The sequence below is a fragment of the Brucella cytisi genome, from assembly GCF_038433355.1.
Taxonomy (GTDB): Bacteria; Pseudomonadota; Alphaproteobacteria; order Rhizobiales; family Rhizobiaceae; genus Brucella; species Brucella cytisi.
The window spans coordinates 1-87235 of record NZ_JBCAUP010000025.1; the positions used below are offsets into that span (position 1 = coordinate 1).

Genomic DNA, 87235 nt, shown 5'->3' on the forward strand with positions numbered 1-87235 from the left:
GCGGCTTTGATCAATTGACGGATGGTTGCCGACTTATGGCTGCCGAGATTGTCCATGACGACAATGTCGCCTGGCTTGAGCACCGGGACCAACTGCTGCTCGACATAGGCGCGGAAACACTGGCCGTTCATCGGTCCGTCGAAGACACAGGGTGCTGTAAGCTGATCGTTTCTCAAAGCGCCCAGGAATGTCAGCGTGCGCCAGTGGCCATGCGGTGCAAATGCCCGCAGTCGCTTGCCTTTTGGACCCCAGCCTCTGATCGGCGACATGTTGGTCTTGATCCAGGTCTCATCAATGAAGACCAGCCGTTCGGGATCAAGGTGATTTTGCAGGGTCTTCCAGCGCTGTCTTTTGCGAGCGACGTCGGCACGAGCTTGCTCAAGGGCGAATAGTGTTTTTTTTGAAGCGCAGCCCTTCACTGCGAATGAATTCCCAGATCGTATTGTGCGAGACGGAAATACCCCGCTCGGTCAACGCCGCCTTCAGGCCATGGAGTGTCAGGTGTGGGTTCTCGGCGAGCCGTTGCACAATGATATCACGATGCGGTTCGAGTATCCGCTTGCGGTGGCCGCCCATCTTGCCGGGATGAACCGATCCGGTCGCACGATGGCGCTGGGACCATTTTACGACTGAAGATGCGGCAATTTCAAACCGCGTCGCCACTGAACGAACGCTTTCGCCACTCAGCACGGCGGCAATAACGCGCTCTCGAAGATCATTCGATATCGGTGCGGTCATCCAACGCTGGCCTCCATCCAGCCAGCATCAGTGAATCAGAACAAAACTGATTTGGGAAGCGCATTCGATTCAGAGAAAAACGGAAACGCTCTAGCTTGTCCGTCGTTAGGCAGAACATGCCTTTCAAGCTGTGCCAGTGATGAGAACTGTTGGTGGAGTGCGGTGATTGGTGCGGGGTCGGTCAACGTGTTACCACCACGCTTCTGACAACGAAGAATGGCGACATCCAACGGCGGGCGCAGGACCACATAGTGGAGAGGCATGGCAAGTCTCCTGAATGGTTGCAGAAACCAAGGGCCTATGATGCCGTCAACGACGACAAAATAGCCGCCCCTGGCGTAGCCTTCGGCAACATTTGCGAGTACATCCATGACCACGGTGTTCTGTTCATTTGCTTCGGGCAAAAACGGCGGGATGGCGCCATTTTTTATGAAGTGCCAGAAGTCGTCAGAGTGCAGATGAACCTTGGGCGAGCCGGATTGTTGGGTAAGGGCTAGTGCCGTGGTGGTCTTCCCTGAACCGGGCGGTCCCGTGAGGATAAGTATTTCGCCTGCGTGTTTCATAAGGTGGCTTCTATAGTGTTTAGTTACAAAAATCTCGAAATATATGACACGTTTCGCTGTCGTACTCTGTCCGGTTTTTGACACCACGATTAACTCATTGAACGACAGCAATTAAGGTCTAATGCCGCTGGTCTGTAAAGCGTCTTATTCCTGCCGTTCGAATGACAACTTAGATTTGCCAAAAGCCGACACTGCTTATGTCGCAGCCGAGCCCCAACCGATTACTTCGGTGTATATGTTCGAATCCCGCGCGGTCCGCCGGAGGAGATTCGAACCGGTAGTTCGTGTTTCGAATGCGCTGTGGATGTCTACTTTATCGACCTTGTTCATCGGAACCGGACTGACAGCTTACGGCCCCAATTCAGATGTTAGAATCTGATGACTTGACTGGCAATTCGCACATCGCCCAATGGCAGAGGCTTTTACCAACGCCAGACGAAACAAGGGAGAAAGGTTGTTGGCATCAGACACAGATTTCGCCAACGCAGTTCAGCTATTTCAACCACGGAGCAGTTTTCGCTTCACCTAGCAAAATATGGCTAGCCGTCACTGGACCAGTTCCAGAAATTCGCCGATGGTCATGAGCCATTCCTGCTGATCGGCATGATAGGTGGCGTGAATGCTTTCGGGCAGGACGAGTTGTAGCGATTGTGCCTGCATTTCAGTGGTCTGGGTTCTGGAAATTGAGGGCTCAAGCGTTAACAGATGTTTTTCTGAAATCCTGTTTGCTTCAGCCAGCACCTGTCGCCAGCGGTCCTTACAGGTGGTTTTGACTGCCAGCATGCGAAGGTTTTCTGCCGGGAAGGCGGGATTGGCATAGGACGCTTCATCGGGAAAAAGAAAATCTGCAGCATTGCGTTTCTCGGTGGTTGCTTCGCGCTTATAAGCAATCTTGTGTGCCTTCAGTATTGCTTCCACGTGATGAGCAAACGCATAGCCAGCGCGTGACTTGCGCCGGTTCTGAACACTCAATGAAAACGACAGGAAGCCATCCACATCTGCATCGCCATCATGCAGGAAGCCTGCTTTCAACCGCTCGGCCACGACAATGCGCTCCATGTGGCGGAACAGCGCTTCCTCGTGCTCCATCCATGCAGTGACGGCGCTGTCAGGATCTGCAAGCGGATCGATACCTTTCAGCGTTTTGCGGGCGAATTCTGAAAACTTAGCTGTTCCGGGAAATATGTTGCCAAAGCGGGTAATCAGCAGACTGAGCGCATCCGGTTCGGGTTCTTCGGTTTCAATGCCAAGCTCATCAAGAATAAACTTTGCGGCCAGATCGATGTCACGGCCGCCATCATTGCTGATATCCTGTTGAGAGAGCTTGAAATCAGCTGTGAGCTGTAATCCGAACAGCCACAGAAGCTTTTGTTCGATCGAGCTTCCGGAAGGGCACAAAATCGCCAGGACTTTGCGCTCCGCCGTCATGCAGAGGAATAGCGTGTCGCCTGCTTTTGCGCGGTAAACAACGCTTTCTGCAGCTGCCGGATAAAAGAGGCGATATTCCGGGGAGCGATGCTTTTGTCTCTTACGGCTGTTGTACCACGTGCCGGTCAGTTCCAGTCGCAGTGGTTCGTCCTGCTCGTCATCCATCCAGATATAGGTGAGGGGGATTTTTTCTTTCTCATCCGGCGTGCCAACAAAGGTCCGGAAAATATCGACCCCTTGAAACTCATGTCCGTTGGAGACAGTTGGATCAACTTCGGTACCGCGAAGTACCTTTGCACCAGCACCGATAAAATATCCCGATAAATAACCCCGTCCAGCCACGTTCAGTCCGCCCAAATTATCCGTCTAAATCTGTACGCCGCGAATCTGTATTTCCCTGTCGTCAGTCAAAAGCCACTGGCCGAGAGTGTCAATCACTTCCCCGTAGGATCTGCGGGTCTTTCCCTTAAGCGCGCATTCCCAGATGAGCGCAATACGCCAACCAGTATTTCTCAGTTCTGTAAGATTGCGCTCATCACGGGCGACATTGCCACCAATCTTGGCACGCCAGAACTCTTCGCGTGTGGCAGGCCAGTGAAACAAATGGCAATCATGTCCGTGCCAGAAACATCCATTGATAAATATCACTGCACGATATTTTGCCAGCACCAGATCAGGCTTTCCCGGAAGTTCCTTTGAATGCAGGCGATAGCGGAAACCGCAGGCATGCAGTCCTTTGCGGATGATCAGTTCCGGCTTTGTGTTGGTGGCGCGTATCGCAGCCATATTGCGGCTGCGCGTCGCTTTGTCATGAACGTCAGCCAACCTTACGTGCCGGTGTTTTGCTTTCAGCAATAAGATCCAGAATATATGGCTGCATAATCCGTGCAACCTCGGCAAAGACCGGAACGGCGACAGAATTGCCGAACTGCTTATAGGCCTGTGTGTCAGACACCGGTATGCGGAAATCATCATCATATCCCATAAGCCGCGCACATTCGCGCGGTGTCAGGCGGCGCGGGCTTTTACCTTTGCCACGGCTAATGAGAATTTCTGATCCGTCCTTATAGTAGCGGGCTGAAAGCGTGCGTGCGATGTCTTCAGGGCCAACAAGACCAAAACCGAAGCCATTGCCCTTCGCTTTGTGTTTAGCGGCGTAGTCCTGCAGATATTGCCAGAGCTTGTCGGTCAGAATGTATTTCTTATTGACCTCAGCAGAGTCGCCTACCGTAAATTCTGCTTCCGGCTGTTCGGTGCCATCTTCTGGGTGGAGGATTTCTTTAAGCCGTCTCGCGCCATAGGCCGGTAGTTCAAGCGCATCAAAGCTGAAATCCACCGGTGTACGGAAGCCGACAATGACAATACGCTCTCTGTGCTGTGGCACAAAATGGCCAGCATCAATCACACAAGTATGGATTGAATAGCCAAGCTCCTCTTCGAGCTTACGCCGGATCACGCTAAATGTCCGGCCCTTGTCGTGGCTCTTCAGGTTCTTCACATTCTCCAGAAGAAATGCTGACGGGCGGTGATGTTTAAGAATACGAAGAACATCAAAAAACAGCGTGCCCTGTGTTTCATCGTCAAACCCGTGTGCACGGCCCAGAGCATTTTTCTTGGAGACACCTGCGATTGAGAAGGGTTGACAGGGAAAGCCTGCGACAAGCACATCATGGTCGGGTACTTCATCAGCTGACACTTCCCGTATATCACCAGCAATTGGCCGGTTATCACGGTAATTGGCGTGGTAGGTCTTCTGGGCATACTTGTCCCATTCGGACGTGAACACACAGCGCCCGCCAGCACTTTCCATAGCGCGCCGCAATCCGCCAATTCCTGCGAAAAGATCGATGAAGGTGAACGAACTATCGCCCGATGGCTGACTACGTTTTTCCGCTTCACTGCGTAAAACATTCACAACCGCTTTTCGTGGGGTTTCCTCGCCGCGCCTCCAGCGGTAAATATGGCCTTCGGAATAGCCGAGAATCTCTGCAGCGTCTGCAACTGACAGCCCGGATTGCTGGAGAAGACTGTCGAATTCGGTTTGCATGATAGTGCTCCGCTTAGCGTATTCCCTGGGAATATTTCTGACATGAGGTCAGCAAATCACCCTTATATTGCGAACATAAAGAAAACTTTTGCTTAATGCCATCACCGCTGGCGCTTAACGGTGTGGATATCATTATGACGCAGCAAGGCGGATTTTCTCTCATGCTCTGTTGAAAGAGCGGCTGCGCGACGCACCGCTCCCTTAGGACGACGAATGTTGGCCACTTTCTCATTCACACTTCCATCCAGACCTGATTGAGTATCCTGGCGGCCAGCGCGGCCTTATCCTGGGGCAGAAATCGCCCGTAGTGGCTCGCCACCATGTCCGGCGTATCCTGGATTGCATAGCTGGCCTGTTCGTACGAACCGGTCTGCTTCAGAATATGAGTGGCCAGGACGTCCCGGACGTTGTGCGGACCATGGGGAAGCAATCCCCTTATCGCGCCGCGGTCAGTATAAGGATTATAGATACCGTATCGCTGGATTGTGAGCCGCCACGCTTCGTAAAATGTCGTTTGATCATAGGCTGCATCCTTGCTGTTTGTCTTTACAGTTTTAACGAACAGCGTGCCCGGATCGCGGGCATTTCTCAACAAGACCGCCCGGTGCCGTTCAATGTATTCATTCAGGAACTTATAGAGGTCGAGCAGATCGGGTAAAATCAGACGAAACGGCTTCGCACCAAAGAAAGACGAATTTGCATTCTTGAACGCGTTGGAAGGAATGAGCACTTCCCACCCCTTGTCGCGGTCGCTCCAGCGGATTTCTCCGCGCTTCATATCTTCAAGACGTCGCTCCGGTGTCGGGAAATGTCCACGGGGGCAAACAAGAAGCTGTCGCAGGTTCTTTTGACGCAAGCCGAGATGCAATCCAAGCCGGAGCATCAGGAACGAGCGAACCGCTTCTGCCGCTGGGACCGGATAGCGGTTCTCGTCGGGCAATCGCTTAATTATCTCGTCCGTGATTTTTCGATATTCGGCAAGTGGGCTATCGGCTTCCAAAACGCACATGATCGGTTCAAACGGATCCCGGTGAACCCGCATCACGCGCTGGATTTCTCTGGAGCGGTGTGTTGCATGTTTAAAGCACTCCGCACAGGCCCCGTGCCAATCTTGCTGTGCAAAATCGATTTCTTCTGCTGTCACCAATCCTGGAACAGGCTGCAGTCCCTTTGCTAATTCAGCATGTTGCCACATCCAACCGGTTTCCGGGCGTGTCATGCCAAGTATTGCGCTCAGCATGTCCTGCTCCCAAGATGTGTAAAAGCCGCGACGCTTTTCTCGCCACTGAAGGTACCAGTCCCAAATACCGGGAAAGACCAGCAAGCCGAACGTTATTTGCCGCAGAGGAATGCCGCGCCCCTTGACTTCGCTATCTGGAGAAGCAGCAAGGGCACCGAATAAAAGTCCGAGATGTTCAACCTTTTGAGACGCAGTTTCTTCTCCCCAAACACCATTTCTCTGAAAACCGACTGATGTCAGGGTTGCTGTTTTAAACCGGACAAGGTTGGCCATCTCCATTGCCAGGCGGGGAGGAGCGTCTACGACGCCCGCGAGCAAATCGGGATCTTCGATAAAATCATCTTCATCCAGACTGCCCTCGAAATCCAAAGTTTCTGATCTGACGCGTGGTGACAATACCGTGCCGTAAGAAATTCCAGGGAACCGGATCGCATATCTCTGTTTGGCGCCTTCCTCTGAAACTGGCGATAATCAGTTGAGCCCGATATAATCACACGCCGGACCCATTCGAGGATCTCTTCCCGTTTGCTAAAGGAAAGCTGATTAAAGTCGTCTGGCAAATGCCAGACAATGCGCCGTCGTTCGGCAGCACTAATATCGCTGCCGAGGTCGTGACCGTATATTGATCGTGCCTGATGAGGCAGCCTGGATTTAAAATGACCCTCAGGGAGACGATATCGTCGTTCTATCCTTGTAAGTACATCGAAGCTGTCGGCGGAGCGCGGCGTCTTCGTGCCATTCGCCCAATTCGATATCGTACGGATGTCGAAGATCTCATGCTGTTTTATTATTGCGCGGTGGAGGCGCCAGTAAGTCTCGCCGAACCTGCGCATATGATAATTCAAGGTCTGCTGGAAAGTCTGCGGATCTTCAGTCCAGGCGAACAGCGGTTCAGGAAACTCCTCAACAGGATCCACCGGCGCTAAACTGGACGGCTTTGAGCGAACAGGAATTCTCCCAGAGGCCGGGTCCCGTTCCGGCTTTGGCAAACGCACGGTGGGGCGTCGATCCCGCATTTTATGTTTTAGGGTAATCTCATCGGCATGGGGAACGCTATTTTCGACCCAGCGAATTAGGGCTTCCAGTGCTGGCCGGATAATATTCTTCAGCTTCTCCGTTAATTCGCAATCGATCCGGCTTTCCGAGACGAATGACAACCAGTCGATCTGGCTTCGGCGCATCGGAGGCTTTCTGTGCTGGACGATCAGGTCGTCAAGATATGACTTGATCTTATCGAGTATTTCTTCGGACACATCCGGCCTGACGCGTTTGTCGCAGAATTCAGAGATCATATTGCGAAATTGAAGAGGTGAAGAAGTCTGTGTTTTCATTGCAGCCCAAATTGCTAAATTGACCGGCTTCTTGCCGGGCGTGGGCTGCTAATGCGAATTGATTAATCAATGCTGAAGCTTACGGAAATTAGCGGGTATGCCAGAGGTTCATATCCGTTCAAGGCAAAATGGGCCATTTTGTCCATGCGAGAGGCAATCGCCAAGAATCTTGACTGGCAATCAACTGGTTGTGCCGACAGCTAATGATGCCCATTTCGCCACATTTTTTTGGCTGGACCGGACTTTCTGCTTCCGGTTCCATTCAAGTCTGTGTCACCCGTTCAAACAAATGGCGTTATAGTCTTCTTAACTGTGAAAGGGTTCATAAAGAGCAGCGCCAGCTATGTGGGCCGCTAGCTTGAGCCGCTTGTCTCCGGTCCAAAGTGATGTGCACTGATCCAGTAGGACAGAAGCGAGCAAATGAGCATCCGTGTAGCCAATACCCATGCTAAAAACGCTATGCCTCTCAATGAGAGTTATAACTTCCTTGATGTCCGCGACATCGAGGTCGACGGTCGCGCCGGTGATCGGGCTGGCCGGGGACAGATTGAAACTGTGTAGGAAGATTTTCGTCATAGGGCTAGCGCTCGCTGCAAATCATCGTGCTCGAATGCACTGGCCATACGGTTGATCTCGGCTGAACGCGCACCGACCGCCTTTGCAGTGTCGCGCCATGTCGCGGTGGCGGTCGCGACTTCCTTAATGATCGCGCGGGCCTGGGCGAGCGTGAGGGCAAAGAATTCGGCAGCTTCTTCCAGCAGATCGAGGGAACAGGTGCCTTCATCAAGATCTATGTTGGTCGTCAGGACGCGCGCCTTGACGTCAGTAGGCACTGGATTGAGATCATAAGCGGGGGATAACGACCACCCGGCTTTGCCGAGCCACAGAAAGCCGTGATTTCTCAGGTGGTCATCAACGTTGGAAATTAGCACATTGAAGGCGACGCGGCGATAAAGCGCGTGCGCATCGGTCTTTCCCTGCGCGCCGTGTTCGGCCAAGGCGTCTACGATCTCCGGATAGCTTCCACGCTCGCCGTCCTTTGCGCCCATCATCGCCATCGCGGACAGGAAGGGAATCCGGACACCACCATCGCGGTCGAAGCGACGCGATAGCATGACCTTTTTGCCGGCGACGTCGATGAGCTCATGGCGGGGGGTGACAATGCCGGCTTGTTCAGCAAGTTGCAGAGCGACCTCTTCCCATGTCTCCATGCTGTAGTCGTCGGTTTCCTTAGGAAACTTGGCGATCGAGAGATGGCCATGTTGATCGATAACAGAAGCCTTCGGACGCGCTCCGCCAAGCGAGGAGCCGGGCGCGAAGATGAGTTGAAGGTCTTCGTCGGTTTCCTCATCGCGCAGAATACGTTCGGTGATCTGCAGCAGGCGTCCGAGCTCGATGAGGGCTGGAACGCCCGCAGGGATTGGTGCCTGGAATTCCTCGTCGCCTACCCAGCGGAACCGGAGCGCGCCGAGCCGTGTCTCGTCGGCGACGCCAAGCAGATAGTCGCTTTCGGCAAGCGTGCGAACGGCCCGGTAATCGCGCTCAGCCATTCGCCTTTCCGAGCGTTGCATGAGGCGTCGGCCCCAGGTATCGGGTGCTGAGTCGCCAATAGAGCCAAATGTTGCAAGGCCCGCGGGTGGGGCGAACGCTCCCCGGCTCAGAGCTAGAGCGGGCTCCAGCGAGAAGCGGTCGGGGTCCTCAAGCCAGGCACGGTCGTACTCAAACATGATCGTTTCGGCACCACGGACGCGATTGCTCCGCGCCAAACCGATTGGACGTGTGCGTCCGTGGAGGTCGAGATGAATTTCAAAATCAGTCATTGCGTGACGATCCCGGCGATCGCTTTGGGTGAGCGTGCTTGGGCAACTCCGCACTGGCCAGAGCCTGGCCGACGCTGTCGTTACGGATGTCGGCGACTTGGCTCAGCCCATCTAGCAGGCCTAGTGCTTGGAGGACGCCTGCATAGATGCCGATGCTGACATTGGTGTCGCCTGCCTCGATCTTTTGAAGCGTTGAGCGTGAGGTGAAGGCACGTTCGGCTACTACCGCCATAGGTAGGCGGCGACGTCGACGTGCGTCGTGGATGTCTGCGCCCAGTTTGCGCAGCGCGCGCCGCACAGCGGCCGGAGGGTTATGAGGTGTAGGCATTTGCCACCTTCGCACTACAGATTGGGCCGATATGTAGCACGAAGATTACAATATTTCTAGAGGATGGTCTGATAGAAAGCTGATTGTTTCGGAGCGATTGGCATGACTTTGAGCAGGAATAAATCACATATAGCAATTTGCGCGCTGAGGGCAGCTGATGGGTAAGAAGCAGGACCCTGAATCTTGACTGGCAATCTGAAATAGCAACAGCAATGTCTCTAAGAGACTGATATCATTACATTCATTATGATTCAGGCTCTCGGAGAATCATCCCCGTGCCGCTTACTTTCCTTCTTCTTATCTATATATTTTTGAAGGCGTTTTTCGTTTCGATAAGGCGTGTCCAGATACTGAAATGCGAACAGCATACATGTCATTATCGGCAAGCACACCGCTAAGGCGATAACGAATCCCCTGCCATTATTCACAAAAGGAAAGAGAACCGCGCTAACGGCCAGAAGTACCACTATCACAATTAGATTTCGCGTATAATGCTCGATTGTCTGGCTCGTCGTAATACGCACGACCAAGTTTCCGTCAGACATTACCAGTTGCATCGGATACACAGTTCTGAGCGTCATCCAGCCAAAGCTTTCTCCATGCGCATTTTCAAATCTGAGCAACGCGTCCAATCCAACTGAATTCCTCGCCCTGATACCTGCCAGATCTGCGAACTGCTCTACTTTTTCCTTTTTTCATTCCTATTGAATGACGTATTTTTTGACGCCATATTGCGTCATATGAATTGGCATTTCTGAACGGAGGATTGTGAGATGGGTCTCGCCCAATATGCAGATGGTGGGCTTTTCTCGCCGCGCAAAATCGCAAGCGCCTTGCGCACCACAAGTGAAGAGATCGCCCGCACTGCCGGTCTGGGAAAAGACGCAATCCAGCGGAAGGATCGCATTCGCTCCGACAAGACGCAGCGTCGCCTGCGGGAAATGATCGAGATCGTCAACAAGGTCGAGCCACGGTTCGGTTCGGCCCTGATGGCTTATGCCTGGTATCGTTCCGAACCACTGCCCGGCTTCTCCGGTCTGACCGCGATGCATCTCGTTCGCAATGGTCGCGCCGACGAAGTCCTCGACTATATCGACGCGGTTGACGCTGGCGTTCACGCCTGATGTCGCGCATAGAGTTTCGCGGAACCCTGTATCGAGCTCTCAATCCGGTCTATGCGCGTGAACCGATGTCCGGTCGCGGCGCAGAACTCTACGGAGGCCGGTTCAACCGAAAAGGAGTACCGACGCTCTATACCTCACTGTCGATTATGATTGCGCTGCGTGAGGCCAATCAAGTCGGTGGTCAACAGCCGACGACGCTCGTCTCCTATGACGCTGAATTCGGGCACATCTTCGACACGCGGGACGATCTTGCCCTGCGAGCCGAGGGCATGGACGATGCGAGTCTTGCCGATCCGACGTGGCGCGACCAGATGAAGACGGTCGGACAAGCGCAGACGCAGGCCTTCGCTAGCAGGCTTACTGCAGCCGGCTATCATGGATTGCTGGTCAGGAGCTTTGCTCCCGGTGCCACAAAGGACGATGCCAATCTCGTCCTTTGGAAATGGAGCAATGCCGCGCCTTGCCGGCTTACGCTGATTGATGAAGAAGGCCGCCTGTCACGATAGTCGCGGCGCGAACCGAGCAAGATGGCTCTGTTGATGGCATGGATGCCCCCTCCCGTCGGCATCGTAATGTGCCAGTGTGATGGGCGTTGAAGACACACAAAAACAGAGAGAGCATCCATGTCGGAAGTTACCATTATTGGAATTGACCTGGCAAAGCGCGTCTTCCAGTGCCATGGTGCAGACTCAAATGGGTCAGTCTTGTTTGGCAAGAAACTCTCCCGAGGTCAGGTTCTGGCTTTTGTTGCCGGGCAGTCCAGGTGCGTTGTTGCGATGGAAGCCCGCGCGACTGCCCATGGCTGGGGTTGCAAGTTTGAGAAGCTGGGGCATGAAGTGCAGCTGATCCCACCTGTCTATGTGAAGCCGTTCCTCAAGCGTCAGAAAAACGAAGTGGCCGATGCGGAGGCGCGCAGAACCAGACTAGCCATCAACAGGAGCGTTTCGTTGAACGGATGGAATGCCTGGAGCAGCGAGTTCGCTCCGGCCGTCAATACGAACTGGACGATATAGAGTGCGAAGACCAATCCAGCCCATCACTTGAATCCAGGCAGGCGCGGAATGGTAAGCACACCGGCGCATAAGACTATTATCGGCAAAGACAAGGCTCCTCCGATTGCCTTGTGTATCTGCCAATCCCATGCACCGATGAACAGCGCCGTTCCTGCACTCAGGAACTGACTGACAATGCCCAACGGAAGCAGCCGCGCGGACAAGATAAACCAGAGTGGTCTCCCGAGGCGGAGGTCAGTCAACGTGTCATGCACCTTTGTCATCGCTCATCCTCTCTTCGAACCAGAATTGGCGATCCAGTGGGTGAGGGCGTCAGCATAGTCTCCGCCCGCATTTTCTATCTCGTCGGAGGAAAGTTTGTCTGCACGGTATATGACGAACGGTTCCATCCAGATCAGTCTGCATCGATTTGCCGAGGCGCGCAGTGGCGTGAATATGTCCGTTATCGCGAACATGTTGGCTCCACCGGGCCGGTATGCTTCGACCGTGTTGCCGGCAGTTGCCGCGATCATCAGCGGTGTACCCTCAAGGCGGCGCCCCTCCGCCTCGTAAGCGATATAGAACATGCGTGTGAGCACGGCATCCTGCCAGGCTTTCAGGAGAGGCGGCGTCGAGTACCACTGAACCGGGAACTGCAGGACGATCCGGTCGGCTTCGAGCAAGCGCACCGCCTCGCGTTCGCCATCACGATAAATATCCATCCCGTTGGGATATGCCTCCTGCATGTTGACCACCTCGACACCGGGCAGTGCTCCCGCCCTCCTGGCAAGTACGGCGTTTGCCCTGGACCGGCTGAGATCTGGATGGAAGAGAAGCACAAGGGTTTTGGTCATCATCAACTCCATTATTTCTGTTGGAGTGACGATGCTGGAAGTCAGAAAATTATTCCAATCGATATAGAGTCTAACATATTATTCGTTGCATGAATTTACGATCGATTGACCTGAACCTGCTCGTGATCCTCGATGCGCTGCTCGATGAGACCCATGTCGGTCGGGCTGCCAACCGGGTGGGCCTTTCGCAGCCCGCCGCTTCGGCGGCCTTGCAGCGATGCCGCCAATTGTTCGGGGATGAACTCCTCGAACGCGGACGCGGAACGATGCGGCGGACGGCCAGAGCCGAATCTCTTCGCGCTCCGCTCAAATCCCTGCTTTCAGGGATTGAGGAACTCGTCGATCCGCCGGAGATTCCATTGGCGAATATCCGGCAAAGCTTACGTCTATTAATGGCAGACTATCCCGCGCTCTTCGTGTTGCCGCCGCTTCAGCGCGCTTTGCAGTGTTCAGCACCCGGCATAGATCTGGTGATCCTGCCCTGGAACGGAGCAGACGCCGCACGGACTGCACTGATCGACGGCACGACTGACCTCGCCATTTCCGTCTTTCCGGGTGAAGATGACGACATCCATCGCGATACTCTGCTGAACGAGCACTACGTCGTTGCGCTTCGCGAGGGCCATCCGGCGGCGGACGACTTCAATCTCGACCGATGGCTGGACTTTCCGCACATTCTCGTTTCAGGCAGGGGTGAAGGACGGAGCCCGCTGGACATGGAACTTGCCCGGTTCGGGCGATCACGACGCGTCGGCCTGGTGGTTCCATCATTTGGAATGGTTCCTGAACTGTTGCGCGGCTCTGACATGATTGCCATGCTGCCTTCGCGTATTGCCCTGCTGGCCGACGAACTCACCATATTGCCGACACCGATCACTGTGCCGGGTTTCGCTCTGCATCTTGCGTGGCACCGGCGGCGGGCAAGGGATACGGCATTACAGCACGTCGTTGATTTAGTGAAAAGACTGCTCTGCGATTAAGCTTCGCGATTTCAGCCTGAATTGGCCGCGACGAACGGTTTGGCCCCCTTGCGCGCGCAAAAAAGCGCTGTCACCGAAATATCCTTCTCAACAAACGATAGCATTTGAGTTGAGAAGTTCATATCTAGTTCCGCAACAACGACCACCAGGCCATCTCCAGCATCGGATAAACAGCTGCCTTTTCCGCGCCTGGCGCATCTCAAATTGGTCCCGTGGCTGGCGTGTGCCGTCGCCATAGAGGCGCGGTAGCTTACACAGTTTCGAACCGGGATGCGTGGACCAGTGATCGACTGGCGCAGTCTAATCAGAATGCCTTTGTCAATTCCGGGTCTGTGGTATTGAGCGCACGCGTTGGCAGCAGGGGACGGAAGCTTTGCCGGCGATACCACTAGCCTGGACGGCGCCCGCGGTAAGATGATCAGGCGCAGCGCTGGCACGTTGATGCTTGCAGGCAGTTCGAGCCTCGACCGGACGGTCGACGCAGGTGGCTCGGTTTCGACCGCCGCCCAAAGCGACTTCCGGCGCGAGGTCGAAAACCTGCTCCTGGATGACTTTTCCCGAGATTGAATACCCGATCCGATGCTCGATTTGTTATACCGTTACATTTGGTATTGACGAACGTAATAACATTACATATGCAATCGCTGTCAAATCTGCGGCACACGACGGACGTCCATCGAAAGTAGGAAGATGCTTGAAGCCTGCCTGACATTCAGCGACTTGACCCTCGGGTATAACCGCGATCCGGCCGTGCACCATCTGAACGGCGTCGTGCGCAAAGGCAGCCTTACCGCGGTCGTTGGTGGCAATGGATCAGGCAAGTCGACCCTCATGAAGGGCATCGCAGGACTATTGCGGCCCATGGATGGTTCCTGCTCGGTGGCTGCGGGCAGTCGCCTTGCCTATCTGCCGCAGCAGTCTGAACTGGACCGTTCCTTTCCCGCCCGCGTCATTGACCTCGTGTCGCTGGGCCTCTGGCCGCGCCGCGGGCTTCTCGGCCGTCATCGGCCGGAAGACCGGCAGGCCGTTGCCAATGCGCTGAAGGGCGTCGGACTGGAAGGTTTCGAAAAGCGCTCGATCGACACACTCTCCGGGGGACAGATGCAGCGTGCGCTGTTCGCACGCGTGATGGTTCAGGATGCCAATCTGATCCTTCTCGACGAGCCATTCAACGCCGTCGATGCGCGTACGATCACCGATCTCCTGGCGCTGATAAAAAGCTGGCATGGCGAGAGCCGCACGGTTATGGTCGTTGTTCACGACCTTGATCTGGTGCGCGAGCATTTTCCCGAGGCCTTACTGCTTGCGGGCAGGTCAGTCGCCTGGGGCGATGTGCACCAGACCCTGTCTGCCGAGAATCTTCTGCGAGCACGGCACTATCACGAAGCCTGGAACGAGAATTCACCCAGGTTTGAGCCAGCGGGGCATATCCACGATCATCATCACCACGGACACGAACATGCCGCGATGTCGTCAATTGCCGACCGGCGTATAGCCGGCGGGGTACAATCATGACCCTGCTCTATGACGCCCTGGTTCTCCCCTTCACCGAATTCGTCTTCATGCAGCGGGCGCTAGGCGGCGCACTGATGCTGTCGCTCAGTGCCTGCCCGGTCGGCGCGTTCCTTATGCTCAGGCGAATGAGCCTGACCGGCGATGCAATGGCGCATGCCATCCTGCCGGGGGCTGCCGCCGGCTTCCTCATATATGGCCTGCAGATAGTGCCGATGACGATCGGTGGTCTGATCGCCGGGATTTTTGTGGCGCTAGGCGCAGGGGCGGTCGCGCGTCTCACCGTTCAGAAGGAGGATGCCTCGATGGCCGCGTTCTATCTGATCTCGCTATCACTTGGTGTACTGATGGTCTCCCTGCGCGGGTCGAGCGTCGATCTGATGCATGTCCTGTTCGGGACTGTGCTGGCTTTGAACAATGATGCGCTGACTTTGATCGCGCTTGTGTCCGCAATCACTCTGCTCCTGCTGGGGCTGTTCTGGCGCGCACTGGTGGCCGAATGCATGGACCCGTTGTTTCTGCGCTCCGTCTCCCGCCTTGGCTCACCGGTGCACTTCATCTTTCTCGGCCTCGTTGTCATCAATCTGGTGGCTGGCTTCCAGGCGCTCGGAACCCTGCTGTCTGTTGGTCTGATGGTTCTGCCGGCGGCCTCCGCCCGGTTCTGGTCGCAGCGTGTTTTAACGATGTGCCTGCTGGCGATCGTCATCGGTTTGGTCTCGTCAGTTTCGGGCCTGCTGCTGTCCTATCACGCATCACTGCCTTCAGGGCCGGCCATCATCCTGTCTGCCGGTGCCATTTATTTCATTTCAGTTGTCGTAAGCCCGCGTGGCCTCATTCTTTCGCGCCTGCCGCGATCCGTTCATCGGGTCGGCTGATCTCAAACTGTTTTTGGAAAGATACATGAAGAAACGGACGCTCCTTCTCACCGGTCTCACCGGTTTCATCGCCGCCTCGCTCAGCACAGTGGATGCACCTGCCTATGCGCAGGAGAAAAAGTTGTTTGTTGTGGCGAGCTTCTCCATCATTGGAGATCTGGCAAAGCAGGTCGGCGGTAATCACATCGAACTCAGAACCCTTGTCGGTCCGGATGGTGACGCACATGTCTATGAACCGCGCCCCGCCGACGCCATGGCTTTGACCCGCGCTAACGTCATACTCGTCAACGGCCTGCTGCTCGAGGGTTTCATGGAGCGTTTGATCGAGGCAAGTCAGGCTGAGGCGCCGATCACCACAGTCACCGACGGCGGCGCAATCCTCAATGATCCGACCGGTGGCCATTATCACTTCGTTGACGGCAAGGCGATCTTTCATGCCACACCGAACGATCCGCATGCATGGCAATCGGTTGGTAATGTCAAAACCTACGTCCAGAATATCGAGAAAGCATTTTGTTCAGCTGACGCCGGTGGATGCGAAGCTTACAAGATAAACGCCACAGCCTATATCGAGAAGCTGACAGCGCTCGATGCCGACATCAAGGCGCAAATCGATGCGATTCCGCAGGATCGTCGCGTGGTGGTCGTTGCGCACAACGCCTTCCGTTATTTCGAACGGGATTACGGCATTTCCTTCCTGTCGCCGCAGGGAGTTTCGACCGAATCGGAGGCTTCTGCCGCAGACGTCGCCTCCCTTATCCGTGAGATCCGCGAAAAGCGCGCCGCCGCCGTTTTTGCCGAGAATATCTCTGATAGCCGCCTGGTCGAGCAGATCGCTTCTGAGGCCGGACTGACCATTGGGGGCACGCTCTACTCGGACGCGCTGTCGCCCGCCGACGGTCCCGCACCGAGCTATATCGATATGATGCGTTACAACGTCAAAACCCTCGTCTCAGCCATCAGCAAGAACGGAGTTCCCAAATCGGGCGACCGAAATGTCGCCTGCCAATGTAATGTAATATCATTAAAGGAGAGATGGATATGAAGCACTGGATCCTGGGCGTGTCCGCCCTGGCAATCGGGGTCAGCCTGGCTGGCCCGGTTGCTTTCGCTGAGGATGGCGAGGAAGATATTACGCTTTACCGCGTTTTCGTCGGCGATCATGTCGATGCCAGGGTCACGGCGTTCGATCTCGACAAGCCGGGAAATCGTTGGGACTTCAAGACCACGGGTCAGAACAAGCTCTATAGCGTAAACGAGGGTTCTGCGATCGTCGCCGTCGAGTCCGACAATGACGCGGTTCACTTCATCAACAGCGGCATCTCGTTGCATTCGCACGGCGATCATTCGGATATCGAGATCAAAAACCCGTCGGCGATTGACAAAGCGTTGACCGGGCCGCGTCCTTTCCACGTCATTGATCATGACGGCAAGATCGTCATCAACTTCGACAAGGGAGGGTATGCCGAGATCATCGAGGCGCATGAGCTTTCTCATAATGAGATCGAGTCAAAGCAACTGAAGCAGGCCCGTGCTCACCACGGCTTTGTGGCTCCGGTCGGCAATGGTTGGGTCACAACCGTGGCGTCTGATGCGCCCGTTGAGGGCGATACAGCACCGACACGCATCGGTTTGCGCCCTGTCAGGGAAGATGGGACGCCGATCGGTGATGTCGCTATCTGCACCGGCATCCATGGTGAGGCTTTCTCTGGCGCATACCTGGCGACAGGCTGCAAGGAAGGCATCCTGACGGTGACGGCGAGCAAGGATGGACCGGTCACGAAGATGCTCACCTATCCTGCCGATCTACCGGCTGGCCAAACCACTGGCACGTTGCTTGGCGCCAGGAGCATGCAGGTCTTTCTCGGCAACTATGGCTCCAGGGGCCTGGTTGTCGTTGATCCCGTGGATGAGCCCAATTTCCGGTATATCGAGCTTCCGTTCCGTCGCGTTGATTTCGTTCTGGATCCGGCCAATGCCCGCTTCGGCTATGTCCTCACCGAAGACGGAACACTGCACCAGATCGACGTGCTTGAGGGGAAGCTCACCAAAAGCTCAAAAGTCACGGAGCCCTATTCCATGGACGGTCACTGGAACGACCCGCGTCCGCGCATTGCTATGGCAGGTAACGAAGTTGTCATGAGCGATCCGAACGCAGGCGTTGTCCGCCGCATCTCCAAGGACGAACTGAAGGAAGTCGGCAAGATCGAAGTCGGTGGCAAGCCCTACAATATTGCGGTTGCCGGTGGCAGCGGCAAGGTTCACGAAGGCGAGGGGCACGACCACGATCATGCTGGCCACAATCACGCTCACAGCCATGGCGATCCAAAAATCTATGCCGGCTATTTCGAAGACAGTCAGGTCAAGGATCGCCCGCTCTCGGACTATGCAGGGGACTGGCAGTCCGTCTACCCTTATCTCAAGGATGGCACGCTGGAGCCGGTCTGGGAGCACAAGGCCGAAAAGGGCACCGCAAAAGTCGAGGACATTCGCGCCGAATACGAAGTCGGTTACAAGACCGATGTTGACCGCATCACCATCGAAGGCGACGTGGTGACCTTCTACGAAAAGGGTAAGCCGCTGGCCGGTCACTATGCCTATGACGGAAAGGAAATCCTGACCTACAAGAAGGGCAATCGCGGCGTCCGCTTTATCTTCAAGAAGACCAAAGGTGATGCGACAGCTCCACGATTCATTCAGTTCAGCGACCATGGCATCGCCCCGAACAAGGCCGACCACTATCATCTCTATTGGGGCAATGACCGCGCCGCCCTTCTGAACGAAGTGACCAACTGGCCGACCTACTATCCGTCTTCCATGGACGCGAAAGAGATCGTCAGCGAGATGAAAGCGCACTAAAACGATGATTGAAAAACGCGCCCGGCTCTTTGGCCGGGCGATATCTCAATAGGGTTTGCTCGAAACCGGGGCGAATTCCGTTGTCAGAGGTTAATGATGAGAGCAGCACCCAACACAGCCAGAGCCATGTCCGAACATTGGAATAAGCGGGCACATCGCTTCAACGGTGCAGCGTCGCACAAGCGTAACCATGACGATTGGAAGAGAGTGTTTTCAGCGACGCTCGGTGAGGATGCCCGGACCGCTGTCGATCTTGGCTGCGGCACGGGTGCCTGTGCGTTAGTGCTTGCCGAGCTCGGCCACCGGGTCACCGCAGTGGATGGTTCCGAAGGCATGCTGTCCTATGCGCGCCAGGATGCACAGGTCCGCGGGCTCACCGTGGATTTCGTGCATTCCTCGATGGACGATGCCGGGCTTTCTGACGAAAGCGCGGATATTGTTACCCTCCGAAATGTTCTCTGGACATTGGAGAGCCCGACAGATGCATTGGCTCTGGCCAAACGTATTCTTCGTCCGGGCGGACAGGTGTTCGTCTCGGATGGTTTGTGGTTTCTGCATCGGGAGAACGACAGTGCTGTGGAGTTCGGTCGGCCTCTCCCGTTCTTCAACGGCCTGACGGAAAGCGATGCCAGGTCTATGCTCAACGAGGTTGGGCTCCAGGATGTCCAGTCCTGGGGGCACCTTTTTCAGAACCATCCATATGGTGCTGTATATGATGATAGCACACGACAAATCGAATATTTCGTGCTGACAGCGACAAAGCCGTGCTGACACGGATCCAAAGCTTGTGTGGTAATCCCACGCCTGTATAGCTCAACAGTCGGTTCCCGTCAGGGACAAACAGGGAATTTGGGACCGAGCGATCCGTCAAACGAAACTGCCCCCCAACTGTAAGCGGCGAGTATTCTCTCATCGGCCACTGGCAATCCTCCCGCAATGGCAGATAAAGCGGAACCGGAATGCGTTCTCGCATGCGAACCATTCGCGCGTAGATTGAAAGTTGGTCGCGCCGGTGGGTTTGCGACGCAAGGCTCCGGGGAGGCGACCGTTCAGGAAGACATTGAAGGGCAATTGCGTCCGACGGCGAGCCATCAGAACAGGTCCTCTATGTGGGAAGATCGGGCCACCATCGATGCGTTTCAACGAACCCTGTCACAGGTGCAAATTTGCACATAGCCATCACCGTATGAATTGATTTTGATGTCCGCAAGATTGTTCGCGGAGATCAAAATTAAGGAGCGGTTCGATGTGCATTCTGGTTTATTCTATAACGATGGATCGCTGAGATGATCCATCCATCCTCGCAGTCCCGTCTCGTTCGAAAACTGGAAGAGGCGCTCGGTAAAGAGCTCTGTCTCGCGCTTGTCGACCCGACAGTCGTGGAGCTCATGGTCAATCCCGACGGACGGGTTTTTATCGAGCACCTTCGTGATGGAATCGTACCTTTCGGCGAGATGTCAGCGACCGCCACTGAAACCATTATCGGAAGCGTTGCGCACGCTTTAAACTCCGAAATCGATGCTGACAATCCAATAATATCCGGAGAATTGCCGATCGGCGGGCATCGTTTCGAAGGATTGCTGCCCCCTGTCGTTTTTGCGCCAGCGTTCACCATTCGTCGACGCGCTTCACGTCTGATCTCGCTGGATGAGTATGTGCAGAGCCAGATCATGACCTCAGCACAGCTTTCCATCATCCGCAAGGCGATCGCAACAAGACTTAATGTCGTCATATCAGGCGGAACCGGTTCGGGGAAGACAACCCTTGCCAATGCAATTCTGGCTGAAATTGTTTCGGATTTTCCAGACGAACGCCTGATAATCCTCGAAGACACCGCGGAAATCCAATGTTCCTGCGAAAACGCTATCTCGTTGCATACCAGCGACACTGTCGATATGGCGCGCTTGCTCAAAAGCACGATGCGACTGCGTCCTGATCGTATCATTGTTGGAGAAGTTCGTGACGGTGCAGCACTTACGCTCCTGAAAAGCTGGAACACCGGTCATCCAGGCGGCGTGACAACTATTCATTCCAATACGGCAATGTCCGCGCTTCGCCGCCTTGAACAACTGACAGCAGAAACAAGCCAGCGGCCTATGTGTGCGGTTATTGGTGAAGCCGTCGATCTCGTTATCTCGATAGAACGCACAAAGACTGGCCGCCGGGTCCGTGACGTCATCTCCGTCGATGGCCACGATGGGACTTCCTATCGAACGCAGCATTTTCCCCGGATAGAAGAGGATCGTCATGCAGCATAAGAAAATTTTTCGGCGGACTGTAACGGTTTTCTGTTTTCTGCTGATGTCCGGTTCTTCCGTAGCGCTGGCTTCGTCCGGTGGAGGAGGCTTGCCCTGGGAATCCCCTCTGCAAACCATCCAGCAGTCAATCACCGGACCGACAATGGGGTTCGTGGCCCTGGCAGCCGTTGCCGTCGCCGGTGCCATGCTGATTTTTGGCGGAGAACTGAACGATTTCGGACGCCGGGTCATCTACATAATCCTCGTCCTCGGTCTCATGCTCGGTTCCGCACAAATTGTTGCCCTGTTCGGTGCCACAGGTGCGTCCATTGCCGATAGTCAGAGCATTCTGTCCGAAATGACGGTTTCGAGTTATCTGCCCGGTCACAAGGTGAGGGAGGGGGCTGATGTCTGACATTGCTTCAGGACTTGCCCATTCGCGAATTCACCGTGCCTTGTCGCGCCCCAGTCTTCTATTGGGTGCAGACCGTGAACTCGTCCTCCTTACCGGCCTTGTATCGGCGATACTGATTTTTGTCGTTTTGACATGGTACGCAGTGATTTCCGGTATTGTGCTGTGGCTGTTTATAGTGGCCGCACTACGTGCAATGGCGAATGCCGATCCTCTCATGCGTCGGGTCTACCTGCGGCACATCTCCTACAGGGCTGCCTATCGCGCTACCTCGACACCCTGGCTACGTTATTGAGGGTTCGACATGGTGGCTCTCAAACAATTTCGGCATAGTGCTCCGTCTTTCACTGACCTCGTCCCCTATGCGGCAATCGTCGATAACGGCATCATGCTTCTCAAAGACGGGAGTCTGATGGCAGGCTGGTATTTTGCCGGACCTGATAGTGAAAGTTCCACCGCGGTCGAACGCAACGAGATCTCGCGCCAGATCAACGCAATCCTGTCACGTCTGGGATCAGGCTGGATGATCCAGGTCGAAGCCATACGCATTCCGACTACGGATTATCCCGCGGAGGATTCCTGTCATTTCCCCGATGTTGTTACCCGGGCGATCGACGCGGAGCGGCGCAAACATTTCGAGCGCGAAAGCGGCCATTTTGAAAGCCGTCATGCGCTTATCCTCACCTGGCGTCCACCCGAGCCAAAACGTACCGGTCTCACTCGCTATATCTATTCCGACACCGCCAGCCGCTCGGCCAGATTCGCTGATATAGCCCTGGAGAATTTTAGTAACTCAATCAGGGAGTTCGAACAATATCTTGCCAATGTAGTTTCAATTCAGCGCATGAAGACACGGGAAACCGAGCTAAAAAACGGTTGCCGTCTCGCACGTTACGACGAACTCTTCCAGTTTATTCGCTTTTGCATCACCGGTGAGAACAATCCCGTTCAACTACCGGAAATCCCTATGTATCTCGACTGGCTCGTCACCGTCGAATTACAACATGGTCTTACTCCCGTCGTTGACAATCGCTTCCTTGGCGTGGTCGCGATTGACGGAATGCCCGCCGAGAGTTTTCCAGGTATTTTAAATGCACTCGATCAGATGCCACTGACCTATCGATGGTCATCGCGCTTCATCTTTCTGGATGCCGAGGAAGCACGGGCAAAACTGGAACGCACACGAAAGAAATGGCAGCAGAAAGTCCGCCCGTTTCTCGATCAGATATTCCAGACCGGGAGCCGCTCGCTCGATCAGGACGCCATGACCATGGTGACCGAGACCGAAGACGCGATCGCAGAAGCGTCTTCGCAACTGGTAGCCTACGGTTATTATACGCCTGTCATCGTCGTCTTTGATACGGACCGCTCGCGTTTACAGGAAAAATGCGAGGCGGTGCGCCGTCTTGTTCAGGCAGAAGGCTTTGGTGCGCGGATCGAAAATCTTAATGCGACCGACGCTTTTATCGGAAGCCTGCCTGGTGTTTCCTACGCCAATATACGTGAGCCACTGATCAACACTCGCAATCTTGCGGATCTGATGCCCCTCAACTCCGTCTGGTCAGGCAGTCCGGTCGCACCTTGTCCATACTATCCACCGGTTTCAGCGCCTCTCATGCAAGTCGCCAGCGGATCGACACCCTTCCGTTTGAACCTTCACGTAGATGATGTCGGGCATACCCTTATCTTCGGGCCGACCGGATCAGGCAAGTCAACGCTTCTGGCACTGATCGCCGCGCAGTTTCGCCGTTATCATGGCGGGCAGGTTTTTGCCTTCGACAAGGGACGCTCCATGCTGCCTTTGACACTTGCCGTTAAAGGCCAGCACTATGACATCGGCGGCGGTGATAATGACGGTTCGTCATTGTCTTTTTGCCCCCTGTCCAACCTTTCCACTGATGTCGATAGGGCCTGGGCATCGGAATGGATCGAGGCTCTTGTCATGCTTCAAGGCGTGACGATAACACCTGATTATCGCAATGCAATTTCTCGCCAGCTCTCTCTCATGGCGCAGTCACGCGGGCGGTCTCTCTCGGATTTTGTAAGCGGTGTGCAGATGCGAGCGCTTAAGGATGCACTCCATCATTACACTGTTGATGGCCCCATGGGGCAATTGCTCGATGCAGAAGAAGACGGTTTGTCGCTTGCTGCCTTTCAGTGCTTTGAAATCGAGGAGCTGATGAATATGGGCGAGCGCAATCTCGTTCCCGTCCTTACCTATCTTTTCCGCCGCATTGAACAGCGGCTTACAGGCGAGCCAAGCCTGATTATTCTCGATGAAGCATGGCTGATGCTGGGACATCCCACCTTCCAGGATAAAATCCGTGAATGGCTAAAGGTTTTGAGGAAAGCAAACTGCGCTGTCGTGCTCGCAACGCAATCGATCTCCGACGCGGAGCGATCCGGTATCATCGATGTCCTGAAAGAAAGCTGCCCTACTAAAATCTGTCTGCCAAACGGTGCAGCCCGCGAACCTGGAACACGCGAATTCTATCAAAGGATCGGTTTCAACGAACGTCAGATTGAAATTGTCGCAACGGCGCTCCCAAAACGTGAATACTACGTTTCCTCGCCGGACGGGCGCCGCCTCTTCGATATGGCGCTCGGTCCCGTCGCTTTGTCCTTTGTTGGCGCTTCGGGCAAGGAAGACCTCAAACACGTGCGCTCGCTTTACGAAAAGTTCGGGGCTGCATGGCCTGTCCATTGGCTCAGGCAAAGGGGGATCGCTTATGCGGACAAGATTCTGGGCTGCGGCTGACGCGCCACAAGGAATGCTGGTCATCTGGGCATTGCTAATGCTTCTCATCCCAACAGCTGGAAATGCCGGTGGTGTGACCGGGCAGGCAACCGAATGGACCCAGCTTGCTAACAATGCCGAACTGGTGAGCCTCGTTGGTCAATCGGCAGAACAGGTCAACAATCAGATCAGGCAAATCTCTCAGTTGGCCGAGCAAATCCAGAACCAGATGAGTATCTATCAAAATATGCTGCAGAACACCGCGCAACTGCCCGTGCATATCTGGGGTCAGGTCGAAGATGACCTGAAGCGCCTGCAAAGCATTGCCGGGAAAGGGCAGGGAGTAGCCTTTTCCATGGGCAATATCGATGATGTACTCAAACAGCGATTTCAGAGTTTCTCACAGCTTCGAACCAATTTGCCAGACGGCCAAAGCTTTTCGTCCTCTTACCAGAACTGGTCCGATACCAATCGCGACACAATAGCCAACACACTGCGAGCCGCTAGTCTCACGGCCCGACAATTTGCCAGCGAAGAAGCGACCATCGCTACACTGCGCTCCATGTCAGAGACCAGCGATGGCCAGATGAAGGCACTTCAGATCGGACACCAGATTGCAACGCAGGAAGTCGCTCAATTGCAAAAGCTGCGCGGACTGGTTTCACAGCAGATGGTCATGATGGGAACCTGGTATCGGTCTGAGCAAACGCAAAGGGATCTTGCCCAGGCTCGCCGTGAAAAATTCTTCAATGCACCATTGCGCGGTTTTCGCGGTGGCCAACCCATGCAACCACGGTGGTAAACATGCAAAAAACGTCGTTCATCACCGGATTGATCATCGGAATAGCAACAGTTTTCGCAAGCTTTCTGGTTCTGGAAAGAACAACTGCATCGCGGGCTTCGTTGAATTGTTCGCAAACTTCCGTCGAAGAGCGTCGCAAGCGCCGGGAACGCTTTTTCAATGCCAATCCAGACCACGATTTTCGCAGTGGCCAGAAGATGAAACCGAGATGGTGATCGTTATGCCACGTCGTGTTTTCGAATTGCTGGTCGTCACGAGCTGGATCCTGTTGTGGACGAGTATGTCATCTCTCGCACAGCAAGGCACGGTCCTGACATCGTTCGAGAACTCCGTTTCCGCCGCCACCAAAGACTGGGAGGACACGGTTCTCAATGCCGCGCGATCGTTGTTCTGGATTCTGGCGGGGATCGAGGTCGGTATTGCAGCCATATGGCTGGCAATCAGCGCTACCTCGATCGACGGCTGGTTTGCCGAGCTCGTGCGCCGCATCATGTTTATTGGTTTCTTTGCATTTGTGCTTGATCGCGGTCCCGTACTTGCCAGGGCAATCGTTGACAGTCTCTTTCAGATCGGCGCCGGCAACGGGTCGCCTTCACCGGCCGATATTTTTGATGCTGGCGTCCATGTCGCTTCGCAGATGTCAATGCAGGCAAAATTCGGGCTCTGGGAAGATAACGCTCTGGCATTCGCCGTCGTTCTCTCAATGGTCGTCGTCGTCATCTCGTTTAGCCTGGTCGCTGCAATTTTTCTGTCGGTACTGATCGAGATGTATATCGGCCTGCTTGCAGGCATGATCATGCTCGGGCTTGGCGGCTCCTCATTCACTAAGGATTTTGCAATACGTTATCTCGTCTACGCCTTCTCCGTCGGCATGAAAATCATGGCACTTGTCATGATTGCCAGGATTGGCTCGGAGATACTGCTTGGCCTTGTCGATGCACCCAGGGCGGATACGGACGACTACATCGTCACTCTCGCTATCGCCGGAATTTCTGTCGTTGTGTTTATTGTTGCAATGTATGTGCCGCCCATCATCCAGGGCGTCGTACAAGGCGTATCGGTCTCAAGCGGCATGGAATCAATCCGTCACGGTTCGCAAGCTGGCACTTTTGCTGCCGGGGGTGCATTCCTTGGTGCGGGCGCTGCTGCGAAAGGAACAAGGACTGCAACCGCTGCCCGGGCGGGAGGCGCGTCCGTCGGTGGTGCCGCCTTGCGGGGAATGGCATCCGGACTGGGCAGTGCAGGGTGGGCTGCAGGCTCTGCTGCAAAGGAAAAAGCGATTGCAGCGCCTGGCGCCTATGCAGGATCATTGCTTGGACTGGCTAACGCCAAACTCGACCGCTCCCGTAAATACGGGAATTCTGGCCGGGCATCCTCGCCGCCTCCACCCCCTTTGAACGATAACAGCTAGAACGAGGCGGAACGCTTATGGCCGGATCTAACCCGCCTGATAACCCTTATCTTGCTGCCCGTAACGAGTGGAACGAGCGTTACGGGTCCTATATCAAGGCCGCTTCATCGTGGCGTATTGTCGGTATTACAGGCATGGCGATGGCAGTAATAGGCTTCACCTATGCACTTTATCAAAGCGGGCAGGTCAAGCTCGTTCCCTATATCGTCGAAGTCGATAAGCTGGGAACAACAGTTGCGGTGGGGTTTCCCCAGCAGCTTGAATATGCCGATCCCCGCGTTGTTCGTGCAACGCTTGGCAGTTTCATCACCAGTTTTCGCAGTGTAACGCCTGATGCAGTCGTACAGAAACAGTATATCGACCGGACTTACGCGCTATTGCGCACATCTGATCCCGCGACCGAGAAAATCAACGCTTCGTTTCGGGCCAGTTCACCGTTCGAGAAAGCGAAAGATGCGACAGTCGCCATTGAGGTGAACAACATCGTGGCGATCTCCAGCCAGTCATATCAGATCGACTGGACCGAATTTGAACGCGACCGGAAGGGCAAGGAACGCGCTGTCCGTCGGTTTCGTGGTGTCGCTACGGTGACGCTGACGCCGCCGCAGGATGAAGCCATGATCCGTCTCAATCCGATAGGGCTTTATCTGCGCGACTTTGATTGGACGGCTCAACTGTAAAGGCTGGAAAGGCAAACGGTTTTGAAGAAAAAATCTCATGGCATTGCATTCTTGCTCACAATTGTTGGATCCGCTTTCGTTATACCGTCAGGTGTCCTGGCTGCTGACGGCATATCGCCGAAAGAAGAAAAAGCGCTTGGATTGTCTGGGCAATGGCGTGAAAACCAGGGACTGGTAACTCATGGGACAGACGGAAAGACAGTCTTTCTTTACGGTGAGAGCCAACCTTCTGTGGTTTGCTCTCCACTGCAGGTTTGCGATATCGAGTTACAAGCCGGTGAAGTCGTGCGCGACGTCCTGGTCGGAGATACCGTACGCTGGAAGGTTGAGCCTGCTACCTCCGGAGAGGCCGGTACCCAGTCGGTACACATCATTGTCAAGCCGGCAGAATCGCAACTGAAAACCTCAATGGTTGTCACAACGTCCCGGCGTACCTATCACATTCAGCTGAAATCACATCAAAGCCAGTATATGGCTCGCGTCGGTTTTGACTATCCGGAAGACGTCTCAGCCAGATTTGCAGAGATTACTCAAAGGATGGAAGCGAGCACCATCCCTGGTGCAGGCGTGCCTGCCGAACAATTGAGTTTCGCCTATTCAGTGTCCGGTCGTGCCCGATGGCGGCCAACACGCGTCTATTCCGATGGTCAGAAGACCTACATTCAGTTCCCGAAAACGCTGTCAGGCCAGGATGCGCCCGTGCTCTTCGTGGTGGCCGGCGGACAAAACCGGATCGTCAATTACCGCATGAAAAACAATATGATGATCGTCGACTATAATGTAGATCGTGCGGTGCTCGTATCAGGTGTAGGATGGCGGCAGGAAAAAATCTCGATCCGACGGGGAGGCCAATCATGAACTTCTCGTGGCCTTCGATCCGTCGTCAGATCGCGCTGTTCAGTGCAATGGCCGGTATTTTGTCCGGATGTCAGACGAATAAAGCTGACAGCTTCATGGCAAGCAGTCTTGCTGATGACATTTCCGTTGCAGCGGCGGAAGGCATTGCCAACGATCTGGTGGCCCATCTCGCCCAACAGGTCGGACCAGGAACGGGGACTGTGCTTCTCAGGCAGGACGGATCTGTATTCGGGAAGGCTTTCGATACAGCGCTCAAAAACCGGGGATATGCAGTGGTCACAAATCAGAAGTGGGATGCGAAGGAGCGCGTGATTCCAATCGCTTATGTCGTTATTCCCTTTGAGGGACAACTCCTGGCCCGGTTGAGAAGCGACAAAGTGGAACTCGGTCGCGCCTATATGATTACTCAATCCGGCGCACAACCTGCAAACCCGCTTTCCATCATGCGTCAGGGATAAGGTTGTTTCGACATGGTCCAATCGCTGCAACTTGGTGGAAATCCAGAGCAAAAGACCGCCGCGCAAATCCGTCGCGTCAACCGTCTTCCGCTATTCATTGGAATCGGCGTTGTGTTCGCATTGGTCGCTATCATTTATCTTGGCCTTATGTCACGGGGTGTACTCTTCCCGCATGATGAAGGGCCTGGCCATACGGCAGGAAACCCGGCATCCGATTTTGCCGAACAGATAAAAGGCGGCGTATCCAATGCAATTATTGGAGAACCGCGACAACAGGTATTTCAACCAACGCCGGATCAAACGCCGCCCCGGCCTGATGACAATCCGTTCGCGCCTGAAGCAGCAACGAAAAGTGCAAATCCTGCTGAACAGAACCTCGAGCCGGAGTCCGTCTGGCGCGCCAGACTGAAACGAGAAAATCAGGAACAATATATTCGCGAACGGCAAAGCCAGAGAATGGCCAGATTGCAGGCGAATGGCGCTGCCTATGATGCACCGATAGCCATCAATAATCGAAAGTTCGGCAAGAATGGAGTGGAAGCGAAAGGTCAAGGCCAGATGCGGGAGATTGTGTCGGAACAGACCGGGATGGCGGGCAATCCGCGTGCGGATATTTATGCCGCAGCGCTCAAGGCTGGGCTGGCCGGATCCAGTGCAGATCCGAACGGGCAGCGAAACAAAGAGGAATTTTTTAATCGGGATCTGAAAGAGCAGGGCTATCTTGCAAAACGTGTGGTGTCGCAGCTTTCGCCCTATGAACTCAAAAGAGGCTCGGTTATTCCAGCAACACTCATCAGCGCCTTGAATTCAGATCTGCCAGGCCGCATTTCAGCACAGGTAAGCCAGAATGTTTTCGATAGCGCTACCGGTCATCACCTTCTCGTTCCTCAAGGAACGAAGCTGTTTGGCCGTTACGATAGCAAGGTTTCATTCGGGCAAAGTCGCGTGCTTGTGATCTGGACAGACCTTGTCTTCCCTGACGGATCTACAATTCAGATCGACGGGATGCCCGGAACGGATGAAGAAGGCTACGGCGGCTTCAAGGATAAAGTAAATAATCACTATCTGAAGACATTCGGGTCAGCGGGTTTGATAGCTCTGATAGGGACGGGTATAGATATGGCTATTCCACAGGATCACAATGCGAACGGTTCCCAGACTTCATCTCAGGATGCTGCGCGTAGAAGTTTTGCCGACACATTTGGCCGTCTCGCTGACAAAACGGTTCGAAACAATATGGAGGTCCAGCCGACACTGGAGGTTCGTCCCGGGTACAAATTCAATGTTATTGTTGATAGAGACATTGTATTTCCGGGAGAATTTAAAACTTAGACGAAGCTTTTTCAAAAAGTCGTGAGCTTGTAAAAGAATTCCAGGAAGTTGTTATATTGCTGAGTAAGCACCGTAGCTCCGTATTAATTATGCATTCAGATTGTGATTACTGTCAAACAGTTTTGTTGATGTTTCGAGGAGGGTCGGTGGTGACAAGCTGGGTGGAAAAACTCGTTGACGTAACTGGTTATATCCGGGATGCCGGCTCTCTTCGGGCCAGCCTTGAAATAGTAACAAAAGACAGCGGATTTGATGGTTTTGCATATTACTTTTCACATCAAAACCGTGACATTACGATATCCAACTATCATCAGGAGTGGCAATCCCGATATATCGAACGCCGTCTCGTCAGGTCGGATCCTGTTGTCCGGCGCGCTAAACTGTTACGCCGCGCGTTCTCCTGGGATGCAGAAGAAGATAGATCCCTTTGGAACCGGGACGAACGCCTATTGTTCAAAGAGGCAGCAGAATTCGATATTCGATCGGGTATCACTGTTCCTGTTAAAACAGCCAATGGCGGCACATCACTGTTCACACTTGTTTCAAAGAGGCCCCGATCTGCAGAAAACCGAATAGTAGACGAAGTCGCCGCCGCTGCGAGTGTCGGTCAACTACATGCGACTATTGCTTGTATCGACATGCAACCTTCCAATGAAGAAAGTGTACGTCTTGATCCGAAGGCGGCAATATACTTGCGCTGGATCGCACACGGTTTGTCATGGAGCCGCGTGGCGAGTATAGAGGGTACAACTTACGACAGTGTGCGGTCCAGCCTGGTCAGCGCAAAAAAGAAACTGGATTGTGCCACAACGACCCAACTCGTTGCCACGGCTATAAGGCGACACTTGATCTGACTCCTAATTCACGTCCGGAACATATCCCAGGACTCCCAACAATGTTGTCAGGCCGGACATATGTGTGTGCATATCAATTGCCGATTTTATATACTCGACATATTCCGGATTGTCGGTTGTCTGACCTGATCTGCATTCTTCTGGCAGCGACTGGAAAAGCGCATCGGATTTGTTTACAAGATCACGGTGGTGCCGGATCGCGTCGATAACAATATTTTCCAGTGTGGCGAGCCGTAAATCCTGCGTCAGTCCGATCAATGGCCGGATTACCGTAGCAAGGTCAGTGTCGTTTTCCGATCTCATCTTTGTGCGTTTCTCTCATGGAGCCTTTGCAGGTGCCGGGGGTTTGAAGGTTGGAATAGTTTGAGGCGCAATTGATAGTTATTGGTTCCCTCGTGAGCATTGCGTCGCGGTGCCCGTAAGCCAATTGCATTGATCCAGCGCATCTGGTCCCCGATGGCCGTCGGGACGATTAACGACCGAACGTAACACAGAAAATGTCAGCTGTGTGCACCTTCAATGAAAAAGCCGGATCGCATTACGGTACCCTTTACCGTTGGGCAATCCGCGGGCACGGTTGCCGAATTCTCCAATGTCTGGGTTGCACCTTGGAGAAGTGTGAATACCTATGATCCAGTTTAAAACCTACTATGATGCAGCGAGTTGAGTGTTCATTAAACCTGGTAATTTTGCCAGATAGCGACGTGCAACGCTTTTTGCCCTTCTTGTCGAACAGCTATCGAGAGGGGACATCATGAAAGTGTTGACGGTGCACGACCGGGAAAGGCATGCCGACCTTTTCGAACAGATGTTTCGCGGACGCGCTGAAGTCTTTCATGATCGCCTTCAATGGCCTGTGATCGTGCGCAACGGTCTTGAAGTCGATTATTATGATGAAGCGTGTGAACCGTCCTATTTGCTTGACCTCGACGATGAGGGCCATCTTCACGGTTCGCTGCGATTGCTTCCGACTACGTCTACGACGATGATCCGAAGAGAATTTTTGCATTTGTTTGAAGAATACGTCGACTTTGTGGACCCCCATATATGGGAATGTACCAAATTCTGCGTGCATGCAGGGGACAGCACTACTTCCACCCGTTTGTTGATAGGACTTCACAGGCTTTGCGAGCAATGCGGTATCGAGCGCATTGTAGGCCTTTATGAGCTTCCAATGGAACGGGTTTATGCCCGTATCGGATGGAATCCCCGACGTTTGGCAACAGCGAAGTCGGGTGCAGAGACACTCGGTGTTGGTATCTGGACTGCTGACGCATCGTCTCTGTCTCGTATGGAAGAGAACCTCGCCAGACGCTGCTACGGGAATATTAATCAATCGCCTCTGTTTTAATATTTTCAGATGCACTCGCGGACCTTCGCTTTGCACAGCGGGAAAGCCATGAAAACTCGACGGGAATTCACACTCCCTGCGTTCCAGTATGATGTATTGGAGAACGATAAAGACCCACTGGACGCTTGCGGAGACGATGTAGCGGAGCGGCAAGATCTTCAATCGGTTGGCACTCGCTCTTTGCCTTCATTGCGCGTGATTGCAGTGGCAGCACCAGACCGGATCGAAGGACGGAAAGAAGAAAGAGCACTTAATAGTCGAGATCCTGCGAGCCTCTTCAATGCCTGCAGAATAGCAGCGTCACGCGCCTTTTCAGGGCGAGGGCCGTGGGGCGAAAGTAATTGGGCGAAAGGTGGCAGGATCGGGATACGCAGAAATTTCCTGCTCATGTACTCGCTCGATGATATGCCCGAATTCGTCCGTTTGATAAAACGCGAAAAACCGAATGTTATTTTGCTCGGCGCAATGTCTCTTTGCATGCCTGGAGCAATTGAATGCGCGCGGGTCGCGCGGCAGATACTGGGCCGACAAGTCCTCATTGTTCTGGGTGGTCGTCATCCCAATGAAACGATTTACCTCTGGAACAAAAAGGCTCGTCAAACGACCGACGTATTGCACCACGCTGGATCTCCAGCCAGATTGATGCGCGAAAACCGAATTCCCCCTCTATTCGACGCGGTTATTTCCGGCGAAGCAGAGTATCTGATTGCCGAACTCGGAGAGGTTTTGGCATCCGGTACGATATGGGACCTGGAGAATCTATTTCAGCGCATCTCTCCCCATATTCCGGGTAACTGGATCGTCTCGCTACCCATAGGCCCCGATATTGTAAGTGCGGGTGTGGTCATAAATCCTAACGATTTGCCCCCTCTGGCTCCACTTTACGGAGTTTCCACATCGTTCGATGTGTTCGGCAATAGAATGACTGCGCACGTGTTTAGTGATACCGGCGCGGGCTGCGTTTACGATTGTGATTTCTGTAGCGAGCGCAGTAGCGTAACGGGGAGGCTTGCTGACGTTAATGGTGCGCCACAGCGATTGTACAGGCAAATGGCGGAAGCGGTTCGGGTTATCAAGGAAGACCATCCGGGTCGAGGCGCCAGTGCATTCATCGAGGATTCGGTTCTGTTGGGTGGTAGTCCTCGCGCATTCGACGAGTTTTGCGATCTACTTGACGAGAAGCCTCTTGCGCTTCAATTCGGCGCCCAATTGACCATCGACCTGATATTGCGGCGGGAAGATCAGCTTCGGCGTCTTGCAACTGCCGGACTTCGGTATCTTTTTATAGGTCTCGAAACGTTCGATCCCAACGAGATTGGTGGTATGAGTAAGAATATTGGCGCAAGGACGGGCAGTTGGCATGTGCGCTTTTGCCAGGCACTCGATATACTTTCTCGCAATGAAATTGCTTGCGGCTGTGCTTTGCTTTTTGGACTGGGAGAGAAACACTATAGCCGGATTGCACTGTTGGACACTCTCATAGACGAGAAGCAAAAGAGGGGATCCCCGGTTGTATTGAGTGCAAACTGGGCCGTGCAGCACCCGCTACAGGACAGCACCACTGAGCGGGTTTACGATTACACTGAATGGGGCACTCCTCCGGGGGGCCATCTATCCCTTTTTCATCATTTTGGCGAAGCTTCACTCAAATATTGTATGTCTGAACAGGCGAAGCCGAAATTGGAGCACCTTCGCGAAATTGTAAATAAAATGACGGAATTTGAAGCCATCTAATAAGACTGACAAGTAATCACGAATTGGTGACCACTCTTCAACACCAATTCCGCACCCTGTATACTCAACAAAATTTTGGCAAATCAAATGAGTGCATTCCGCAATTGCACGCTGTCAGGGGTTGGCTTTAGAAAGTGTCGTTTTTCCCGCGCAATCTCAACGCCTGCCGATTGGAAGGTAGGAAGTGATCCCACTTGAAAATGCCCTTGATGAGCTATCGAGGATCGAGACCTTCACGGCTCTGGAAACATTCGTGATCGAGTTGAGAGCAGCTTATCAAGTGGCGAACATCGTATTGCACGTCATGTCTTCGCCTGTGACCAAAACAAGACATCCTGTCGTGATCGCAACTTATGAGAAAAACTGGGTGGAGCGGTACATCGAACAGGACTATTTTAGCATCGACCCAGTCGTTCGGGTTGGAGCGAAGAGCTTCTTGCCACTCGATTGGCTGGATATTGACCGGTCAAATGAGCGAATGCGCCGATTGTTTAAGGAAGCTGAATCTTACGGTGTCGGGACACAGGGTGTCACCTTGTCGATAAATGGACCAGGACGAGGCAAATCTCTGGCTACGCTAACGTCTTATGAACCCCAACATACGTGGTCACGGCGACGAACGCGCTTATTGAGTGATTTTCATATACTATCACATTTCCTCTTTGACCGCAGCCTGGCCCTTGCAGGGTTTGGTTTGCAGCAACGATCAAAACTGTCGCCACGTGAACATCAGTGTCTTGAGCTCCTGGCACGAGGTTCCGTACCGAAGAAAATAGCCTACGAACTTGATTTGTCGATCAAGACAGTGCGTCTGTATCTGACCACGGCAAAATTGAAGCTGAGTGCGCCGAATATAAATGCCGCAATTGCACTGGCAGTCCGAGATGAAATCATACTGGTATAACATGTTGCACTCGCCAGACTAATCCTCACATTTGTGCGAATAAAGTGTTCATCCCTGTGTACGTATTTTCGCGAACAACTCCGGCGTAAAGGTGAACTGCGGCGCAGACTCAGCCCTTGCAACCCGGTCGCTCCTCACGCCCAGACTATCAGTGGCAACCGTACTGCGGCGTTTCACGTCGAATATGGCCTAAGCATCGGTCAGGAGCGGGATCGATCACCGGTAAATCAGTCGTACAAGCATCCGCCGCAGAGTACTAGTCTTTCGGCAAGACCTTCGACTTCACCAGATCTTGCCAGCCCGAACCCGCGCGCGCTGTCAACATATTCTTGCGAATGCTGATCATATACGTCTGCATGGCGGTGTTTGCTGGCTGCTGATTCCGGTTACTTGATTGATGCTCAATAATGCCCGCCGTCCGAGCCCTTTTTGTTTGATTGACTTTGCACGGCCATCACGTCCTCGATGAGGCATGTCTGATCGAAGAACGGCTTGGCCTCGATCATGATCCCGCAACGTCGTCCTCAACTTTCTTCCCCTGCCGGAGCCCACCCCGTTCGCAAGGTCGAACAGGGCCCCGGGCGTCCGTCATTCCTCGCTTGAACAAGAAAGTTTCGTACGCCGTCCTCCACTTTGTTTCGGCCCGATGGGTGCGGTCTGATCGTCTCCGATCTTATCGACAGCCATCGAGGTCGCGATGGTCGCGGTCCCGTTTAACCTGAAAGGATCTCTGAAATGGCTATTATCGGCAGCTTCTCCACCAACGGAAACCTCATCAGCGGCGCAGTCCGCACCCTGACTGTCTCAATGAAAGCACGCCTCTTGCCGATCGAACGTACATCGCGTGGCGCTCCCGATTTCCGGGTGATGGCTGGCATGGCCGAAGTGGGCGCCGCCTGGAGCTCTATCTCAAACGATGGCGAGCACTACATCTCCGTCAAGCTTGATGATCCCAGCTTCAATGCTCCGATCAACGCCGCTTTGTGGCCCAGTGAAACGGAGGGTGATTACGACCTCGTCTGGAACCGTACGAAACGTGATAAATAACTGCCAGGCCCCGTCGCAAGGCGGGGCCTTCTACGCTGCAAGACCACGCATGCAACGTGGTCCTCAGACGTTTCATAGACCGCGCATTGTTATCATCACGCTGCTTTTCCAAACTCCAGTTATTCTCAGGTACTTCCATCAAAGTAGCTTGCTCAGTCGGATGGAAGCGTTCCGTTAATAACGGAACGCGTCATCTCATCGCGGCGGAACCATATAGCTCTTCCGCACCGCAGAGGCGGGTTTCCAGCAGTGAAGACAATCTGTTCGTCACTTCGCATTCCCATAACCTCATACGGCAGAATTAAGGGTCGGCGATTGAGTTGTTTCGAGCGCGATCTTGATGATCCAGAAGACTGGCTTGTACGGCTTGTCTGATCGACCTCGATCGTGGTGTCGCCGCACCGTCTGGAAATATAATCGGCAGTCTCCGGATCGTTGATCGCAGCAAAAGAAATCCACGACGCAGATTCAAACCATTTCGAACTCGCATCACGGCCGCCATAAGTCTCGCGCATTTGTCCGATCGACTGGAACATCAAAACGAGACTGATGCCGTATTTGCGTCCGGCATCCCGCGCAGTTTCAAGGATACGTAGATATCCCAGCCTCGCCACTTCATCGAGCAGAAAAAGTGTGGGCTGACTGGCATTACGTTTACGATTATAAAGCGAGTTGAGGAATGAGCCTATAACGACACGCGCTAGCCCCGGATGTGTTTCAAGTACCTTCAGGTCGAGCGCTATGAAGACGTCGGTTTGACCGTTCGCCAGCTCATCAGTGCAAAAGCTGTGACCGGAAACCAGAGATGCATAGTTGTTGTAGGACAACCAGTGCGTCTCCTTTACCGCGTTTGCATAAACACCGCTAAATGTTTCCGGCGTCATGTTAACAAATGCGGCGACGTTCTCTTTGACGAAATCAGATTGGGACCTGGCGTGTATCTGTGCAAGTCGTTCGCGAAGCTTTGGCTCAGGCTCGGACAGATTGGCACGTACCTGCCGCAACGTCTGGTTCTTCTTTTCTGTTTGACCGGAAAGGCAAACGTCTGCGATCAAGGCTACTAAAAGCTGCATGGCTGAGGCACGAAAAAAATCGTCACGCGCAGACGTGCCACGTGCATTATCGGTCACTATCCATGTTGCAACAGCGACGATATCCTCTTCCTTCGTGCTGCCGAAACGACCGATCCAGTCCAGTGCGTTGAAGCCGATGGTCGAAGTGGCAGGATTTAACGTGATCACCCGCCGTCCCGCCTTGCGTCTGTGATTGATAACCATCGGGGCTACTTCATTTGATGGGTCGAGTACTACAAGACTGCCGCTCCATTTAAGTGAGGTAGGTATGGTCACTGACGTTGTCTTGAACCCTCCAGAGCCTGCGAAAACCAATCCATGCGACGAGCCGAATGAGCCGTCGAAACACAGGAGCGGGCTTTTGCCGCCCGCACCCCAGGTCTTGGGTGTGCGGGGGCGGAATGCGTCGGCAGCGAATCCGTCCAGGTCAACGCGATAACGCTCGCCGATCACCACTCCGCCGCTGGCTGGTAACAGCTTTGCCGCTTCGGTCATCCTCATCCATCTGGCCTCTCCGTAGATGGCCCGCTTGCCGTGCGTGCGCCGCGGTGCAGGCTTTGCAAAGGCAGCATTGCCCTTGACCGCAACGCGCAATGCAAAGCAGCCAGAGATAAGTGTAGTCATTGCACCTGCCATTGTGGGAAGATCGAGGTATGACAGAACAGACTGGTCCGTTGGGACCCGATTGGCGATGCTGGAAAGCCGGACAATCTCACGCAGCACTGCGATTAAAATGACCGCGAGGCTTCCGCAAGCCACGCTTCCCCCGACTGTCCTGATATTGTTGTCGCCCTTGAGAACAAGTAACGAAATCACCCCAACACCAGCAGCAAACACATAGGGAAGAGCAAGCCCGACGCGACCAAAAAGCAATTGCGTGTGGATTGTCTTTCCCATAGCTGACAGCCATTGTTCGATGCCCGTGAGCATAATCGTTATCGCAATCATGAACGCTATAGGAAAGATGGCGAGAAGCAGCTTACCAGGTGCCATCATCAAGGACCTTTTGCCCGATCGTCATAAGTCTCGAACGTTCCAAAGCGTTGACATCGATCCGGTTTTTGGCATCAACCAGCAACCCGATCAGAACGATCCGCTTCTCATAACCCAAGCCGGCTTGAACGATCAGCCCACCTAGTTCAATTTTCTCTCTCGCGTCTTGTCTTCGGGCATAAGTCGATTTCATTCGGGCCATTCGCTCAAGCCTCGCCAGCTTCGCCCGCAGCCTGGCCAGTGGAGATCGTAGAAACCTTGTCGCTGGCGACTTTGCTGTCGGTGCCGTTTTTCCTTCCCAACGCGGCGTCTGGCCTTTTGCGAAACCGCACGGCGATTTCCTCGAGCGCAGCCTGTAGCGCGGCCTCGTCGACCTTGATCTCGCCAAAGCCAGCTTTGAGCGCGACCCGGCCTATGCGTTCGGCCTCGCGTGTTTCCGCCCGCCTCAGTTGGTCCTGCAAACGAGCTATTTCTTCTTTGATCTTCGATGAGGGCTTCTTCATATGGGGCATCCATTTTTTGTTGTTTAGCTGCGTATTCGCAGCACCAAACCTCTCCCGAATGATCATTCTTTGGAATGTGCAAATCTGCATATCGGCAAGAAAGACGCTTTGCGAGATCATCTTGCCGTTCTCAGGGACGGGAGCCAAGGGCGCAATTATACGTCGCTAGTGCGACGCGTTCTGTCGCTTTCCTCTCCCGGCGAACGAGGTTCAAATCGGGAGCAGTCGTCACCATGGCCATCGCGCATTTCTCCGTCAGCATCGTCGCCCGCGGCTCGGGCCGCAGCGTCGTGCTGTCGGCGGCGTACCGCCACTGTGCGAAGATGGATTACGAGCGCGAGGCCCGCACGATTGACTATTCCCGCAAGCTGGGACTCGTGCACGAGGAGTTCCTGCTTCCGGTAAATGCCCCGATATGGGCGCGTACGCTGATCGCCGACCGGTCAATCGCCGGCGCGTCCGAGGCCTTCTGGAACCGGGTCGAGGCCTTCGAGAAACGCTCCGACGCGCAACTTGCCAAGGACCTGACAATCGCGCTGCCGGTGGAGCTGACATCCGAGCAGAACGTCGCGCTCGTGCGTGACTTCGTCGGTAAGCACATCCTGCCGAAGGGCATGGTTGCCGACTGGGTTTATCACGACAATCCGGGCAATCCGCACATCCATCTGATGACCACGCTACGCGCGCTGACCGAAGACGGTTTCGGGGCGAAGAAAGTTGCGGTGATCGGCGATGACGGCCAACCTCTCCGGACCAGGGCTGGCAAGATCGTCTATGAGCTTTGGGCTGGAGGAGCGGAAGATTTCAACGCGCTACGCGACGGCTGGTTCGAACGTCAGAACCACCATCTGGCGTTGAGCGGTATCGATCTTCGGGTCGACGGACGCTCCTACGATAAGCAGGGGATCGATCTTGTCCCGACCATCCATCTCGGCGTCGGCGCCAAGGCGATGGAACGCAAAGCCGAGCTTGTCGAAGAACAGGGTGCGATCCGCTTCCTAAAGCTCGAACGCAGTGCGCTGCAGGCGGAACGCCGCAAGGAAAACAGGGCTCGCATCGTACGCGATCCCGCACTCGTCCTCGACCTCATCACCCGCGAGAAAAGCGTCTTCGATGAACGCGATGTCGCGAGGGTCCTTCACCGTTACATCGACGATACCACGCTGTTCCAGAACCTGATGGCGCGCATCCTGCAGAACCCGCACGTCCTGCGGCTGGAGCGTGAAGGTATCTCGCTTGCGACCGGCATCCGTGAGCCTGCGAAATACGCAAAGCGTGAACTTATCGTACTCGAGGCGGAGATGGCAAAGCAGGCGGTCTGGCTGTCGCGCCGGACCTGCCATGGCGTCCGGACGAAGATCCTTGACGCAACTTTCGCGGGACACGGGCGCCTGTCCGACGAACAGCGTTCGGCGATCGAGCATGTCACCGGCGATGAGCGCATTGCTGCTGTGGTCGGTCGCGCCGGTGCGGGAAAGACCACTATGATGAAAGCGACGCGCGAAGCTTGGGAAGAGGCCGGCTATCGCGTCGTTGGTGGCGCGCTCGCCGGCAAGGCGGCAGAGGGCCTGGAGACGGAGGCAGGCATAGTCTCGCGCACGCTTGCCTCCTGGGAACTGCTCTGGAAGGATGGCCGCGGTCAACTCGATAACAAAACGGTTTTCGTTCTCGACGAGGCCGGCATGGTATCGTCGCGTCAGATGGCGCTCTTCGTCAATGCAGCCACGACATCCGGCGCCAAGCTCGTCCTCGTTGGCGATCCCGATCAGCTACAGCCAATTGAGGCGGGAGCGGCCTTCCGCGCCATCACCGATCGCATCGGATATGCGGAACTTGGAACGATCTATCGCCAGCGTAAAGAGTGGATGCGGCGTGCCTCGATCGATCTTTCGCGCGGCCGGATCGGCGCGACACTCGCCGCTTTTGATGCCGCCGGCATGGTGCGAATGGAATGGACCCGTGAGGAGGCCGCCCTTGCGCTGATCGAGGACTGGAACCGCGACTATGATCCGACCAGGAGTTCGCTCATCCTCGCACACCGTCGCGCCGATGTTCGGGCTCTGAACGAGCTGGCGCGAGAGAAGCTCGTTGAGCGCGGCATTGTCGATGCTGGCCACTTGTTCCGCACCGAGGATGGCGCACGCCGCTTCTCCGCCGGCGATCGGATCGTATTTCTCAAGAATGAGGGATCGCTCGGCGTCAAGAACGGCGTCCTGGGCACTGTCATCGAGGCGATCCCCGACCGGATGGTTGTCGAGATCGGAGAGGGCGACGAGTGCCGCAAGGTCTCGATAGAGCAGCGCTTCTACGCCAACATCGATCACGGCTACGCGACGACCGTGCACAAGTCGCAAGGCGCGACCGTCGATGATATCAGGGTGCTCGCTTCGCAAACCATGGATCGCCATCTGACCTATGTGGCGCTGACGCGTCATCGCGACGCGGCGCGACTTTATGTCGGCCTGAACGAGCTTATGAGCCACGGCGGCGTGCTCGTCGATCATGGCGCCGCACCTTACCAGAATGACCCGAAAAACGGCGACAGCTATTTCGTAACGCTGGAGACTGGCGCAGGACAACAGCACACGATCTGGGGCGTCGACCTCAAGCGGGCGATCAGCGCCGCCGGCAGCGCGATCGGCGATCGCATCGGGATCAATCACAACGGTTCGGAGACCGTGCGGCTTCCCGACGGCAAGCAGGTTAAGCGCCATAGCTGGAAAGTCGTCGACATCAAGGCGATCGCGCTCGCCCGTCTCTCCGAGCGTCTGTCGCGGGACGGATCAAAAGAAACGACGCTCGACTACGAGAAGGCGTCGTCCTATCGCGCCGCCCTCCGCTTCGCCCAGATCCGCGGCCTTCATCTTATGAAAGTGGCCCGCACGATCGTCCGCGATCGTGTGGAATGGAAGGTCAGGCAGAAGCAACTGCTTGCCGATCTGCAGGCGCGTCTGATCGCCGTTGGAGCGAAACTCGGCCTCGCGGCGCGTGCGCAGCAGCAATCAATTTTCAACAGTACCAAGGAGACCAGACCCATGGTCGCGGGCATCACCATATTCCCGAAATCCCTCGAGCAGGCAGTCGAGGACAAGCTAGTTTCCGATCCGGCACTGAAGCAGCAATGGGACGAGGTCTCGACGCGCTTTTGTCTCGTTTATGCCGATCCGGAAGCCGCGTTCAGGGCCGTCAATGTCGATGCCATGCTGAAGGACCCGGGCTTCGCACAATCGGCTTCCATGAAGCTAGCCAACGAACCTGAATCCTTTGGGGCGCTGAAGGGTAAGACGGGGCTGCTGGCGAGCCGTACCGACAAGCAGGATCGCAATACGGCTGAGCTCAATGCGCCAGCACTCGCTCGTGACCTTACTCGCTATCTTGAGATACGCGAAAGCGCCACCCAGCGGCTTGTGGCGGAAGAGAGAGCGAAACGTTATCGCGTCTCGATCGATATTCCGGCGCTGTCACCGTTGGCACGGGCTGCACTCGAGCGGGTGCGCGACGCGATCGACTGCAACGACCTGTCGGCGAGTCTCGAATACGTGCTTGCCGACAAAATGGTGAAGGTCGAACTGGACGGCTTCAATAAGGCTATTGCTGAACGGTTCGGCGAACGCAGCCTGCTCACTAATGCCGCTCGCGGACCTTCCGGCAAGCCGTTCGAAAAACTTGCTCGGGAACTCGCACCTGAGGAAAGGGAGCGCCTCGCGGAGGCTTGGCCGATCTTGCGTGCAGCCCAGCAACTCGCCGCGCACGAACGCACGGCCGTGACGCTCAAGCAGGTTGAGGACCTGCGGCTCTCGCAAAGCCAGACGCCGGGTTTGAAGAAATGAGGGGACGGTACATTGTCTTGTCCGTTGTGAGCCTGGTGGCGATCCTGTCCGGTGTGGCGGCCATCGCCTTCACCGGCGGGTTCCGTTTGAACCTGACGCCGAGCGAGCCGCTTGGAATTTGGCGCATCGAGGCACTCTATCGGGCCGCTGCCCGCGGCGACCTGGTGTTCATCTGCCCGCCGATGACGGCCTCGTTCGAGGAGGCGCGCCGTCGCGGATATCTGCGGTGGGGCCCATGTCCCGGCGGTGTGGCGCCCCTTATCAAGACCGTCGCCGCGCTTCCTGGTCAGCGTGTTGAGATTGGTAAGATCGTCGTCATCGATGGCGTGGAACTCCCCGGCTCCGAGCTTCGGCCAATCGACGGCGAGGGCAGGACGATCCGACCCTATGCCGGTGGCGTCGTGCCGACCGGTCATGTCTATCTCCACTCTATCTATGCGAGCTCCTATGACTCCCGATATTTTGGACCAGTCCCGGACAGCGGGCTGCTCGGTCTCGGCTTGCCTGTTCTTGTCTTCGATCCTTGACAAGATGTTCCCGGCCCTTCTAATCGGGGCGGCGATTGCCGCCGGCGTGATCGGCTGGAGCGGGTACGTCCTGGCGCTTCCGGTCGCCATGATCTTTCCGGCGCTATGGGCGCTGTCGCCGTCGCGTGTGGTCGCAGCTCTTGTTTCGGCTGGATATTTCCTGGCTGCCACGCGCGGACTGCCCCTCGGTGTCGCGAATTTCTTCGCCGCCGACCTCTGGCCCGGCCTGATGCTCTGGCTGGCGGCCTCGATTTCATTCGTCATCGTGCATGCCGTGGCATGGTCAAGGCAACCGAAAAAGGGGCGGCTTCGGCGGGTTGATGCGGGCCGGGGCTTTCCGGAGAACGACCCGTCAGCAGGGAGGAGAGCAATGCGCTATCTAGTGGCGACCGTCTTGCTGGCGTTACCCCCGTTCGGCATCACCGGATGGGCGCAGCCGATCACCGCGGCCGGCGTACTCTTTCCTGGATGGGGATGGTGGGGGCTTGCGGGGACTGCGGCCATTCCCGTGTTGATGACATCGCGAGGCTGGCCGGCCGCAGCCATCGTTCTCGGAGGATTTTGGGCCTGGTCTGCCGCAAGCTGGACGCCTGCGGCTTTACCCCCGGGATGGAAAGGTGTCGATCTCGAACACGGTCATATCCTTGGCCGCGACGTTTCGCTCGGCCATCAACGTGATCTGATCGCAACGGTTCGGTCGCACGCCGATCCGCAGACCCGGTTCGTCGTCCTTCCCGAAAGCGCCCTCGGTTTCTGGACGCCAACCGTCGAGCGTCTCTGGCGAGACGGCTTGCGCGATTCCGTTGTTACCGTCATTGGGGGGGCGATCGTAGTCGAGCATCAGGGTTACGACAATATTCTGGTAGCGGTCTCGGCAGACCGAACCGGAATCCTCTATCGCGAACGCATGCCGGTTCCTGTGTCCATGTGGCAACCTTGGCGTGTCTGGATTGGGCAGGGAGGAGGCGTGCCGGCGAAATTCTTTGCCAATCCGACCGTCGAGATCAACGGAGTGACACTTGCGCCGCTGATCTGCTATGAGCAGCTCGTCGTCTGGCCGATACTTCAGTCGATGCTCCATTCCCCTGATATCGTCGTGGCAATCGGCAATGGCTGGTGGACCGCCGATACGTCGATCGTCGCGATCCAGCGCGCCAGCTCTATCGCCTGGGCGAAGCTTTTTGGCCAGCCCCTTATCATGGCATTCAACGCGTGAGACGGGAAACGAAATCGGCTTTGGTGGCGATCAGACGGCGCCTGGGATTACTTATTCAGAGATCGAGAGTAGCCACCGACCAATATGGGATCGGACGGCTGCCTCTACCAGATGAGCCGCATCCAGCAGCGGCATGAGCGCCAGCGATACGGTTAAATTCGGCAATGATCTGATAAGCGACGGTTGGCACTTAGCCGTCGACGCCTGCGTGTGCGTGACGCTTTCACTGGATCAACGGGCAATCGATGGGGCGTTGGGAGCGCAATGGCTGTTCAGCTTCAACGGGCATCGCGACTACAGCTTGCCTTTCTGGTGCCCATGCTCGCGATCTGACTGTTGTCGGCTTTGGCGGCGCGATCCAGGACGCTTTTCGCGAAGCCTATTTCGCGCCCTACGCCAAGGAAAAGGGCATCAAGGTGCTCGAAGACACAACGAATGGCGGCCTTGCCAAGCAGAAGGCAATGGTTGACGCGGGAAATGTTACCTGGGACGTCATGCAGATGGAGGACGACGAGGTCACCATGGCGTGCGAACAGGGGCTGCTCGAGAATATTGACTGGTCGAACAAATCCAACGCGGATGAAATAGATCCCAGTCAGTTCAAGGAATGCGCTGTTGGCGTTCTTACCGCGCAAGATAATCTATAACGTAGTCTGTCAGCTCCTGAGGGCCTGTCGTCGATACGTTGATATTATACGGTTTGATATTATATACATTAGTAAATTGAAAATTGCAGGAGCGCTTAATGAAACTGACGAAGATCAATGAGCGATTGACCGTGACGGGTCAGATCGATCCCGCCAAATTTGCTGACCTTGCCCGTGAGGGTTTTAAGGCTATCATCAACCTCCGGCCAGACGGGGAAGATACCGACCAGCCGGGAAACGCTGTTGAAAAACAGGCTGCCCAGGCTGCTGGCGTTGCTTATTCGTTTATTCCGGTCACAGCCGCTACCATCACCGAAGCGGATATCCGAGCCTTTCAGTGCGCTGTAAACGGGGCCGATGGCCCGGTAGTGGCACATTGCAAAGGCGCCGGGCGTGCGTTGACTCTTCATGTGCTTGGCGAAGTACTTGATGGACGAATGGTCCGCGAGGAAGTTGAAGCCTTCGGCAAGAGCCATGGCATCGACCTCTCGATCGGTATGCGCTGGCTCGACAAGCAAGCCCCAGGAGCACCCAGGGTAAAGGGTTTCTATGATCCCCGGACAGGAAGTATCCAGTATGTCGTCTCTGATCCGGCGACGAAGGCCTGTGCCATCATCGATCCGCTTCTCGACTTCGATGAGAAGTCGGGGACGACTGCCACGACGCATGCCGACGCCATCCTGGACTATGTCAGCGAGGAGGGACTGAAGGTCGAGTGGATCCTCGACACGCATCCGCACGCCGACCATTTCTCTTCGGCGCACTATCTGAAGGAGAAGACCGGTGCCCTTACGGCCATAGGTGCCCGTGTCGTCGATGTACAGAAGCTCTGGAAAGACATCTATAATCTGTCCGAGCTCGCCACGGACGGATCACAGTGGGATCGACTCTTCACTGATGGCGAGACATTCGCGCTCGGTGCATTGCAGGGCCGGGTGATTTTCACACCTGGCCACACGCTGGCTTCGATCACCTACGTGATCGGGGACGCCGCTTTTGTGAATGATACCATCTTCATGCCGGATTCCGGCACGGCACGCGCGGATTTCCCCGGTGGGAGTGCCAAAGCGCTCTGGGAGGGCATCCAGCGGATTCTGGCGCTTCCCGATGAAACGCGGCTGTTCACCGGCCATGATTATGAACCAGACGGGCGTGCAGCAAAATGGGAAAGTACTGTCGCTGAACAAAAGCGGACGAACCTTCACCTGGCTGATATGACGGAAGTGGCGTTCGTAGCACTTCGCGAAGCGCGCGACAAGACGTTGCCAATGCCCAAACTGATCCTCCATGCCTTACAGGTGAATATTCGCGGTGGGCGTCTGCCTGAGCCAGATGCAAACGGGAACCGCTATCTCAAGTTCCCGCTGAATGCGCTTGGCGGTGCAGCATGGTGACGACGCTGAGCACTCACCAGAAGCCGTCCATGTCACGCGAAGACATGGACGCGCGCGCCGTCGAGGTTGCCTCGCTTCTCAAGACGCTTGCGCACCCCGGCCGTTTGCGGCTCGCATGTGCGCTTGTCGATGGAGAGTTCTCCGTCGGCGAGCTGGAAAACAAACTCGACATTCATCAACCGACCTTATCGCAGCAACTCGGCGTGTTGCGTGACGCCGGCATCGTCGAAACACGTCGGGACGCCAAGCAGATCTTCTACCAGCTCACGGAAAAGAAGGCGGCGCTGCTCATACAGGCGCTCTACGCCATCTATTGTAATCCGGCGGACGAAAAATGACTTTTACCTTTTATCTTCCTTCACTGTTTGGCGGAGCGCTGATTGGCCTTGCTGCTGTTCTGTTGATGGCCTGGGACGGGCGCATCGCCGGTATCCGTGGCATTGCAAGCCGTTTGCTGCCGCCTTAACTCGATGGTGGATTCCTGTCACGCCTTGGCTTCGTGCTGGGGTTGATTGTGGCCCACTTGTCTATTCAGCATCCACCGGGCAGCCTGTAATGCAATCGGTCTCCTCCAATCTGCCAGTAATGGTGGTTGCCGGTCTGCTGGTTGGCTTCGGATCGGTTTATGGCAATGGCTGCACCAGCGGCCATGACGTCTGCGACCTGTCCCGGCTGTCGCTGCGCTCGACCGTGACCACCCTGGTCTTTATGGCTGCTGCTTTCGCAACGCTCTTGTCCGTCATGTCGCGGGAGTATGACCATGTCGTTCCTCATCAATCTTGCAACTGGACTGTTGTTCGGCATCGGGCTCGTCGCGTCGGGTATGTCGGACCCGGCCAGAGTGCTGAACTTTCTCGATCTGTTGGGCGCCTTGGATCCGTCATTGGCTTTCGTCATGGGTGGCGCTGTCATAACAGCCTTTTTCGGCTATCGCATCGTGTTCAGGCGTCCCGGTCCGGTTGTTGGCACGTCCTTTCAGCTGCCAACAAAGACCAGCATCGACAGCGGGGTTGTCGCCGGTCCGGCCATCTTCGGAATTGGCTGGGGGCTGGGTGGCTTCTGTCCGGGGCCAGCGCTTACCGCTGTAACGCTCGGCGCGACCGGCGCTTATGTCTTCCTGCCGATGATGTTTCTAGGCATGTGGTTGGCTCGGATGGCAACCAACAAGAAGCCTGGTATCGCTGCGGTGTGACGAAGTCTCCGAACCGGAATAGACCGTTAAACTTCAATTCGGATTGAAAGAGGCCAGGATCATGTTTCTGGAACCCGTTCAATATGCTTTGGGCGCACTCTCAGGCGGCATTGTCGGTGTGAGCCTTGGGTTGTTCGGCGGCGGCGGCTCCATCTTGGCCGTTCCACTGATGATCTACCTTGTTGGCGTTCCAAGCGCGCATCTTGCCATTGGCACCAGTGCGGTCTCAGTCGCAGCCAATGCGATCACCGGGCTCGCCAATCATGCCCGCAACGGCAGGGTAAACTGGCGATGTGCTGCGATCTTCAGTTTCGCCGGAGTCATCGGCGCGTCATTTGGTGCATCCCTGGGTAAAGCCATTGATGGTCGCCAGTTGCTTGTCTTGTTTGCGGGCGTGATGGTGGTGGTTGCTGCGCTGATGTTTCGCCGCAGACACATTGAGGGCGATCCCGCTACCGTCTGCACGCGTGAGAAACTGCCAAAAGTGTTGGGCGTCGGCGGCGGAACCGGTGTCCTGTCCGGATTCTTCGAGATCGGCGGAGGTTTCCTGATTGTACCTGGCCTGATCGCCTCGACTGGCATGCCGATGATCAACGCTGTCGGCTCTTCATTGGTCGCAGTTACGGCCTTTGGAATGACCACTGCCGTTTCATATGCTATGTCGGACATGGTTGACTGGCCATTAGCGGTCGCCTTTGTCGGCGGCGGTATCGTAGGTGGCTACAGCGGCGCATCCATGGCGGGGCTGCTGGAAAGTCGCAAGGGCACTCTTAACGTACTGTTTGCGCTTATGATCGTGATAGTCGCTACCTATATGGCATGGCGCAATATCAGCGGAAGCTGATTGTCGCAGGCTCGCGATCTGACCGATAAAGCAGGAATATCTAAGTTGCGACTGGCCAAGCTGGGGCACATCGTCCACAAGCGCGAATAGCCGCGTTGGATCTACCTGGTGAATTGGTTGCCAGTCAGTCCGGCTTGTCCCTCAACCCATCGTGAACCCCGTTGTGGATCAGCCTGTCGACTGCCGCGTTACAAACTCGTCTTTGGAAGAAGAATAGCAATAGCCATTCCCCTTGGATGGCCCAAGAAGTTGTACAATTTCAACGATACGAGCGCCTATCGTGGCCCATACCTGGCGTGGAAAACTCCGTTGAACCGTTCCTATAGGAAATCGGCACAAAAGTCAGGAGCGGATGAGATTTTACCTGTGTGGAGAAGGTCAATGATCGTAATATTACTCGTCATTGGCAATATGCGGTATTTCAGTTTTTCTAAACGTTACAGTGTTGAAAGCGTGAAACGGTCTGTTTAAGACAATCGCGGTCAAATGGTAGGGAAGCAAACAAATTGTATCATTTCTGGCTCGATCGTTGGGATGAGCGGCGCGCACAACGCGGAGAAGTAGCAAAAAAGACAACTGGTTTTCGCATAGACGCTGATCTTGTGTTTCCCGACGCTACGAGCGCCACGACGATTGAGGAGTTTTGCGTTCTCGCGGAACGGGCGACCTCGAGCCCCGCCTTTTTCAAAGCGCCAACCGGGCACGACCCAGAGTATTACCGCGAAGGAGAATTCCTCAGGTTCCCGTCTGACCTTTCTACGGACGTTCGAGAAAACAATCTGGTTTGGGCCAGGATTACCGAAAGTGGATCGCACGATAAGGCAACGGTTATTTTCCATCATTGGAATGCACGATCCCGAAACCAACAGATAGCGAAATATCTCTCGAAAAGAGGGGTGGCGGTTATCGAAATTTCTATGCCTTATCATTTTGAGAGAAGCCGTCCGGGGGCGGAATATGCCGATTATATGCTTAGCCCGAGTCTCGGTCGTACAATCCAGGCAATCCGCCAGGCGGTTTGGGATGGGCAAAAGCTCATCCGTTGGTTGAAGAAAGAAGGTTATTGCGAAATATCCGTTGTAGGAATGAGCCTCGGTTCATGGGTGGCAGGACTGATTGCAGCGCATGACCCCAACGTATCCAAAGCCTCTCTGTTTCTAACCGCCGGGAGTCTCGCTGATATGGTCTGGACAGGCCGTGCAACGCGCCCAATTCGTGATGGACTGCAAACATCGATCGGGATAGCAGAACTTCGACGAGCTTGGGCCCCGCTTAACCTAGAGAATTACGTCTATAGTCTCGCGCGGGCAAATCTCGATATTCAGTTCATACTGGCTAAACGAGACAAAGTCGTTTTGCCAGCATTCTCGGATGCACTCATCGAAAAATTGAGAAGTATTGCTACGCGCGCCAATGTTCTGCAACTCAACTGTGGTCACTATTCACTTGCCGTTCCACCCTACATTTTATTTGCCGGAGTGAGTCTGAAACGTTTTCTGTTTCAGGCCCAGGATCCGGCTTTTCAATGCTAGTTGGGGCTCAAAATGGCATTCTCTTTCTGGGGATGGCAGTTTATCCCTTCAAGATACGCACGTCTCAAAACTTGTTTAAGTCCCAATGTTTAGTGGCCGTTGTGTATTATGCAGGTGATTGAATATGGGTGCATTTTAAGGCATCTAATCGATTGTTTTCTTAAGACCGCCTGGTTCTGAGAACTGAAAAGTGACTACGGGGCGGGTGCTGGATAAATTACGCTTGTCGTTGTCGACCACAGGAAAAACTCGTGGTTTATATGGCAATTACGTTGTCAACTATGACGGTTGTGATACCTGCATTCCAGAGTCACAACAGCGCGTCCCGCCTGATCAAATGGAATTGGATACACTCTTCCTGCGCCACACTGGCTGGTTCGTTGCTGCTCCGTTTTACTAAGGGCTCAGCAGCTTCTGCATTCTCGCCTGGTGGTGTAAGCCCACGTCCTGGACAATTTCGGCAATCTGCTTGAGTTGGGATGACAGCGGATTGCTTTTGCGCCAGACCAATCCGATGGTCCGCAAGGGCCGTGGCTCTGCGAGGCGGAACATGCAGACATTTGCCGCAAGGGTTTCCGTATAGACAGCCATCTCCGGCACAAGCGTGATGCCTATGCCTGCGCCCACCATCTGAACAAGCGTGGAAAGCGAACTACCCTCCATTAGTTCGCGCGGCGGCGCATCTGCGATATTACAGAACGACAGGGCCTGATCGCGAAAACAATGCCCTTCTTCCAACAGAAGCAAACGCATTTCATGCAGTTTTTCGGCGCTCGGAACTGGCTTGCCCGCATCCTCCAACGGGCGCATCAGGACAAACTCCTCCTCAAAAAGAGGAACTTCCTGCAAGGCAGGCTCCGAAATCGGCAAGGCAACAATCGCGGCGTCAAGTTTGGCTTCCAGCAAGTCTTCGATCAGCTTTTGAGTGATTGCCTCTCGTGGTCTGGGTTCCAGCCCCGGATAGCGTTGGGTCAGTGTCTTGATAACTTCAGGCAAAAGATAAGGCGCAACAGTCGGGATCACGCCCAGACGCAGGCGACCGGTAAATGGGCCATGCGCCGCACGAGCCAGCTCTTCCAGTTCGTCAACTGAGCGCAGGATGCCACGCACCCTTTCCGCAAATTCTTCGCCAAGGCCGGTAAGGCGGATTTGCCTGCCGCCGCGCTCTACCAAAGGAGCGCCGATCAGGTCTTCCAGTTCCTTGATTTGCAAGGACAGTGCAGGCTGGGAGATGGAACATGCCGCCGCCGCACGTCCAAAATGGCTCAATCGCGCAAGCGAGTCAAAGTAGCGGAGGTGTTTCATGGAGAGGCCAATCATAAGCTCAGCATATCGCAGCCTTAAGAATATACAATTGGAATTTATCGAAAGCATTGATTACCGTGCCAATACTGATTGTTGGCTCCGAAGCGACCGCCTTCATAGCGGTCGCTTTGGTATGCCAGTGTCAGCCGCCCGTTCAATTTAGCGAAAGCCATCTTTCGGAAAGCCATCGGAGAGCAATCATGGACGTGAAGACGAAATCGGCCGGAAAATGTCCGGTCATGCACGGCGGCAATACCGCGCTTGGCAATTCTGTCATGGAATGGTGGCCCAATGCGCTGAACCTCGACATTCTGCACCAGCATGACACCAAGACCAATCCGCTGGGCAAGAACTTCGATTACAAGCAAGAGCTGAAGAAGCTCGACGTAGAGGCTCTCAAGACCGATCTGCGCACGCTCATGACGGATAGTCAGGAGTGGTGGCCTGCCGACTGGGGCAGCTATGTCGGCATGATGGCTCGTGTGACCTGGCACGCTGCCGGTTCCTACCGCACCTCCGACGGTCGCGGCGGCGCCAACACCGGCAATCAGCGTTTTGCTCCACTCAATTCCTGGCCGGATAATGTCAACACCGACAAGGGGCGCCGTCTGCTGTGGCCGATCAAGAAGAAGTACGGCAACCGGATTTCCTGGGCCGACCTGATCGCGCTTGCCGGTACGATCGCCTATGAAGTCGCCGGCCTCAAGACTTATGGTTTCGCCTTCGGTCGCGAAGACATCTGGGCACCTGAAAAGGACACCTATTGGGGCAACGAAAAGGAATGGCTTGCACCGAGCGATGGCCGTTATGGTGATCTTACCAAGCCGAACACGCTCGACAATCCGCTTGCTGCGGTCCAGATGGGCCTCATCTACGTCAACCCGGAAGGCGTTAACGGCAAGTCTGATCCGCTGGCAACAGCAGCTCAGATGCGCGAAACCTTTGCCCGTATGGGTATGGACGACGAAGAAACTGTGGCTCTGACCGCAGGTGGTCATACCATCGGCAAGTCCCACGGCAATGGTGATCCGTCTAACCTGAGTGCCAATCCGGAAGATGCAGGCCCAGAATACCAGGGACTGGGCTGGATGAACACCAAGGGCCGCGGTATCGGTCGTGATACCGTCGTTTCCGGCATCGAAGGTGCATGGACTACGGAGCCGACCAAGTGGGACAACGGCTTCTTCCAGATGCTGTTCAAGCACGATTGGCATCTGGTAAAGAGCCCGGCTGGTGCTTCGCAGTGGGCACCTGTTTCGATCGCTGAGGAGGACAAACCGGTCGACGTGGAAGATCCGTCGATTCGTCTCAATCCGATGATGACCGATGCAGATATGGCGCTGAAGCTCGACCCGATCTACCGCGCGATTTCCGAACGCTTCATGAACGATTTCGACGCATTCTCCGATGCTTTTGCCCGCGCATGGTTCAAACTTACTCATCGCGACATGGGCCCGAAGACCCGTTACATCGGTCCGGACGCTCCAACCGAAGATCTCATCTGGCAAGATCCTATTCCGGCTGGTCGTACTGATTACGACGTCAAGGATCTGAAGGCCCAGATTGCCGTTTCTGGCCTTTCTATTCAAGATCTGGTGTCCACTGCCTGGGACAGTGCCCGTACCTATCGTGGTTCGGATTTCCGCGGTGGAGCCAACGGTGCACGCATCCGCCTGGCTCCGCAGAAGAACTGGGAAGGTAACGAACCTGAACGTCTGGCCCGCGTTCTCTCGATCCTTGAACCGATCGCAGCCGCGTCCGGTGCAAGTCTGGCTGATGTCATCGTGCTGGCTGGCAATTTCGGTGTTGAACAGGCAGCCAAGGCCGCCGGTTTTGATATTGAAGTGCCTTTCGCTCCAGGACGCGGCGACGCAACCGCCGAGCAGACTGATGCTGAAAGCTTCGCTCCGCTTGAACCGCTGGCTGACGGTTTCCGCAACTGGCAAAAAAAGGACTATGTGGTCAGTGCCGAAGAACTGCTTCTCGACCGGGCACAGCTCATGGGCCTCAGCGCCCCTGAAATGACGGTCCTTATCGGTGGCATGCGCGCCATCGGGACAAACTACGGCGGTACGTCACACGGTGTCTTCACGGACAAGGCAGGTGCATTGACGACAGACTTCTTCGTCACGCTGACCGACATGAACAATTCGTGGATCCCGACCGGTGAAGGCCTCTACGAAATCCGCGACCGCAAGACCGGTACGCCGAAGTTCACCGCTACGCGCGTCGACCTCGTTTTTGGTTCGAACTCGATCCTTCGCGCCTATGCGGAAGTCTATGCCCAGGATGACAGCAGGGAGAAGTTCGTAAAGGACTTCGTTGTCGCCTGGACCAAAGTGATGAACGCAGATCGCTTCGATCTGGCATAGCAGCTATCCGGCACAAAAATCCTCCCCCGACATGCAGGGGGAGGATTCTGGCTGCATCTCTAATCGAAATGTCGAGGTCAAGCGGACCTGGGCCTTCGGGATTTCGTTGGTTTGAGCTCTCCCGATCACCAGCTTGCCCAAAGCAATACAGCCGTGGCGTCCGGACAAGCTGGAAATGACCGGTGCTTTGCCGAACAGTTTCGGCCCTGACCGGCCAGGCAGGCAGGGTTGCCAGTTACCGCAACGGCTCATCCTCTCTGCGGTTCCGCCAATCGTCGATCCAGACTGAGGTTGTTTCAGCGCTCCATTGATGTCCCGCAGGTCGACGATCATCGATCACGTTTCAGTGCATCAGCAATCCTATCTATCAGAAGGCGAACACGGCGTGGTTGAACGGAACCTGCCGGATAGACAATCCGCAGGTCGGTGTTACCGGGTGAGAACTCTTTCAGTATTTCCACAAGCGCGCCCGAGGCCAGATCCAGCTCGACATCCAGCAAGGACTTCAGGGCGATGCCTTTACCGGCAACGCACCATTCCCGAACAAGCCCGCCGTCATTGGCAGCACGCCGCCCGCGCACCATCACGCGGGTGACCTCACCGTCAATCCGGAATGGCCACTCCGCGTAAAGGTCCTGACCAAAACGAACGACCAGACAATCATGGGCGGCAAGATCATCGGGATGTTGCGGCGTGCCGTTCTCTTTCAGGTACGCTGGAGACGCGCAGACCAGTCGACGGTTTGTGCCAAGAGAGCGGCTACGCATCGAGCTGTCGACCATAACACCGTGACGGATCGCAAAGTCGATCCCTTGGCCGACGAGATCGACATAACCGTCGCTCAGCTGGAGATCGACCGTAACGTTAGGGTGCTCATGGAGGAATGCATCGACAATCGGGACGATATAGGTTCGACCAATATCCTCGGCAGCGCTCAGGCGAATTGGGCCAGAAATGGTTTCTGCACCCAGCCTGATGCGACTTTCCAGTTCTTCAGCCTCTGCGAGCAGTCGTCTGGCACCAGTAACAAGATGCCGACCTTCTTCTGTCAGACTGATCGCCCGCGTCGTGCGGGTAAGCAGGGTGGCACCATAATAAGCTTCAAGCGCCGCCAGACGCTCGGTAACTGTCGCTGGCGCCAGGCCCATCTCACGTCCCGCAGCGGCGAGACCGCCCTTTTCCACAATGCGTAAAAACAGTGCCAGATTGTCCAGAATCATTATTCGTGATCTCCGAATTATCATTTCAGTTTATCACCAATTCTACGTGATGTATGTACGAGTTAGAACTGTTTCCGAAAGGAGACGGAACATGCAACTCGATCACGTCACCCTCCGCACCCGCAACATTCCTGCCACCCGCGATTTCTTTATCCAGGTCTTCGACATGGTACCGGGCCCGCGCCCTTGCCAGCTACAGCGCATCCCCGGTTGCTGGCTATACAGCGAAGGTCATCCGGTTGTTCACATTATAGGCTCGTTTGGCAATCATCTCGATTGCGCATCCGAGGCCATAGACCACGTCGGGTTCAAACTGAGCGGCTATGCTGGTTTCCGGTCCAGACTTGAACGGGTTGGCATACGTTACAGCACGATGGATCTGGCCGACGTTCAGGAGCGGCGACTGTTTTTCCGCGCACCAGGCGGGCCTTTGCTCGAAGCAGTCTTCGCTGAAGCGGTGCCAGACGAACAAACGCCGCCGGCTTCATAATCATCGATCCCGAACGTTATCGCTTCGGCCACGGATGGTTTCGGCGATGCAAAGGGCGCGGGCACCGGATGTGCACGGGAAAAGGGCCCGCGCGCCATCCATCGATCCGGAGCTACGTCCCAAACCTTCCAAACATGTTTTATCAAGGGACATCACCATGAAAACCTCTTCCATGCGGTCTATCCTTTATCACGGCGCTATCGCCCTTGCCGTTGCCGGCACGATCGCGGTTTCCACCGCAAGTGCTGCACAGGCAGGCAATTTCTGGAGCCCAAGCTGGATGTCGGCCACGCAGCCGATATGGGACGGCAATTTCGTTCTCCCGCTCGGGGTTCCCGCTCACTACTATCGGCAAACCATCCGCCAGATGGCGCGACTGAGCATCGGTGGCAACAAGCTGCGAGTGGTCATCAGCAACGAAGATGGGGCTACGCCACTTCGCATCGGCGCGGCCCGTCTGGCTCGCCATGAGAAGGGCTCGGCGATCATAGCTGGCACGGACCGCGTGTTGCACTTCGGTGGAAATCCTGAAGTCGTGATTCCCGCCGGTGGACGCATCATAAGCGATCCGGTCAACCTGTCGCTGCCAGCCCTTGCTGAAGTAGCGGTATCGCTTTACCTCCCAGAGACCACCTGGCCTGCCGGCTTCCACTTTGATGCACGCGATACTGCCTATCTCGTAAACGGCAATATGACTGGAGACGTGAGCTTGCCCGATACCGCGTCGCAATTCAGTACACGCGTTTTCTTCAGCGGACTGATCGTGGAAACTGAACAGGCGCCGACCACAATCGTCGCAATCGGTGACTCGCTTACGGACGGGAACGGCTCTACTCCAGGTGCCAACACCCGTTGGCCGGATGTTTTGGCCGAGCGACTGGCGGGAAGCGGTATCGGCGTTCTCAATGCCGGTATTTCCGGTGGCCGTCTGCTGAAAGACGGAATGGGACGCGCCGGACTGGTTCGCGCATCGCGCGACGTGTTTGCGCAGCCGGGCGTGAAGGCCGTTATCGTCAAGTTCGGAACTAACGACATCGGTTGGCCCGGCGGCGGCTTTGCGCCGGACGAGGAGATGGTCAGTGCTGAAGACATCATTCAGGGCTACCGCGAATTGATCGAAATGGCTCACGCCAACAATGTCCGCATCATCGCTGGCACGATCGCCCCCAATGAAGGTGTGGCGAAAGGTTCGATAATCGAAGGTCACCACTCACCTGAGAAAGACAGGATCCGGCAAACAGTGAACCAGTGGATCCGTGAGAGTGGCGCTTTTGATGACTTCGTGGATTTCGACGCTGTTCTGCGCGATCCCGCGAATCCGGCCCGCATGAAGGCCGAGCTGGATTCTGGCGATCACCTTCATCCAGGCGATGCCGGTTACAAAGCTATGGCTGCGGCGATCGACGTCGATGCTTTGCTTGGCCGCTGATCATTTCCCTTCCGATTCATAAGGAAAATTCCCATGGACTATCGTTATCTCGGCAAATCCGGCCTCAAGGTTCCAGTTCTCAGCTTTGGAGCCGGCACTTTCGGTGGCTCCGGTCCGCTCTTCAGCCACTGGGGCAATTCAGATGCCACAGAAGCACGCCGCCTCGTCGACATCTGCCTCGAAGCAGGTGTCAATCTGTTCGATACGGCGGACGTCTACTCGAATGGCGCTTCGGAAGAAGTGTTGGGGGAAGCCGTCAAGGGACGGCGCGACGCGGTCCTGATTTCGACCAAGACCAGCCTGCCCATGGGCGACGGTCCCAACGATGCTGGTTCGTCCCATTTCCGACTGATCCGCTCCGTTGAGGATGCACTGCGCCGTCTCCAGACAGATTATATCGATATCCTCCAGCTACACGCCTTCGATGCCTACACTCCGGTTGAGGAAGTCTTGTCTACGCTCGACACACTCGTGCGTGCCGGCAAGGTTCGCTACACCGGCATCTCGAACTTCTCTGGCTGGCAGGTGATGAAATCGTTGGCTGTCGCCGATCGATATGGCTGGCCCCGCTACGTCACCAATCAGGTCTACTACTCCCTCGTCGGTCGTGACTATGAGTGGGATCTGATGCCGCTCGGCGCAGATCAGGGGCTTGGTGCGATGGTCTGGAGCCCACTTGGCTGGGGACGTTTGACCGGGAAAATCCGCCGTGGGGCAGCGTTGCCCGCAGGCAGCCGTCTCCATGAAACCGCGAGCTTTGGTCCGCCGGTTGAGGACGATTACCTCTTTCGGGTTGTCGATGCACTCGATGATGTCGCATCGGAGACCGGCAAGACCGTCCCGCAGGTGGCACTCAATTGGCTTTTGCAACGGCCAACTGTTTCCTCGGTCATCATCGGGGCACGCAACGAATTACAGCTTCATCAGAACCTCGGTGCTGTTGGCTGGAGCCTGACATCAGAACAGGTGACCAAACTCGATGCGGCGAGTGCCGTTACTGCGCCCTATCCCTATTCGCCATATCGGCGACAGGAGGGTTTTTCGAGGCTCAATCCAGCCATTGCAGGTTGAGAAACGATAACGGACATCGCGACCAAACGACTTCAATCAAGCCGGCTGTCCCTTGCCCCCCTGACGCCAGGTCGTCGGGTGGGAAGGGCGCCTTGTTCCCCGGCAACGCTGGACCTCGCCTAGTCCCGAATGTTGGACCTTCAAGGTTTCCTGACCGAAACCAGGTCGAGACATTGCACAAGGCATCTAGCTACTCGAATGATATGAACAGGCAATTATGCTGTGCCTGTCTCAGCATCGGAAAAGCGTCTGGATTGTTGTAGTGAAAAGGCAATCGCTATTTGGCGATATTTGCCATAGGGAATCTGTCGCACGAATGCCCGTAGCCCGATAGTTTTAATGAAGGAGAAAAATGAGGATTGTCTGGGTTGTAGTCACGACCGTGAGCACTGTTACAATGGCTGCTTTTGGGCTGTTAGCGTTAGTGGCCTTTTCCGATGCCAATAATCGCTGCCCGGGCATACAATGCAGCGATGCGATAAGCGCTGGAGCTTGCTTTACCCTCATAGCGTTGACTGGTTTAGCTATCACGGTGTTTGGATACCGCTCCATCCGTGCACTGGGCAGCCAGGGGAGGGACCCTCACATGCCATAATGTTATCGTGCAGCCGCAGGCCAGGCGAACGATATATCCCGTCGGACCCGACGGTCCGAAAGCGGCGGGTTGTCAATGGCAAGATCGAAGCGTTACCGCCTGCCGGCACGTGGTCAGAACCGCTTCGCTATGGCGGCGATAGATTGTGTGGACAGCGCTATCAGGGCCGTGTCCGCGTACCGCTTTCAGTCCAGTTTTCCCGATTGTTGCAGGGAGATGGCCTATTCACGCAACGCTAATGACATAGCGGGTCTACTCCTTTAAAAGGACGGCAATTCTTTCGAGAATAAGTTCGCTGGCATCCAGGATATCCTTGGAAAGTGCTGCCTCGGCAGCTTCTCCATCACGCGCTTCAATTGCTTTCATGACGATATAGTGGTCGTCAATCATGAGACGGCCCCCGTGTTCATATATACCTGCAATCAACGGACCCATCTGAAGCCAGAGCGTTCCAAGGATTGTAACCAGCGATGGCATGCGTGCTATTTCTGCAAAAGCAGAATGGAAAATCTGGTTGCACTCAAGAGCATCTTCCCAGCGTTGCTCGTTGATAGCGATCTCATTGTCGTTAATAATGGCCCAGAGCCGGGCAATGTCTTCCGGCGTTGCCGCAACAGCGGCCCGGCTGACCGCCAGTCCTTCCAAACGCACGCGAATGTCCCGTATCTCGCAATACCGATCCGGCGTCAGAATTGGAACGCGCACATCACGCGGTGTTTTCTGGATGAGGGCGTTGTCCTGAATAAGCCGTAGCAGAGCATCGCGAACCGGCGTGACCGATGTGCCCAACGAAGCCGCCAGCTCGCGAATGGTCAGCCGCGTACCAGGAGCAAATTTGCCGCGCATCAATGCTTCCGAGAGCTTGCGATAGACGACGTCACCCAGGTTCTCGTGCACCAGGGTCTGCAGTTCAGCAATATTGTGCATGCGCGCTCTCCACTAATGTCCCGGCATAACCATTATCATATTTGTAGTATGATGCATCAAATATGTTGCATGGTGCCGAAGTTGTCTGTAGCTTCCTTTTCAAAGGACGATCCGCCCCCACGATTTCGCGTGGCGACAGCATAATTACCGCTGCCATGGGCTGCGTCAGGAAACAAGAGGTCGCTATTGCCGGTCGACCGGTACTAAGAGGGGAATTCACATGACAAGACAGCCCAATTCCGTAGAAGCTCGCGATATCGCCTATCACTTTCATTCCAACACCAATGCGCGCCGTCACGAAGAAATCGGCCCGGTGGTAATTGAAAAGGGTGATGGCATTTACGTTGAAGACAATAACGGTAAGCGTTATATCGAGGCGATGGCCGGCCTGTGGAGCGTCGGAGTCGGGTTTTCGGAAAAGCGTTTGGCCGATGCAGCGCACAAGCAGATGCTGAAGCTGCCTTACTCGCACACTTTCACGCACCGTTCCCATCCGCCCGTTATCGAACTGGCTGAAAAGCTGATCAGTATTGCGCCAGTTCCAATGAGCAAGGTTTATTTCACTAATTCCGGCTCCGAAGCCAACGATACCATCATCAAGATGTTATGGTTCCGCGCCAACGCCATGGGTCAGCCACAGCGTACCAAAATTATCGGTCGCAAGCGCGGCTATCATGGTGTGACGATTGCATCGGCCAGCGCTACTGGCCTACCGGTCAATCACAACTCCTTCAGTCTGCCGCTTCCCGGCTTCCTGCACACGACTTGCCCGCACTATTACCGTGACGCACTGCCTGACGAGACGGTCGATGAATTTACCACGCGTCTTGCCAGGGAACTGGATGACATGATCCTTGCCGAAGGGCCAGAAACGGTTGCGGCCTTTATCGGTGAGCCCGTCATGGGCGCAGGCGGCGTCGTCGTTCCGCCGGAGGGTTACTGGGAAAAAATCCAGGCCGTCCTTCAGAAGTACGACATTCTGCTGATCGCGGACGAAGTGATCTGCGGTTTTGGCCGTACGGGCAATATGTTCGGTTCGCAGACATTCAACATGAAGCCGGATATCATGACGCTGTCCAAGCAGATTTCGTCGTCGTATCTGCCGATATCAGCCTTCATGTTCAATGACCGTGTCTATCAGCCGGTGGCTGATGAAAGCGCACGTCTAGGTGTATTCGGTCATGGATACACGGGGTCAGGGCATCCTGTTGCAGCTGCTGTTGCGGTCGAAAATCTCAAGATCATCGAAGAGCGGGATCTTGTTACGAATGCGCGTGAAACGGGCGCCTATATGCAAAAACGCCTGCGTGAGCTTGCCGATCACCCGCTGGTAGGCGAAGTGCGCGGCGTTGGCTTGATTGGCGCACTTGAACTGGTTGGCGACAAGCTAACCAAGGCTCCGCACGAAAAAGTTGGTACGCTTGGCGGACTTGCCAATGCGGCGATGTTCGGCAATGGCGTCATCACGCGCAACATGGCGGATGCGATTGCCTTCTGCCCGCCCATGATCATCACGCCAGCACAAGTTGACGATGTCATCGTAGCGACCAGGAAGTCGCTGGATGAAACACTGATCACAATTGGTCGTGCTCGAAGCCAATAAACCGCGATAGCGCACCAGGTCAAAATAGGCCGGTGGGAAAACGCAGGGAAATTGATTGGATACATTGATGGCTTATAACTCGCATATATGGCCTGTTTTCTAAAATAAAATAACATCATGTATCCAATCGCTTGACAGAATGGCCATTCTATATAAGCGTTAACGAATAAAAGAAGGCAAAATCGCCTCAAAATCCAACCGCAGAGGGCAAAATGGGAGCTCGTCTCGTTATGAATCTGAAATATGCTGTAGGCTCGTCCATACTGGCGCTGGCTGTGTCGTTTTCGGCAGCCGCACTTGCTGCAGACGGATCCGGAAAATGGTGGCCCTTCAAGATCCAGTCCGCGAAGGACGGTGACCTGAAGTCGGTCTCCGAGATTGAATATACGCCGCTGGAAAAAGCAGAGAAGCCATGGAACCTTTGCGTTCTCTATCCTCATATTCAGGATGGTTACTGGGTGTCGGTCAACTATGGCATGGTGGAGGAAGCCAAGCGTCTGGGTGTCAATCTGACTATCTATCAGGCTGGCGGCTACACATCGCTTCCCAAGCAGATCTCACAATATGACGATTGCGTTGCGGCCGGCGCAGATGCCATTTTGATTTCGCCAATCTCGGAAGCGGGCGTTGCTGCGAAGATCACTGAAGGCATGAATAAGGGTATCGTTAATATCGCTGTGGCGAACCCCATTCTCGAAACGCCGATTACCGCCCGTGTCACACCGGATTTCTATCAGAAGGGCTATCAAACTGGCGAGTACGCCAAGAAACTTCTTGGCGACAAGGAAGGCAAAGCGGTCGGATTTCCGGGCCCCCAGGGTTCTGGATGGGCGGAAACCTATATGAGCGGCTTCCGAGATTCCGTCAAAGAAGGCACTATCAAACTCTTGGCTGAACAGTTTGGTGAAGCCAGCGTTCCAGCACAGTTACGTCTTGTAGAAGATGCATTGCAGACCTATCCGGATATGAACGTCATCTGGGGCGGAGCGCCAACCGCGGAAGCCGCGATTGGTGCAGTGGAAGATGCAGGACGCGACGATGTGATGATCGTATCTTCTTATGAAAACCAGACGATGCTGGATTCAGTCAAGAGCGGGAAAGTCGTTGCCTTCGCCACCGAGTATCCTGTCATGATGGGGCGAATTGGCGTTGATCTTGCGGTCCGTTCCCTTGAAAAGAAACCACATGAAAAGGTGCTGCTCGTTTCTCCCGGTATTGTCACGAAGGACAATATCGATGGTTTCGATACGACGCAGATCTTCGCCCCAGCCAATACGCGGCCCGTATTCTCGGTCAACGCCAAGTAGGCTGCGTTATGGCAGTTTCGCCTTTCAAAAATGCGACGTCGTCTGGCCTCGAAAGAGGCCGGGCGGGATCATTGATCGGAAATGAACATGCTTCATATCAAAGGGTTGACAAAGAATTTCCGCAACATTGCCGCGTTAAGCAACGTTGAGCTGCATCTGAAGCCAGGCGAAGTCCATGCGCTTCTGGGTGAGAATGGTGCGGGTAAGTCGACACTCATCAATTTGATCGCTGGAACGTTCGAGCCGTCGGCAGGAGAGCTGACGGTCAACGGAAAGACTTACAATAAAATGAACCCCGCACTTGCACGTAAGCTCGGTATCGCGTCAGTGTTTCAAGAGTTCAGCCTCGTTCCCGATTTGACGGTACTCGAGAATCTGTTTTTAGCGCGCGAGAAGCGCGGCAGGTTGTTCCTCAAGAAGGCCGCCATGCGAGCCGAAGCGCAGCGATTGCTGGACGAACTGGAGTTTAATGTTCCGCTCGATGCAATGGTCGGACATCTTTCGCGCGCTCAGCGGCAAATGATCGAGATTGCCAAGGCCCTTCGGCTTGAACCGAAAATTCTAATCCTCGATGAACCGACAGCATCTCTTACCGATGGCGAAGCGGAAAAACTGTTCAGCACCATCCGGCGGTTGAAGAAAAAGGGTGTTGGTATCATCTATGTATCCCACCGTATGGCGGAGCTGCGTAATCTCTCTGATCGCGTGACAGTTCTTCGTGGTGGTAAATTTATCGGAACTGTCAATACCGGTGAGATCAGCGATGAAGGTCTGATCGAGATGATGATCGGACGCCCGGTCTCGGAACTGTTTCCAGGGATCACGACCAGTCCAGCCAAAGTTGCGCTGAAGATCGACAGGCTTTCAGTTGAAAATGGCACTGTCATCGATGCCAGCATTTATGCACGTGCGGGCGAGGTTGTGGGCCTTGCCGGTCTGGTCGGTTGTGGTCGTTCGGAATTGTGCCGCGCGATCTTCGGCCTCGAAACGATATCTTCAGGACGCGTTGAACTTCACGGGAAGGTGGTCGATCGTCCAACGCCTCCTGTCATGTTGAACAATCATCTTTGCTATTTCCCTGCAGATCGGGGCGAGGAAGGACTGGCTTTGATCCGACCCGCCCGCGAAAACGTGACCATGGCCGGATTAGATCTGCCAGGTCTTTCTTTCGGCCCGTTCTTCAAACACAGGAAGGAAGCGTCAGTGGTCGCTGGCCCACTGAAGGAACTGGCGCTTAGCCCCTTTGATCCCGAAAGACGCGCTCGAGCATTTTCAGGCGGCAACCAACAGAAAATCATGCTGGCGCGCGGCCTCATGAAGGACTTCGACGTCTATATTTTTGATGAACCTACCGTCGGAATCGATGTGGGCGCCAAGGCCGATGTCTACCGATACATCAAGCGTCTCGTAGAGAGCGGAGCATGCGTCATTGTCTCCACTTCGGAATTGCCTGAGCTGATCAATCTGTCGACGCGTATCTACGTCATGCATGAAGGCCGGATCATGGCGGAAATCCAGGAAAATGAAAAATCCGAAGCGAGCGTATTGTCTCACTATTTTGGGGAAAGCGCCGGGAAGGAACTGATAGCATGACGGACACCGTCGCCCGACAAGCTGCCCTTCAAAGTGGGCCGCATTTTCTCCAGCGATTTATCGCCAGTGGCGGTATCGTGTTTACGTTCCTGGCATTATCCCTGATCATTACCTCCCTGATAGCGCCGAGCTTTTTGAACCGGCTCAATCTGATCAATGTCATGAGGAACTTCTCATTCCTGGCGCTGCCCGCTCTGGCCCAGATGCTGGTCATGACCATCGGCGGCTTCGACCTCTCGGTTGGTGCTGTCGTCGCAGGAGGAACGCTGATCACAGCGACCGTCATGCTTGTCGTGGGGCCCATGTTCCCGGGAATGGAACTCTACGTAACATTGTTAGCACTTCTGGCTGTTCTCGCACTTGGTGGAATGGTGGGACTGATCAATGGTGCGCTTGTTGCGACTTTCAACATTTCGCCATTCATGGTGACGCTGGCTGTGACCTCCATCATCATGGGCATTGCGCTGTATTTAACGCAAGGTATTCCAGTTTATGGCGTATTCGATGGATACATCAAAGGCGTTGGTCGAAATCAGGTTATGAACATTCCGGTGATCATGATCATTGTTCTCGCCGTCGCGGTATTCTGTGTTGTGATGCAACGTCATACTGCATTCGGACGTCACGTCTATGCAGTTGGCAGCGATCCTCGTTCGGCGCTTCTTTCGGGTATCAAAGTAAAGCGTGTGATTGTTTCCACCTATGTGCTCGCCAGCGTTCTGGCTGCTCTGACTGGCTTTCTGATGACGGCTCGACTGGGTTCGGGGCAAGCCACAATCGGTAGCACGCTTGCCATGGAAACAATCGCTGCGGCTGTGATCGGAGGCGTGTCACTGCGCGGTGGGGTAGGGCGAGCGGAACTCGTTGTTCTAGCGGCGCTTTTTCTCACGGTGATCGGCAATGCGATGAACCTGCTTCAGATAGACAGCAAATTTCAGACCTTGATGCTGGGAGCGGTTCTGATCATCGCTTTGGGGATCGAACGTTTGCTTCAGGTGAGGAGATGACCATGTCCGACACCACAAATTCCCGGCCAATCGTCAAAAGAACCACGTCGATCTCGCATCGCGTTACCAGTCTGATTCTGCCTATCGCCATTCTTGCGACCCTCCTGCTGTTCGGCTTGGTTGAACCGCGCGTCTGGTCGCCAGGCAATATCCAGAACATCATTGTGCAGGCCAGTTTTCTCGCGATCTTTGCCATGGCTCAAACATTCGTCATTCTGACACGCGGCTTCGATCTTTCACTTGGCTTCAATATTTCATTGATCAGCGTGGTTTCAGCCATGGTCATGGTCAACGGCGGAGACGGTTCGTCTGTACTGCTCGGTATGGGAGCAGCGCTTCTTATCGGTGCGGCGATAGGACTGACGAACGGAGTGCTCATTGCCGGGTTCCAGCTCAATGCCCTGGTGGTGACACTAGGTATGGCCAATATCATCCTGGCTCTCGCTTCGACTGTCAGCGGTGGCTTTCCGATCACAGGTTTGCCTCCAGTCTTCAATGCCGTGCTATCGCAAGGAAAATTGCTTGGCCTGTCCGCGCCGATCTGGGTGCTTGCACTGGTTTTTATTGTGCTTGGCTTTGTTCTGACCGCCACCAAATTCGGTCGTAGCCTCTATATCATCGGCGCGAACCCCAAGGCTGCACGGGCGGCCGGTATTCGGGGCACGCCTGCCGTTATTCTCGCCTACACTATTTGCGGGCTGCTGACGGCCATCGGAGCTGTCATGTTGACTGCGCGCACCGGCTCCGGGGAACCCAATCTCGGCGGAAATCTCACACTGGAATCCATCGCGGCGGCAGTCGTTGGCGGCGTGCGTCTGACAGGTGGCGAGGGAGGCGTCACCGCAGCGCTGATCGGAGCACTGTTCATCACTGTTCTATCCAACGGCATGAACCTCATTCAGGTCGACGGTTATCTTCAGCAGATATTCCTTGGCCTCATCATCATCGTTTCCCTGGTGATCGTGCAGATGCAGACACAGCGTTAGCCCAGGGCTTTCGTATTCGCATTGAGGGCGGCTTCGCCGTTCATTTATCGAACCCAAAAGTGATATCTTGAGGATCAAATGACATATCAGGTTTGCATCGATATTGGTGGCACCTTCACGGACTGCCTTGTTTCGAATGAAAAAGGTGAAATCTCCATTTTTAAATCGCCGACGACACCGGGCGAGTTCGAGAAGGGTTTTATCAATGTCCTCCATGTTGCTGCCGAAGGATATGATCTGACCCCGGATGCCTTCTTCCGGCAAGTCGACCTTATTGTGCACGGTTCGACCGTTTCGACCAATGCACTGGTAGAGCGCAAGACCGTCAAGGTTGGACTGATCGTTACCGAGGGCCACCAGGATGTGCTTGTTCTGCGTGAAGGTCCGCGCAAAGGTGCATTTCAGTGGCGGCTGGATTATCCCGAGGCCTACGTGCCACGTCACCTGACGCGAACTGTCAGTGAACGCATTGATGCGCGCGGACGTGTAGTCACAGCGCTCGATCATGATGACGTGATCAAAGCAGCGGAAGACTTTGGGAAACTGGGTGTTGAAGCCATTGCCGTGGGCCTGCTTTGGTCCGTGGTCAATCCGGAGCACGAACTGGAAATACGCCAGATACTGGAAGAGAAGCTGCCCGGTGTAGCCATCACGCTCAGCCATGAAATCAATCCGATGCCGCGCGAGTACAAGCGCATCATCGCTGCAGCGATCGATGCTTCGATCAACCCGATCGTCAAACGCTATATCGAAAAACTGCGGCTTGCTCTCGACGAAACCAGTTTCGGCGGGGAGCTGTTGTTGGCAAATTGTGTTGGCGGCATGATGCCGGTGGCGGAAATGATCCGGAAACCGATCTACTCGGTCATGTCAGGTCCAACGCTTGCTCCCATGGCAGCGCTTGCCCTTTCTGACGAACCGGACATTATTGTTGGTGATATGGGCGGTACGACATTCGATGTCTCCGCTTTGCGCAACCATCAGATCATTGTCACGCCTGACAGCATGATCCATCATGACAGCCTCGGCATTCCCAAGGTTGACGTGCGTTCCGTTGGTGCGGGCGGTGGATCGATCGCCTCGGTTGATGCTGGCGGCCTCTTGCATGTAGGACCGCATAGTGCAGGTGCCCGTCCGGGCCCGGCCTGCTATAACAAGGGAGGTGAACTGCCGACTGTTACCGATGCCAATGTTGTGCTGGGGATTGTCGATCCAGACTATTTTCTGGGCGGCAAAATGCAGCTCCGAAAGGATTTGGCCGAAAAGGCTTTATCGAAAGTTGCAGCGGAGCTCGGAGTCTCCAATGAGGAAGCTGCCTACGCCGTCTATACAACCTCAAACCACAACATGGTGGCCGCAATCGAAGAAATCACTGTGCGCGAGGGACTTAACCCGCGTGATAGCTTCTTCGTCTGTGGCGGCGGTGCAACGGCCATCCATATCGCGGAAATGGCCGATATTCTCGGTCTGAAACGCTATATGATCCCTCGTTTTATGGCCGGATTGTCGGCTTTTGGTGGCCTGATCTCGGACATCCGTCGCGAGGATACCGGCGTTCTCCTCACATCGAGCGAACGCTTCGACCCTGATGGTGTCAACGCAATTCTGTCGCGGCTCTTGGAATCTGGCGACGGGTTCCTTGATGAGGCAGGGGTTACACCAGAGAACCGGCGTTTCGAGTTCAGTTTCATGGGACGGTACGAGTATCAGTCCTTCGAAATTGAAGTTCCATTTACCCCTGAAAATGGTCACGTCACGCAGGCGCAATTGACAGAGTTCGTTGAAGCATTCCACAAAATGCATGAACGCATCTATTCCATCCGTGCGGATGGTGATGTTGTCGAGTTCACAGCCTGGAAATTGCGTGCAATTGGAAAGCGTACCGGTCAGGACGTTTGGCTCAGCCATACTCTGCATAATCAGGCCGGCGCGGTTCAGCCGAAGGGCTTCCGCGATGTTTACAGCCATGAAATCAAGGCGAAAGAGGAGCTGCCGGTCTACGAGCTGGCAGGACTTGGCGCTGGCGCACAACTTGCAGGGCCGTGCATCGTCGATGCCGAAACCTTCACCGCCTACCTCAAGAAGGGCCACGACGCCACCGTGGATACATATGGCAATCTCGTTGTCCAGGTAGCCTGAACAGAAAGGTTCAGTGATGAATATGAGCACAAAGATATCCGATACGGGCGCGGCCCGTCGAGTAGATCCGTTTCTTATGTCCGTTCTCAAGAGTCGTTTCGAGGCAGTGGTACGTGAGATGACGCTTGTCGTTATGCGTGCCAGCCGGTCGGCTGTTATCAAAAACGCACGCGACTTTTCCTGTGCTATTCTCACTTATGATCATCGTCTGGTGTCAGTAGAAGACGCGCTGCCTATCCACGTCATGTCGATGGACCTGGCGACCCGCCCGATCACCGAACTCTTCGACGATATCAAGCCAGGTGACATTTTCTTCAACAATTGTCCGTTTACGGGTGGTACGCACCATGCCGACCTGATCGTGGCGATGCCGGTTTTCTATCGGGGCAAACCGTTATTCTGGATGATGGCGCTATCGCATCACGCCGACACCGGTGCGCCAACGCCATCGACATATCTTCCATTCGCCAAGAATATCTTTGAAGAAGGAATGCACTGGCCATGCGTGCGTATTGCAGAAAACTACAAGGAAAAGGCGGATATTCTGCGCATTGGCTCTATGCGCAATCGTGTTCCGGAAATGTGGCTTGGCGACGTGCGTGCACAGATTGGAGCTTGCCGCACAGGTGAGCGTCGAATTCATGAACTGCTCGAACGTTATTCTCCGGAAACGGTATTGGACTTTGTGGAGGACTGGTTCGATTATGGTGCGCGATGTGCGAAGGCCGCCATTGCTAAGCTCCCCGCAGGTCAATACAGCTACGAAATTCGTCACGACCCGGTGCCTGGCGTTGCCGATGAAGGCATTCCCGTCAAACTGACCATCAACGTTGACCCTGAAAAAGGCGAGATTGTTGTTGATGCGAGAGACAACATTGATTGTGTTCCAGGCGGCCTGAATCTGTCAGAAAACACAGCGACCGGATCATGCCGCATTGGTGTGTTCAACAATCTTGATGAAAGCGTCCCACATAATGAGGGAGCAAAATCGCAAATCAAGGTGTTGTTGCGAGAAGGCTCTGCTATCGGAAAACCGCGATACCCGGTGGGAACTTCTGTAGCCACCACCAACGTCAATGACCGCTTGATGATTGCCGGTAACGCGGTCTTTTCCCGGATGGGCGCACCATACGGTCAAGCTGAAAGTGGCTCCCATCTGCCAGCAGGTGTCGGTGTCATTTCCGGACAGGATCCTTACAAGGATGGCAAAGGCTATGTGAATCAGGTTTTCGTCGGATATGCCGGTGGAGGCGCCTTGCACGGCCATGACGGCTGGCTAACTTATTGTGGCCCGGCTAATGCCGGGTTGATCCAGCTGGACTCTGTCGAAGTCGATGAATCGATGTATCCCATCATCATAGAGCGGCGTGGAGTTGTGCAGGATTCGCAGGGGTATGGTGAGTTTGAAGGTGCCCCGACAGTTGGCGGCGTTTTCTACCCGCTCGACCATGATATGACGATTGTCTACGCCGCTGATGGCACGACGTTTCCTCCGCGGGGCGTTTTGGGTGGCGGTACGGGTAAGGCTTCGGAAACTGTCAAGATTATGAGCTCGGGCGAAGAAGAAACTCTACCTGCCTTTGCAGAGGTCGTCATCGAAGGTGGTGCGAAGATTGCCTTCACGGCTTCAGGCGGCGGAGGCTACGGGGATCCTCTGAAGCGCGACCCGGATCGCGTGCTTGCAACGGCAAATCGCGGCTGGCTGTCCCCGGAAGCCGCCGAAAAAGTCTATCGTGTTGCCCTGATTGCCCATGATAAGGAACCGGGCACCTTCAAGATTGATCTCCAAAAAACGGCGAGCCTTCGCGCCTGATGCATGAGCCGGTCATATTAAAGATAGCCCCCGCATTGATGATTGTGGCGCGGGGTTATTGATTGAACCGCAGACTGAGTAAAAAGAAACGGCGCTCCATTGGAGTGCCGTTTCATATTGTCCGGAGATCAGGACAGATTACACCACATGTCTTTCAGTGACGAATTTCGTGCTGAGATAGGGTTCTATAGCTTCGCTTCCGCCTTCGGAACCGTACCCGCTGTCCTTGACGCCACCGAATGGCACTTCCGGTAGCGCGAGACCAAGGTGATTGATGGTCAGCATACCGACCTCGATGCGACGTTCCAGTTCGGCTACCCGCGCTGCTGATTGTGTGAATGCGTAGGAAGCAAGGCCGAACGGCAGGCGATTGGCTTCGCTGAAGGCTTCTTCTGCATCGGAGAAAGGAATGATCAGTGCGACCGGACCAAACGGTTCATCATTCATGACATTCATATCGCGCGAGATATTGGTCAGGACCGTCGGTTCGTAGAAATTGCCGGAATTGCCGATGCGCTTGCCGCCGGCGGCAACAGAGGCGCCCTTGTCACGCGCATCAGCCACAAGCGCTTCAATAGATTCCACACGGCGTTGGGAAACGAGTGGCCCCATGGTGCTGTCCGCTTCGAGACCGGAGCCGACCTTGACGCGCCCGACTTCCTGCAAAAACACATCAACAAACTGATCGACAGCCGTGTTTTCTATCAGGAAACGCGTGGGTGAGACGCAGACCTGCCCGGCATTGCGGAATTTCGAGCGCCCCATCGTGGTGGCTGCGGCCGTGATATCGGCATCGCCAAAGACCAGTACCGGTGCATGGCCGCCAAGCTCCATCGTTGCAGGCTTCATATGAGTACCTGCCAGCGAAGCGAGATGTTTGCCGACCGGTACCGATCCGGTAAACGAGACCTTGCGGATAGCAGGATGTGCGATCAGATAGCTCGATATTTCGGCGGGCACACCATAGACGTAGTTGACAACGCCGGCCGGAAGCCCGGCTTCATGCAAAACCTCGGCCAGAACGGTGGGCGACGCGGGGGTGTCTTCTGAGGGTTTGACGACGAGCGAGCATCCGGCGGCCAGGGCGGCACCCAGTTTACGGGCCGTTTGCGAGACCGGAAAGTTCCACGGTGTGAAAGCAGCGACCGGACCAATCGGCGCCTTGATCACTGTCTGGCGCACGAAACGGTCGCGCGCGGGAATGACACGACCGTAAGCGCGCCTGGCTTCCTCGGCAAACCAGTCGAAAATATCGGCTGATGCATTGATTTCCGCGAGTGCTTCTGCAAGCGGCTTACCCTGTTCGAGCGTCAGAAGGCGTGCTGTGGCTTCGGTGCGCTCGCGTAGCAGCGAGGCCGCCTTGCGCAAGATATTCGAGCGTTCGAAGACGCTCGTGTCGCGCCAGATCAGGAAACCGCGTTCAGCTGCAAGAGCTGCAGATTCAAGCTGGGCCTTCGAGGCAACGCCAACCGTTCCGATAGTTTCATTATTGACCGGATTGAGCACGGCGAGGGGGCTGCCGCCTTCGCCTTCAACCCATTCGCCATCGATGAACAGTCTGGTGTCGCGGTAGTAGGGATTGGTCATGACTTACTCAATTACCTGTTTGCAAGCGTTGAAAGATCAGATTTCCGATAGGTATGGCCGAAGTGGCTGCGGGAGACGGCGCATTACACACATGCAGCACGCGTTTTGACTGCTGGAATTTAAAGTCGTGAATAAGCTTCCCGTCTCGCGAAACAGCCTGCGCCCTTATTCCGGCCCGGTAAGGACGAAGGTCGCTTTCCTGCAAGGAAGGGCAATATTTCCTGCATTTTTCAAGATAGCTCTTCTTGAACAGACTATCCCTCATTTCTTCCAGGCCTGACGAAAGATGGGCTGTGATTACTTTCCAGAAACCTGGAAAAGCCGCATAGGTCGCCATATCGCGCAAATTGGCCGAGAATTTCGAATAGCCCTCACGCGACAAGCCTAGAACGGCATTGGGACCGACGGTCAGGCTGCCGTTGATCATCGGCGTCAGATGAATGCCAAGAAAGGGCATTGAAGGGTCCGGCACTGGATAGATCATGCGTTGGACAAGTTTGCTAAGCTCAGGCCGCAAGGCGTAATATTCGCCGCGAAACGGCACGATCTGGAAGTCGACATCGACGCCGGACCGGCGTGCAAGACGGTCTGCCTGCAAACCGGCACACGCGATAACCTGTCTGCTTTCCCAGACCTTGCCGCTCGCATGGACCCACACAATGTCGCTGCGTTCTTCAATGCGGTCCACACTGATATTGAACTCGATATCACCGCCTGCGGCGCGAATGAGTTCAGCGATAACACGGCAGACCGCGCGATAATCCACAATGCCACTTTGCTCGACCAATAAAGCGCCAAGTCCGGTCACAGCGGGTTCGAATTCGCGCAACTCTTCGCCGCTCAGGCGACGGCAGGTGATGCCGTTCGCAGCCGCATTTGTTTCAAGCGCGGTGAGGCGCTGCACTTCGACATCACTTGTCGCCACTACAAGTTTCCCGGGAACTCGATAGGCAATGTTGTTCTCTTCACAGAACTGCTTTGTCATGCGCTCGCCAGCGCGACAAAGCTCTGCCTTGAAGCTGCCGGGCTGATAATAGATGCCGGCATGAATCACACCGCTGTTATGGCCAGTCTGATGCATTGCAACGGCATCTTCCTTCTCCAACACCAGAATGCGGGCCGAAGGCTTCTGCCGGACAATGGTGAGGGCTGTGGCAAGGCCGACTATGCCACCACCAACCAGGCAATAATCATACATGAGAGAAACCGATGTTTGTTGTATGATGCATCATATACTAATTGCACGAAGCGTTATGGGCGTCAATCGGGTTTACTGAGCGCAGTCCCCTTATGTATCTGCTGCCGGCAAATTGATTTGCTGCGGTCGTTCACAGAGGCGACTGCAGACAATAATTCAACCGGAATTTAGATAATGTGCTGACGCCAGAAGAACTAGGCCCACGCTTCATCGCTGTCAGGATCAAATTGAAATCCGGAAGCGAAACTCTGCGGGAGCAATCAATGCGGCGGTTGATCGCGATCTGAACATTTCCAGAATGACCTTATTCCGTGCTCTCGCTGATCAAAGCGCCTGTCACGCCGATCCCGAGTTCAAAGGAGTGTTCAACCAGGAGTGATTGGCAGGATATGCGTTCAAACGTACGCCGTGCCAACGCAACAGAAGGACGACTAACGAACATGAGGGCAAATTCGAAAAGCACAGTTTGGACGATTGGGACCCCTCTTGTCATAGTCGGGGCAGGGCTGCTGATTTCGGTCGTCGAGGCTGCCCAACACTTTGGGGCTGGAGTTATCGCAATACGGATTTTTTGCCGCCTCAGCGAAATGACTCTGGGACGATGCACCTTAAACCCGGGGACAGGTGGCTTCACAGTCTCAGGCGAAAAACTTGCTGCGTGCCCGAAGTTGCAGCTCCGATCGATCCGAAGCACAGGCTAGATAGTCGCGCTTTCAGACGTCGCAAAAGTCAGGCTGGCCGAACGCGCCGGGTCTTAAATTGCGAGTGGCGGTGTCTGGCCAGCGTCTACAAATGCAGGGTGGCATTCATTCGGTCATGCAGGCTTCAGCTAATCTCGATCATGTTCCCACAACGTTCATTGAGTTGGCCAAAACCGCAGTTTCGGGCCGACTGGAGCATATTGTCAGACAAACATATCTTGCATCAAATGTCGGTAAAGGCCGAGCGGTTTCGTTCAAGCTCCATGCGGGTGCGGCGGATGTGGCTGTAAAGAGCTCTTTCGGAGTCCTCAACATCTCTTCGTTTGATCGCTTCCATCAGAAGTCCATGCTCGCACTGTATGATCCAGAAACGCTCCCGGCCCAACAACATTGTATAAGCACGCCGATAGTGCTGGGTGGTATTCCAGATGCGCTCGATCATTGGAATTAGGGTAGGCATGGCAGTCGCGCGATAACTCGCGAGGTGAAACTGGCGATCAAGCCGCAGGAACTCTTCCACATCCGTCGTGGCGTCTATAGCGCGACAGATCTCCTCAAGGCCGCGAATATCCTCATCGGTCAGGTGCGGGAGGCTTTCGCCAAGCGCCAGCGGCTCGATCCGCTCGCGGATCTTCCACATCTCCACACACTCATCGATATCGACACGAGCGATCCAGACACCGCTATTGGGAACTATGACGACTAATCCCTCGCTTTCGAGTTGCTTGAGAGCTTCCCGAACGGGCACACGGCTTGTGCCGAATTGTGCAGCAAGTTCCTCCTGCCGGATGCGCAGCCCGGGGGCGAATTCTCCGCTGAGAATCTTTTGACGAATTTCCCCCGTTACCCGAAGCCCCAACGTGGTTTCATTCATAAAATGGTCCTTCCATGATCTGACAGTGCATCAGACAAGCCAGATATAGCAGACAATATTTGCCACACATCTACTACTTTTGCCGTTGGAAAGATGGAGATTCAGGAAGTGGATCCCAGTGGCGTCCAGAGGTGGCGCGTCAGACCTTTCTCATAAGCCTTGCCGTTCGGGAAGGATACGAGTTCGAGCTGCATACCCCAGGGCGTCAGGAAATAGACCCAGGTCTGTCCTGCACTCGGGCCGTCTGTTCGTACCACCGGATCGCCAAGAACCCGGACATCATGCATGTGCAGATACTCCACAGCGGAATCGATATCGTCGACATAGAAAGCGAGATGATGTCCTCCAACGTCGCTGTTGCGTGGTTGGACCAGGTTCTGGTCGGGTGACGAATACTCAAATATCTCGAAATTGGAGCCATTGCCGCAACGCAGGAATTGCAGCTTCTTCATGACAGCACGCGGATGCACATTGAGAGCTGTCTTCATCCAGTCCCCGTCTGACGAGAAAGGGCCAAGTTCATAGAATGGCTCGCAACCAATGATGTTTACGAAGAAGTCCACCGCCTCCTCCAGATTGGGGACGGTGAAACCAATGTGCTCCGTACCTTGCAGACCCGGTATGCCAGTAGCGTGCATGACTGCTTCATCCTGATGGCTGTCACTCATGTCCGACATTCCTCACCTTTCACGTAAATGTATCCAATCTATCTATAGTTCATTTAGAAATCACCTTTGTCGAGGCGTTATATGTCATTTTTCTCTTTTTTTTAAAAACATTGGATACATTAGATTGACAGTTCGCCAAGAAAGTGGAAGCCTAGCGGCGACAAAACGAGAATAAATGTGGGAGCTGCTCTGGCCTGATCAGGGCATCCGGATCGCCAGTATCGCGCATAGTTTTTGACCACTGTCTGCCGCTTGCGAGCCTCTCGCAGGTGATAGCCGGACTTTGTCTGTAGAGGAAGAAATGCCGCAAGCCCTGACTGTATCGAGTTCCACCCGCTGGCTAGAGTTTGGCACGACCAGGAAAGATTGGGATGCGGAAGACGCTGCCGACCTGGAAACGATGCTCTCTTCGCTTCATCTGATCCGGGCATTCGAAGAAGCAGTCCTCGAGCTTGCAAATGAGGGGCTTGTTCACGGCCCGGCCCATTCCTCTATTGGCCAGGAGGGTGGGGCGGTCGGCTCTATCCTGCCCCTTAGGACCGACGATCAGATCAACGGCTCTCACCGCGGACATCATCAATTTCTTTCAAAGGCCCTGAACTATGTTGCCCCTGATGGCCTGCCTGTCGGTATGGCATTTAACGGTTCCATCCGTTCTCTTCTTCGCCGTTCCCTTGCCGAAATCATGGGCCTCGCGGAAGGGTTCTGTGGCGGTCGCGGCGGATCCATGCATCTGCGATGGCAGGCCGCAGGGGCACTGGGCACCAATGCCATTGTCGGCGGAGGCGTGCCACTGGCTGCGGGCGCCGCTTTCGCTCACAAACAGTCGGGATCAGACGCGGTCGCGGTGAGCTATTTTGGCGACGGTGCGATAAATATCGGTTCGGTTCTGGAGACGATGAACCTTGCTGCAGCCTGGCGTCTGCCCTTGTGCTTCTTTATCGAGAACAACCGTTATGCGGTCGCGACAAACATTGAAGAATCAACGGCAGAAACGCGTCTGGCTGCGCGCGGACAGGCCTTCGCCATTCCCTCCTGGCACGTTGACGGAATGGATCCGCTGGCGGTCAATCTTGCAATGAAAGAAGCACTTGCGCATATGCGCGCCGGAAATGGTCCAGCTATCATCGAAGCCGATGTTTACCGCTATTTCCACCAGAACGGTTCCTTTCCTGGCTCTGCCTTTGGTTATAGAACCAGAGAGGAAGAGGAAAGCTGGCGGGCGAAGGATCCGCTGGATCGCGTAGCACGAGAGATGATGGCGCGTGGCCTTGTCAACCAGACTGGTATCGACGGGCTGAGAGCGCGTTGCAAACAGATCATGCAAGACGTGGCGGAAGAACTGACGGATCGCGTCGACAACCGTCGCATTATCAAAACGGGTTTGTGGCCGAAGCCGGACTTTTGCGATGTAGGTATACGTAGCGATGGATCCGAATTGTCCGACCTGCAATATGTCGAGAAATCGAACTTCACCGGCGAGATCGAACAACGCAAGTTCGTCGACGTCATTGCTGATGTGCTGGACCGGCGCATGGAATTGGACGAAGGCATCGTTATCCTGGGCGAGGATATTCACCGTCTGAAAGGTGGAACCAACGGTGCTACCCGTGGCCTCAAGGCGAAATATCCTGATCGCACCCTCGGGACGCCAATCAGCGAGAATGCCTTCATGGGCCTTGCTGGTGGGCTTGCGATGGACGGGCGGTATCGTCCGATCATTGAGTTCATGTATCCGGACTTCATGTGGGTTGCGGCGGATCAGGTGTTCAATCAGGTCGGCAAGGCGCGTCACATGTTTGGAGGTGACATGGCGGTTCCTCTTGTCCTGCGCACGAAGATCGCAATCGGTACGGGTTATGGTTCTCAACATTCCATGGACCCTGCAGGCATTTTTGCCACCTCGCCAGGCTGGAGAATTATCGCTCCGTCCACTCCATTTGACTATGTCGGGCTGATGAACACCGCGTTGGCGTCGAATGATCCGGTTCTGGTGATAGAGCATGTCGATCTTTATCAGACAATGGGCCCGGCACCGGTCGGAGATCTTGATTATTTCATTCCCTTTGGGAAAGCGTCGGTGCGCCGGAGCGGATCTGCTGTGACGATACTGACTTATTCCGCTATGGTGCAGGCAACGCTTGATGCCGTAGAGGAAGCAGGCCTTGATGCCGAGGTCGTCGATCTGCGATGCCTCGATCGTGCCAGCATCGATTGGGAAACCATCACTGAAAGTGTGAAGAAAACCAACATCGTTATGATCGTCGAGCAGGGGCCGCGTGGATCCTCCTATGGCGCATGGCTTTCAGATGAAATCCAGCGTCGATTGTTCGACTGGCTCGATCATCCTGTCGAGCGGGTCAGTGGGCGCGAAGCTTCTCCTTCAATCTCCAAAATTCTCGAACGGGCCGCCTATGCCGGGCGAGAAGAGATTGCGGCTTCACTGGCTACCCTGCCGGAGCGACATCATGCCTGAGTTTATGGTCATGCCATCCGTCGTGGCCAATGCGCGCGATGGCACCATTGCCCGCTGGTTGAAGATCGAGGGAGATGCCGTTGCTGCAGGCGAGGCTTTTGCCGAAATCGAGACGGACAAGGCCGTCATCGAAATTTCCAGCCCAAAAACCGGGCGCGTTGCCCGCATATTGCATGGAGACGGTTCAACAGTAGCGGTTGAGACACCTATCGGTATTCTGATGAATGATGGCGACACCGAGACTGATGTAGCACAGCTCCTCTCAACCTCCGTGTCTGCAATACCTGCACAGCATGAAGCGGTAATCGTTGATGCGAAGACAGCGCCGATAGTGGATATGCCGGGCAGAGATGTGAAGTGCCGTCAATTTGCCAGCCCGCTTGCACGCAGGCTTGCGCACGAAAAGGGAATTCTGCTCTCCGATATCAAGGGTACGGGACCACACGGGCGTATTCTTCGCGGCGATGTTGAGGGCTTGGAAGCAACCGTACGTTCGGTCTCTTCCCCGACCGTTCCCGTCACCCGGTACGCCACGGTAACAAACGAAAATGTAGCAGTTCCCCGACCGAACGAGGTGGTGATCCCGCATGTTGCCATCCCGCATTCCGCCATGCGGCGGACTATCGCCCAGCGTCTGAGTGAGTCTAAACGGACGATCCCACATTTTCACCTGCATGCTCAAATCGTTGTCGATGCGCTGCTTGAGCTTCGAAAACAGATCAATGCTATGCGTCCCGCAGAAGCTCGGCTCTCTGTTACCGACTTTCTCGTCAAGGCAGCCGCCGCGGCATTTGGCCGTGTTCCTGCCAGCAATGTCATCTGGACTGAAGATGCTCTTCTTAACCTGCAACGAACGGATATTTGCGTTGCTGTTGCCACTGATGGCGGGTTGATCACGCCGGTGATCAAGGATGCTGGCAAAAAATCGCTGTCCATAATTTCCAATGAGATATCCAGTCTCGCGCTGAGGGCCCGCAATGGTACGTTAAAGCCCGCGGAATATCTTGGCGGTTCGTTCACCATCAGCAATCTCGGCATGTACGGAGTGAGTGACTTCTCTGCCATTATCAATCCTCCACAAGCTGCAATTCTGGCTGTCGGCGCGATTGAAGAACGGATTGTATCTCGGGACAGCCTGGCCGTAGACGCCCGCGTAATGCGCGTGACGCTTTCACTGGATCATCGGGCGATAGATGGGGCGTTGGGAGCGCAATGGCTGTCCAGCTTCAAGGAGCTTCTTCAGGACCCGATGCAAATTCTCGTCTGAAACGAATACCTCGTCACAAGATTAATGCAGGGCGAGCAATGATCATAAAAGAGAGGAACAGTATAATGAACAAATATGGGAAGATGTTTCTGGCAACGGGCATCGCGATTGCAGCTTGCCTTTGTGGTGCCCATGCTCGCGATCTGACTGTTGTCGGCTTTGGCGGCGCGATCCAGGACGCTTTTCGTGAAGCCTATTTCACGCCCTACGCCAAGGAAAAGGGCATCAAGGTGCTCGAAGACACAACGAATGGCGGCCTTGCCAAGCAGAAGGCAATGGTTGACGCGGGAAATGTTACCTGGGACGTCATGCAGATGGAGGACGACGAGGTCACCATGGCGTGCGAACAGGGGCTGCTCGAGAATATTGACTGGTCGAACAAATCCCACGCGGATGAAATAGATCCCAGTCAGTTCAAGGAATGCGCTGTTGGCGCTCTGAGCTGGGCCAATATTCTGACCTATGACAAGACCAGGCTGACGGATGGGCCCAGGAACTGGGCCGATTTCTGGAACGTGGAAAAATGGCCGGGCAAGCGCGGTTTGCGCAAGACTGCGAAATTGACCATGGAAGTAGCCTTGATGGCAGACGGCGTGCCACCATCGGAAGTTTACAGCGTGATTGCCACGAAGGAAGGTCAGGACAGAGCCTTCGCCAAGCTCGATGAACTGAAGCCACACATCCAGTGGTGGGAGAGTGGGGCCCAGCCGCAGGAATGGCTCTCTTCAGGCGATGTCGTCATGACAACGGCCTATAATGGTCGCGTCGACAATGCCCAGAAAGAAGGGAAGGACTTCGCGATCGTCTGGGACGGACAGATAAACTCGACCGAGTTCTGGGCCATCATGAAGGGCACTCCGAACCTCAATGAAGCAACGTCTTTCGTTGAATTCATGATGTCGAAAGAGCCACAGACAACCTTTGCCAACAGTATCGCCTACGGCGTCAGCAACATCAAAGCCATGGAAGCCCTTTCTTCGGAACGGTTGGCGAAACTCCCGTCTGCCCCAGAAAATCTCAAGAACGCGGTACGTTTCAACTCCGAGTTCTGGATTGATCACGGTGAGGAACTGGCGGAACGTTTCGCCAGCTGGGTTGCCCAGTAAGCCGTCTGGGTAGTGGTAAAGGCCATGCCGGCCTGTTTTCCGCCGGCATGGTTCATGGAGGCATGGTTCTGATGACCTTGATCGATGAAGATACCGCCACGACCAGGGCAACTCGCCGGGAATGGGGGCGTGCCGGCAGACGGCGGCGCATGGTCTCCTTACTGCTGGTGGCACCACTCCTGTTCTATGTACTGATAACATTTATGCTGCCGATCGGCATGATGCTCTATAAGGCGGTTGAAAATGTTGAGCTGACGCAGGCTCTACCAGACACCGTGGCTGAATTGTCCCGCTGGACGGCGAGCGATTCAGCGGAGTTGCCTCCGGATGTTGTCTTCACGACTTTCGTGAATGAAATTTCCAGTGCTCCGCGCAATCTCGTCGCTGAGGCAGCCCGACGCTTGAACTACGAGGAGAGCGGTTACCGAACGCTACTCACCAGCACCGTTCGCAAGTTGCGTAAGCTGCCGGACAATCTCGGTGCGGACGGTGCGGCACGCCGTTTTCTGACCGATATCGACAAGAGGTGGGAAGAGCCGGCCTACTGGCACGCCATGAAACGAGCGTCGCCTGCCTACACGCCTTACTACATGCTTGCCGCCGTAGACCTTGCCATCGATGACGGCGGTAATGTGGTACAGGCGCCTCAAGAGCAGCGGACCTATATCGATATCCTCTTTCGAACGCTCAAGACCGCAGCTGTCGTTACTCTGGTTTGCGCTCTGCTCGGTTATCCGCTTGCCAATCTGATGGTCAGCGCTCCGAGATTTCTTTCGATCGCGCTTATCATCGCTGTGATGTTGCCGTTCTGGACATCGCTATTGGCTCGTACCTCTGCCTGGATCGTGCTGCTTCAACGCGAGGGGCTTGTCAACTCCTTGTTTGGCTGGCTCGGCCTGATCCGCCAGCCTCTGGAGCTGATCTTCAACACCACCGGGCTTTATATTGTGATGATCCACATGATGCTGCCCTTCATGGTCCTGCCTCTTTACTCCACAATGAAGGGCATTCCTCCTCATTTCATGCGGGCTTCTGCCTCTCTCGGGGCACATCCGGTCCGTGGCTTTCTCAATGTCTATTTGCCGATGACGCTGCCGGGCGTTGGAGCGGGTGTGCTGCTGACCTTCATTGTGACAGCCGGCTACTATATCACACCTTCGCTGGTCGCCAGTGCACGCGACCAGATGCTCGGCTATTTCATAGCCTTCTTTGCCAACACCACCATCAACTGGGGCATGGCGTCCGCGCTTGGGATCGTGCTGTTGCTGTGCACGGTTGCGGTCTACTCACTTGCCGCCCGCACGGTGGGCGTGCGTCAGCTTGCGGGACTAAAGTGAGGTCGCCAATGCCATATCATCGTCAAGCAAGGATCATACGGACACTCTACTACAGCTTTGGCGTGGCTATGATACTCTTTTTGGTTGTTCCACTCATTGCTATTATCCCTCTATCCTTCAGTTCCGGCAGTTTTCTTTCCTATCCGCTGCCGGGTGTGTCTCTACAATGGTACGAGCGGGTGTTTGAGAATGGCCCATGGCTGTCATCGCTCTGGAACAGTATGATCATCGGTTCGGTGTCGACTGTTGCCGCAACTATTCTGGGTACACTGGCTGCATACGCCTTTGCCCGCCGCGATTTGCCCATGCCAACCGCGATCCTGGGCTTTCTCATCGCACCAATGATCGTTCCGCCTGTCATCAGCGGGCTCGGAATGTATTTCCTGATGGCTAAGTTCGGTCTCACCGCCAGCATGCCTGGAGTTATCATCGCGCATACAGTCCTATCCGCACCTTTCGTACTGATCACCGTTACCGCCACTCTACAAGGCTTCGACATGGGACTGCTGCGCGCTGCGGCAAGTCTTGGCGCTTCACCTTTCAAAGCCTTTATGACGGTCCTTGTTCCGGTCATTGCTCCGGGTATCATCTCGGGAGCGCTCTTCGCTTTCATGACCTCGTTCGATGAAGTCGTCGTGACACTCTTCCTTGCTGGTCCCGGCCAACGAACGCTTCCCTTGAAAATGTTCGAGGGACTTCGCGACAATATCGAACCGTCCATTCTTGCCATGGCAACGTTCCTCATGATCGTCGCCACCCTTAGCCTCACCGCCGCGCTATTCCTCGTGAACCGCAATGCCAGAAATCTCGGAAAGGCATAATATGACCACAGAAAACAATGTCCACATTCCTAACCCACAGGCAGGCGTTGCATTCATTGACGGCCGCTACATGCCGGTCGCCGAAGCTAGTATTCCAATTCTTGATCGCGGCTTCGTGCGTTCCGACGCCACCTATGACGTCGCACATGTATGGAAAGGGCGCTTCTTCCGTCTCGATGACCATATCGAACGGTTCTTTGCCTCCATGCGCGGGCTTCGCATGTCACTCCCTTATACGCATGAACAGATCGCCGAAATCCTCATCGAATGCGTCAGCTTGAGCGGTTTGCGCGATTCCTATGTACAGATGACATGCACTCGGGGAATGCCACCGGCTGGCAGCCGTGATCCGCGTCTTTGTACCCAGCGTTTTTATGCTTTTGCCACGCCTTTTGTCTGGATTGCGAATGACGATCAGCGCCGGCAGGGAGTTCCCATGATTGTCAGCTCGGTTCATCGTATTGCATCGCAGGCCGTGGACCCACGCATCAAGAACTTCCATTGGCTCGACCTCACAATGGGCATCTTTGAAGCCTACGACAGGGATGCTTTCGTGGCCGTCCTGCGTGATGGTGACGGCAACATCACCGAAGGCGCGGGCTTCAACCTGTTCGTTGTCAAGAATAATGTTCTCTGCACACCAGAGAGTGGTGTTTTCGAAGGCATGACCCGACGCACAGTCCTGGAACTGTGTGAGCAATTGCAATTACGTTGCGAGGTCCGTCCGGTAGCCATTGATGAGGTTGTGGGTGCAGACGAAATCTTCATGACCAGTACGGCTGGTGGCATCATGCCGGTGACCACAATTGACGGCAAGACAGTAGGTGACGGCAAGCCCGGTCCGCTAACACGTCGACTGCACGATATTTACTGGCAGAAACAGGAAGACGGGTGGCTCGCAACTGAAGTGCCTTACAGGGATTGATACCGCGCAGACAATACTTCTCACCGGTACGCAAAACCAGAGAATATGTACCAGCCGTACGAAAGGTCATTCATGGAAACCGGCAAAATCGTTGAATTCGTCGGCGTGCAGAAAACCTATGACGGACGAACCGTTGTTATCGAGAACCTGAACCTGTCGGTGAATCAGGGAGAGTTTCTGACTCTTCTCGGCGGGTCCGGTTCCGGTAAAACAACAACGCTGATGATGCTTGCCGGATTCGAAACTCCCACTCGAGGTCATATTCTGGTCAAGGGGAAGCCGATTGAACACTTGCCGCCGCACCGCCGGGGCATCGGCGTAGTCTTTCAGAATTATGCTTTGTTTCCCAACATGACGGTAGCGCAAAATCTGGCTTATCCGCTGCGCATGCGAAAGATGAGCAAGCCCGAAATACAGATCAAGGTGGATAAAGCCATCGAGATGGTTCGCCTGGAGGGAATGCAAAACCGCCGACCAAGCGAGCTTTCCGGTGGGCAACAGCAGCGTGTTGCACTTGCTCGCGCTCTCGTCTTTGAGCCGAGCCTGATTCTGATGGACGAACCGCTTGGAGCGCTAGACAAGACGCTGCGCGAACACATGCAGTATGAAATCAAGCAAATTCATCGGGATTTGGGTGTTACGATGGTCTATGTCACGCACGACCAGTCCGAAGCGCTTGCCATGTCGGACCGCATTGCCATTTTCGAGCGCGGTTCGGTCGTTCAGATCGCCAGCCCGCAAGAGTTATACGAGCAGCCGGCAAATGTCTTCGTGGCGGGCTTTATTGGTGAAAACAACATCATCTCCGGACAATCGGAAGGGATGGATGAGCGGGGTTGTGGAACCATCCGTCTCGATTGCGGCCAGACAGTGTCGGCGCATCTTTCCTCCAGGTTTGCCAATACCGGCACCCCTGTGAAGATAGCCGTTCGACCCGAGCATCTTGTGATCGGCACAGCGGCGCAAAGCCGGACCAATCAGTGCAAGGGAACGGTCATAGACACTACTTACCTTGGCGATCATTTGCGTGCACTGGTGGATATGGGGCGTGGGCAAACGATGGTGGTACGCAAGCCACTTCTGGATTTCACCACGAGACCGGCGGCGGGCGATCAAATTCTAATCGGTTGGAACGAGAGTGACGGACGAACCTTCTTGTAGGCACCGGCTCAACTTTGAACAGGATTCTCGAGTGCGCCATAACCGGAGCCGACCTTATTGATGCAATGGGGTGAGCAGGGGCGGGGAGCGCTTCTCACATTCAAATCAGGAGTTTAAAATGGCTTCGACGACTGGCACAGTAGGAGTGTCCAAACCGAACAGCTTCGAACCGTCGAATGAAATCGTTGCAATGCTAAAGGAGCGTGCACAGTTTATTCGTCTTGAAACCGTTCGTCTCATCGAGATCGCAAGAACGGGTCATTACACGTCGGTATTTTCTGCGGCGGAGATATTCGCCGTACTTTATTACGACGTTTTGCGTATCCGACGTGGCGAACCGAATTGGGCTTCCCGGGATCGTTTCACAATTGGTAAGGGTCACGCCGCGGTTGGTCTGTTTCCGATCTATGCGGATCTCGACTTTTTCCCGAAAGACTGGCTCGACAACTATACCCGTCTTGGCAGCCCGCTCGGCGATCATCCCGATATGCGTAAAGTTCCCGGTGTGGATTTTTCATCCGGTTCGATTGGTCATGCGCTTTCCAATGGACTTGGTATGGTCCTGGCGCAGCGATGGACAGGCGAAGATTACAAGGTCTTCTGTATGATGGGCGATGGGGAAATGCAGGAAGGCCAGGTATGGGAAGCCGCCATCAGTGCTGCCCATCACAAGACGCGCAACCTGATCGCTATCATTGACCGGAACGGATATCAGCTGGACGGCAAGGTGGATGACGTCATGACCATCGAGCCTTTGGATGAAAAGTGGCGTGCCTTCGGTTGGGAAGTCCATGTCGTTGACGGGCATGACGTAGCAGCGACAACTGAACTTCTGCGGCGAATACGCGCCGACAACGAGCGCCAGGTTCCTTGTTGCATTATAGCCAGGACGGTCAAGGGCAGGGGCGTATCTTATATGGAAAACGAACCGGGCTGGCATCTTGGTTACCTTGATCCGTCGGATGCCGACGCCGCTATCACTGAAATCAAGTCGCGGGAGATCTGACCATGAGCCGCATCCTTTCCCCCAATTCCTGGCAGTATCGCGGCTTGAACGCAGTCAATCCGGGCCTCGATCATCTATCGAACGGCCTTATCGATCTCGTGAGGGCTGGACACAACGTCGTCGCAGGGTCTGCCGATCTGCAATATTCGAACGGCCTCAATCGTTTCGCATCGGTCTACCCTGATCGATATATTTCCTTCGGCATTTCTGAACAGAATATGGTGAGTGCTGCGGCTGGTATTGCGACCTGCGGCGTCACACCGTTTGTTGCCACTTTTGCTTCTTTCATCGCATTGCTCGCCTGCGAACAGATCCGCATGGACGTTGCTTATTCCGCACAGCCTGTGCGAATGATCGGCCATCACACCGGTATATCCCTGGGCTTTTACGGGACGTCGCATCACGCGACCGAAGATATAGCGACGACGCGCTCGATTGCTGATCTCTCTGTTGTTTCGCCTGCAGACGGTGCCCAGTTGGAAGCCGCCATTCGAGCCTCGGCCGACCATGATCGTCCGATCTATTTCCGTATCGGTCGTGGTCGCGATCCAGTTGTTTACGACAAGGATACGAGATTCGTGTTCGGCAAGGCGCACGAACACATCCAGGGGGAAGAGCTGACGATCATTGCTTGCGGTATGGCTGTGCACGGCGCGCTTGAAGCGGCCGGTGCGATGAATGCCAATGGACGCTCTGTCGGGGTGATCGATATGGCTTCGATCAAACCCCTGGACCGGGATACTATTCTTTCTGCTGCTGCGCGCACGAAGAAAATAATGACGGTCGAAGAACACAACGTTCTGGGCGGGCTTGGTGCGGCTGTGGCGGAGGTTCTGGCCGATGAAGGCGCTGGAGTCAAACTCAAACGTCACGGAATCTATGACGAATACAGTCTCATTGCACCGCCGACTCATCTTTATGCGCACTATAAGCTGGACGGCGCTGGCATTCGCAGCGTTGCAGAACAGTTTTTGATGGCGAACTAAGGCGGAGCGGGATAATTTTCATTGACCCGCGTGTCGAAGATACTTGCAAACTCAGCGTCATAGGAGACAAGTGTCGTCGGCTGTAGCGAGCCCACTTGATTGGCCTCACGTAATGCAGTCTTGATTGATAGCGAGTATAAATCGTCGGTGTTCCCTTACGGTTGAATCGACGTCAATATATTTGTGCGCCGCGTCTGGACATTGGCGGGCGCGCATTGCTCTTGACTGCCGTTCAGCAGACTTAACCGGAACGAACCGCGTCGTTGGCCGGATGGCCGCTTCACTAATGGCTTCACATAAGCTGGCGGGATCAATCGAACTGTATACCCCAGAGCCCCAATCTCTCGGCACCAATGATGACTGCTGGAACACGCTTCCATCGCCACCGTGCAAGCAGGCTGTTTGGCGAAGAATGGCAACAATTGCTCTCGTCATCACTGTCACTTCCGTGGACCTGAAGACATTCTTCGCCAGTTCCAAACCAACTGTAGTAATCTCTTCCATGGCCGCATCCACCTCAATGGCACTCAACGCATCTATTCTGCCACATGAAAGCCGTCGGAGGGGCGTCCATCCCATCAGAGCCGAACGCAAGTGTTGGCGACTTTAGATTTCGTCAACCAAATCGGCGCATCCTACCTTTGTCGTCTATGAGTACAGAGTTGGCGACAAAACTACAGAAAAGCCCGCCCAGCAGCCGTCTTTCGCTGAGGCGGGCTTTCTCATAGAGGCTTGCTCAGGTGCGCTGAAAACAGCGAGTGTACAGCAAAGGCCGTTTGTTAACGTCGGATAGTGGGCCGGTTTTGCCGGGGAGTAATGGGGTGAGCAGGCCAGGTCTCGTGTCGGCTGCGCGCGCGAGCCACGAAACCTTTCATTTCTCTGGTTGCAACAGCGCGGCCTCGCCCTCTGCGGCGACAGCTTCGAGTTGAGCGATCCTGCGTGCTGAATAGCGCTTTAGAGCGTTTCACCTTTTAACGGAACCATATCCGGCGTTTTCCAAATAGTTTTGGCATTCGGCGGGCTGGATGGTTTCGACCAGCCTGCCGATATGACGCCATGTGTCTTCGATGGTGCGCTTTTGTGCATTTCTCATCCAATGCTTGATCTTGGAAAAGGCTTGTTCGATCGGATTGAGGTCCGGCGAATAGGGTGGCAGGAACCAGAGGCGCGCACCGGCGGCTTTGATCAATTGACGGATGGTTGCCGACTTATGGCTGCCGAGATTGTCCATGACGACAATGTCGCCTGGCTTGAGCACCGGGACCAACTGCTGCTCGACATAGGCGCGGAAACACTGGCCGTTCATCGGTCCGTCGAAGACACAGGGTGCTGTAAGCTGATCGTTTCTCAAAGCGCCCAGGAATGTCAGCGTGCGCCAGTGGCCATGCGGTGCAAATGCCCGCAGTCGCTTGCCTTTTGGACCCCAGCCTCTGATCGGCGACATGTTGGTCTTGATCCAGGTCTCATCAATGAAGACCAGCCGTTCGGGATCAAGGTGATTTTGCAGGGTCTTCCAGCGCTGTCTTTTGCGAGCGACGTCGGCACGAGCTTGCTCAAGGGCGAATAGTGTTTTTTTTGAAGCGCAGCCCTTCACTGCGAATGAATTCCCAGATCGTATTGTGCGAGACGGAAATACCCCGCTCGGTCAACGCCGCCTTCAGGCCATGGAGTGTCAGGTGTGGGTTCTCGGCGAGCCGTTGCACAATGATATCACGATGCGGTTCGAGTATCCGCTTGCGGTGGCCGCCCATCTTGCCGGGATGAACCGATCCGGTCGCACGATGGCGCTGGGACCATTTTACGACTGAAGATGCGGCAATTTCAAACCGCGTCGCCACTGAACGAACGCTTTCGCCACTCAGCACGGCGGCAATAACGCGCTCTCGAAGATCATTCGATATCGGTGCGGTCATCCAACGCTGGCCTCCATCCAGCCAGCATCAGTGAATCAGAACAAAACTGATTTGGGAAGCGCATTCGATTCAGAGAAAAACGGAAACGCTCTA

The 87235-nt window shown here is 54.9% G+C and carries 76 protein-coding genes and 7 pseudogenes; 57 read left to right on the forward strand and 26 right to left on the reverse strand.

Annotation, left to right across the window (positions count from 1 at the left end; translation table 11 throughout):
- The 9 genes and pseudogenes from AAE521_RS20455 to AAE521_RS20500 all read right to left on the reverse strand — a co-directional run.
- Positions 1-738, reverse strand: a pseudogene (locus AAE521_RS20455) (IS630 family transposase); the annotation flags it as partial.
- A gap of 35 nt (positions 739-773) precedes the next feature.
- Positions 774-1301 carry an AAA family ATPase gene (locus AAE521_RS20460; RefSeq protein ID WP_342062262.1) on the reverse strand — a complete coding sequence of 176 codons (528 nt, stop codon included), beginning with the start codon at positions 1299-1301 and terminating at the stop codon, positions 774-776.
- Positions 1302-1847: 546 nt separating this feature from the next.
- The gene (locus AAE521_RS20465; protein ID WP_342062263.1) at positions 1848-3071 is read right to left on the reverse strand and encodes a type II restriction endonuclease; all 1224 of its coding nucleotides are present in this window, start codon (positions 3069-3071) and stop codon (positions 1848-1850) included.
- 24 nt (positions 3072-3095) lie between these two features.
- Positions 3096-3554, reverse strand: coding sequence for a very short patch repair endonuclease (locus AAE521_RS20470; protein ID WP_342062264.1), 459 nt, complete (start codon positions 3552-3554; stop codon positions 3096-3098).
- A complete protein-coding gene (gene dcm, locus AAE521_RS20475) occupies positions 3547-4776 on the reverse strand; it encodes a DNA (cytosine-5-)-methyltransferase (protein ID WP_342062265.1) in 1230 nt (409 codons plus the stop codon). The genes AAE521_RS20470 and dcm overlap by 8 nt, the downstream gene beginning before the upstream one ends.
- Before the next feature lie 232 nt (positions 4777-5008).
- A pseudogene (locus AAE521_RS20480) lies at positions 5009-7347 on the reverse strand (hypothetical protein).
- 306 nt (positions 7348-7653) lie between these two features.
- Positions 7654-7848 (reverse strand): annotated as a pseudogene (locus AAE521_RS20485) (type II toxin-antitoxin system VapC family toxin); the annotation flags it as partial.
- A 71-nt stretch (positions 7849-7919) separates the two neighbouring features.
- On the reverse strand, positions 7920-9167 hold the full coding sequence (locus tag AAE521_RS20495) for a type II toxin-antitoxin system HipA family toxin (RefSeq protein WP_071631025.1): 1248 nt from the start codon (positions 9165-9167) through the stop codon (positions 7920-7922).
- Positions 9160-9495, reverse strand: coding sequence for a helix-turn-helix domain-containing protein (locus AAE521_RS20500; RefSeq protein WP_071631024.1), 336 nt, complete (start codon positions 9493-9495; stop codon positions 9160-9162). Before AAE521_RS20500 ends, AAE521_RS20495 begins: the two co-directional genes overlap by 8 nt.
- Before the next feature lie 773 nt (positions 9496-10268).
- On the opposite strand from AAE521_RS20500, the gene AAE521_RS20505 reads away from it, so the two are divergent.
- The 3 genes and pseudogenes from AAE521_RS20505 to AAE521_RS20515 form a co-directional block, all read left to right on the forward strand.
- Positions 10269-10619, forward strand: a complete 351-nt coding sequence (locus tag AAE521_RS20505; protein WP_342062266.1) for an antitoxin Xre/MbcA/ParS toxin-binding domain-containing protein — start codon at positions 10269-10271, stop codon at positions 10617-10619.
- Positions 10619-11125 carry an RES family NAD+ phosphorylase gene (locus AAE521_RS20510; protein WP_425286374.1) on the forward strand — a complete coding sequence of 169 codons (507 nt, stop codon included), beginning with the start codon at positions 10619-10621 and terminating at the stop codon, positions 11123-11125. Before AAE521_RS20505 ends, AAE521_RS20510 begins: the two co-directional genes overlap by 1 nt.
- 117 nt (positions 11126-11242) lie before the next feature.
- A pseudogene (locus AAE521_RS20515) lies at positions 11243-11530 on the forward strand (IS110 family transposase); the annotation flags it as partial.
- 125 nt (positions 11531-11655) lie between these two features.
- Here AAE521_RS20515 and AAE521_RS20520 read toward each other — a convergent pair.
- Complete coding sequence (locus AAE521_RS20520; RefSeq protein WP_071631020.1) at positions 11656-11895, reverse strand: DUF6220 domain-containing protein; 240 nt, start codon at positions 11893-11895, stop codon at positions 11656-11658.
- Between the two features lie 3 nt (positions 11896-11898).
- Entirely contained in the window at positions 11899-12465 is a 567-nt protein-coding gene (locus tag AAE521_RS20525) for an NAD(P)H-dependent oxidoreductase (RefSeq protein ID WP_342062267.1), read from the reverse strand.
- Positions 12466-12554: 89 nt separating this feature from the next.
- On the opposite strand from AAE521_RS20525, the gene AAE521_RS20530 reads away from it, so the two are divergent.
- The 19 genes from AAE521_RS20530 (at position 12555) to traR (ending at position 30472) form a co-directional block, all read left to right on the forward strand.
- Complete coding sequence (locus AAE521_RS20530; RefSeq protein ID WP_342062268.1) at positions 12555-13445, forward strand: LysR family transcriptional regulator; 891 nt, start codon at positions 12555-12557, stop codon at positions 13443-13445.
- 414 nt (positions 13446-13859) lie between these two features.
- Positions 13860-14012: a hypothetical protein gene (locus tag AAE521_RS20535; protein ID WP_342062269.1), complete on the forward strand. Its 153-nt coding sequence runs from the start codon at positions 13860-13862 to the stop codon at positions 14010-14012.
- A 123-nt stretch (positions 14013-14135) separates the two neighbouring features.
- The gene (gene aztA / locus AAE521_RS20540; RefSeq protein ID WP_342062270.1) at positions 14136-14960 is read left to right on the forward strand and encodes a zinc ABC transporter ATP-binding protein AztA; all 825 of its coding nucleotides are present in this window, start codon (positions 14136-14138) and stop codon (positions 14958-14960) included.
- Positions 14957-15832, forward strand: a complete 876-nt coding sequence (gene aztB, locus AAE521_RS20545) for a zinc ABC transporter permease AztB (protein ID WP_342062271.1) — start codon at positions 14957-14959, stop codon at positions 15830-15832. Before aztA ends, aztB begins: the two co-directional genes overlap by 4 nt.
- Positions 15833-15857: 25 nt before the next feature.
- A complete protein-coding gene (gene aztC / locus AAE521_RS20550) occupies positions 15858-16877 on the forward strand; it encodes a zinc ABC transporter substrate-binding protein AztC (RefSeq protein WP_342062272.1) in 1020 nt (339 codons plus the stop codon).
- Between the two features lie 1127 nt (positions 16878-18004).
- Positions 18005-18691 (forward strand): ZinT family metal-binding protein, encoded by a 687-nt coding sequence (locus AAE521_RS20555; RefSeq protein ID WP_374865218.1) that lies wholly within the window; start codon positions 18005-18007, stop codon positions 18689-18691.
- A 96-nt stretch (positions 18692-18787) separates the two neighbouring features.
- Complete coding sequence (locus AAE521_RS20560) at positions 18788-19462, forward strand: class I SAM-dependent methyltransferase (protein ID WP_342062273.1); 675 nt, start codon at positions 18788-18790, stop codon at positions 19460-19462.
- Positions 19463-19977: 515 nt separating this feature from the next.
- Positions 19978-20949, forward strand: a complete 972-nt coding sequence (gene trbB / locus AAE521_RS20565) for a P-type conjugative transfer ATPase TrbB (protein ID WP_342062274.1) — start codon at positions 19978-19980, stop codon at positions 20947-20949.
- A 43-nt stretch (positions 20950-20992) separates the two neighbouring features.
- Complete coding sequence (locus tag AAE521_RS20570; protein WP_342062324.1) at positions 20993-21343, forward strand: TrbC/VirB2 family protein; 351 nt, start codon at positions 20993-20995, stop codon at positions 21341-21343.
- Positions 21336-21635 (forward strand): conjugal transfer protein TrbD, encoded by a 300-nt coding sequence (locus tag AAE521_RS20575; RefSeq protein ID WP_342062275.1) that lies wholly within the window; start codon positions 21336-21338, stop codon positions 21633-21635. Before AAE521_RS20570 ends, AAE521_RS20575 begins: the two co-directional genes overlap by 8 nt.
- A 9-nt stretch (positions 21636-21644) precedes the next feature.
- Positions 21645-24098, forward strand: coding sequence for a conjugal transfer protein TrbE (locus tag AAE521_RS20580; RefSeq protein ID WP_342062276.1), 2454 nt, complete (start codon positions 21645-21647; stop codon positions 24096-24098).
- Positions 24099-24111: 13 nt separating this feature from the next.
- A complete protein-coding gene (gene trbJ, locus AAE521_RS20585) occupies positions 24112-24879 on the forward strand; it encodes a P-type conjugative transfer protein TrbJ (RefSeq protein ID WP_342062325.1) in 768 nt (255 codons plus the stop codon).
- A gap of 2 nt (positions 24880-24881) precedes the next feature.
- Positions 24882-25094, forward strand: coding sequence for an entry exclusion protein TrbK (gene trbK / locus AAE521_RS20590; RefSeq protein WP_342062277.1), 213 nt, complete (start codon positions 24882-24884; stop codon positions 25092-25094).
- Positions 25088-26290, forward strand: coding sequence for a P-type conjugative transfer protein TrbL (trbL, locus tag AAE521_RS20595; protein WP_342062278.1), 1203 nt, complete (start codon positions 25088-25090; stop codon positions 26288-26290). Before trbK ends, trbL begins: the two co-directional genes overlap by 7 nt.
- Before the next feature lie 17 nt (positions 26291-26307).
- Complete coding sequence (locus tag AAE521_RS20600; RefSeq protein WP_342062279.1) at positions 26308-26970, forward strand: conjugal transfer protein TrbF; 663 nt, start codon at positions 26308-26310, stop codon at positions 26968-26970.
- Positions 26971-27012: 42 nt separating this feature from the next.
- Positions 27013-27828, forward strand: coding sequence for a P-type conjugative transfer protein TrbG (trbG, locus tag AAE521_RS20605; RefSeq protein ID WP_342062326.1), 816 nt, complete (start codon positions 27013-27015; stop codon positions 27826-27828).
- Positions 27825-28286, forward strand: a complete 462-nt coding sequence (gene trbH / locus AAE521_RS20610; RefSeq protein ID WP_342062280.1) for a conjugal transfer protein TrbH — start codon at positions 27825-27827, stop codon at positions 28284-28286. The genes trbG and trbH overlap by 4 nt, the downstream gene beginning before the upstream one ends.
- Positions 28287-28298: 12 nt before the next feature.
- Complete coding sequence (gene trbI / locus AAE521_RS20615; protein ID WP_342062281.1) at positions 28299-29618, forward strand: IncP-type conjugal transfer protein TrbI; 1320 nt, start codon at positions 28299-28301, stop codon at positions 29616-29618.
- A 149-nt stretch (positions 29619-29767) separates the two neighbouring features.
- The gene (gene traR / locus AAE521_RS20620; RefSeq protein WP_167375514.1) at positions 29768-30472 is read left to right on the forward strand and encodes an autoinducer-binding transcriptional regulator TraR; all 705 of its coding nucleotides are present in this window, start codon (positions 29768-29770) and stop codon (positions 30470-30472) included.
- A gap of 3 nt (positions 30473-30475) precedes the next feature.
- On the opposite strand, the gene AAE521_RS20625 is transcribed toward traR, so the two are convergent.
- The gene (locus AAE521_RS20625; RefSeq protein ID WP_071631004.1) at positions 30476-30775 is read right to left on the reverse strand and encodes a transcriptional repressor TraM; all 300 of its coding nucleotides are present in this window, start codon (positions 30773-30775) and stop codon (positions 30476-30478) included.
- Between the two features lie 451 nt (positions 30776-31226).
- Here AAE521_RS20625 and AAE521_RS20630 point away from each other — a divergent pair, with 451 nt between their 5' ends.
- The 4 genes from AAE521_RS20630 to AAE521_RS20645 all read left to right on the forward strand — a co-directional run bounded on the left by AAE521_RS20630 (position 31227) and on the right by AAE521_RS20645 (position 35508).
- The gene (locus tag AAE521_RS20630; protein ID WP_342062282.1) at positions 31227-31823 is read left to right on the forward strand and encodes an acyl-homoserine-lactone synthase; all 597 of its coding nucleotides are present in this window, start codon (positions 31227-31229) and stop codon (positions 31821-31823) included.
- Positions 31824-31871: 48 nt separating this feature from the next.
- Positions 31872-33557 carry a B12-binding domain/radical SAM domain-containing protein gene (locus AAE521_RS20635; protein ID WP_342062283.1) on the forward strand — a complete coding sequence of 562 codons (1686 nt, stop codon included), beginning with the start codon at positions 31872-31874 and terminating at the stop codon, positions 33555-33557.
- A gap of 184 nt (positions 33558-33741) precedes the next feature.
- Complete coding sequence (locus AAE521_RS20640; protein ID WP_342062284.1) at positions 33742-34461, forward strand: helix-turn-helix transcriptional regulator; 720 nt, start codon at positions 33742-33744, stop codon at positions 34459-34461.
- Between the two features lie 735 nt (positions 34462-35196).
- Positions 35197-35508 carry a DUF736 domain-containing protein gene (locus AAE521_RS20645; protein ID WP_342062285.1) on the forward strand — a complete coding sequence of 104 codons (312 nt, stop codon included), beginning with the start codon at positions 35197-35199 and terminating at the stop codon, positions 35506-35508.
- Positions 35509-35660: 152 nt separating this feature from the next.
- Here the strand turns inward: AAE521_RS20645 and traG are convergent, their stop codons facing one another.
- From traG to traC, 3 genes are read right to left on the reverse strand one after another with little or no spacing between them, the layout of a single operon-like run.
- Complete coding sequence (traG, locus tag AAE521_RS20650; RefSeq protein WP_342062327.1) at positions 35661-37574, reverse strand: Ti-type conjugative transfer system protein TraG; 1914 nt, start codon at positions 37572-37574, stop codon at positions 35661-35663.
- Positions 37561-37767, reverse strand: coding sequence for a conjugal transfer protein TraD (traD, locus tag AAE521_RS20655; RefSeq protein WP_374865087.1), 207 nt, complete (start codon positions 37765-37767; stop codon positions 37561-37563). Before traD ends, traG begins: the two co-directional genes overlap by 14 nt.
- A gap of 13 nt (positions 37768-37780) precedes the next feature.
- A complete protein-coding gene (traC, locus tag AAE521_RS20660) occupies positions 37781-38077 on the reverse strand; it encodes a conjugal transfer protein TraC (RefSeq protein WP_342062287.1) in 297 nt (98 codons plus the stop codon).
- 233 nt (positions 38078-38310) lie between these two features.
- Between traC and traA the strand changes: the two genes are divergently transcribed.
- The 11 genes and pseudogenes from traA (at position 38311) to AAE521_RS20715 (ending at position 49259) form a co-directional block, all read left to right on the forward strand.
- Positions 38311-41907, forward strand: coding sequence for a Ti-type conjugative transfer relaxase TraA (gene traA, locus AAE521_RS20665; protein WP_342062288.1), 3597 nt, complete (start codon positions 38311-38313; stop codon positions 41905-41907).
- Positions 41904-42434, forward strand: a complete 531-nt coding sequence (gene traF / locus AAE521_RS20670; protein WP_342062289.1) for a conjugative transfer signal peptidase TraF — start codon at positions 41904-41906, stop codon at positions 42432-42434. Before traA ends, traF begins: the two co-directional genes overlap by 4 nt.
- Positions 42435-42438: 4 nt before the next feature.
- Positions 42439-43650, forward strand: coding sequence for a conjugal transfer protein TraB (locus tag AAE521_RS20675; protein WP_342062328.1), 1212 nt, complete (start codon positions 42439-42441; stop codon positions 43648-43650).
- A 245-nt stretch (positions 43651-43895) separates the two neighbouring features.
- Positions 43896-44297, forward strand: a complete 402-nt coding sequence (locus AAE521_RS20680) for a type 2 periplasmic-binding domain-containing protein (protein ID WP_342062290.1) — start codon at positions 43896-43898, stop codon at positions 44295-44297.
- A 98-nt stretch (positions 44298-44395) separates the two neighbouring features.
- A complete protein-coding gene (gene blh / locus AAE521_RS20685) occupies positions 44396-45691 on the forward strand; it encodes a bifunctional sulfur transferase/dioxygenase Blh (RefSeq protein WP_342062291.1) in 1296 nt (431 codons plus the stop codon).
- Complete coding sequence (bigR, locus tag AAE521_RS20690; protein ID WP_342062292.1) at positions 45685-46029, forward strand: sulfite-sensing transcriptional repressor BigR; 345 nt, start codon at positions 45685-45687, stop codon at positions 46027-46029. The genes blh and bigR overlap by 7 nt, the downstream gene beginning before the upstream one ends.
- A complete protein-coding gene (locus AAE521_RS20695) occupies positions 46026-46157 on the forward strand; it encodes a YeeE/YedE family protein (protein WP_342062293.1) in 132 nt (43 codons plus the stop codon). The genes bigR and AAE521_RS20695 overlap by 4 nt, the downstream gene beginning before the upstream one ends.
- A gap of 89 nt (positions 46158-46246) precedes the next feature.
- Positions 46247-46354 (forward strand): annotated as a pseudogene (locus AAE521_RS20700) (YeeE/YedE family protein); the annotation flags it as partial.
- A 97-nt stretch (positions 46355-46451) separates the two neighbouring features.
- A complete protein-coding gene (locus AAE521_RS20705) occupies positions 46452-46883 on the forward strand; it encodes a DUF6691 family protein (RefSeq protein WP_342062294.1) in 432 nt (143 codons plus the stop codon).
- 61 nt (positions 46884-46944) lie between these two features.
- A complete protein-coding gene (locus tag AAE521_RS20710) occupies positions 46945-47727 on the forward strand; it encodes a sulfite exporter TauE/SafE family protein (protein ID WP_342062295.1) in 783 nt (260 codons plus the stop codon).
- Between the two features lie 506 nt (positions 47728-48233).
- The gene (locus tag AAE521_RS20715) at positions 48234-49259 is read left to right on the forward strand and encodes an alpha/beta hydrolase family protein (protein WP_342062296.1); all 1026 of its coding nucleotides are present in this window, start codon (positions 48234-48236) and stop codon (positions 49257-49259) included.
- Between the two features lie 396 nt (positions 49260-49655).
- On the opposite strand, the gene AAE521_RS20720 is transcribed toward AAE521_RS20715, so the two are convergent.
- Positions 49656-50579: a hydrogen peroxide-inducible genes activator gene (locus AAE521_RS20720; protein ID WP_342062297.1), complete on the reverse strand. Its 924-nt coding sequence runs from the start codon at positions 50577-50579 to the stop codon at positions 49656-49658.
- Between the two features lie 185 nt (positions 50580-50764).
- On the opposite strand from AAE521_RS20720, the gene katG reads away from it, so the two are divergent.
- Positions 50765-52936 carry a catalase/peroxidase HPI gene (katG, locus tag AAE521_RS20725; RefSeq protein WP_342062298.1) on the forward strand — a complete coding sequence of 724 codons (2172 nt, stop codon included), beginning with the start codon at positions 50765-50767 and terminating at the stop codon, positions 52934-52936.
- A 3-nt stretch (positions 52937-52939) separates the two neighbouring features.
- Here the strand turns inward: katG and AAE521_RS20730 are convergent, their stop codons facing one another.
- Both AAE521_RS20730 and AAE521_RS20735 read right to left on the reverse strand, forming a co-directional pair.
- Positions 52940-53269 carry a hypothetical protein gene (locus tag AAE521_RS20730; RefSeq protein ID WP_342062299.1) on the reverse strand — a complete coding sequence of 110 codons (330 nt, stop codon included), beginning with the start codon at positions 53267-53269 and terminating at the stop codon, positions 52940-52942.
- Complete coding sequence (locus AAE521_RS20735; RefSeq protein WP_342062300.1) at positions 53266-54156, reverse strand: LysR family transcriptional regulator; 891 nt, start codon at positions 54154-54156, stop codon at positions 53266-53268. The genes AAE521_RS20730 and AAE521_RS20735 overlap by 4 nt, the downstream gene beginning before the upstream one ends.
- Positions 54157-54247: 91 nt before the next feature.
- Between AAE521_RS20735 and AAE521_RS20740 the strand changes: the two genes are divergently transcribed.
- The 3 genes from AAE521_RS20740 (at position 54248) to AAE521_RS20750 (ending at position 57146) form a co-directional block, all read left to right on the forward strand.
- Entirely contained in the window at positions 54248-54646 is a 399-nt protein-coding gene (locus AAE521_RS20740) for a VOC family protein (protein WP_342062301.1), read from the forward strand.
- Positions 54647-54803: 157 nt separating this feature from the next.
- The gene (locus AAE521_RS20745) at positions 54804-56075 is read left to right on the forward strand and encodes an SGNH/GDSL hydrolase family protein (protein ID WP_342062302.1); all 1272 of its coding nucleotides are present in this window, start codon (positions 54804-54806) and stop codon (positions 56073-56075) included.
- Between the two features lie 33 nt (positions 56076-56108).
- The gene (locus tag AAE521_RS20750; RefSeq protein ID WP_342062303.1) at positions 56109-57146 is read left to right on the forward strand and encodes an aldo/keto reductase; all 1038 of its coding nucleotides are present in this window, start codon (positions 56109-56111) and stop codon (positions 57144-57146) included.
- A gap of 847 nt (positions 57147-57993) precedes the next feature.
- On the opposite strand, the gene AAE521_RS20755 is transcribed toward AAE521_RS20750, so the two are convergent.
- A complete protein-coding gene (locus tag AAE521_RS20755) occupies positions 57994-58668 on the reverse strand; it encodes a GntR family transcriptional regulator (protein WP_374865091.1) in 675 nt (224 codons plus the stop codon).
- A 220-nt stretch (positions 58669-58888) separates the two neighbouring features.
- Between AAE521_RS20755 and AAE521_RS20760 the strand changes: the two genes are divergently transcribed.
- From AAE521_RS20760 to AAE521_RS20790, 7 genes are all read left to right on the forward strand, one after another.
- Complete coding sequence (locus tag AAE521_RS20760; protein ID WP_342062304.1) at positions 58889-60271, forward strand: aspartate aminotransferase family protein; 1383 nt, start codon at positions 58889-58891, stop codon at positions 60269-60271.
- Between the two features lie 230 nt (positions 60272-60501).
- A complete protein-coding gene (gene torT / locus AAE521_RS20765; RefSeq protein ID WP_342062305.1) occupies positions 60502-61578 on the forward strand; it encodes a TMAO reductase system periplasmic protein TorT in 1077 nt (358 codons plus the stop codon).
- Between the two features lie 87 nt (positions 61579-61665).
- The gene (locus AAE521_RS20770) at positions 61666-63171 is read left to right on the forward strand and encodes a sugar ABC transporter ATP-binding protein (protein ID WP_342062306.1); all 1506 of its coding nucleotides are present in this window, start codon (positions 61666-61668) and stop codon (positions 63169-63171) included.
- Complete coding sequence (locus AAE521_RS20775) at positions 63168-64178, forward strand: ABC transporter permease (RefSeq protein ID WP_342062307.1); 1011 nt, start codon at positions 63168-63170, stop codon at positions 64176-64178. Before AAE521_RS20770 ends, AAE521_RS20775 begins: the two co-directional genes overlap by 4 nt.
- A gap of 2 nt (positions 64179-64180) precedes the next feature.
- The gene (locus tag AAE521_RS20780; protein WP_342062308.1) at positions 64181-65164 is read left to right on the forward strand and encodes an ABC transporter permease; all 984 of its coding nucleotides are present in this window, start codon (positions 64181-64183) and stop codon (positions 65162-65164) included.
- Between the two features lie 78 nt (positions 65165-65242).
- The gene (locus AAE521_RS20785) at positions 65243-67303 is read left to right on the forward strand and encodes a hydantoinase/oxoprolinase family protein (protein ID WP_342062309.1); all 2061 of its coding nucleotides are present in this window, start codon (positions 65243-65245) and stop codon (positions 67301-67303) included.
- A 16-nt stretch (positions 67304-67319) separates the two neighbouring features.
- On the forward strand, positions 67320-69116 hold the full coding sequence (locus AAE521_RS20790; protein WP_342062310.1) for a hydantoinase B/oxoprolinase family protein: 1797 nt from the start codon (positions 67320-67322) through the stop codon (positions 69114-69116).
- 138 nt (positions 69117-69254) lie between these two features.
- Here the strand turns inward: AAE521_RS20790 and AAE521_RS20795 are convergent, their stop codons facing one another.
- The 4 genes from AAE521_RS20795 to AAE521_RS20810 all read right to left on the reverse strand — a co-directional run bounded on the left by AAE521_RS20795 (position 69255) and on the right by AAE521_RS20810 (position 74144).
- Positions 69255-70703 carry an NAD-dependent succinate-semialdehyde dehydrogenase gene (locus AAE521_RS20795; protein WP_342062311.1) on the reverse strand — a complete coding sequence of 483 codons (1449 nt, stop codon included), beginning with the start codon at positions 70701-70703 and terminating at the stop codon, positions 69255-69257.
- A gap of 7 nt (positions 70704-70710) precedes the next feature.
- Entirely contained in the window at positions 70711-71901 is a 1191-nt protein-coding gene (lhgO, locus tag AAE521_RS20800) for an L-2-hydroxyglutarate oxidase (protein WP_342062312.1), read from the reverse strand.
- Between the two features lie 924 nt (positions 71902-72825).
- Positions 72826-73476: a GntR family transcriptional regulator gene (locus AAE521_RS20805; RefSeq protein ID WP_342062313.1), complete on the reverse strand. Its 651-nt coding sequence runs from the start codon at positions 73474-73476 to the stop codon at positions 72826-72828.
- Positions 73477-73577: 101 nt separating this feature from the next.
- A complete protein-coding gene (locus AAE521_RS20810) occupies positions 73578-74144 on the reverse strand; it encodes a VOC family protein (RefSeq protein WP_342062314.1) in 567 nt (188 codons plus the stop codon).
- A 301-nt stretch (positions 74145-74445) separates the two neighbouring features.
- Between AAE521_RS20810 and AAE521_RS20815 the strand changes: the two genes are divergently transcribed.
- The 9 genes from AAE521_RS20815 to AAE521_RS20855 all read left to right on the forward strand — a co-directional run bounded on the left by AAE521_RS20815 (position 74446) and on the right by AAE521_RS20855 (position 85229).
- Complete coding sequence (locus AAE521_RS20815) at positions 74446-76620, forward strand: alpha-ketoacid dehydrogenase subunit alpha/beta (protein ID WP_342062315.1); 2175 nt, start codon at positions 74446-74448, stop codon at positions 76618-76620.
- Positions 76613-77887 carry a dihydrolipoamide acetyltransferase family protein gene (locus tag AAE521_RS20820; RefSeq protein WP_342062316.1) on the forward strand — a complete coding sequence of 425 codons (1275 nt, stop codon included), beginning with the start codon at positions 76613-76615 and terminating at the stop codon, positions 77885-77887. Before AAE521_RS20815 ends, AAE521_RS20820 begins: the two co-directional genes overlap by 8 nt.
- A gap of 65 nt (positions 77888-77952) precedes the next feature.
- Positions 77953-78993: an ABC transporter substrate-binding protein gene (locus tag AAE521_RS20825; protein ID WP_342062317.1), complete on the forward strand. Its 1041-nt coding sequence runs from the start codon at positions 77953-77955 to the stop codon at positions 78991-78993.
- A 71-nt stretch (positions 78994-79064) separates the two neighbouring features.
- Positions 79065-80330: an ABC transporter permease gene (locus AAE521_RS20830; protein ID WP_084094067.1), complete on the forward strand. Its 1266-nt coding sequence runs from the start codon at positions 79065-79067 to the stop codon at positions 80328-80330.
- A 68-nt stretch (positions 80331-80398) separates the two neighbouring features.
- Positions 80399-81151, forward strand: coding sequence for an ABC transporter permease (locus AAE521_RS20835; RefSeq protein ID WP_342062318.1), 753 nt, complete (start codon positions 80399-80401; stop codon positions 81149-81151).
- A 1-nt stretch (position 81152) separates the two neighbouring features.
- Positions 81153-82076, forward strand: coding sequence for an aminotransferase class IV (locus AAE521_RS20840; RefSeq protein WP_342062319.1), 924 nt, complete (start codon positions 81153-81155; stop codon positions 82074-82076).
- A gap of 72 nt (positions 82077-82148) precedes the next feature.
- Entirely contained in the window at positions 82149-83237 is a 1089-nt protein-coding gene (locus AAE521_RS20845) for an ABC transporter ATP-binding protein (protein WP_342062320.1), read from the forward strand.
- 118 nt (positions 83238-83355) lie between these two features.
- Positions 83356-84243 carry a transketolase gene (locus AAE521_RS20850; protein ID WP_342062321.1) on the forward strand — a complete coding sequence of 296 codons (888 nt, stop codon included), beginning with the start codon at positions 83356-83358 and terminating at the stop codon, positions 84241-84243.
- Positions 84244-84245: 2 nt separating this feature from the next.
- Positions 84246-85229, forward strand: coding sequence for a transketolase family protein (locus AAE521_RS20855; RefSeq protein ID WP_342062322.1), 984 nt, complete (start codon positions 84246-84248; stop codon positions 85227-85229).
- Positions 85230-85255: 26 nt separating this feature from the next.
- Here the strand turns inward: AAE521_RS20855 and AAE521_RS20860 are convergent.
- From AAE521_RS20860 to AAE521_RS20870, 3 genes and pseudogenes are all read right to left on the reverse strand, one after another.
- Positions 85256-85431, reverse strand: a pseudogene (locus tag AAE521_RS20860) (RES domain-containing protein); the annotation flags it as partial.
- 11 nt (positions 85432-85442) lie between these two features.
- A pseudogene (locus AAE521_RS20865) lies at positions 85443-85733 on the reverse strand (IS110 family transposase); the annotation flags it as partial.
- Positions 85734-86193: 460 nt separating this feature from the next.
- A protein-coding gene (locus tag AAE521_RS20870; RefSeq protein ID WP_144405900.1) for an IS630 family transposase occupies positions 86194-87142 on the reverse strand; the annotation gives its coding sequence in 2 pieces (ribosomal slippage) (positions 86194-86805 and positions 86807-87142; 948 coding nt in all).
- Between the last annotated feature and the right edge of the window lie 93 nt (positions 87143-87235).

What these genes read in the sequence shown, in the direction of transcription:
- AAE521_RS20460 (WP_342062262.1), bottom strand. Translation starts at nt 1,301, where the DNA reads ATGAAACACGCAGGCGAAATACTTATCCTCACGGGACCGCCCGGTTCA.
- dcm (WP_342062265.1), bottom strand. Translation starts at nt 4,776, where the DNA reads ATGCAAACCGAATTCGACAGTCTTCTCCAGCAATCCGGGCTGTCAGTT.
- AAE521_RS20495 (WP_071631025.1), bottom strand. Translation starts at nt 9,167, where the DNA reads ATGACTGATTTTGAAATTCATCTCGACCTCCACGGACGCACACGTCCA.
- AAE521_RS20500 (WP_071631024.1), bottom strand. Translation starts at nt 9,495, where the DNA reads ATGCCTACACCTCATAACCCTCCGGCCGCTGTGCGGCGCGCGCTGCGC.
- AAE521_RS20505 (WP_342062266.1), top strand. Translation starts at nt 10,269, where the DNA reads ATGGGTCTCGCCCAATATGCAGATGGTGGGCTTTTCTCGCCGCGCAAA.
- AAE521_RS20510 (WP_425286374.1), top strand. Translation starts at nt 10,619, where the DNA reads ATGTCGCGCATAGAGTTTCGCGGAACCCTGTATCGAGCTCTCAATCCG.
- AAE521_RS20520 (WP_071631020.1), bottom strand. Translation starts at nt 11,895, where the DNA reads ATGACAAAGGTGCATGACACGTTGACTGACCTCCGCCTCGGGAGACCA.
- AAE521_RS20525 (WP_342062267.1), bottom strand. Translation starts at nt 12,465, where the DNA reads ATGACCAAAACCCTTGTGCTTCTCTTCCATCCAGATCTCAGCCGGTCC.
- AAE521_RS20530 (WP_342062268.1), top strand. Translation starts at nt 12,555, where the DNA reads ATGAATTTACGATCGATTGACCTGAACCTGCTCGTGATCCTCGATGCG.
- AAE521_RS20535 (WP_342062269.1), top strand. Translation starts at nt 13,860, where the DNA reads ATGATCAGGCGCAGCGCTGGCACGTTGATGCTTGCAGGCAGTTCGAGC.
- aztA (WP_342062270.1), top strand. Translation starts at nt 14,136, where the DNA reads ATGCTTGAAGCCTGCCTGACATTCAGCGACTTGACCCTCGGGTATAAC.
- aztB (WP_342062271.1), top strand. Translation starts at nt 14,957, where the DNA reads ATGACCCTGCTCTATGACGCCCTGGTTCTCCCCTTCACCGAATTCGTC.
- aztC (WP_342062272.1), top strand. Translation starts at nt 15,858, where the DNA reads ATGAAGAAACGGACGCTCCTTCTCACCGGTCTCACCGGTTTCATCGCC.
- AAE521_RS20560 (WP_342062273.1), top strand. Translation starts at nt 18,788, where the DNA reads ATGAGAGCAGCACCCAACACAGCCAGAGCCATGTCCGAACATTGGAAT.
- trbB (WP_342062274.1), top strand. Translation starts at nt 19,978, where the DNA reads ATGATCCATCCATCCTCGCAGTCCCGTCTCGTTCGAAAACTGGAAGAG.
- AAE521_RS20570 (WP_342062324.1), top strand. Translation starts at nt 20,993, where the DNA reads ATGTCCGGTTCTTCCGTAGCGCTGGCTTCGTCCGGTGGAGGAGGCTTG.
- AAE521_RS20575 (WP_342062275.1), top strand. Translation starts at nt 21,336, where the DNA reads ATGTCTGACATTGCTTCAGGACTTGCCCATTCGCGAATTCACCGTGCC.
- AAE521_RS20580 (WP_342062276.1), top strand. Translation starts at nt 21,645, where the DNA reads ATGGTGGCTCTCAAACAATTTCGGCATAGTGCTCCGTCTTTCACTGAC.
- trbJ (WP_342062325.1), top strand. Translation starts at nt 24,112, where the DNA reads ATGCTGGTCATCTGGGCATTGCTAATGCTTCTCATCCCAACAGCTGGA.
- trbK (WP_342062277.1), top strand. Translation starts at nt 24,882, where the DNA reads ATGCAAAAAACGTCGTTCATCACCGGATTGATCATCGGAATAGCAACA.
- trbL (WP_342062278.1), top strand. Translation starts at nt 25,088, where the DNA reads ATGGTGATCGTTATGCCACGTCGTGTTTTCGAATTGCTGGTCGTCACG.
- AAE521_RS20600 (WP_342062279.1), top strand. Translation starts at nt 26,308, where the DNA reads ATGGCCGGATCTAACCCGCCTGATAACCCTTATCTTGCTGCCCGTAAC.
- trbH (WP_342062280.1), top strand. Translation starts at nt 27,825, where the DNA reads ATGAACTTCTCGTGGCCTTCGATCCGTCGTCAGATCGCGCTGTTCAGT.
- trbI (WP_342062281.1), top strand. Translation starts at nt 28,299, where the DNA reads ATGGTCCAATCGCTGCAACTTGGTGGAAATCCAGAGCAAAAGACCGCC.
- AAE521_RS20625 (WP_071631004.1), bottom strand. Translation starts at nt 30,775, where the DNA reads ATGAGATCGGAAAACGACACTGACCTTGCTACGGTAATCCGGCCATTG.
- AAE521_RS20630 (WP_342062282.1), top strand. Translation starts at nt 31,227, where the DNA reads ATGAAAGTGTTGACGGTGCACGACCGGGAAAGGCATGCCGACCTTTTC.
- AAE521_RS20635 (WP_342062283.1), top strand. Translation starts at nt 31,872, where the DNA reads ATGAAAACTCGACGGGAATTCACACTCCCTGCGTTCCAGTATGATGTA.
- AAE521_RS20645 (WP_342062285.1), top strand. Translation starts at nt 35,197, where the DNA reads ATGGCTATTATCGGCAGCTTCTCCACCAACGGAAACCTCATCAGCGGC.
- traG (WP_342062327.1), bottom strand. Translation starts at nt 37,574, where the DNA reads ATGGCACCTGGTAAGCTGCTTCTCGCCATCTTTCCTATAGCGTTCATG.
- traD (WP_374865087.1), bottom strand. Translation starts at nt 37,767, where the DNA reads ATGAAATCGACTTATGCCCGAAGACAAGACGCGAGAGAGAAAATTGAA.
- traC (WP_342062287.1), bottom strand. Translation starts at nt 38,077, where the DNA reads ATGAAGAAGCCCTCATCGAAGATCAAAGAAGAAATAGCTCGTTTGCAG.
- traA (WP_342062288.1), top strand. Translation starts at nt 38,311, where the DNA reads ATGGCCATCGCGCATTTCTCCGTCAGCATCGTCGCCCGCGGCTCGGGC.
- traF (WP_342062289.1), top strand. Translation starts at nt 41,904, where the DNA reads ATGAGGGGACGGTACATTGTCTTGTCCGTTGTGAGCCTGGTGGCGATC.
- AAE521_RS20675 (WP_342062328.1), top strand. Translation starts at nt 42,439, where the DNA reads ATGTTCCCGGCCCTTCTAATCGGGGCGGCGATTGCCGCCGGCGTGATC.
- AAE521_RS20680 (WP_342062290.1), top strand. Translation starts at nt 43,896, where the DNA reads ATGGGGCGTTGGGAGCGCAATGGCTGTTCAGCTTCAACGGGCATCGCG.
- blh (WP_342062291.1), top strand. Translation starts at nt 44,396, where the DNA reads ATGAAACTGACGAAGATCAATGAGCGATTGACCGTGACGGGTCAGATC.
- bigR (WP_342062292.1), top strand. Translation starts at nt 45,685, where the DNA reads ATGGTGACGACGCTGAGCACTCACCAGAAGCCGTCCATGTCACGCGAA.
- AAE521_RS20695 (WP_342062293.1), top strand. Translation starts at nt 46,026, where the DNA reads ATGACTTTTACCTTTTATCTTCCTTCACTGTTTGGCGGAGCGCTGATT.
- AAE521_RS20705 (WP_342062294.1), top strand. Translation starts at nt 46,452, where the DNA reads ATGTCGTTCCTCATCAATCTTGCAACTGGACTGTTGTTCGGCATCGGG.
- AAE521_RS20710 (WP_342062295.1), top strand. Translation starts at nt 46,945, where the DNA reads ATGTTTCTGGAACCCGTTCAATATGCTTTGGGCGCACTCTCAGGCGGC.
- AAE521_RS20720 (WP_342062297.1), bottom strand. Translation starts at nt 50,579, where the DNA reads ATGATTGGCCTCTCCATGAAACACCTCCGCTACTTTGACTCGCTTGCG.
- katG (WP_342062298.1), top strand. Translation starts at nt 50,765, where the DNA reads ATGGACGTGAAGACGAAATCGGCCGGAAAATGTCCGGTCATGCACGGC.
- AAE521_RS20730 (WP_342062299.1), bottom strand. Translation starts at nt 53,269, where the DNA reads ATGATCGTCGACCTGCGGGACATCAATGGAGCGCTGAAACAACCTCAG.
- AAE521_RS20735 (WP_342062300.1), bottom strand. Translation starts at nt 54,156, where the DNA reads ATGATTCTGGACAATCTGGCACTGTTTTTACGCATTGTGGAAAAGGGC.
- AAE521_RS20740 (WP_342062301.1), top strand. Translation starts at nt 54,248, where the DNA reads ATGCAACTCGATCACGTCACCCTCCGCACCCGCAACATTCCTGCCACC.
- AAE521_RS20745 (WP_342062302.1), top strand. Translation starts at nt 54,804, where the DNA reads ATGAAAACCTCTTCCATGCGGTCTATCCTTTATCACGGCGCTATCGCC.
- AAE521_RS20750 (WP_342062303.1), top strand. Translation starts at nt 56,109, where the DNA reads ATGGACTATCGTTATCTCGGCAAATCCGGCCTCAAGGTTCCAGTTCTC.
- AAE521_RS20755 (WP_374865091.1), bottom strand. Translation starts at nt 58,668, where the DNA reads ATGCACAATATTGCTGAACTGCAGACCCTGGTGCACGAGAACCTGGGT.
- AAE521_RS20760 (WP_342062304.1), top strand. Translation starts at nt 58,889, where the DNA reads ATGACAAGACAGCCCAATTCCGTAGAAGCTCGCGATATCGCCTATCAC.
- torT (WP_342062305.1), top strand. Translation starts at nt 60,502, where the DNA reads ATGAATCTGAAATATGCTGTAGGCTCGTCCATACTGGCGCTGGCTGTG.
- AAE521_RS20770 (WP_342062306.1), top strand. Translation starts at nt 61,666, where the DNA reads ATGCTTCATATCAAAGGGTTGACAAAGAATTTCCGCAACATTGCCGCG.
- AAE521_RS20775 (WP_342062307.1), top strand. Translation starts at nt 63,168, where the DNA reads ATGACGGACACCGTCGCCCGACAAGCTGCCCTTCAAAGTGGGCCGCAT.
- AAE521_RS20780 (WP_342062308.1), top strand. Translation starts at nt 64,181, where the DNA reads ATGTCCGACACCACAAATTCCCGGCCAATCGTCAAAAGAACCACGTCG.
- AAE521_RS20785 (WP_342062309.1), top strand. Translation starts at nt 65,243, where the DNA reads ATGACATATCAGGTTTGCATCGATATTGGTGGCACCTTCACGGACTGC.
- AAE521_RS20790 (WP_342062310.1), top strand. Translation starts at nt 67,320, where the DNA reads ATGAATATGAGCACAAAGATATCCGATACGGGCGCGGCCCGTCGAGTA.
- AAE521_RS20795 (WP_342062311.1), bottom strand. Translation starts at nt 70,703, where the DNA reads ATGACCAATCCCTACTACCGCGACACCAGACTGTTCATCGATGGCGAA.
- lhgO (WP_342062312.1), bottom strand. Translation starts at nt 71,901, where the DNA reads ATGTATGATTATTGCCTGGTTGGTGGTGGCATAGTCGGCCTTGCCACA.
- AAE521_RS20805 (WP_342062313.1), bottom strand. Translation starts at nt 73,476, where the DNA reads ATGAATGAAACCACGTTGGGGCTTCGGGTAACGGGGGAAATTCGTCAA.
- AAE521_RS20810 (WP_342062314.1), bottom strand. Translation starts at nt 74,144, where the DNA reads ATGAGTGACAGCCATCAGGATGAAGCAGTCATGCACGCTACTGGCATA.
- AAE521_RS20815 (WP_342062315.1), top strand. Translation starts at nt 74,446, where the DNA reads ATGCCGCAAGCCCTGACTGTATCGAGTTCCACCCGCTGGCTAGAGTTT.
- AAE521_RS20820 (WP_342062316.1), top strand. Translation starts at nt 76,613, where the DNA reads ATGCCTGAGTTTATGGTCATGCCATCCGTCGTGGCCAATGCGCGCGAT.
- AAE521_RS20825 (WP_342062317.1), top strand. Translation starts at nt 77,953, where the DNA reads ATGAACAAATATGGGAAGATGTTTCTGGCAACGGGCATCGCGATTGCA.
- AAE521_RS20830 (WP_084094067.1), top strand. Translation starts at nt 79,065, where the DNA reads ATGACCTTGATCGATGAAGATACCGCCACGACCAGGGCAACTCGCCGG.
- AAE521_RS20835 (WP_342062318.1), top strand. Translation starts at nt 80,399, where the DNA reads ATGATACTCTTTTTGGTTGTTCCACTCATTGCTATTATCCCTCTATCC.
- AAE521_RS20840 (WP_342062319.1), top strand. Translation starts at nt 81,153, where the DNA reads ATGACCACAGAAAACAATGTCCACATTCCTAACCCACAGGCAGGCGTT.
- AAE521_RS20845 (WP_342062320.1), top strand. Translation starts at nt 82,149, where the DNA reads ATGGAAACCGGCAAAATCGTTGAATTCGTCGGCGTGCAGAAAACCTAT.
- AAE521_RS20850 (WP_342062321.1), top strand. Translation starts at nt 83,356, where the DNA reads ATGGCTTCGACGACTGGCACAGTAGGAGTGTCCAAACCGAACAGCTTC.
- AAE521_RS20855 (WP_342062322.1), top strand. Translation starts at nt 84,246, where the DNA reads ATGAGCCGCATCCTTTCCCCCAATTCCTGGCAGTATCGCGGCTTGAAC.